Source organism: Actinocorallia populi (genome assembly GCF_002995495.1).
GTDB classification, from domain to species: domain Bacteria; phylum Actinomycetota; class Actinomycetes; order Streptosporangiales; family Streptosporangiaceae; genus Actinocorallia; species Actinocorallia populi.
The window spans coordinates 835,318-950,013 of record NZ_PVZV01000001.1; the positions used below are offsets into that span (position 1 = coordinate 835,318).

Genomic DNA, 114,696 nt, shown 5'->3' on the forward strand with positions numbered 1-114,696 from the left:
GGCGGAGAACAGCTTCAGCCTTGACGTGACCGCGATCCGCGAGCGTGCCAGGGAGAAGATGAGCAGCGGTCCGGTGACCGAGTCCTACGGCAGGAGCACCGACCAGGTCATCGGCGTGCTCAACGACGTGCTGGCCACCGAGATCGTCTGCTGGATGCGCTACAGCCAGCATGCGATCGCGGCGGTGGGGATCGACCGCGCCCAGGTGGTGTCGGAGTTCAACGAGCACGCCGAGGAGGAGCGCAAGCACGCGATGCAGGTCGCGGAGCGGATCAGCCAGCTCGGCGGCAGCCCCGACTTCGACCCGGCGACGCTGGCGGAGCGCTCCCACACGACATACGAGACGTTCTCCGAGAGCGACCTGCGCGGGATGCTGCAGGACAACCTCGTGGCCGAGCGGATCGTCATCGAGTCCTACCAGGAGATCATCCGCTGGCTCAGTGACGGCGACGTCACCACCCGGCGGATCATGGAACACATCCTGGCCGAGGAGGAGGAGCACGCCGACGACCTCCTCGACCTGTTGGGAGGTAAGTAACTCATGGCCAACGAACTGCGCGGAAAGGTGATCGCCTTCCTGGTCGCCGCCGAGGGCGCCGAACAGGTGGAGCTGCAGGAGCCGTGGCGGGCGGTGGAGGCCGCGGGCGGCAGGCCGGTGCTCATCGCCCCGGTCGACAAGGCGGGCGCCGAGGCCCAGCTCTTCCAGCACCTGGACAAGGGCGACCGGCAGCGGGTCGACATGCCGCTGGCCACCGCCGACGTCGCCGAGTACGACGCCCTGGTGCTCCCCGGCGGCGTCGCCAACCCGGACATGCTCCGCATGAATCCCGAGGCCGTCCGCTTCGTCCGGCGTTTCTTCAGGGACGGCAAGCCCGTCGCGGCCATCTGCCACGCGCCCTGGATGCTCATCGAGGCGCACGAGGCCAGCGGCCGCACCCTCACCTCGTGGCCGAGCCTCCACACCGACCTGTCCAACGCCGGCGCCGCCTGGGTCGACGAGCCCGTCGTCGTCTGCGAGAAGGGCGACAACACCCTCGTCACCAGCCGCAAACCCGACGACCTTCCGTCCTTCAACGACACCCTCGTCAAGGTCTTCTCCGCCGCCTGACGGCCGACGGGCCGACGCCCGCCGGCCGACGCCCGCCGGTTGGGACGTCCGCCGATAACCGATGGTTGACGACCGACGGCTGACGGTCGACGACGGCTGAGATGCCCGCCGATGACCGATGGCTGACGACCGCTGACGTCCTATGACCGACGGCTGATGACCGACGACCGCTGATGATCGACGGTTGACGACCGCCGATGGCCGCACCCGCAGGCGCCGATCCGTGCCTGCGGGTGCGGCGTGTTCGAACGGCGGAGGCCGGATGCCGGGTCCACGGCAGCGGGCCGCGGGGGCCCGTCCTTCGGCAGGGGCGCAGGTCTCGGGTGGGCTTCGGGTGGTGGCGGCGTGTCCGGCGCCGGGGATGGGGACGGGGTCAGGACAGGGCTCTGACGGCGATCTTCGTGGCTTCGGCGATGACCCGGTCCTCGTGGGTGCCGTCCTTCGCGGGTTTGTCGGAGAAGACGGCGAGGACGAGGGGGCGGCCGTCGGGGGACCAGGCGACTCCGACGTCGTTGGCGGCGGCGTACTCGCCGGTGCCGGTCTTGTCGGCGGCCGTCCAGCCGCGGGGGAGGCCCGCGCGGATACGGTCCTGGCCGGTGCGGTTGGCCCGCATCCAGCGGGTGAGCCGGTCGCGTTCGGCCTGCGCCAGGGCCTCGCCGAGGAGGAGGGCGCGGTAGCCGGCGGCCATGCCGGCCGGGGTGGTGGTGTCCAGGAGGGAGCCGGGGGTGACGTCGTTGAGTTCGGGTTCGCGGCGGTCCAGGCGGGTGACCGGGTCGCCGATGGAGCGGGCGAAGGAGGTCACCGCGGAGGGGCCGCCCAGGAGGTCGAGCAGTTCGTTGGAAGCGGTGTTGTCGCTCTGGAGCAGGGCGGCATGGCACAGTTCGGCGACCGTCATCCCGGAGTCCACGCGATTCTCGGTGACGGGCGAGTGCGGGACCAGGTCGGCCCGGGTGAAGCGGATCCTGCGGCCGAGGAGGCCGGAGTCCGACGAGTGGGCCTTCAGGACCGCGGCGACGGCGTAGGTCTTGAAGGTCGAGCACATCGCGAACCGCTCGTCCTGTCGGTGGCCGAGCGACCGGCCTGTGCCTGTGTCGGCCGCCCACAGTCCGAGACGGACCCCGAAGCGCTTCTCCAGACGCCGCAGAGCCGTGACGCTCGCACTCATGTCCGGGACGGCCGCGGTGCTCGGCACCGGGCCCACGGGCGCGGAGGAACGGGCCGTCGCCGGTGCCGGGGAACCGTCCGGGCCACTGCAGGCTCCGGCGAACGGCACCGACAGCAAGGCTCCCAGCACCGTGCGGCGTCTCAACACGTTCTTCCTCTTCCCCGGGTACGGCAAGCGCTCTCCGGACACGACGAGCGGGTTCCGGCGTGGACGACCAATCTAGAAGATCGGGCACGCCCCCGTCCGGCGGTGTCCTGGCGTCCTTCGGGCGGCGGCCGTGCCGGAAAGGCGGAGAGCATGAAGGCCGAGCCTCTAATCTGAAGGGATGGCGGTGAAGGCGGGAGTTGCGGGGAGGGCTCGGCGGCGGAAGCCGGAGACCAGGCTGGGGCTGGTGCGGCGGGCCCGGCGGATGGACCGGGTGCTGGCGGAGACCTACCCGGACGCGCACTGCGAGCTGAACTTCGCGAACTCCTTCCAGTTGCTGGTGGCCACCGTGCTGTCGGCGCAGACGACGGACTCGCGGGTGAACCTGACCACTCCGGCGCTGTTCGCCAGGTACCCGACGCCCGAGGACCTGGCCGCGGCGGATCCGGAGGAGGTCGAGGAGCTGATCCGTCCCACCGGTTTCTTCCGGGCGAAGACCAAGTCGATCATCGGGTTGTCGGTGGGGCTGCGCGACCGCTTCGGAGGCCAGGTGCCGGGGCGGCTCGAGGACCTCGTGACGCTGCCGGGGGTCGGCCGCAAGACGGCGAACGTGGTGCTCGGGAACGCCTTCGGGGTGCCGGGCCTGACGGTGGACACCCACTTCGGCCGGGTGGTGCGCCGTTTCGGCTGGACGGCCGAGGAGGATCCGGAGAAGGTCGAGCAGGAGATCGCGAAGCTGTTCGAGAAGCGGGACTGGACGATGCTCTCGCACCGGCTGATCTGGCACGGGCGGCGGCGCTGCCACGCCCGCCGGCCCGCCTGCGGGGTCTGCCCGGTGGCGCCGGACTGCCCGGCGTATGGTGAAGGGCCCACCGATCCCAAGGTCGCCGCCAAGCTGCTCAGAGACAGGTCCTTCGCGTGAATAATTCCGGGTCGGGGGATGTTGCCCCGAACGTGATCCCCTCATGGCTCGACCGGTTCCGTGAACGGGCGCCGAAGCTGGACGTCCCGGCTTTCCTGCGGCCCGCGCCGAACGCCCGCCCCGCGGCGGTGCTGGTGCTCTTCGGAGAGGGCCCCGACGGCCCGGACGTCCTGCTGATCGAGCGCGCCGCGACCCTGAAGAAGCACGCGGGCCAGCCGGCCTTCCCGGGCGGCGCGATCGACCCCGAGGACGACGGACCGATCGCGGCGGCCCTGCGGGAGGCGGAGGAGGAGACCGGCGTCGATCCCGACGGGGTGACCGTCCTGGACGCCCTGCCGGAGCTGTACCTGTCGCGGAGCAACTTCAGGGTGACGCCCGTCGCGGCCTGGTGGCACGACCCGTCGGACGTCTCCCCCGGCCATCCCGGTGAGGTTGCCGCGGTGGCGCGCGTGCCGATCGGGGAGCTGGTCGATCCGGCGAACCGGGTGGCGCTGCGCGTCGCGGGCGGTTTCGTCGGGCCCGCCTTCCGGGTGCGCGACATGCTCGTCTGGGGGTTCACCGCGGGCCTGCTGGACAACCTCCTGGAGGCGGGCGGCTGGGCGGTGCCCTGGGACTCCGGGCGCATCGAGGACCTGCCGCCGGACGTCCTGAACCTGGCCGCGAGGGGATGAATCACCCTGTACGGTGACGCGCCGGGATGTCATCTCCTCCCGCCAGGGGACTGGAAAACCCGCGATCTCCCTGTACTTTGAAGCGGTGTTGGGCGACCACGTACTCGATCTGATCTTGCTCCTGCTGATCGTGCTCTTCGCGGTCTCGGGGTACCGGCAGGGCTTCATCGTGGGCCTGCTGAGCTTCGTGGGCTTCGTCGGAGGCGGGATCCTCGGCGTGGTCATCGCCCCGCCGCTCGTGGAGTGGGTGGTGGAGGGGGCCGCCCAGCAGGCGCTGCTGGCGATCGTCATCGCCTTCCTCGCCGCCACTTTCGGGCAGCTGCTCGCCTCGTCCGCCGGGGCCATGCTGCGCAACCGCGTCACCGGCAACAACGCCAGGGTCGTGGACGCCGCGGGCGGCGCGGTGGTCAGCGTGCTGTCGCTGCTGCTGGTCGCCTGGTTCATCGGGATCGTCCTCCTCGATCAGTCGCCCATCCGAGTCGTAGCCAAGCAGGTTCACAACTCGGCCGTGCTCGACGCTGTGGACAACCTGATGCCGTACGCGGCCGACCAGTGGGCGGAGTCGTTCGACAAGTTCGTGGACGGCACCGAGTTCCCCAAGGTCTTCAACGGCCTGGGCGGCGAGCCGCTGGTCGACGTCGGCCCGCCCGACAAGTCCGTGGAGACCTCGCCCGCGCTGCGCGGCGCCCGCCACAGCATCGCCAAGATCATCGGTACGGCCCCGGAGTGCGGCAAGCGCATCGAGGGCACGGGCTTCGTCTTCGCACCCGAGCGGATCATGACCAACGCCCATGTGGTGGCCGGCACGCGCGGTTCGCTGTCGATCCAGGTGGCGTCCCGCGAGCTGCGCGGCCGGGTCGTGCTCTACAACGCCAAACGCGACATCGCGGTCATCTACGTGCCGGGGCTGCGGGCGCAGGCGCTGCAGTTCGACCGCGACGCCAAGCGCGGCGACGCCGCGGTCGTGGCGGGCTTCCCCAAGAACCGCCCCTACACCGTGCGGGCCGCCAAGGTCAGCGCCCGCCAGCGGGCCAACGGACCCGACATCTACGGCAGCTCCCAGGTCACCCGCGAGATCTACGCGCTGCGCGGCAAGGTGGAGCAGGGCAACTCCGGCGGCCCGCTGCTCGCCGAGGACGGGCGGGTGTTCGGAGTGATCTTCGCGGCGCGCGAGCACGACTCCGACACCGGTTACGCGCTGACCGCGGACGAGGTCGCACCGGACGTCCAGGCGGGTCAGAACGCCACCGAGCCCGCCCACACGCAGAGGTGCGCCGGCTGACGGTCAGCGCAGGCGGAGCTCCTGACGCTCCCGCACGCCTCTGACGATCCCCGGGACGTCCAGGCCGTGGCGAGGGCCCTGGTAGGCCTCCAGCACCGCGCATGCACGGCTGAAAAGCGCCTGAGAGCCCTTCTCGTTGCCCCGGCGCACATGGGTGATGCCCACCGCGAGTTGCGCGAGCCCCCGCCACAGCGGTCGTTCTTCCTCGGGGCACGCCTTCCAGTACGCCTCCAGCACCTCGTGCGCGTGGAAGGGGCGGTCGGCGTCCAAGAGGTTCTGCGCCTCGGAGATGGTCTCTTCTGGGCCGAGCTCCAGCTCGTCCGGCATCGTCGGTACGCCTTCGGAGCCGTACGGGAGGGGACGGCCGTACGCGTCCCTCGGACGGGCGTTACGCGGTCGCCCGGACGGATCTCGGTCGCGTTCGGCCATCGTCAGTCACTCAGCCACGACAGAAGAGTGTCGTTGAACTCCGCCGGCCGCTCCTCGTGCGGAAAGTGCCCGGCATCGATCAGCTTCCAGGTGTACGGCGCCTCGACGTACCGGCCCGACCCCTGAGCCGCGTAGGGCGGGATCGCAGGGTCGATCATCCCGTGGACGTGCAGGGTGGGGGCGAGTACGGGAGCCGCCATGCGGTGGGCGTAGCGGATGCCGTCAGGGCGAGGCGTGGAGCGCATCAGCCAGCGGTGGTATTCGAGCGCGCAGTGGGCCGCTCCGGGGATCTGGACGGCGTCCCGGACGTGGCGTTCGGTCTCCGCGTCCGGCCAGCCCGGTCCCGACCAGTGCCGGAGCAGCCGTGCGGCCCGTTCCGCGTCGTCCTTGACGAGGTCGCGTTCGGGCCACATCGGAAGCTGGTAGAGGGCCGTGTGCGCCATCCAGTTCGTCCACGGGGACTGCCGCAGCCGCAGCGGGTGCGGAGCGGAGACCGTGACGAGCTTCTGCACGACCTTCGGGTGGTACACGGCGGTCGTCCAGGCGACCAGGCCGCCCCAGTCATGGCCGACGACGACCGCGTTGGCCTCGCCGAGCGCGCGGATCAGCCCGGCCGCGTCACCCGCCAGGGTGACGAGGTCATAACCGCGCGGAGGCTTGTCGCTTCCCCCGTAGCCGCGCAGGTCGACGGCCACCGCGCGGTAGCCGGCCTCGGCGAGGACGACCAGCTGGCGGTGCCAGCTCCACCACGACTCGGGGAAGCCGTGGAGCAGCAGGACCAGCGGCCCCTCGCCCAGCTCGGCGGCGTGGAAGCGGGTGCCTCTGGCGCTGATGTCGCGGTGCGTCCAGGGACCGGCGAGCTCAGTGGTCACGGGTTCGTTTGAGCATCTTCACACCGTCCTGGAGGGTCTGCCGGGTGCGCTTGGCACCGTCGATCTTGCGGATCCGCAACCAGCCGACGAGGATCAGCACGGCGGCCAGCAGCAGGTAGAGGCCGGAGACCGTGGCGAACGCGGCCCAGTGCCACATGCCCAGGCCGACCAGCATGTAGGCGAACGAGATCGACATCAGGATGACGATCACACCCGCGATCAGACCGGCGATCGCGAACAGCGCGCCGCCGATCGCCGCCTTCTTGGCGTCGGCCTTCAGCTCGATCTTGGCGAGCTCCAGCTCGGCCCGGACCAGCTTCTGGACGTTGCCGGTCGCGGCGGCGACGAGCTCGCCGAGGCTCTGGTCCTCGACGTTCGGTCGAGTCATGAGAACTCCCTCTCGGTACCGGTGCCCAGGGCGCGTATGCCGTACCCGGAAAACGGAACGCCATGACGGCCGTCATGGCCACTCTTTCGGAATGTTCGGTTTTCTGGTAGCCCAAATCGCCGACGAGCAGCGAAACGGTGACACACGCGGGCGGGCCATCCCAAGAACCTACCGAGACGCCCTCCGGGCGGCGCATCCAGGGAGAGCCGGTCGGGCGGATCCTACCCTCACGGGGCGGCGGGGCCGCCGTGACGCGTCACGGCGGCCCCGGAAAAGATGCGGAAAGGCCGCGCTCAGAGGCCGAGGGCCTGCTTGATGTGCTCCATCACCGCCGGGTCGGCGAGGGTGGTGGCGTCGCCGGTCGGCCGCCCCTCCGCGATGTCCTGCAGGATCCGCCGGACGATCTTGCCGGATCGGGTCTTGGGGAGCTCGGGGACGACGAGGATCTGGCGCGGCTTGGCGATCGGCCCGAGGTGCCGGGCGACGTGGCCGCGCAGCTCCTCGACGTCGATGTCGCCGGCGTCCCCGCGCGGGATGACGAACGCGGCGATCGCCTGCCCGGTGACCGGGTCGGTCGCGCCGACGACGGCCGCCTCCGCGACCTTCGGGTGGCTGACGAGCGCCGACTCGACCTCCGTGGTGGAGATGTTGTGGCCGGAGACGAGCATGACGTCGTCGACCCGGCCCAGGAGCCACAGGTCGCCGTCGTCGTCCTTCTTGGCGCCGTCTCCGGCGAAGTACAGGCCCGGCCAGCGCGACCAGTACGTCTGCACGAAGCGCTCGTCGTCGCCCCAGATGGTGCGGAGCATGGACGGCCACGGCTCCTTGAGGACCAGGAAGCCGCCGGAGCCGTTCGAGACGCTTGCGGCCTCGTCGTCCACGACGTCCGCGGAGATGCCGGGCAGGGGCCGCATGGCCGCGCCGGGCTTGCCATGGGTGACGCCGGGCAGCGGGCTGATCATGATCGCGCCGGTCTCCGTCTGCCACCAGGTGTCGACGACGGGCGTACGGCCGCCGCCGATGCGCTCGCGGTACCAGACGTAGGCCTCGGGGTTGATCGGCTCTCCGACGGACCCCAGGACGCGCAGGCTGGAGAGGTCGAACTTCGCGGGGATGTCGTCGCCCCACTTCATGAACGTGCGGATCGCCGTGGGCGCGGTGTAGAGGATCGTGACGCCGTACTTCTGGGCGATCTCCCACCAGCGGCCGCGGTGCGGGGTGTCGGGGGTGCCCTCGTACATGACGGAAGTCGCGCCGTTGGCGAGCGGCCCGTACACGATGTAGGAGTGGCCCGTCACCCAGCCGACGTCCGCGGTGCACCAGTAGACGTCCGTCTCGGGCTTGAGGTCGAAGACCGCGTGGTGGGTGAAGGCCGTCTGCGTGAGGAAGCCTCCGGTGGTGTGCAGGATGCCCTTCGGCTTCCCTGTGGTGCCGGACGTGTAGAGGATGAACAGCGGGTGCTCCGCGTCGTGCGCCTCGGCCTCGTGCTCCTCGGCCTGGCGGTCCACGAGGTCGTGCCACCACACGTCGCGGTCCGTCCAGGCGACGTCCTGGCCGGTGCGGCGGACGACGAGGACGTTCTCCACGCTCTCGGTGACGGCCTGGTCGACGGTGGGCTTCAGCGCGCTGGGCGCGCCGCGGCGGTACCCGCCGTCCGCGGTGATGACGAGCTTGGCGTCGGCGTCCTCGATGCGGGCGCGCAGGGCGTCCACGGAGAAGCCGCCGAAGACGACCGAGTGGGTGGCGCCGATGCGGGCGCACGCCAGCATCGCGACGACCGTCTCGGGGATCATCGGCATGTAGATGGCGACCCGGTCGCCCTTGACGACGCCGAGCTCGCCGAGCGCGTTGGCGGCCTTGCAGACCTCCTTCTTGAGGTCGGCGTACGTGATGGTGCGGGTGTCCCCGGGCTCGCCCTCCCAGTGGAAGGCGACCTTGTCGCCGCGGCCGGCCTCGACATGGCGGTCGACGCAGTTGTAGGCGACGTTGAGCTCACCGCCCACGAACCACTTGGCGAAGGGCGGGTTGGACCAGTCGAGGACCTCCGTCCACGGCTTGGCCCAGGCCAGCCGCTCGGCCTGCTCGGCCCAGAAGCCGAGGCGGTCCTCCGCGGCCCGGGTGTAGGCGTCCTCGGTGATGTTGGCGGCGGCGGCGAGTCCGGCAGGGGGAGCGAATCTGCGGTTCTCCTGCAGCAGGTTCGACAACGCGTCCTGGCTCACGAAATCAGCTCCTTGTCACTGGCTATCGACTCGCGCCCTGTTGGGGATATCTCACTTAACCCGCGCTCGGGCGTATGTATCAAGGGGGGGACTACTCTTAAGTTTCCTTACAAATGGTAGGTGACGCGGGCCACGTCCGGGCCCTGTGTACTCTCATGCCCGTGGATGACGCTCTTCTTCAAGTCTCGTTGCTGCCCGGTGTGGAGGAGGCCTGTGACGCGGCGCGCAAGGCCGTGGACAGGCTCCGCGGGCACCGCATGCTGCGCCGGAAGAGCACCGAGGTCTCCACCGAGTCCCTCCTGCGTGGAGCACGTGCCTCCGCCGCCCTCGAAGGGGCCGAGGCGCATCTCGAGGAGGTGCGCGCGGGACACGCGGACCACCCGCTCGTCCAGGGCGCGCTGCGGATCTCCGGCGAGATGGGACCGCTGGCGATGACCTGGCATGCCGCGCCTCGCCAAGTGCTCGCCCGGCTGCACGTCCTCGGGGCGCGTGACGTCGTCTCCTCCGAACTTCTGGGACGTCCGCGGGATTCCGGTACGCCCTCTCCCGAGGAGGTCGCGGCGCGGCTGGACGGATTGAGTTCGCTGCTGACGACGCCGTCGAAGGCGCCCGCGCTCGTGGTGGCGGCCATCGTGCACGGTGAGCTGCTGGCGTTGAAGCCGTTCGGCTCCGCGGACGGGCTGGTGGCGCGGGCCGCCGAGAGGCTGACGCTGATCGACCGCGGGCTGGACCCGAAAACGCTGGTCTCTCCCGAGGTGGGCCACTTCGAGCAGGCCGAGGAGTACCGGGAAGCGTTCGAGGCGTACCTGACGGGAACGGCCGAAGGCGTCGCCAGGTGGATCCGGCACTGCGCGGAAGCCGTCATCACCGGCGCGCGGGACTCACAGGCACTGTGCGAGGCGATGCAGCGGGGCTGATCCCCGTGCAATGACGGGCGGCGTTCCCCTTCGCTGGGAAACGCCGCCGCTCACCGCGTCATCTTCGGTTATCAAGCGTGCAGATGAGTCGTCGGAGCGGGTCCAGCCCGTCTCGACGCGCCTCCCGAGGCTGGTCGCGCGTGGGTGCCGAAGTGACGTGTCCGGACCTTCGTCCGTACTTCCTGTGTACGCCTTCTTCGCTTTGCTGACAAGTCCCGTCGTGACGGATTCGTAGAGGTCAACAGGCTTTTCCTGCCACCGACGACGAACGTTGGGTCCGATTTGTCGGTTTCTAGTCCGTTGTTGGGATGGGGGAGTCACAAAAGATCTACAAGATCGTCACCCTGGCTTCGGTGATCCTCGCGGGGCGGAAGGCGGCGTCGGTCCTGACGGACGGCAGGCGGGTGCCTCGACCCCGACCGAACCGTCGGCGGCCTCGGTCCCTTCGCTTTTCCAGGCGCCGATCGGGCGTTGACCGCCCTGGAGCCGGGTGGCTCTGACGCTCTCGGCCGATCTTCGGAGCCGGTCGGCCCGTGATGGTGTCCGCTCCGGAGTCGCGTTTTCCCGGGGTGGGGGACATCCTGCCGCGCGCGGAGTTATCCACAGGCAGCTAAGCGATCTTGAGCGGGTTGGGCGACCTTGGAGCCGTGAACGCTCTGGTGCTCTCCGGGGATCCGGAACTCGTCGACGACGTGCGGCGGCTCGCCGCCGCGGCCTCGGTGGAGGTGGAGGTCGCGGCCCACGCGGCCGAGGCCCGCGCCTGGTGGCACCGGGCGGCCGTGGTGCTGCTCGGCGCGGACGCGCTGGCGGGTTCCCCTCCGCGCAGGGACGGGCTGGTCGTCCTGTCCCGGAAGGCCTCGGTCGCGGTGTACCGGCGGGCGCTCGACCTGGGCGCCGAGCACGTGGCCGTCCTGCCCGAGGACGAACCGTGGCTCACCGACAGGCTGCTCCGCGCCTGCAGCCCGCCCGCCTCCGGCCGCGTCGTCGCCGTCACCGGTGCGCGCGGCGGAGCCGGCGCCTCCGTCCTGGCCGCCACCCTCGCCCTGGTCGCGGCCCGCCGGAACCTGCGCGTCCTGCTCCTGGACCTCGATCCCCTGTCCGCCGGGCTGGACGTCGTGCTCGGCCTCGAACGGGCCCCGGGCACCCGCTGGCCCGACCTCACCCGGCTGCGCGGCCGCCTCGCCCCGGACGCGCTGCGCGGATCGTTGCCCTCGTCCCGCGGGGTGGCCGTGCTGTCCCACACGCACGACCGCCCCGCCCGGGTGCCCGCGGAAGCCCTCGCCTCGGTGCTGTCAGCGGCACGCCACGCCTACACGCTCACGGTCGCGGACTGCCCCCGCGACGCCCTCCCGCCCGCCGACGAGACCCTGCTGCTCGTCCCGGCCGAGGTCCGCAGCGTCCTGTCCGCCCGCTCCCTCGCCGCCACCCCCGCCCCGCCGCTCCTCATCACCCGCGGCCCCGCCCCCGCCCGCCTGCCCTCCGCGGCCATAGCGGAGACCCTCTCCCTCCCCCTGTACGGCCACTACGACTTCGACCACCGCATCCCCCCGGCACTGGAACAGGCGGCCCTCCCCACCCGGGGCCCCCTGGCCCGCCTCTGCACCCGCCTCCTCGCCACCCTCCTCCCCGGCCCTCCCTGACCCGCGATTTTGTCCTTTCCACCCAGCCCACCTCACTTTCAAGGAGCCGACCATGTACTTCCGCTTCCTCTCTGCCAAGTCCGCCGCCCCCTCTCCCGCCCCGGTCTTCCTCGCCCGCCTGTTCACCGGTTTCACCGGCAGACCCCGCGCATCCCGAAAACCGGACCGCCTTCCCCCGCTCCTTCCCGCGACAAGCCACACCATCTGGTTCTTCGACCTGTTCCCCGGCTTCACCCCCACCCGGCAAAGCCCCGCTCGGCCCCGCCACCGCTCCCGCACGCGCATCAGGACCCCTTTCCTCACTCCGCTGCTCGCGGTGATCAACCTCCTCTGGCGGGCAGGCGTCAACGGCTCCCTGAGGAACGACTCGCAGCAGCCACAACAGCACTCCTCGAACAGGAACCACCGACGGAAAGCAGAAGACACTCCGCGAGCAGACCACCAGAAAAGGTCACGAAGACCGCGAGGGGAGCATCGGTCCCGAGCCGCCTCTCTTTCGGGCGAGGCCCACCGTCAAGACGCGGTGATCTCCTCTGGAGGAGATGATCCCGAGCTCGTATCCGCGCAGGACGGGTCGGTTCGGGAACAGAGCTCAGAAGCAGAAGCTCAGCGGAAGCCGGTGCAGAGTGCTTCTCGGAAGAGCCGAATGATCCGGCTGCGAAGCGTTTCCGAAGGCATTCGATGGCGGTTCGCCGCGCGAGGCACCGGCGGAACGCAGGCGGAGTGCGCTGCAGGGGAAGTCGGCGGACGACAGGACGGCGGAGGGCACGGAACCCTCGGAGGCGGGCGATGAGCCTGGCGGACGCGGTGCGGGGACGGCTGGCCGACACGGGGAGCGCGGCGACGCCGGGGGCCGTGGCGGCGGCGTTGCGGGCCGAGGAGAAGGTGCTCGGCGACACCGAGGTGCTCAGCCTCGCCCGGCAGGTGAGAGCCGACCTGGTGGGGGTGGGGCCGCTGGAACCCCTGCTGAACGATCCGGCGGTGACGGACGTACTGGTCAACGGGCCCGGCGAGGTGTGGGTCGAGGCGAGAGGGCGGCTGATGCGGACGTCCGTCCGGTTCCCCGATGAACGCGCGGTGCGCAGGCTCGCCCAGCGGCTGGCCGCGGCGGCGGGACGCCGTCTGGACGACGCCGCGCCTTACGTGGACGCCCGCCTGCCCGGCGGGATCCGCCTCCATGCCGTTCTCGCCCCTGTGGCACCCGACGGCACGTGCCTCTCGTTGCGCGCATCGCGCGGCCGTGCCTTCACCCTCGGCGAACTGGTGGGAGAAGGGAGTCTCTGCGCGCGGGGCGCCGACCTGCTGGCCGCTCTGGTCGACTCCCGGATGGCCTTTCTCGTCACCGGCGGAACGGGCACGGGAAAAACAACCCTCCTGAGCTGCCTCCTGGGACTGGTGTCCCCCACCGAACGCCTGCTGCTGGTGGAGGACTCGGCCGAACTCCGTCCCGACCACCCGCACGTCGTGCGGCTGGAAGCCCGCCCGGCGAACATCGAAGGCGCCGGCGGAGTGACCCTGCACGACCTCGTCCGCCAGGCCCTCCGCATGCGCCCGGACCGCCTGGTGGTGGGAGAGGTGAGGGGCGCCGAGGTGGTGGATCTCCTGAGCGCCTTGAACACCGGTCACGAGGGCGGCTGCGGCACCCTCCACGCCAACACACCCGCCGACGTCCCCGCCCGCCTGGAAGCCCTGGGCTGCTCCGCCGGGCTGACCCGCGAGGCCCTGCACAGCCAACTGGCCGCCGCTCTGGACGTCATCGTCCATTTGGAACGCCAGGGCCCGCATCGCCGCGTCAGCGAGATCTCCGTCCTCACCCGCGCCCCGTCCGGCCTGGTCGAAGCCCACCCGGCCGTCCACCTCACTCCCACCGGCCTCACGCCCACCCCCGCGGCGTCCGCCCTCTTCGAACGCCTGGGCCGGACCCCATGACCCCCGACCCTCCTCGACACCACGATGACAAGCGGACAAAGGAGTCGATGGGACCGTCGTCCACAAACCCGAACACAGCGCCGGAACCACACGTCGGCCGGCATCACCGAGGAAGGCGGCCTGTCTTCTGGTGGTCTCAGTGCGGGTGAGCCGGTTGCCGCTGTCCGGCGAGGGCCGTACGAGCCTGCGGGTTGCTGAGGAGGTTGTGCATGACGCTGTTGCTGGGAACGCTGCTGGCGGCCACGGCGGTCTGGCTCTGGACCAGTCCTCCATATCCCGTGCGCAGGCTCGCGACCGTAGGGCGCAAAGCGCGACTTCCCGGGCGTCGGCTGGGAGCGGGTCTCCAGACGAATCACTTGGTGAGCCGCCTGGACACTCGCCGAGAGGAGAAGGCCTGGCGACTCGGCGTGATCGAGCTCTGTGACGCGCTGTCGGCCGAACTCACCGCCGGCCGTACCCCGGAAGAGGCACTGGCCGATGCCGTTGCCTCCCTTCCCCCGGCGCTGGCCGCGCCGCTGAGGGAGGTCCTGTCCGCTCAGGACCTCCCGTCGTCCCTGCACAAGCTCTCCCACCGGCCTGGCGCTCAGGGTCTACGCCTCTTGGCCGCCTGCTGGAGCATCGGCGTCGAACGCGGTGCCACTTTCGCCCCCGTCATAGACGGCTTGGCCCAGGGTCTCCGTGACGCCCACGACCACCACCAGCAGATCAAAGCCCAACTGGCGGGCACCCACGCCACCGCTCGCCTGCTGGCCGTCCTCCCCTGTCTGGGCCTGGCCATGTCCTGGTCCCTCGGCGCAGACCCCCTGCGTTTCCTTTTCACCACCCTTCCCGGCCTGGCCTGCCTCCTCCTGGCTCTCCTCCTGGACGCAGCAGGCCTCTTCTGGACCGTCCGCATAGCCGCCAAAGCCGAACGCCCATGATCCAGACCCGCGAACACGCGAAAGAAGAGGTCGTCAGAACAGGCAAAGGACGGAGCGAGCGGCGGAGCGAAGCCTGCCGAAGGAGCGAACGGATGGGAGTGGACGACCCGATGGCGAGGAGCGATGGGAGGCGAGTAGCCCGGTGGCGGGACAGGCCCGATGGCGAGGGAGCGAGGGGTGGTGAGGAGTGATGGGAGGCGAGCAGTCCGGTGGCGGGACAGGGCCCGATGGCGAGGGGCGGTGAGGGGAGCGAGCGGTGGTGAGGGAGGGAGGGGCTCGACGGCGAGGAGCGGGTGGAGCGGACAGCTCAGGGATGTAGAGCAAGTGAGCAGCAGCAGGGCGACCGAGGGCAGCAGTGGAGGTTCGGAGGCCGGGAGTCGGTCGGTCGCGGGAGGTGACGAGTAGTGATGGTGGTACTGGGGGTTCTTTTTGCCGCGCTTGCGGGTTTTCTGGCGTTGGCGCCTTCGCCTCTGAAGCGGCTGGCCGGTGTCGGGGCGGGCGGGGGTTCGGCTGGGGCGGGAAGAGGCGGGGAGCGGGGCGCGGATGCAGAAGCAGCGAAAAGGAAGAGGGCGGTACTAGCGGCCGTTTCGGGAGCTCTTGTCGGCTTGCTGGTAGGAGGCCTGACGGGCGTGGCCGCGGCAGGACTCGCCGGTTGGGGGTGCTGGTGGTGGTCGGGGAGAGGTGGGTCGGCCGAGGCCGGGAGGCGCCGGGCTGCGGTGGTGGCGGATCTGCCGATGGCGGTCGAACTCCTCGCCGCCTGCCTGTCGGCCGGTATCTCCTGGGCCGAATCGGTCGAGGCGGTGGCGGATGCGTTGGGCGGCCCCCTGGGAGAGGACCTGGAGAAGGTCTCCGCCCAGATCCGTCTGGGAGCCGACCCTGCGGACGCCTGGGGGAAGCTCGCCGAGTCCCCGCAAACGGCTCCGTTGGCCCGCGCCGCGGTCAGAGCGACCCGGAGCGGTGCCTCCCTTGCTCCCGTCCTCAACCGCCTGGCCCGCGATCAGCGCCGCACCGCCCGAGCCGCCGCTGAGGCCCGAGCCCGCGCGGCCGCCATCCAGGCGGTGGCGCCCCTGGGCCTCTGCTTCCTACCTGCCTTCTTCTTCCTGGGCATAGTCCCCTCCATCGCCGGCATAGCCCAGAGCATCACCCTTCCTTGACCACGAGGAAGTGAGATGCGATCAACGGTCCAGACGTACGGCCGGCGGAATCGGACGGGTTCTCCAGCCCGGTGATTTCGCTTTGCGGGAGCAAGGCCCGAGTGAGGAGTTCGAGGACGACGCGGGTCTCGGGTTCGGTCAGGACGCGGTCGTGATTACCGTGCCGGGCCAGGGAGGCTGCCGTCTCCCTGCCGACGGCTCGCTGCTCGAACCGGGTCTTGCGCAGCTCCGCGCGGACGTTCCGGTCGACCTTCACCGGTCGCGGGAGCGGGGCTGCGGAGCGTGAAGCGGAGCTGCGGGTTTTGGGGCGTGCAAGAAGGGCTGCGGATTACAGGGCGAAGTTGTGGGTCTCGGGATGGTTCGTGGGAGCGAGAGCGCAGGTCGTGCGGGCGAGGCAGGCCTTGGCGGCGAGACGGCAGTCCTAGCGGTGAGGCTGCAGTCCTTGGATCGGGACCGCAGTCCGGGGAGCAAGTCCGCAGGACCAGGTGGCGGGACGGCAGTCCTTGGGGCAAGGCCGTAGGCCTTGGTGGTGAGGCCGCAAGCCTTGGGGTGAAGCCGCAGGCCTGGGGGTGAGACCGCAGGCCTGGGGGGTGAGACCGCAGGCCTGGGGGGTGAGGCCGCGGGTCTCGGTGATGAGGCCGCAGTCCTTGGGCGAGACCGCAGTCCGTAGGACAGGACCGCAGGTCTTGGGAGGGAGGTCGGGGGTCAGGCGGGGGAGCGGTCGGTGGCCATGCGGAAGGCGAAGAAGGAGAGGAGGGCGCCGGTCAGGTGGCGTTGGATGCGGAGCCAGGTGGGGCGGGCGGTGAGGAAGGCGCTGACGGAGCTCGCGGTGAGGACGAAGAGGCCGTTGAAGGTGAGGGCCACACAGATCTGGACGGTGCCGAGCAGGAAGCTCTGGGCGGCCACGTGGCCCTGGGAGGGATCCACGAACTGAGGTAGGAGGGAGACGTAGATGATGGCGATCTTCGGGTTGAGGACCGAGGTGAGGAAGCCCATGGCGAAGAGGCGGCGGGTGGGGACGGGAGCGAGGGACTGCGGGCTGAAGGGAGAGGCACCTCCCGGCCTGAACGCCTGCCAGGCCATCCAGGCCAGGTAGGCGGCACCGGCGAATTTGATCGCCAGGTAGAGGAAGGGGACCAGGGTGAAGACGGCGGTGATCCCGGCGGTGACCGCGGCCACATAGACCAGGAGGCCGGCGCCCACTCCGGCCAGCGAGACCAGGCCCGCACGCCTTCCCTGCGCGATGGAGCGGGACACCAGATAGATCATGTTCGGCCCGGGGGTCAGCACCATCCCCAAGGCGACCGCCGCGATACCGGCGACTGCTGCAAATTCCACCATGCAGTGATCATGCGGCCATCCATCGTCGGAAGTCATCTGCCGCAGCCGACACGGATTGCGCATCCTGGCGCTGAACAGCCGATTTACCGTCGAACTTTTCCGGGAGGGTCTCCCGGGAGCTCCACCCGGTGGAGAAGACGGTTTGATTCGTGCGCCCTGTCTTTGGAGAAAGGCAGAACATCTTGCGGAGAATCGTGAGCTGGGCCGCCGGACTCATGCCGGGCGGGCTCCGGTCGAAGAAGGACCTCAGCCGGGGACGGGTCCGGCTCTGGTGAAGACGGTCCAGCTGTGGTGGGGGTGGGATCGGCTTGGGCTATGGCGGGGGCGGGGCCGGTTCGGGCTGTGGCGGGGGCGGGGCCGGTTCGGGCTGTGGCGGGGGCGGGGCCGGTTCGGGCCGTGGCGGGGGCGGGGCCGGTTCGGGTTGTGGTGGAGGCGGATACGGCTTGGGCAGGGGTCGGATCGGCTTGGGCTATGGCAGGGGCGGGGCCGGTTCGGGCTGTGGCGGGGACGGGTTCGGTTCGGGCTGCGGCAGGGCGGGGCCGGCTGTGGTGGGGGTGGGACCGGCTCGGGCCGTGGCGGGGATGGCCAGTGAGGGGAGCCAGCGGGGAACGCGGAGGGGCAGGGTGACGGTGACCTCGGCGATGGTGCCGGGGACGGCGGGGGCCGGAGTGAGGGTGCAGGCGGTGAGGCGGGCGCCTGCTCTCAGAGCGGCCTGGCGGGCGTGGGGGCAGGGGGCGGAGCTGCCCCGGGTGTGGCGGGTGGCAGCGGTCAGGGCGGCCATGTCGGCGGCCAGCTGGGCCTGGTGACGGGCGGCGCGGATACCGGACGCCGTCATCGTGGTGATGGCGAGCAGGCAGATGAGGGAGATCAGGGCGGCTGTCCAGATCGTGGCCGAACCCTGGTCCGAGGAAAGTCCTGGACGGTGCCGGTCGCGGCGGTGCCTTGCGCCCGCTCGGGGTGAAAGCGGCGGGCTCTCGGCTGGGAGCGTCGGGTCTTTGTCGGTCCGCATGGGATGCCTGCTCGGGGATGAGGTTCGTGTTCGGGTGAACGGCCGTCCGGGCCGGGGGCGAGCCTTGGCCCGGAGGCCGGTCGTGGTGCCGTATGGATGCTTCGTGCGGACCGGGTGGCCGAAGATCGGTCTTCGGGTCTTCGAAGGCAGGGCGGGGGAAGCGGTCTCAGGGGAGGACGGGTGCGGGAAGGCGGTCGGAGGCGGATTCGGCGGGGGTCTCGGCCGTGAGATGGAAGGTGAGAGGAGGGAGGGGAAAACGGGGGAGAGGGCGGAAGGGCGCGGTGAGGGTGAGGAGGGCGGAGTCGGGGTTTCGGGTGATGGTGAGGGTCGTGCCGGGCGGAGTGGCGGACAGGGCCCGGGAGCGGACCTGGTGGAGGGGCTCTCCTCGGGCGGTGGCCCGGGCGGCGGCGTGCAGGGCGTCGAGGCAGGTGAGGCGGGTCGCCGCCGCGGCGATGCCCCAGAGGGCGATCGCCGCGGCGGCCAGCAGGGCGGGAAGGGCCACGGCCACTTCGGCGGTGGCCGTGCCGCGGTCGGTGCGGCGCATGGACGGCTCATCCGGCGAGCTGGAGGGCCCGGTTGATGATCCCTGTCACCAGGGTGCGGACGTCGTCACTGGTGACGATCTTGAAGAGCAGGCCGGCGAAAGCGGCGGCGGCGACGGTCGCGACGGCGTACTCGGCCGTCGCCATGCCGGCGTCGCGGCCGGTGCGAGACAGCGGGGCGGGAGCGTCGTCGGAGAGTCGCGAGTCCTCGACGGTGTCCCGTCGAACGCGAGGTCGTGGGGCTGCGGCGGTACTGGGACGGGCGCCGGGACGTGCAGCAGTGGCGAGGTCGAGGGGCGGCGAAGCACCGGCGACGCTGCCGAGCCGTAGGGCACCGACGATGTTGGGGAGCCGCGGGACGCCGGCCACGTTGTGGAGCCGTGGGGTGATGGCGCTGCGGGGCAGCGGGGCGCTGGTGGCGGCGCGGTTGCGGGGTGGCGGGGCGGCGACGACGTTGGGGAGTCGCGGGGTGCTGGCCACGTCGCGGGGTTGCGGAGCGGCGGCGGCGGCGTTGTGGGGCTGTGGGGTGGTGGTGCTGCGGGGTTGCGGAGCGGGGGCGCGGTCGTGGAGTCGGGGGGTGATGGTGGTGGGGCGGTGGGCGTGAGGGTGCGGGGTCATGGGGGCCTCTTGGTCTCGGCCGGGCCGGGTGCCTGGCGACAACGCCCAGCATGTGCTCCGTCCTTCAAGATCGCTCGGGGCCCTGTGGATAAGTCGAGGTCGGATGGGGGGGGTGGGGAATGGCTGTTCGTCTTGTTCGGGGGCGGGTGGGGGCTCGGTCGACGGGCGGAGGGGCGGGATGTGTCCGGGTCGGGGAATGCAGAAGGCGGGTGTCAAGAGGAAACGGGCGTTGTATTTAGCGTCAGTAGGACTAGAGTTCTGGGACGGGGGATTCGTCGTTCTTTTGTGACTTTTGCTACCGGTGGGTCATATACGCTGCCTCAAGCACTGGGGTACCGGGTGTGCGGAGGGAATCTTGCGCGTGTGGTTCAGGGCGCTGGTGGCCGTGGCTCCGCTGGTGGTGGTGTTGGGAGCCGGTGGAGCGGCGCAGGCGGGGAGCGCTGCGGCGCCCCAGATCTCGCCGGCGGACGGATCGGTCATCACCGCCTCGTCGGTCACCATCAGGGTGAAGTCCGCTCCGGGCGGCGGGACCCTGTACGTGGACGGGGTGCCGGTGGCCACCGGGAAGAACCGGGTGCTCCAGTACACGATCAACGGCAGGACCGAGCCCAACGGGACCCATCGGGTCAGGCTCTCGGCGACGTCGGGACTGCCGTGGGACGCGGCGTCCAGCACGTTCCGGATGGCGGTGCCCGCCTCCGCGCCCAGCGGGGTGACCGCGTCGGCCAAGGGCAACAAGGTGACCGTCCGGTGGCAGAAGGGCGATGAGCCCGACCTGACGGGGTACACGCTCTCGGGGGACCTGGGATCGAGGAGCGTCTCGGCCGGTTCCTGCGGAGCGCAGTGCAGCGTGACGTTGACGGCGCCCGCGTCGGCCAACGGGCAGGCGACGATCCAGGTCGCGGCGAAACGTTCGGGAGCCGCGCCCTCGGGGGCGACGACGCGGACCGTGCGTCTCAAGGGGACGGCGGCGCAGCCTCAGGCGCCCGGGAACGGCAACGCGCCCCAGGGGCCCGGCTCGTCGAACTACACGCCGCCGCCGAACCCGCAGAACCCGCTCTTCCCCACCGTGGCGCCCAACCCGCCGGGATTCTCCACCGAGGACCCCGAAGTCAGCATGGTCTACCCGACGCCCACCGACCCCGCGGTGCTCGACCCGTCCGTGGTCAGCATGGACAACACCGGGCTGACGAACACGCTGGCCGATGAGAGCCTGCAGTGGGGCAAGAGCGTGGCGATAGCGCTCGTCCTGCTGCTGTGCGCCGCGCACCTGGGAGCCTGGACGCGACGCCTGCGCACCGTGAAGGCCACGGGGCCGGGCGGCCTGCGGGTCGTTCCGGGATCCGCCCACGCCCGGGTCGAGGCCAACCGGCTGCACATCGAGGCCGCCCTCGTCGCGGCCAAGGGCGTACCGGCGGAGGACCCTTCGCCCGAGGAGGGCAGGAAGTCCCGGCGGCTCAAGAAGCGCAAGCGCGGGCCGGCGAACCCCGAGCCGGTGGAGCCGGACCTCGGTTCGGTCGTCCAGACCGCAGACCCGGAACAGGACTTCCCGGACGAACTCAACCTCGAGTACACGCCGAAGCGCCTGGATCCCGCAGACGTGCCCGCGGCCGCGCCCGACCCCGTGGCCGGCCTCGACGAGACGAACGTGGACCTCGGGACGAACGAGACCGCGGACGAGGACGAACCAGACCCCGACAGGACGATCCTGGACGGAACGCCCGAGAGTCCCGAAGGCGTCAGGAAGCCGGACGAGGACGGGACCGACGCGGCCCTCGCGGCCCTGGTCGAACTCGCCAAGGCCGACGCCCCGGCCCAGTCGCCCGAACCCGCCGAGGAGGCGAGCGACCGCACCGAGGTCCTCGAACACCCCCGCCGCCGTCGCGGTCTTTTCCGTCGCTGAGGCGGTCGCCCTGGCCCGTCGAAGCGGTGCATTCGGCTCGTGACCGGCCGAAGCCGGACACGCCCCGGGGAGCCGTCGGGGCTGTCGGGTCGAGGTTCTCGAACACGTCAGCCGCCGTGGTGGCCTTTTCCGTCGCTGAGGTGACCGGTCGAAGCCGGACAAGTCCCGCAGAGGCATCGGACTGTCGGGTCGAGGTCCTCGAACATGTCCGCCGCCGCGGTTCCTTCCGTCGCTGAGGTGACCGGTCCGGCCCGTCGAAGGCTCGCAGCCGGTCAGAGTCGGACACGCCCCGGGGTGTCATCGGGGCTGCCGGACCGCGGAAAGTGCCGACCGGAGGAGGCGGCCGTGTTCGGGGAAGCCGCCGGGGCGGCTGATCGCGGTAGGCGGGTCAGGGGGTGAGGAGGACGGACAGGAGGGACAGGGCGTCCTGCTTGTCCAAGGGGTCGTTGCCGTTGCCGCATTTGGGGGACTGGATGCAGGACGGGCACCCGTGGTCGCACTCGCAGGAGGCGATGGCCTGGCGGGTGGCCTGGAGCCAGGGGCGGGCCGCGGTGTAGGCGCGTTCGGCGAAGCCGGCGCCGCCGGGGTGGCCGTCGTAGACGAAGACGGTGAGGCGGCCGGTGTCGGGGTGCAGGGGGGTGGAGACGCCGCCGATGTCCCAGCGGTCGCAGGTGGCGAAGAGCGGGAGAAGGCCGATGGAGGCGTGTTCGGCGGCGTGCGCGGCGCCGGGCGCGTCGAACTCGGGGGTGGCGGCCGCCAGGGACGCCATGGCCTCGGGGGAGAGGGTCCACCAGACGCTCTTGGTGCGCAGGACGCGTTCGGGCAGGTCGAGCGGCTTCTCGCCGATGATCTCGCCGGTGGTGAGGCGGCGCATCTGGTAGGAGACGACCCGGCGGCGGACCTCGACGGTGCCGAAGTGCAGCGTGGCGTGCGCGCCCCAGGCCGCCGACTTCTCCTCGTCGAGGATGTGGATGTCGGTGGTGGAGCGGGCGGACGTGGAGTAGTCGGCGACGGTGGGGGCGACGAGGGCGACTCCGTCGTCGAGGTCCAGGAGGTCCACCAGGAAGGCCTCGCCCTGGTGGACGTAGAGGGCGCCTTCGTGGACGGTGCCGTGCGCCGAGGCCTCGTCGACGGTGCCGAGCAGGCGGCCGGTGGCGGACTCCACGACCTGCACGACGGACGGGCCGGAGCCGCGCAGGTCGGTGGACGGCCGCCGCCGGTCCGTCCAGTACCACCCGGTGGGGCGGCGGCGGAGCAGTCCGCGGGCGGTGAGGTTTTCCACAGCCTGGGGAGACGTCGGCCCGAACAAGGTGAAATCCTCGTCGGTGAGGGGCAGCTCGGCGGCGGCCGAGCACAGGTGGGGTTCCAGCACGTAGGGGTTGGCGGGGTCGAGGACGGTGGCCTCGACGGGCGTGCCGAAGACCGCCGACGGGTGGTGGACGAGGTAGGTGTCCAGCGGGTCGTCCCTGGCGACGAGGACGGCCAGCGCGTCCTGCCCGCCGCGTCCGGCACGTCCGGCCTGCTGCCACAGGGACGCGCGGGTGCCGGGCCAGCCGCAGATCAGTACGGCGTCCAGGCCGGAGACGTCGATGCCGAGTTCCAGCGCGTTGGTGGTGGCGAGCCCGAGCAGGGAGCGGTCGCGCAGGCCGGCCTCCAGGGCGCGGCGCTCCTCCGGGAGGTAGCCGCCGCGGTAGGCGGCGACCTGTTCGGCCAGGTCGGGCGCGGCCTCCGCCAGCGCGCGCCGTGCCGCCAGCGAGACGGACTCGACGCCGCGCCGGGAGCGGACGAAGGCGAGGGTCTGCGCCCCGGCCGCCACCAGGTCGGCCAGCAGGTCGGCCGTCTCGGCGGGGGCGGGCCTGCGGACCTCGTCCTCCAGCAGCGGCGGCTCCCAGAAGGCGAAGGTCATCGCGCCGCGGGGCGAACCGTCCGCGTCGACGGCCTCGACCGGCAGCCCGGTGAGCACCGACGCCGAGGCCGCCGGGTCCGACACCGTCGCCGAGGCGAGGACGAAGACGGGCGAGGAGCCGTACCGGGCGCAGACCCGCCGCAGCCGCCGCAGGATCTGCGCGACGTGCGAACCGAAGACGCCTCGGTAGCCGTGCGCCTCGTCGATCACCACATACCGCAGCCGCCGGAGAAAAGAGGCCCAACGGGAGTGTCCGGGGAGCACTCCGTAGTGCAACATGTCGGGGTTTGTAAGAATTATGTTCGCGTAACGCCGAATCCAGTCCCGGGAATCCGGAGAAGTGTCCCCGTCATAGGAGGCGGCCCGTACGGAGGGAATTTCCAGAGACGACACGAAGCGTTCTTGATCACGGGCGAGCGCCTTGGTCGGCGCCAGGTACAACGTCGTCTCGTCCTCCAGCGCCGCGCTCAGCGCCGGCAGCAGGTAGGCCAGCGACTTGCCCGACGCGGTGCCTGTGGCAATGATCACAGATCGTCCCTCGTGGGCCAGTGAAGCCGCTCTGACCTGGTGTTCCCACAACTCGGGGAAGCCCAGGGCCGCGCGCACCGGATCCGGCACCCAGGCGGGCCATCCCGCGTGCGCGGCGGGCCTGGCGGGCACCACCTCGACGTGCGTCACCCGGCCGCGGCGCCGGGGATCGCGCTGCAGCAGTCGGAGAAGTTCGTGTGTCACCACAGGTTTCCAGTCTGGCACCACGGGAAGGGAAGAGGGAACGCCCCGGCCCCCTGACCGCGGCCCCGGCCCCGGCCGCGCCGCGTGAACAGAGGATTTCGTGTGAACACGTCTCCGGAGCATGGTTGAATTTCGACGGGCGAGCGCTGCGACGTCCGATTACATTGCGGCAGGAATGCGCAGGAGGTTGGTTCTGTGGACCTGAAGGTGAACGACTACACCACCGACGACGGCCTCACGGTCATCAACGTGGAAGGGGAGATCGACGTCTACACGGCGCCGAAGCTCCGGGAGAAGCTCATCGACCTGGTCAACAAGGGCAAGTTCCACCTTCTCGTGGACATGGAGAAGGTGGAGTTCCTGGACTCGACCGGCCTCGGTGTCCTGGTGGGCGGTCTCAAGCGGGTTCGGGCGCACGACGGCTCGCTGGAGCTGGTGTGCACCCAGGAGCGCATCCTCAAGATCTTCCGGATCACGGGCCTGACCAAGGTGTTCGGGATCCACACCTCGCTCGAGGAGGCGCGGGAGAACCGCAAGAGCGCGAAGTAGCCTCCCGTGTCTTCTACAGTCGAGGTCGCGTTCAGCGCCCTGCCGATCCATGTGCGCACCGCGCGCATGATCACCAAGGCGGTCGCGCTGCGCAGCGGTGTGGACGACCCGTTGCTGGACGAGGTGCGTCTGGCGGTGGGCGAGGCGTGCTCGCGCGCCGTCGAGGCGCATCAGAAGCACTGCCCGGAAGAGCCGGTGTCGCTGAGCCTGACCGACGGTGGGGGCCGTTTCTCGGTCTCGGTCAGCGACCGGGCGCCGGACGATCCGGAGGACGGCCTGAGCATGGCCGTGATCAAGGGACTCGCCGACGAGCTCGAGATCGTCTCCTCGGACGGAGGGACGACGATCAGCATGAGCTGGCCGACCCGCTGACCCCCGGGCCCCGAAGATCCACGAAAAGACCCCGCGTCGCCGGACGCGGGGTCTTTTCATGCCCGCGGAACGGGCGCCGCGGAAGAAATTACCTTTCATGTGATGACGTACTGCTTTTTCCAGAAGAAAAGTCGTGCATACCTTCCTTGGGCCCACGGCACGGGAGCCACACGTGCCCCGGACCGCCACAGAAGGCCCACTGACGTTCTGGCGACCACGGCACGAGGTCCCTACACGGCCTGAAGCCACGACGTGCCTTCATACGCGACCTGATCCCGCGGCGCGGATGCGTGTGCGGTTCAAGTTCGGCCCCGGCCCGGAGCCGGGCCGCGGCGGGAGGGGCGAGGCGCTTCACGGACGCGGGCGGGGGCGCGTCCGTCCGGGCGTACGTGCTCCGGGGCGCCGGTACGGGGTCGCAGACGCTCGGGAGGGCACGGATGGGCGAGGTCGCGCTGGGGGGAGGGGACCTCTTCCTCGTCGTCATCGTCGCGGTGGTCGCCCTGCTGGCGCTGGCCGTGGCGGCCGGGCTGGTCCGCGAGGTGCTGGCGGCGGGCCAGGGGACCGTCCGGATGCGGCAGATCGCGGCGGCCGTCCAGGAGGGGGCGAACGCCTACCTCAAGCGCCAGTTCCGTACGGTCGGCGTCTTCGTGGTGCTGATCCCGCTGCTGCTCCTGCTGCTGCCCGCCGAGGGCGCCGGGGTGCGGATCGGCAGGTCGGTCTTCTTCGTCGTCGGCGCGTCGTTCTCCGCGCTCACCGGTTTCGTCGGGATGTGGCTGGCGGTGCGGGGCAACGTCAGGGTGGCGGCGGCGGCCCGGGACGCCGGGGAGCGCAGCGCGATGCGCATCGCCTTCCGGACGGGCGGGGTGGCGGGGATGTTCACCGTCGGGCTGGGCCTGTTCGGCGCCGCCCTCGTCGTGCTGCTCTACCGGGGCGACGCGCCCGTCGTGCTGGAGGGATTTGGGTTCGGCGCGGCCCTGCTGGCGATGTTCATGCGGGTGGGCGGCGGCATCTTCACCAAGGCCGCGGACGTCGGCGCGGACCTGGTGGGCAAGGTCGAGCAGGGCATTCCGGAGGACGACCCGCGCAACGCGGCGACGATCGCCGACAACGTGGGGGACAACGTCGGCGACTGCGCCGGGATGGCTGCCGACCTGTTCGAGTCCTACGCGGTGATGCTGGTGGCCGCGCTGATCCTCGGTGGTGCCGCGTTCGGCACGCAGGGCCTGGTCTTCCCGCTGATCGTGCCGATGATCGGGGTGGTCACCGCGGTGATCGGGATCCTCGCCGTCACGCCGCGGCCCGGGGACCGCTCGGGCATGACGGCGATCAACCGCGGTTTCTTCCTGGCCGCGGCGGTCTCCGCGCTGGCGGTCGCCGCGGCCGCCTTCCTGTACCTGCCGGCCACCTTCGCGGAGCTGGACGGCGGTGCGGGAGTGGACGCCGATCCGCGGGTCGTGGCGATCGGCGCGGTGCTGATCGGCATCGTCCTGGCGGGCGCGATCCAGTTGCTCACCGGCTACTTCACCGAGACCGGCCGCAGACCGGTCCGTGAGGTCACCCAGAGCGCCCGTACGGGCCCGGCGACCGTCATCCTTTCCGGGATGGCCCTGGGCCTGGAATCGGCCGTCTACTCCACTCTCCTCATCGCGGGGGCCATATACGGGGCCTTCCTCCTCGGTTTCGGGAACACCACGGTCGCGCTGTTCGCCGTCGCGCTGGCCGGGACGGGTCTGCTCACCACCGTCGGGGTGATCGTCTCGATGGACACCTTCGGCCCCGTCTCGGACAACGCGCAGGGCATCGCGGAGATGTCCGGCGACGTCAACGGGGAGGCCGCGGCCGTTCTGGAACGCCTGGACGCCGTCGGCAACACCACCAAGGCGATCACCAAGGGCATCGCCATAGCCACGGCGGTCCTGGCGGCGACTGCCCTGTTCGGCTCCTTCCGCACGACCGTGGAGGCGGCGCTGGCGGAGACGGGCGGGGAGGCGCGGCGGGCCATCGGCGCCGCGTTCCTGGACTTCAACCTCTCGGTGGACCAGCCGAACGTGCTGATCGGCCTGCTCGTGGGGGCGTCGGTGGTCTTCCTGTTCTCCGGGCTGGCGATCATGGCGGTGGGGCGCGCGGCGGGGCGCGTGGTGGTCGAGGTCAGGGAGCAGTTCCGCACCAAGCCCGGAATCATGGACTTCTCCCAGAAGCCGGACTACGACCGGGTGGTCGACATCTGCACGCGGGACGCCCAGCGCGAGCTGATCACCCCCGGCCTGCTGGCGATCCTGACGCCGATCGCGGTGGGTTTCGCGCTCGGTTACGCCCCGCTGGGCGCCTTCCTGGCGGGGGCGATCGCCGCGGGCGCGCTGATGGCCGTCTTCCTGGCCAACGCCGGAGGCGCCTGGGACAACGCCAAGAAGGTCGTCGAGGACGGCAGGCTGGGCGGAAAGGGCTCGGAGGCGCACGCGGCGACCGTCATCGGCGACACCGTCGGCGACCCGTTCAAGGACACCGCGGGCCCGGCGATCAATCCGCTGATCAAGGTGATGAACCTGGTCTCCCTCCTGATCGCCCCCGCCGTCGTCACCGCGGCGGGGAACACCGTCCTGCGCGCGGGCGTCACCGTCGTGGTCGTGGCCGTCATCGTGGCGGCGGTCGTCGCCTCCCACCGCCGGGGCGTCCAGAGCCGTGCGCCGGCGCCACAATCCACTCGCTGAGAAGCGGGGGGACGTTCATCCACAGGGCGGTGCGGGAGAGGTCCCCGGGACGCTTACGCTTGGGCGCATGAGTGGTGGTAAGGGGTTCGCCGTCATCTTTGGCGGCATGATCTTGATCATGGTGGTTCTGTGGGCGCTGTCGGCGACGGTAGCCCCGTGAGCAGGAGACTGCTGGTGCTGCGCCACGCCAAGGCGGAGGTCGGGCTGGGCCTGGCCGACCACGAGCGGCCGCTGGCGGAGCGCGGCCTGCGGGACGCCGCCGCGATGGGGGACTTCCTGCGCGCCCAGGGCCTGGAGCCCGGCCTGGTCCTGTGCTCCACGGCGCTGCGCACCCGGCAGACGCTGGAGGGCCTGCGCCTGAGCGCCCCGGCCCGCTTCGAGCGCTCCATCTACACCGGTGACGGCCACGACCTCCTGCACCTGGTGCACGAGGCCGGAGCCGGGGCCGATGGGGTCGGCACGTTCCTGCTGGTCGGCCACAACCCCGCGGTGCACGAGCTGGCGATCATCGCGGGCAACGAGCAGGTCGAGGACTTCCCCACCTGCGCGCTGGCCGTGATCGAGCTGGAGACCTGGCGGTCCCACGGCGGGACCCTCCTGGCCTACCGGACCCCCAAGACCATCTGAGCTCCGGGCCTGGGTCTTTCCGGCCGAGGCCGTGATCGAGCCGGAGGCCTGGCGGTCCTGCGGAGTGCTCTTCTGGCCTACCGAGCCCCCGAGATCACCTGAGCCCCGGGCGCGGGCCTTTCCGGCCGGGAGCGTGCCGGACGGTCAGGAGGGGTCTTCGGCGTCCGCGGCCTCGATCTCGTCGCGGGAGATGCCGAGGAGGAAGAGGATCGTGTCCAGGTAGGGGACGTTGACGGCGGTGTGGGCGGCGCGGCGGACGACGGGCTTGGCGTTGTAGGCCACGCCGAGGCCGGCGGCCTGGAGCATGTCGAGGTCGTTGGCGCCGTCGCCGATGGCCACGGTCTGGGTGATGGGGACGCCCGCCTCCGCGGCGAAACGGCGCAGGGCGTCGGCCTTGCCGGCGCGGTCGATGATCGGGCCCACCACGCGGCCGGTGAGCCTGCCGTCGACGATCTCCAGGGTGTTGGCGGCGGTGTAGTCGATGCCGAGGTCGGCGGCGAGGGCGTCGGTGACCTGGGTGAAGCCGCCGCTGACGATGGCGAACTTGTAGTCCAGGCGCTTGAGGGTGCGCACCAGGGTGCGGGCGCCCGAGGCGAGCTCGATCCTGTCGCGGACCGCGTCGATGGCCGAGGCGTCGAGCCCGGCCAGCAGGGCGACGCGCTCGCGCAGGGAGCCGGCGAAGTCCAGCTCGCCGCGCATCGCGGCCTCGGTGATCTCGGCGACCTTGTCGAGCTGCCCGGCGTGCTCGGCCAGCAGCTCGATGACCTCGCCCTGGATGAGGGTGGAGTCGACGTCCATGACGATCAGGCGCTTGGCCTTGCGGTGCAGCCCGACCCGCTGGACGGCCACGTCCACCTGGGCCTCGGCGGCCTCGGCGGCCAGCGCGGCGCGCAGCGCGGCGGGGTCGGCGCCGGAGACCAGCAGCTCGATCGCGGTCACCGGGTAGCTGGCGAGCCGCTCGATGCGGTCGATGTTGGCGCCGTGGGTGGCGATCCGCCCGGCGACCCCGGCCATCGCGGCGGGGGTGAGCGGGCTGCCCAGCACCGTCACGTGCAGCTGGGAGCGTTTGCGCTTGGGGGTCTTGGAGCCGCCGGTGGACAGCTCCACCTCCATCTCGAGGTCGTCGGCGACCTTCTTGACCGCGTCCCACAGCGACTCGACGCCGGAGGTGTGGGTGACGAGCACGCCGAGCACCAGCCGGCCGCGGATCACGACCTGTTCGACGTCGGAGACCTCGACGGGGAAGTCGGCCAGGGTGCCGAAGAGCCGGGAGGTCACCCCGGGGCGATCCCTGCCGGTCAACGTGATGAGCAGCGTCCGTTCCATACCGGTGCCCACGCTACCGGCCTGCAGTGCCGCCTCGGGCATCGAGTCCAGCATTCGGACGCCTCCGCCCCGGCGGCCGTCCCGCCCCACCCGAGAAACCCCACCTCACCGCCCCCTCCCGCCCGGACGGCACGTCCATGCGAACGGAAGGCGCCCTCCGTTTGGATACCGGATCCCCTTTGGACGTTTCCGTTCCGTGGACGGGGAGAGCGCGGCTCGTACAACGTGTCTGCAGAAGTTCCCTCGCCCGAGACGCCGGTACACGAACCAGGAAAGTACGGCTTGTACAGCGTGTCTGCGGTTCCTCCGGGCGCAGTGCGCCCTGCCGGGATTCGCTCGGCAATGTCCTTGCACCGACCTTCCAAGACGGCTGAAGGCCCGGTATGCGCCCTTGGAGGGATGTGAGGCCGCTCGATGATCTTTTGTTCGGCGAGGTTGGCGCGTAAGGTCCTCGAATCCGGTTCGGGTGGTTCGAAAGAGGCAGGGGATGAGGGCGAGGCGCGGGTCGGGGAGGGCGGTTCTCTCGATGATCGCCGTCTTCCTGGCCACCTGTGCTTTTCCCGCCGTGGTCGCCGAGGTGGCCGGGTGGCGGGTCGTGCTGCGCACACGGGACACGGGTGGTGACTGGTTCTACGGGGTCGCGGCGGCCTCGGCGCGCGCCGTCTGGGTGGTCGGGGAGAGCACCGGTCGTGACGGGCGCGAGAGGCCGGTCACCTACCACTGGGACGGTGGGCGCTGGAGCGTCGGTGAACTGCCGGTCAGGCCGGCGATGCGCGAACACCGGGGGTCGGAGAACGGTACGAGGCTCAGCGCGTCGAGTGATCGCAACGCCTGGCTTCTTCTGCCAGGCGCATTCAGGTTCGAGTCCAAGGACGATCCCGCATGCGGAGGCACCGTCCAGACCGCCGAGAAGAAGGGCCTCTCCCGGGTCTCCAGGCTGCTGCGCTGGGACGGTTCCGGTTGGCGGACCGCGCTGACGGTCGAGGATGCCGTTATCACGTCCGTCGTGGCGGCGGGTGAGAGAGAAGCGTGGGCTTTCGGGGAGGATCTCCAGGGCCAGATCGTCCTCAGATACGACGGAACGAAGTGGAGCAGACAGGCCAGTCCGCTCCATGTGGACGATGCCAAGAGGGACGGAGCCGGAGCCTGGGCGGTGGGGGAGTCGGTCGCAACCGGGCAGCCGGGCGTCTGGTATTTCGGCGGTGCCCGTCCGCGCCACATCCCCTTCGGCGGGATCCACCCGGAGAGCAGGCGCGCCACGAAGAAGAGGAGCGGCCTCCGGACGCTCTTCTCCTCGCTCGCCGTTCTCGGACGTGGCGAGGTCGCCGTGAGCGGTCTCGTCTACGTCCACCGGGGATGTGTCATACCCGAATGGGCGTTGGTGCGGGAGAAGCCCTACCAATTGCGCTGGAACGGCGGTTTCTGGAGCCGCGAACGAGGTCTGGAGGCGACCCAGGTGTTCTCCCAGGCCTCCGACGGGCAAGGAGGCCGCTATGCAATCAAATTGTCGTACGTCGGCTTGCCCGGCTCCTCGAAGGTCATGCACCGCACGGCCTCGGGCCGCTGGCGCGACCAGAAGTTCCCCGGGCGGCACCCGCTCGCCGTGTTCCTTCTCCCCGGTACCCGGACGGTCTACGTCGTCGGAGCGGACTCCGAGGGCGGGGAGGGCTACAGGGGTGTCATCGCAAGGTTCACTCCTTGACCCGGAGGCGGCCGAGGGGCCTCATTCCGGGGTGGTAGGTAAGGCGAATGGTCTGGCTCCGGAGACTGATCCCGGAATGCTCAAGGGCGCAGTAGCTTGAGAGGGAAGCAGAAAGCAGCCCTGTGGACCGGACGGAGGGACAGTGACCCACTACGCTGACCGGAGACCGTTCGCAGGGTCGCTAGGCGCGGTGGTGTAATGGACTGCCGCAAGGAGATCGTCATCGAAACTGGTATGAACGTCGCAATCAGGTATGCAGCGGGTTCCGACATCGGTTGTAACCGGGAGAACAACGAGGACTCCGGGTACGCCGGTCCCTGCCTCCTGGCCGTAGCGGACGGGATGGGCGGTTACGCCGGCGGCGAGGTCGCCAGCTCCACCGTCATCAACGCGCTGCGCCGGTTCGACGCTCCGGTGGCCGACACGGAGCTGCAGGGCACCCTCGCCCGGGCCGTCGCCGAGGTCAACAAGGCACTGGGGCAGGCCATTTCGGCACATCCCGAGCTCAACCGGATGGGCACCACCCTGACGGCGATGCTCTGGAACGGCACCAGCAAGTTCGCGATCGCCCACATCGGGGATTCCCGCGCCTACCTCCTGCGCGACGGCGTGCTCTTCCAGATCACCAGCGACCACACCCTCGCGCAGCTCCTGGCGGACGGCGGCGACGCCGGGGAGAACTCGCACCTGTCCCACATGCTCTTCAAGGTGCTGGACGGCGGCCCTGACCGCGATCCCGACCTCGCGCCCCGCGACGCCCGCCTCGGCGACCGCTACCTGCTGTGCTCCGACGGCCTGTCCGGCCCGGTCGGACCGCAGGAGATCTTCGACATCCTCTCCGCCGAGAAGGAGCGGGAACAGGCCGTGGCCAGGCTCATCGAGGCCGCGCGCGCCCACGGCGGGCCCGACAACATCACCTGCGTCGTGGCAGATGTGCTCGAAGCAGAACCAGGAGCCCCGCTCCAGCGTCCCACCCTGGTGGGAGCGGTCGCGGGAGCCTGACCATCACGGTCTGGTCCCACGACGATCCCCCGGCTTGACAGTGGCAGTGGTCAGGCCGGTATAAGGGGTCGACAAAGGGACGAGCAGGTCGGGTGGAGGCTTTCATGACGGGGGTAGCGGCGCTGCGCCGTCCCGTCGGGACGGCCGCGGTCAGGTCCGTGGCGATGGCGGCGCTCGCGCTGTCCGTCGCGTTCGCGCACGGGGTCCACGATCCCGGGATCCTGTGCCCCATCCGAGCGTTGACTGATCTTCCCTGCCCCTTCTGTGGCGGCACTACCGTCTTCATCGAACTGGGGTCCGGGCATCCGGTCCGGGCACTGACGGCCAACCCCCTGGTGTTCGTCGGGGCGATCGTCTTCGCCCTGGCGCCGTTGGGGCTGGGGGCGCGATGGCAGGCGTGGGGACCGCGGGTGCGTGCCTGGATTCTCGGCACGGCCATAGTGGGCTCCGGTATCTGGCAATTTGCCCGATTTGGAGTCTTCTGACAGCGCACGCCGAACCCGGCTGACGCAACGGCATCATTCACGAGGAGAAGTCAACGTGGGAAACCCCCCCTACGACCCTTACGGTCAGCACCAGCCCGGTTATGGGCAGCAGCCTCCCGCGAACCCGTACGGCGGCCCGCAGACCCCGCCGCCGCAGCCTCCGGCCTACCAGGCCTCGCCGCCTCCGGCCTACCCCGCGCAGCCTCCGGCCTTCCCCGCGGCCGCGCAGCCGCAGTACGGCGTACCGCAGCAGCAGCCCTACGGCTACGCGGGCGGCGCGTACGGCGCGTACGCCAGCTGGGGCCCGCGCTTCGCCGCGACCCTGGTCGACGGCATCATCGCCGGCATCCCGGCGGGCATCCTGTACTTCATCGCGACCGCCCTGTTCGTCAGCGACGCGGCCGACATGACGTACGACCCCGCCACCGGCTCCTTCAGCGGCGGCGGCTCGGGCGCCGGCGGCATGCTGGTGATGCTGCTGGGCTACGCGGTCAGCTTCGCGATCATGCTCTTCTTCCTGTACCAGCAGGGCACGACGGGCCAGACGCCGGGCAAGAAGCTCACCAACATCCGGGTGATCAGCGAGCAGACCGGCCAGCCGATCGGCTTCGGCATGACGTTCGTGCGCTACCTGGCGCACATCCTGGACGCGCTGCCCTGCTACGTCGGCTACCTGTGGCCGCTGTTCGACGCCAAGAAGCAGACCTTCGCCGACAAGGTCATGAACACCGTCGTCGTCCGCTCCGTCTGACGCCGGCGTCTCGCGGGGCGCCCCTCCAGGGGCGCCCCGCATCTTCGTTTCCGGGAGGTTGCCTTGCACGAGGGCCTGGTACTCGCCGACCGCTTCGAGCTGGTGAGGAAGATCGGCCAGGGCGGCATGGGCGCCGTCTGGGAGGGCCGCGACACCGCGCTCGGCCGCAGGGTGGCGATCAAGACCCTGGTGGTCAGCCCCACCGCGGAGGCGGTGCGCCGCTTCCGCGGCGAGGCGCAGATCGGCGCGGGCCTCTCCCACCCGGGGATCATGGTCGTGCACGACATCGGCCAGTACGAGCAGGCGCTCTACCTGGTCATGGAGTACCTCGAGGGCAGCGACCTGAAGACCCTCATGGAGCAGGGCCGCCTCCCGCTGGAGCGGACGCTGGAGATCGCCGCCGAGCTGCTCGGCGCGCTGGGCGCCGCGCACGCCCAGGGCGTGGTGCACCGGGACGTCAAACCCGGCAACGTGATGATCCTGGACAAGGGCGGGCTGAAGATCCTGGACTTCGGGATCGCGCGGTTCACCGACGCCACCCTCACCGGCTCGGTGGTGGGGACGCCCGCCTACATGGCGCCCGAGCAGTTCACCGGTGACACCGAGGTGGACGGCCGGTGCGACCTGTACTCCTTCGGCGTCATGCTCTACGAGATGGTCGTCGGGCGGCCCCCGTTCGAGGGCGGCACGCTGCCGGAGTTCGTCTACGCCCACCTGCAGAAGGTCCCGGACCCGCCGCGCGCGGCCCGTCCGGAGCTGCCGGAGTCGCTGAACAGGCTGATCGTCGACCTGCTGGCCAAGGACCCCGCGAGCCGCCCCCGGACGGCCGAGGCGGCCCTCCAGCGGCTCGACTTCGTGCGCGACGAGCTCAGGCAGGGGCCCGCCCGTACGTTCGGGCCGCCCTCTCCGCGCACGCCGTACGCCCGGACACCGCCGCCGTTCGCGAACGACCTCTCCCAGGGGCCCGTCACGCCCCCGCCCGTGGAGCTCCCGTTCTCCCAGCCCACGTCGCCCGCGCAGAATCCCGCCTACGGGGCGGCGGCCTACGGCCCGGCGGCGGGCTGGGCCCCGACGCAGCCCCCGTCCTACCAGCGGCAGCCCGTTCCGGCGCAGTTCGGCCACGGCTACGCCCAGCAGCAGTACCAGCAGCCCTTCCAGCAGATCCCCGGGGCACGGCGTCCCGCCTCGTACGGGCGCAGGGCCGGCGCGTTCGTGGTCGACTGGTTCCTCGGATTCGTCATCGTGATCATGTTCGTGGTCGCGATGACCTGGAACGACGATCCGGACGCGCCGCTCAGCGATCCCCAGGGCGTGGCGATGCTCCTCGTCTGGGCGATCGTGTACTTCGTCTACGGGATGATGGAGGGCCTGCTCGGGTTCAGCCCCGGCAAGGGGATGTTCATGCTGCGGGTGGAGGACGCCCGGACAGGGGAGCGGATCGGGGTGGCCCGCGGCGTGGCCCGGGTCTTCGCCCAGATCATCAACTGGTGGTCGCTGCTGATCGGCTACCTGAACCCGCTGTGGGACGCGCAGAAGCAGACCTTCGCCGACAAGGTGTGCGGCACCAGGGTGACCCGGGCCTGAACGATGTCATCTCGCCGGTTCGAAGACCGCGCCGTGCGCGGCGACGCGGGCGCGGCGGACCGCCTGGTCCAGCAGGGTCAGGGCGTCGGAGCGGCGGGCCATCTGGCCCGCGGTGAGGTTGTGTCCGGCGATCCCGCCGGCGAGCTCCAGGACCATGGTCAGCCGGGTGGCCAGCGCGTCGACCCGGTGGGCGCGGGCCGGGTAGCCGGGGGCGAGCCCGCTGTCGGCGTCGTCGCGCAGCGCCTTGAGCACCCCGGAGCGGTCGCCGTTGATGTCGTCCAGACCGCTCATGATCTCGGTGACCTCGCGCATCGCCAGCGAGAGCCCGCGCTCGGCGTCGGCCAGCGACGGCACGTCCGGCGGGACGCTGCGCGCGGGCAGCAGCTCCCAGCGGGTGCCCTGGTAGGACGAGCCGCGCCGGTCCTCGACCGGGACCATGCCGATCGCGGTGCCCTCCAGCAGGACGACGACGCCCTCTCCCGCCTCGACCGCCGCCTGGTTGAACTCGGCGGGGCCGGACAGGCCCAGCGGATCGCCGGGGGCCGGCAGCGCCAGCCGCAGCCCGGTGAGGCCGCGCGGGCGCAGCTCGGCCAGCCAGGAGCGCAGCGGGACCTGGCCCGCCAGATGCGGCCCGGGGCGTTCGACCGCGTCCACCGCCTCGTCGAGGCCGACATGGCCGGTGAGCCAGGCGTTCGCCCAGGCGACCAGCGTGGGAGAGGGACGGAAGCCGTGCATGACAAACACGATAACCGGCTTTCGGAGCATCTCCCGGGGAGTGCGCCGGGGGCGGCGCCGCAATTCCCATAGAACAGGGGCACCGCGCCCTGCCTGCAATAAGGTTGACGCTGGAGGATCTGAATGAGCGGTGAGGTACTGAGGCTCGAGGGCGTCGTGATCCGGCGCGAGGGAGCCGTTTTGCTCGGCGGCGTGGACTGGACGGTCGACGAGGGCGAGCGCTGGGTGGTCATCGGGCCGAACGGGGCGGGCAAGACCACGCTGCTCCAGGTGGCGGCGACCACGCTCTACCCGACCGAGGGCCGGGTGGAGGTGCTGGGGGAGAGGCTCGGCCAGACCGACGTCTTCGAGCTGCGGCCCCGGATCGGGTTCGCCAGCGCGTCGGTGGCCGAGAAGGTGCCGTCGGGCGAGACGGTCATGGACCTGGTGCTGACGGCGTCGTACGCGATCCTGGGGCGCTGGCAGGAGGAGTACGACTCCACGGACGTCGGCCGCGCGGTCGCCCTGCTGGAGGCCCTGGGCTGCACCGAGCTGGTGCGCAGGCGCTTCGCCACCCTCTCGGAGGGGGAGCGCAAGCGCGTGCAGATCGCCCGCGCGCTGATGCCGGACCCGGAGCTGCTCCTGCTGGACGAGCCCGCCGCGGGCCTCGACCTGGGCGCCCGCGAGGAGCTGGTGGGCCGGTTGGCGCGGCTGGCGGAGGATCCGGCGGCGCCGGCGATGGTGCTGGTCACCCACCACCTGGAGGAGGTGCCGCCCGGCTTCACCCACGCACTGCTGCTGCGCAGGGGCGGGGTGGTGGCCGCCGGCAAGGTGGACGAGGTGCTGACCGGTGGGAATCTCAGCGACTGCTTCGGCATCCCGCTGCAGGTGGAGCAGCACAACGGCAGGTGGTACGCCCGGTCCGCCCTGGCATGACCCTGATGTCGAGGTGATCCGGGCCGCTCCCTACGATCGGTCACCATGACACCGTGGGAAGCGGTCGCGATCTTCGCGGCGGGGACGGCCGCCGGCGGGATCAACGCCGTCGTCGGGTCGGGTTCACTGATCACGTTCCCGACCCTGGTGGCGCTGGGCTACCCGCCGGTCCTGGCGAACGTCTCCAACAACATCGGGCTGGTGCCGGGCGCCGTCGCCTCCTGCTGGGGGTACCGGCGGGAGCTGGCGGGGCAGTCCGGGCGGCTGGTCCGGCTGGGCGCCGGTTCGCTGCTCGGCGCGATCGCCGGCGGGCTGCTGCTGCTGAGCCTGCCCGAGTCGGCGTTCAAGATGATCGTCCCGGTGCTGATCGTGGTCGCGCTGGTGCTGGTGGTGGTGCAGCCGCGGCTCAACGCCTGGGTGCGCAAGCGGCGTACGAGCGAGGCCGGGCACGGCGGGCCGCTGTTGTGGGTCCTGGTCTGCCTGGCCGGGGTCTACGGCGGTTATTTCGGTGCTGCCCAGGGCATCCTGCTCATCTCACTGCTCGGCATCTTCCTGCCCGACGACATGCAGACCCTCAACGGGATCAAGAACGCGCTGAGCGGGATCGTCAACGCCACCGCGGCGGTGCTGTTCATCCTGATCGCCGAGGTCGACTGGGCGGTGGTGGGGCTGATCGCCCTCGGCGCGGTCCTCGGCGGCTACACCGGCGCCTCGGTGGGGCGCAGGCTCCCGCCCTGGGCGTTGCGCGGTGTCATTGTTTGTGTGGGTCTGGTGGCGATTGTGAAGCTCGTCACCGGGTAGAACTCGAACATGGGTTCTCATGGTGGGGGAATGCGGTGAAGGGCGACCGGGTCGAGATCGTGGTGGAGTCCGGCGAGGCCCTGCGGACGTACGACGTCGTGGCGACCAAGGCCGGCCGGCGGGTGGAGATCAGCAACCGGCGCGGGGTGATCGAGGTCAGCGAGGTCACCCGCACCGGCACCCCGGTGCGCACGGCGCGGTTCATGGCCAGCAGGGTCGTGGCCCTGGTCGAGCACCCGATGGACGAGGGCGCGGACTAGCGGCCGCTCAGACCGGGCGGACCTGCACCATCCCCGTCTCGCTGGTCCGGGTGTCGAAGGCCGGCTGGCGGCTGGTGGCGGGGCCGTCGACGACCGCGCCGTCGTCGACCCGGAAGGTGCTGCCGTGCCAGGGGCAGACCACGCAGACCTCGTCGTGCACCCGCACCACCCGGCCCTGGTGCAGCGGTCCCGCCAGATGGGCGCAGGCGTCGGCCAGCACCCGCACCTCGTCGCCCAGCCGCAGCACGAACAGGTCGATGTAGCCCAGGGAGCGGTGCACGGGCCAGCCGTCGGGCAGCTCGTCCAGCGCGCACAGGTCGTGCCAGCCCAGCGGGACGAGGTGGGAGATCGAGGGGGCGTGGTTGGCGCCCGCGGCCTGCCGGAAGGCCAGGTGGCCGCCCAGGTAGCTGCCGGCCATCATGCTGCCGAGCCCCAGGAGGCTCAGCGCCTTGCCGGTGCCGTGGTCGCCGCGCGTCCGCGCCAGCAGCGAGGCCCCGTACAGCAGGTTGGTCAGGCCCATCCCCATCGCGTGGACCAGGCCGACCCGCTGCTGCTCCCGGTGCAGGCTGGACCAGTCGGCCAGGCCGGTGAGCACCGTGGGCACCGAGGTGGCCAGGCCGAAGGCGATCAGGACGCGCGAGGACCGCCGGGTGCCCGGGAAGAGGTCCAGCAGCGCGGCCGAGCAGTAGGCGCCGATGGGCAGGTCGGTCAGCGGCGCGTGCACGGGATGCCCGAACGGCACCCCGTGCAGGACGTTGCGCAGCGGCCCCGGCGGCAGGGCCTTGCGCACGGCCTTGGAGATCGTCCGGATCGCCCCGTCCAGGGCCGAGTCCAGCTCCAGGCGCTCGGCGAGCGCCACCGGGTGGGCCCGGGTGCCGCCCCGCGCCCCGTTCTTGGTGATCCTGCCTGCTCGTTCACGATTCACTGGCTGACATCCCATCTGCCCGGTGCAGGCGTTCCGACGGTCATCCACCTTCCCCAAGACGTTCCCCCTCCGGCCGGGGGGATAACGGTGACGGGCGGCGCCTTCGGGGCCCGGGGGGCGGGCCCCCCGGGCCGACCGGGGTCAGCCGACCCGCTCCAGGCGGACGGGAACCCCGTTGAACACGGCGTTGCCGGACAGGACGTCGATCTCCTGCTCGTCGGTCAGCGTGTTGACGCTCACCCCGGCGTGCTCGGCGGCCACCCGCGTCCGGGTGCCCGGCCGGGAGTGGCCCCAGCCGTGCGGCAGGCTCACCACGCCCGGCATGATCTCGTCGTTCGGCTCGGCCTGCGCCTCGACCTCGCCCGCCCGCGAGGTGACCCGGACGGTGTCGCCCGCCCCGACGCCCAGCCGCTCGGCGTCCGCGGGGTTCAGCCGCAGCGTGCAGGTGTTGGAACCGCCCACCAGTTCGGGGATGTTGTGCATCCAGCTGTTGTTGGACCGCAGGTGGCGTCGGCCGATCAGCACGAAGCCGTCGGCGGGGCGGGCGGCGCGCAGCCGCTCCACGTCCTTGGCGAACGGCTCGGGGCACAGGTCGATGCGCTCCAGGACCAGGACCTCCGCCAGCCGGGGCTGGAGCGGGCCCAGGTCGATCCCGCCGACCGTCTCGGCCAGGGTCAGCCCGTAGGGGCCGAGGCGGAGCATCATGTCCAGCCGGGTCTCGGCGGACGGGGGGCCGAGCTCGGCCCGCAGGTCCTCCCGGCCAGCCTTCTTCAAGGTGGTCTGGATGACGAACTCGTCGACGTCCCGCGGGTCCGCCCCGGTCAGCTCGCCGACCAGCCGTGCCATGATCTCCGACTCGGACGGCCGGTCGCCGCGGTCGGCGGCGGGCGGGGAGTAGCGCGCGTAGTTGCGGACGGTGAACGCCAGCAGCGCCACGTCGTAGTGCGGGGTGCGGGTGTGCGGGGGAGGCGGCAGGACCACGTCGGCGTGGCGCGTCGTCTCGTTGACGTACGGGTCGACGCTGACCATGAACTCCAGGTTCTCCAGCGCGCGGCCGATCCGGTCGCCGTTCGGCGCGGACAGGACGGGGTTGCCGCCCACGGTGATCAGCGCCTTGATCTGGCCTTCGCCCTCGGTCTCGATCTCCTCGGCGAGGGTGGCGACGGGCAGCTCGCCGTTGACCTCCGGCAGGCCGCGGACCCGGCTGTGCCAGCGTCCCGTCCGGTAGGGGCGGGAGCGTCTGCCGACGGAGTGCGCGGCCTTGGGGAACATCGCGCCGCCGGGCCGGTCCAGGTTGCCGGTGAGCACGTTCAGCGCGTCGATCAGCCAGGTCGCCAGGGTGCCGAACTCCTGGGTGCAGGTGCCGATCCGGCCGTAGACCACGGCGGGCTCGGCCGCGGCCAGCTCGCGGGCGATCTCCCTGACGGCCTGCGCCGGGACGCCGGTGATCTGCTCGGTGGCCTCGGGGGAGAACTCCCCGGCGAGCTCGCGCAGCTGCTCCAGGCCGTCCACCTCGTGGCGGAGCCGGGTCAGGCCCTCGGCGAACAGGGTGTGCACGATCGAGAACAGGAACCAGGCGTCGGCTCCGGGGCGGAGCGGGACGTGCCGGTCGGCGAGCTCGGCGGTGCGGGTGCGGCGCGGGTCCACCACGACGAGGCGCCCGCCGCGGCGGCGCAGCTCCTTCAGCCTGCCGGGGAAGTCGGGGGCCGAGCAGAGGCTGCCGTTGGACTCCAGCGGGTTGGCGCCCAGCATCAGCAGGTAGGAGGCGCGGTCCAGGTCGGGCACCGCGATGGCCAGCGGGTCGCCGAGCATGTAGCCCGCGCTGACGTGCTTGGGCATCTGGTCGGCGGTGCTGGCGCTGTAGAAGTTCTTCGTGCCGATGCCCTTGATGAGCAGCGACCCGTAGAGGGAGCCGGCGACGCTGTGCGCGCTGGGATTGCCCAGGTAGATCGCGACCGCGTCCTTGCCGTAGGTGTCGATGATGCGGCGCAGCCCGTGGCCGGCGGCCTCGAAGGCCTCCTCCCAGCCCGCCTCCCCGCCCCGGACGAGCGGGGCGGCCAGTTTGTCGGGGTCGTTGTCCAGGCGCCCGAAACTCGCGCCCTTGGGGCAGATGAAGCCCTTGCTGAACGGATCGTTCTTGTCACCGCGGACCTTGATGACCTTGTCGTCATCATCCAGGGTGAGCTCCAGGCCGCACACGGCCTCACACAGCGGACATGTCCTGAACGCGGTTCGGGTCATGGGTGTATGTAACCACTTACCCCGGATCGGGGACAGGGCCGCCCGTGCCCGACGGGGGCATGAACCCTTTTCCCGGCGAGTGGCGAGATAACGGTGACCTGCTCCCTACGGAAGGCCGCAATGGCATGGTGACGTCCGTGCGGTCGGACGACTCGGCCCTCATCGCGGAATCACTGCGACGGCCCGAGGCGTTCGCGGAACTCTTCGACCGGTACTCGGGGCTGCTGTACCGCTACACCTCCCGCCGCCTCGGCCCGCAAAGCGCCGAGGACCTGGTAGGCGACACCTTCGCGATCGCCTTCGCCAAACGCGCCAGGTACGACACGTCCTACACCGACGCCCGCCCCTGGCTGTTCGGCATCCTCACCAAGCTCATCTCCCGCCACCACCGGCGCGAAGCCGCCCGCTACCGCGCGTGGGAGCGCAGCGCCCCGCCCGCCGCGCACGTGGAATCCCCCGCCGACCGGGTGGAAGCGGGCGTGATGGCGCAGGCGTCACGCGGCGAACTCGCCCTCGCGCTGGCCGCCCTCTCGGCGGGGGACCGGGACGTGCTGCTGCTCGTGGCCTGGGGCGACTGCTCCTACGAGGAGGTCGCACGCGCCCTGAACATCCCGATCGGGACCGTGCGCTCCCGCCTCAACCGCGCCAGACGCAAGGTCCGCGCCGCGCTGGGCGACGTCAACCCGCTGGAAGGAGAATGACGATGGACGACCTGCAGATGCTCCGCGACCTGGGCCGCGACCTGGAACACGAACCCCCGGCCTCCCTCGTCCGGCAGCGGGAGCGCATGTACGGCCGCCGAACCGGCAGGCCGTCCCGCCCGAAGAGCTGGCTCGTCCTGGGCGTGGCCGCCGCCGTCACGGCCTCGGCCCTCCTGGTCCCCCGCCTGCTCTTCCACAACGAGACGGGACACCTGAACGTCCTGGACGACCCGGGCACCGTCGAAGGGACGAAGCCGGACCAGGACGTGAACATCCTGCTCCTCGGCTCCGACCGCAGAGCGGGCCGGAACACGGAGAAGGAGGCGGCCCGATCCGACACGATCATCGTGGCGCACGTTCCGGCCGACGGCCGCGGCGTGAAGGTGGTCAGCATTCCCCGCGACACCCTCGTGGACGTTCCGGACTGCCGGGACCGGGACGGGCGGACGGTTCCGGGAGGCCGGTCGGTGATCAGCCGGGCTTTCACCACCGGCGGCGCGGAGTGCGCCCGCAGGACCGTCGAGAATTTGGCCGGGATCACGCTCGACCACACCGTCGTCTTTGGTTTCGACGCCTTCAAGAGGGCGGTGGACGCTGTGGGCGGGGTGGAGGTCGACGTCAAGGTCGATATGGAGGATCCGAAAGCGAAACTGTCGCTTTCCAGGGGGCTCCAAACCCTGCGAGGGGAACAGGCGCTCGCCTATGCCCGCGCTCGATACAACCTCGGTGACGGCTCTGACCTGGGTCGGATCGCGCGGCAACAGGAACTCATGACAGCCATCCTCAAGAAGGTGAAACCTCAGCTGGGTGACCTGGCGAAGATCTCGAAGCTGGTCGACGCGGTCGCTCCTCTCCTGTCGGCGGACGAGAAACTGACTTCAGACGTGGTCCTGCGGATCATCAGTACCTTCGCCCGGTCCGACAACCGGACGGTCGCCTTCGCCACCGCACCCTGGGAGCCCGCCCCTGACGATCCGAACCGCCTCGTCCTGAAGCAGCCCGACGCCGAGCGGCTCTGGCAGAGTCTCCGCTGAAAGGCCGGAACCCCCGGGCGGGTACGGACACAAGAGGAATGTGACCCTTCACAGCAGGACCGACCTCGAGTTGTGGGGCGCGGCCGTGGCAGGGGACGAACAGGCCTTCGGGGAGTTGTTCGCCCGCCACGGCCGCGTCGTCTACAACTTCTGCTTCCGCCGGACGGCGGACTGGTCGGCGGCCGAGGACCTCGCCTCGGTCGTCTTCCTGGAGACCTGGCGCCGACGTGAGCACGTCCGATTGGAGGGCGGCTCGCTCCTTCCCTGGTTGTACGGGGTGGCCACCAACGTGCTGCGCAACCACCAGCGTTCGCTCCGGCGGTACGGCGCGGTGCTCGCGCGCGTTCCCGAGCCCGTCGCGCCGGAGGAGGACGCCGACCTGGTCGCCGCGCGGCTGGACGACCAGCGCCGCATGCGCGAGGTCCTCGACCGGATCGCCCACCTTCCCCGCAGGGACCGGGAGCTGCTGGCCCTCTGCGTCTGGGAGGGGCTCACCTACACCGAGGCGGCCGCCGCCCTGGGCATCCCCGTCGGCACCGTCCGCTCCCGCCTCAGCCGCATCCGCGCCGGACTGAAGGAACCGCCCCCACTACCCGGACACAGAAGGAGAAACAACGCACTCAGGGAGGAACTGTCATGAACTCTCTCCCCCCTCGACGGGACCTGCCTGACCTGCAGACCCGGAGGAACCACCTGATGTCCGAGATACGCACCCCGCAACCGAGGCGCTCCCGGCGCCTCCTCCTCGGCGGCCTCCTCACCGGCGGCCTGGCCGCGGCCCTGGCCGGAGGCGTCGCCGCCACCGTCCTGCTGGGCTCCTCCACCGGCCCCGCCCGGCCCGGGGGCCAGGAGGCTCCGCGCTTCGCCACGCTGGAGAGCCCCTCGATCCGGCTGGCGTCCGCCACCGACATCCTGAAGCGCGCGTCCAAGGCAGCGGCGGCCGAGCCCGAGCTCTCCCCGAAGCCCGGCCAGTACCTCTACTTCGAGTCCAAGAGCTACCAGGACACCGTCCAGTGGGGCATGCAGGACGAGAAGGGCGACGAGGTCCCGCCGGAGAGGTTCACCGACAACGTCCACCGCAAGACCTGGTTCTCGGTGAGCGGTGAGAGGGCGAGTCTTCTGCGCACGACCGACGACGCCTTCTCCGACAACCCGGTCGACGGGCAGCCCGGATGGGGCCAGATCTGGTTGTGCAACGACTGGCCGCATGTGAAGGTCGACGTGGACAACCCGCCCGACGACGACCCCCGCTGCCGGCTGGAGGGCGGCGGATCCGACAAGTACCTGCCGGACCTGCCGACCACCGCCGAGGCCATGTACAAGTGGCTCTACGACAACAGCCAAGGCGGCAACCCCGCGGACGTGCAGGCCTTCGTCACGGTCGGTGACACCATCCGGGAGGCCTACATCCCGTCCAAGGCCCGCGCCGCGCTGTTCGCCGCGGCGTCCCGGATCCCGGGGGTCACCGTCACGCCGAACGCCACCGACCTGGTCGACCGGCAGGGCATCGCCGTGGGCCAGACCTACCAGGGCCTGCGCCGTGAGTTGATCTTCGACGCGAAGTCCTACCGCTACCTGGGGGAGCGCGAGGTCGTCGACTACGACACCTCCTTCGCCCCCGCAGGGCCCAAGAGCGAGGGGCAGAAGCCCTGGACCCCGCCCGCCGAGATGCGCGAGCACCTGAAGGCCGGGCACATCACCTACGAGAGCGCGGAGCTCCGCGTCGGGCTGGTCGACAGGCTGACCCAGGAGCCCTGACCCGTTCCGAAAGCCCCCGCCGGCTCCTCCGGCGGGGGCTTTCGCGTGTCCGGGGGCCAGGTGTGTCACCGGGGGGCTCGGAGGCGCTGTTGATTGTGAGGTCTCTGTTACAGAACATCCGGAAGATTGGGGAGTCGTACAGGAGGGACTGATCGTTGGGGAGTGAGGAAAACGAGGTAGGAAGGGTACCGATTTGCAACTTGGTGTGCTTCCAACCGTCATGGGTGTCCGATATGTTGCGCTCTACTTCCTGGTAACCACGGGAAAACGGCTGGTGAGAACGGTGCGTGCAGCAAGGTGAAGCTTCGGAAGTTCGGGCAGCTGGTGACCGGCGTGATGGCCGCGGCGGCGCTGGCTCTGTCCGCGGCGCCCGCGGTCGCCGAGCCCGGTCCGGCGGCGGCCGGACCCGCGGCGGCGGACAGCGGCGCGAAGATCACGGATGAGCGGTGGCTGGACGAGCGCACCGTGGACATCACCATCGACACGCCCGGGGTCGCCGCGATGGACCCGCAGGCGCGGATCCTGGTGCCCGAGGGGTGGAGCAAGGACGCCGCGCGCACCTGGCCGGTGCTGTACGTGCTCTCCGGCGGCCCGGACGCCTACACGATCTGGGCCGAGAAGACCGACATCGAGGAGACCGCCAAGGGCGACGACGTCATCGTGGTCATGCCCGACTCGGGCAAGGGCGGCGGCTTCGTCGACTGGTACAACGGCGGCCGGGGCGGCGATCCCAAGTGGGAGACCTTCCACACCAGGGAGCTGTCCCAGCTGGTCGAGCGCAACTTCCGGGGCAGCACCACCCGCGCGGTCATGGGCCTGTCCTCCGGCGGCTCCGGCGCGCTGATGTACGCCACCCGCAACCCCGGCTTCTACAAGTACGTGGCCTCCTACAGCGGCATGGCGCACATCACCAAGCCGGGCATCCCCACGATCATGCTGCTGTCGGACGTGGTCGACGGCTCCACCGAGAACCCCGACCCCTACGGCAAGCTGGGCGACCCGCTGTGGGACCGCTGGAACTGGCTGGAGCACGATCCGTACGTCAACGCCAGCAACCTGCGCGGCACCGGCGTCTACCTCTCCGCCGGCACCACCGGCCGGGTCGGCGAGCTGGACCTGACCCTGGAGGAGGTGATCGACGAGAAGGAGGGCGATCTCGTCGAGGTCACCAAGGCGTACGTGGCGGGCACGGTCAGCGAGAAGGTCATCGGCCTGACCAACGAGGACCTCGCCGCCCGCCTGAAGGCGATGAACATCCCGGCCACCGTGCACCTGTACGGGGACGGCCTGCACAGCTGGCCCTGGTGGAACCGCGAGTACAAGCTCGCCTGGCCGATGATCATGAAGGCGCTCGGCGCCTAGCCGCGCCGCGGACGGCGAAAGGGCGGGCACCCCGAGGGGTGCCCGCCCTTTGCGCGTCTTGGAGGACGGCCGGAACCTCAGGCTCAGGCGGTGACGCCCAGGCCCTTGGCGACGGACGCGCCGAGGTCCTTGTGGACGTTGGTCCAGTACTCGACGATCCGCTGCTTCATGTCCGAGGTGACCTCGGGCTTGGAGGCGTGGCCCACGACGTTGGAGACCATGTGGGCGCGGTCGGTCTCGGACAGGACGTTCTCCCACAGGGCACGCGCCTGGCCGAAGTCGTCGTCCTCGGCGTGCAGGCGGTAGGCGCTGCGGACGATCTCACCGGTGAGGGCGTAGTGCTCGCCCTCGTACAGCGACGGGTCGGCGGCCGGTCCGCCGAACGAGTTCGGCGCGTAGTGCGGGCCGGACGGCTGGCGGAAGGTCATCGGACCGTCGAAGTTGTAGGAGTGGACCGGAGACTGCGGCTGGTTGACCGGCAGCTGCAGGTAGTTCGCGCCGATCCGGTAGCGGTGGGCGTCGGGGTAGGAGAACAGCCGGCCCTGGAGCATCTTGTCCGGGGACGGGCCGATGCCGGGCACGAACGCCGACGGCTCGAACGCGGCCTGCTCGATCTCGGCGAAGTAGTTCGCCGGGTTGCGGTTCAGGGTGAACCGGCCGATCGTGATCTCGGGGTAGTCGGCGTGCGGCCACACCTTGGTCAGGTCGAACGGGTTGAACCGGTAGTCCGCGGCGTCCTCGAACGGCATGATCTGCACGTTCACCGTCCACGACGGGTGGTCGCCCCGGTTGATCGCGTCGTGGAGGTCGCGGATGTGCAGGTCGGGGTCGGCGACCTGGGCCGCGGCGGCCTCGGCGTCGGTGAAGTTCTTGATGCCCTGCTCGGTCTTGAAGTGGTACTTCACCCAGAACTTCTCTCCGGCGGCGTTGTACCACAGGAAGGTGTGGGAGCCGAAGCCGTGCATGTTCCGCCAGGTGGCGGGCGTGCCGCGGTCGGTCATCAGGAAGCTGACCTGGTGGGCGGACTCGGGCGACTGCGTCCAGAAGTCCCACTGCGCGTTGTGGTCGTGCAGGTGGTTGTCCGGGCGGCGCTTCTGGGTGTGGATGAAGTCGGAGAACTTCTGCGGGTCGCGGATGAAGAAGATCGGGGTGTTGTTACCGACGATGTCGTAGTTGCCCTGATCGGTGTAGAACTTCAGCGCGAAGCCGCGCGGGTCGCGCGCGCTGTCGGCGCTGCCGAGCTCGCCGGCGACCGTGGAGAAGCGCAGGAGCAGCGGCGTCTCCTGGCCCTTCTGGAAGAGGCCGGCCTTGGTGAACTGGCTCACGTCCTCGGTGATCTGCAGCACGCCGTAGGCGCCACCGCCCTTGGCATGGACGACGCGTTCGGGAACCCGTTCCCGGTTGAAGTGCGCCATCTTCTGGATCAGGTAGTGGTCCTGGAGCAGCAGCGGGCCGTTGGCTCCGACGGACTGCGAGAACTCGTCGCTGGGCGCGGGGGCGCCGTTGTCGTCGGTGGTGATCGGCCTGGTGGTCATGGATGTCCTCCTTGACAGTCGGGGCAGAGGCCCCAGTAGATGACGTCTGCCTCGTCGACCTGGAAACCGGCGTCGGCCGCCGGCTCCAGACAGGGGGCGTGGCCCACCGCACAGTCGACATCGGCCACCGCGCCGCACTGCCGGCACACGAGGTGGTGGTGGTTGTCCCCGACCCGGGACTCGTAGCGGGCGGGGCTCCCCGCGGGCTCGATCCGACGCAGGATGCCCGTGCCGGTGAGCGCGTTGAGGGCCTCGTAGACCGCCTGGGTGGAGACGTGGCCGACGCGTTCGCGGACCCTGCCCGCCACTTCCTCGGCGGTCAGGTGCCGTGCGAGACGCAGGCACTCCAGGATCGCCACCCGGGCGGACGTCACTCTCAGTCCGGCACCGCGCAGCTGTTCGGCGGAGGTCGCCTTCTCGGTCACGCTCATACTCAACCTCATAAACACGACTAAGTCAAGAAAACGAGGAGGCCATGTTTGGCTGCCTCCCCGGGCGCCGGTCCCTCCGGCGCCTTTCGTCAAAGGTACGGACCGGTGCCGAACGGATTGCGCGCAAGGCGGGTGACCAGGGGATGATGGGCGGGTGACCGAGACAGGGACGCCACTACGCAGAAGGCCGGCCCAGCGACGCTCCGCCGAACGGGTGCAGCGGATGCTGGACGCCTGCGCCGAGATCCTCGACGAGTCGGGCTACGAAGGGCTGTCCACCACCCGGATCGCCCAGCGCGCGGGTGTCGCCATCGGCTCGGTCTACCAGTTCTTCCCCGACAAGCGGGCCGTCGCCCAGGCCCTGGCCCTGCGCAACCTCGAGCAGTTCGGCGAGCGGATCGGCGACCTGCTGGCGGGCGGGCCGCTGGAGCGCTGGTCGGAGACGGTCGGCCAGGCCGTCGACATCTTCGTCGAGATGCACCGGACGGTGCCGGGCTTTCGGGTGCTGCGCTTCGGCGACGCGGCCGACCTCCACCTGCTGGACGAGTCGGCCGACAACAACGCCGTGGTGGCCGGCCGGCTGCGGGAGCTGATCGTCCGGTCCACCGGGGTGGCCGACACCCCCGCCCTCGAGCGGGCCTTCGCCATCGCGGTGGAGACGGCGGACGCGCTGATCAAGATGGCCTTCCGCCGGGAGCCCGACGGCGACGACCTGGTGATCGACGAGGCCAAGGGCCTCGTCCAGAGCTATCTCTCTACTTACCTGGACAGACAGCCATAGGGAGCTTGTAAGTTCCTGAAATGGACTTCAACTGGTTCCAGGCCCAGACCCGGTTCCTCGTACGCCAGCGCTTCACCCTCATGGTCAACAAGTACGAGGTGCACACGCCGGGCCCGGACGGGCGCGAGCAGCATCTCGTCGCGTTCGCCCAGCAGAAGCGGATGGCGTTCAAGGAGCAGGTGACCCTCTACACCGACGAGACCAAGCAGCACGTGCTGGCCGGGTTCCGGGCGCGCCAGCGCATCGACCTCGGCGCCACGTACGACATCGTCGACCACGCGGGGCAGCCGATCGGCAACTTCCGCAAGGACTTCAAGCGCTCCCTGACCAGTTCGACCTGGCACCTGGAGCAGCCGGGCCTGGGGGTGGCCACGGGCACCGAGCGCAACCAGACGGTGGCCATCCTGCGCCGGATCTGGGGCCTCATCCCCTTCCTGGGCGACCTGCCGTTCGCCTGGCCGTACCACTTCGACTTCACCGCGGGCGGGACGCAGCCGGTGTTCTCGGTGGTCAAGAAGATCGGCCTGCGGGACAAGTACGTGGTGGAGATCCACGATCCGCGGATCGACCGCAGGCTGGTCGTCGCCCAGGCGGTCGCGCTCGACGCGCTGCAGAGCCGTTAGGGCCTCGAAAGGGCCACATTCACGGACATTACGTCTTTGGCGCGGCGTCCCGGCGTGCCGAATGTCACCATGGGGTCATGACCGGTGACGAACAGGCACGGCGGCCGGTGGAGGAGCCGGTGTGGCCGCGGAGCGGTTCTCTCGGGGGAGTGCCCTTCGTGGCGCTGCCGCCCACCGCGGTGGACGCGCCCGCGCAGGACGGCCTCATCGTCTGCTGGCACGCCTTCGAGCCGCCCCGTACCGAGGCGGCGATGGCCGCGGCGCTGCCCATGACGGGCATGCCCGTCTGGCGGGTCTACCTGGGGCTGCGGCTGCCCGGCCGCACCGAGAACGACTACCTGGAGCTGCTGGGAGCCACGGTGGAGCGCGCGGCGGCCGGGCTGGCCGACGCCGTCGCCGGGCTGCGCGAACTGCTCGGCCTGCCGGACGGGGAGGTCGGGCTGGTCGGGCACGGCGAGGGCGCGATGGCCGCGCTGCTGGCCATGGCCGAGCGGCGGGTGCCGGTGTCGGCCGCGGCGCTCATCGCCCCGATGGCCAGGCCCGCCCGGGTGGTCGAGGCCAGGGAGCGCAGGCTGGGCCCCTATCCCTGGACGCCGCAGACCAGGGCGGTCGCCGAACGGCTCGACCTCGCCGCCCGGGTCGCCGAGATCGCCGAGGCCGACCCCCGGATGCTGCTGGTCGGCGGCGCGAGCGACCTGCTCGTCCCCGCCGAGGAGGTGCAGGAGCTGCACGGGCTGCTCACCGGCGCCGGGATCTCCCGCGCCGAGGCGGTGACCTTCCGGATGGGGCACGCGCTCGCCGCCGAGCCGGGCCTGGAGCCCAAGCCGCCCCTGGCCGCCGCGGTCAGCGTCGACGCCGCGCTGACCGACTGGTTCCGCCGGCACCTGACCGCCGGGTCCGGCGCGAGCAGGATGATGGCGGGTCAGGCCGGTTGAGCCCCGCCCCCGTCCCGCCGCGGCCGGCCGCTCCCGGTCACACCAGCGAGGCCAGGACGCGCACGGCCCGGTCCAGCTCCTCCTCGGTGTTGTAGTAGTGCACCGAGGCGCGGACGCGGGAGCGCGGGGCCAGGCCCTCGTCGTAGCGGTAGGTCTGCTCGGAGACCCGGGTGACGACGCCCGCCGCGGCCAGCTTCGGCACCAGGGTCTCGGCGCTCTGCCCGGCGTGGGTGAAGGTGACGATGCCGCTCTTGCGCAGCCCCCGGTCGTGGACGGTGATCCCGGGCACCTCGGCCAGCGCTGCCCGCAGCCGGGAGGCCAGCGCGCCCACCCGCTCGGCGATCGCGTCGAGGCCGAGGTCCAGCGCGTACCCGGCGGCCTCGATCAGGCCCAGCTGGTTCGCGACGGAACGTTCCCAGGTCTCGAAGCGGCGGGCGTCCGGCCGGAAGGCGAAGCCGTCGGGCCCGGTGAGGTCGGCCGAGAGCAGGTCGACGACCGGCGGGTCGAGCCGCTCCAGCACCGAGCGGCGCACGTACAGGAAGCCGGTCCCGCGCGGCCCGCGCAGGAACTTGCGGCCGGTGGCCGACAGCAGGTCCACGTTCAGCCCGTCCACGTCGAGCGGGAGCTGGCCGGCCGACTGGCAGGCGTCCAGCAGGAACAGCGCGTCGTGGGCGCGGGCCAGCGCGCCGACCTCGGCGGCCGGGTTGACCAGCCCGTCGTGGGTGGGCACGTGGTTGAGCGCCACCAGCCGCACCCCGCCCCGGCCGAGGGAGTCGGCCAGCGCCTTCAGGTCGATGGTGCCGTGCTCGTCGTCGGGGACGACCTCGACCGAGACCCGGTGCCTGCGGGCGGCCTGCACGTAGGCGAGCGCGTTGCTGGAGTACTCGCTGGTCGTGGTGAGGATCCGGTCGCCGGGGGCGAAGGGGATCGCGTAGAACGCCTGGTCCCAGGCGCGCGTGGCGCTGTCGGTGACGGCGATCTCGTCGGGGGCGGCTCCGACGAGCCGGGCCAGCACCGCGTACCCTTCCTCCAGCCGCCCGTGCGCCCGGTCGGCGGCCTCGTACCCGCCGATCTCCGCCTCCAGCTCCAGATGGGAGACCACCGTGTCGAGCACGGGCCGCGCGGGCAGCGCCGAGCCCGCGGCGTTCAGGTGGACGGCGTTCCTGGTCCCGGGTGTCTCTTCCCTGATCCGTTCGATGTCCACGCTGGTCCCTTCGCTGGGTCGGTACGAACCAGCATAAAGAGCCCTGCATCCTAGGGAGCATGATGCGCAGACTGATCGCCGCCGGAACCGTGTTCGCCCTCGTGGGAGGCGCCCTCGCCGGATGCGGCGGGGAGGGGGACGCCGAGGCGAAGGACCTGCCCGCCATCACGGTGGCGTTCGGCGGCGACGTGAACTTCGAGGGCGGGCTGCGCGACCGGCTGGCCGACCCGGCGAACGCGCTGGGCCCCATCTCCAAGTGGCTCGGCGCCGCCGACCTGGCGGTGGTCAACCTGGAGACCGCGGTCACCGAGGGCGGCACCCCGGCCGCCAAGCAGTTCACCTTCCGGTCTCCGGCCACCGCGTTCGACGCGCTGAAGGGCGCGGGCGTCGACGTGGCGTCGATGGCCAACAACCACGGCATGGACTACGGGCCCGAGGGGCTCCGGGACTCCCTGGCCGCGGCGAAGGAGAAGGGCTTCCCCGTCGTCGGCATCGGCGCGGACGCGGCCGAGGCGTTCCGCCCCCATGTCGCGGAGGTCAAGGGCACCAAGGTCGCGGTCTTCGGCGCCACCCAGGTGCTGGACGACGAGCTGGCCTCCGCCTGGACGGCCACCGACTCCCAGCCGGGGCTCGCCTCGGCCAAGGACCCGGCGCGGCTCGTCGAGGCCGTCCGCAAGGCCAAGGACGACTACGACACCGTCATCGTCAAGCTGCACTGGGGCGTGGAGAAGCAGAGCTGCCCGACCGACGACCAGAAGACGCTCGCCGACCGGCTCGTCGAGGCCGGCGCGGACGCCGTGGTCGGCAGCCACGCGCACGTCCTGCAGGCGGGCGGCTTCCACCCGGAGAAGAAGGACAAGTACATCCACTACGGTCTGGGCAACTTCGTCTTCTACAGCTTCACGCCCGGCACCCCCACCAGCCAGAGCGGTGTCCTCGTGCTGACCATCAAGGGCCACGAGGTGCAGAACGCCGACTGGGCCCCGGCCGTGCTGGAGCAGCCCGGCCTGCCGCGGCCGCTGACCGGCGCCGAGGCGCAGAGCGCCTACACCGGCTGGACGGCGCTGAACGGCTGCGCGGGTCTCACCCAGTGACGGGAGCGGGTCTGCCATTCTGTTCCGGACACCCAGGGGTGAGGAGGACGGAATGCGCGCAAAGGTGATCCTGGCGGCGTCTTTGGCCGGGGTGCTGGCGGCGTCCGCGTGCAGCAGCGGCGAGGACAAGGCCGAGGCCGAGGCCGGGGACGCCAGGCCGTCGCGGCCCGCGTCGCAGGCCCCGCCGCCCGTCGCGGAGCCGCCGGCCAAGGAGCCCGTCGTCCTGGCGTTCGGCGGCGACGTGCACTTCGAGGGCCAGCTGCGCGCCCGGCTGGGCAGCCCCAGGACGGCGCTCGGCCCGATCGCCTCGACGCTGCGCAAGGCGGACCTGGCCATGGTCAACCTGGAGACGGCCATCACGACCGGCGGCACCCCGGCGCCCGGCAAGGAGTTCACCTTCCGGGCCCCGGCGACGGCGTTCACCGCGCTGAAGGCGGCGGGCGTCGACGTGGTCAGCATGGCCAACAACCACGGCATGGACTACATGGAGACGGGGCTGGCCGACTCCCTGAAGGCGATCAGGAGGACGAAGTTCCCGACCGTGGGCATCGGCCGTGACGCCAAGGCCGCCTACGCCCCCTACAGGACGACCGTCAAGGGCAACAGGATCGCGATCCTGGGCGCCACCCAGGTGCTGGACGACCACCTCATCCCGGCCTGGACCGCCACCGACACCCAGGGCGGGCTGGCCTCGGCCAAGGAGGTCCCGCGCATGGTCCAGGCGGTGAAGCAGGCCCGCAAGGGCTCCGACCTGGTGATCGTCCACCTGCACTGGGGCGAGGAGCTCAACCCCTGCCCGCTGCCCCGCCAGCAGGAGCTGGCCCGGCAGCTCGTCGACGCGGGAGCGGACGCGGTGGTCGGCGGGCACGCCCACATCCCGCTCGGCGGCGGCTACCTGGACGACGCCTACATCCACTACGGCCTGGGCAACTTCGTCTTCTACTCGGCGAGCGGCCAGACGGCGAACTCGGGGGTCCTGCTGCTCAAGGCCGCGGAAGGCAAGATCACCAAGGCGGTGTGGAAGCCCGCCCGCATCTCCGGCGGGCTGCCGGCCGCGCTCAGGGGCGCGCCGGCCAAGGCCGAGCTGAAGCGCTGGCAGGGCCTGCGCGGGTGCACCGGTCTGAAGGCGCGGAAGGGCTCCTCCTGACCGCCTCCGGTCAGGAGGCCTTCAGCAGGCGTTCGGCCAGCCGGTGGGTCGGCAGGACGCGGGACGCCGACACCTCGCAGGACTCGGGCGAGGCGAGGTTGTCCAGGACGTGCTCCAGCAGGGCGGCGAACCCCTTGCGGTGGGCGACCGACTCCCAGGAGGCGGCGGGCGGGAGCTGGACCCGCCCGTCGCGGCGCAGCTCCAGCCGCTCCAGGTCCGTGACGGTCGCCGAACGCCCGTCGCCGTGCACCTCCAGCCGTTCGGTGTCGGCGCCCGAGCCGCGGTGCATGGCCAGCGTGCCGCTGACGCCGTCCGCGCCGAGCAGCGCGGCGCACAGCAGCATGCGGCCGTGGGCGTCGGTGCGCAGCAGGAGGTCCTCCCGCTCCGGCTCCGCGGTCTGCGCGCCGAGGAGCCAGAGGGCGAGGTCCAGCAGGTGGATGGCGTCGTCGTAGACGGTGTGCCGGGCGGGCGCGTCCTGGAAGGCGGGGCGGTGCTTGTCCAGGGAGAACCAGCGGGGCCGTCCGGAGATCCAGTAGCGGGCGGTCCGGTAGGCGGGGGCGAACCTGCGGTTGAAGCCGACCGCGAGCAGGACGCCGCGCTCCTCGGCGAGCCCGGCCAGGCGCTCGGCCTCACCGGGGTCGGCGGACAGCGGCTTGTCCACATAGGTGGGGATTCCGCGGCGCAGGCACTCGCCGACGATCTCGAAGTGCGCCTCGGTCGCCGCGTGGACCAGGACCAGGTCGAGGTCGCGGTCCAGCAGTTCGCGGTGGTCGGTGGTGCCGAAGGGGACGCGGTACCGCGAGAGGACGGAGTCGACGGCGGTGGCCGAACGGCTGGCCACGCCGGCGAGCTCCGTCCTGGCGTGCCCGGCGACCAGCGGGAGGTAGGCCTTCTCCGCTATGTCGCCGAGCCCGATGAGTCCGATGCGCATACCCGCACGCTATCGCGGGGTCACTCGCCGTCCGCGAAGGCGAAGCTCTCGGGCACCTTCACCTTGGCGTTCTCCTCGGCGGTGCCGTAGACGATCCCGATCTCGCGGTGGTGGCTGAGCTCGATCTCGCTCGGGTCGTCCTGCACCTCCTTGCCGTCGATGTAGAACTTCAGGGTGCGCTCGGCGTCGGCCTTGAACTGGCCGATCTGCGTCTTGCTCAGCGGGATCTCCCAGATCTTGAAGACCTGGTCGAGGGTGAAGACCTTGTCGGCGCTGTAGGACTCCACGTGCAGCACGCCGCGGGCGTCGTGGGTGTGCAGCTCGGCGATGTTGTTGGTGGGGTCGATGCCGAGGTTCGCCGGGACCGGCTGCTGCTGCCCGTTGATGAAGAGGCTGAGGTGGGCGTGCTCGTGCTTGGCGTCGCCCTCCATGCCGGCCTTCACCTCGAGCCCGAGGTCCTTGGCGACCCTGACCGGGTCGGCGGGCAGCGCCCAGGGCGGACCGGCCTCGATCCGCGCCTTGTTGGCCTTGGCGAGCTTCTCCACCTGCTCGCGCTCGTTCTTCTCGATCGCCCAGTAGGCGCCGCCGCCCAGGGCGCCCACCACCACGATCACCACGGCGAAGGTGATCAGCCAGCGGACGCGCTCCCGCCGCTTCTCCACCGCACGCATGGCGGCCACGCGTTCCTTCGCGCTCGCCTTAGAGACGTCGCCGCCCTTGTTCTTGGTCGCCACTGCTCTTGGTCCTCCGGCTCGTTCGGGGGCACAGCCAAACAGGCCCCCGGTAAAGGGTAGGTAAGAGCTTGGACTGCGCGGACCGCTCCGCGCCACCCCGGAACCCAGGGGGTCCTGTGTGGATTTCCGGGGAAAAGGCTGTGGGTAAATGCCGGAAAAATTGGTAACCGCAAGTTTTTCTTGATCGTTTCAGGCGTTCATAATGAATTCGCGAGTCTCCTCAACGGCCGCGGTGAGCTGTACTAACGTCCCCCAGCGACGGTGCCGCCGAAGGGGCGGGGAAACGAGCCGTCCGGGGGGATGAGAAATGAAGAGCACCACCAGGAACCTGATCTGCGCCATCACGTTCGCTCCGGTGGTCGCCCTGCTCGCCGGGGCGCCCGCACAGGCCGCCGACGACGGCCCGCTGGCGAAGCTGCTGGACCGGGACGGCGCCAAGGGGTCGGCCGCGGATCTGGCGAGCCCGGTCCTCGGCCCGTTCCCCTACCTGGCCAACGACACGGTGCGCAGCGCCGGCACCTCGCGGGTGGAGGCGCACCGGGGCGGGGCGCACGAGGCCACCGCGCTGCTCGGCCCCACCAGCAGCGAGAAGTACGGCCTGCAGGCCGAGGGCATCGCCAGCAAGTGCGTGACGCCGGCCAAGGGCCGGAGCAAGGGCGGGACCCTCATCGAGGAGGGCAGGCTGCAGGGCCGCAAGCTGCCCGAGTACCCCGCGGTCAACCAGCAGGTCCCGCTGCGGGACGGCGCGTACGCGATCCTCAACAAGCAGGTGCGCAACGCCGAGGGCTACACCGTCATCGGCACCCAGTTCGTCGACCGGGACGGCAAGACCACCGACGTGGCGAAGACCCGCTGCGTCACCCCCAAGAAGATGATGTCCGCGCAGCGCCGGGTGCCGGGCGGCACCGCCGCGCAGGAGGCCGCGCCCGCCAAGCCCGCCGCGCCGGACCCCGGCACCGAGGCGGTCGGAAACCTGCTGGAGGGCCTGGTCGGCGGCCTGATGGACATGCAGGGCCGGCTCGACACCTACATGCAGCGCAAGAGCCCGGTCACCCTCGAGGTCGCCGACGAGCTCGGCGAGAAGGTCGGCGAGGCCGCCGTCCCGTACATGCCGGAGAACGCCAAGAAGGCCAAGGCCGCGCCCGGGGCCGGCCCCAAGACCGCGCCCGCCCCGCAGACGAAGAAGGCAGCGCCCAAGGGGCAGCGGCGCGCCATGGCGGCGGCCGAGCCCGACCCCAAGCTGCTGGGCAACGAGGTCCTCAACACCAAGGGCGACGACATCTTCGACGTGCTCAAGGGCAGCGGCACCAACAGCGGCCTGAAGACCTCGCTCCTGGACGAGAAGAAGAACAAGAACAAGAAGGCCACCGAGGGCGGCCTGTTCGGCGGGCTGCCCGGCCTGTCGCAGCTCCCGGCGAACGTGACGGACCTGCTCGAGGGCAACTCGGCCTGATCCCTCCCGTCAGAGGATTCCGCACGGCTTCCGGGCCGTGCGGAATTTTTTTCTCTTCTCCCGCCCTCAGGTTCGGGCGAGCGCGGCGGCGAAGGCCTCCGCGGCGTTCCGCATGACGGGGACGACGGTCTCGATGGCCTCGGGCGTCATCCGGCCGCTGGGGCCCGAGACGGAGAAGGCCGCCAGGGCCGGGGCGTCCGGCAGGGGGACCGCCACGCAGCGCACGCCCAGCTCCTGCTCCTCGTCGTCCATGGCGTAGCCGCGCTCCCGGATGACGGCCAGCTCGGCCAGCAGCGCGCCGGGGTCGGTGCGGGTGTGCGGGGTGCGGGCGGGCATGCCGGTGCGGGCCAGCAGGGCGCGCACGCCGTCCTCCGGCAGCTGGGCCAGCAGCGCCTTGCCCACCCCGGTGCAGTGCGGCAGCACCCGGCGGCCCACCTCGGTGAACATGCGCATGGAGTGCCGGGAGGGCACCTGCGCGACGTAGAGCGCCTCGTCGCCTTCGAGCACCGCCATGTTCGCGGTCTCGCCGAGCCGGTCCACCAGGCCGGCCAGCACGGGCCGGGCCCAGGCGCCCAGCAGCCGGGACGCGCCCTCGCCCAGCCGGATCAGCCGGGGGCCGAGCGAATAGCGCCGGGAGGGCTCCTGGCGCACGTAGCCCCGGGCGACCATCGTCTGCATCAGCCGGTAGACGGTCGGCATCGGCAGACCGGCCTTCTCGGCGAGCTCGGAGATCGCCATCTCGCCGCCCGCGTCGGTGAGATGCTCCAGCAACTCGAAGGCCCGTTCCAGGGACCGCACACTCATGGCCTCAGTGTACGGAAACTGCATTTCGCTCTATGAAAGTGGTCTGGGAGGTTATCGCCGAGCATCGTGGGGGATGACCTTGCTGCCCCCCTTGACCCCCGCTGAAGCAACGGGAGGTGGCGGTGGCACGGGCGAGACGACGGGCGTGGGGTGCGGCGCTCACGACGGGAGTGGTCCTGTGGGCGCTGCCGGGCGCGGCCTGGTCCGCCTGCCCCCCGCCCTCTCCGCCGGACCGGGAAGAGGGATCTGAGCCCCCCGGGCGGTACGAACCCCACGAACCCGGATTTCACGCGCCCCGGCCGTTCCCGCACTCACCCGATCCGCGGCCTCGCCGCCCGCCGGAGCGTCCGGCGGAGGCGGAGGTGTCCGTCGACCTCGCCGAGGAGGACGGTCCCGGTAGGAGGGACGGGCGGTTCGGCGCCACGGTCCGGATCGACGTGGGGCGCGGGACGGCCCGGCAGGCGCGGCTGACCGTGACCGGGCCCGTCCGGTGGGTGCGGTTCCCGCCGTCCTGCACGGCGAGGGGGACGCGGCTGGGCTGCGACCTGGGCGAGCTCGCCGGGACGACGGGACTCCGGCTCGCGTTCCAGGAGCAGGGCCAGGGGCGGGGGACGGCCGGGGCGGACCGGGCGCTGCGGGCCGTCGTCGGGTCACCGGACCTGCCGGAGTCGGTGCGGACCGTCAGGCTGCCGGAGCGGGAGTCCCGGCAGGAGGCGGGGGAGCGGCCCGAGGCCGAGGCTCCCGCGTCTCCCGCGTCTCCCGCGTCTTCGAAGACCACCGGACCGGTGAGGACGGGGACGGGCGAGCCGGCGAGAACGAGGACGAAGGCGAAGACGGGGGAGGCGGTGCCCGCGAGGGCCGGGGCGGATGAGCCGGTGCGGACCGGGACGCGCGGGTCGTCGCGGGCGAAGAAGGTGAAGGAGGCGAAGGACGGGACGCGCAGATCGTCGCGGGCGAAGGACGAGACGGGCGGGCCCGCCGGGGCGAAGAAGAGGCGCGAGGCGGCGGTGCGGACGGGGAGCGTTCCCCGGAGGGCCGCCGGGCCGGTGAAGAGCCGGAGGCCGTCCCGGGACACGGTCGTTCCCGCGGCACCGGCAGCTCCTGTGGTCCCCGCGGTGCCGAGCGTGCGCCCGGCGCCGTCCGTGCGGCCTTCCGCGGTGCTCCCCGCCCCGCCGAAGGAGCCGGCGGTGGCACTGCCGCCGGTCAGGCCCGCGGCTCCCGCGACGCAGGAGCCGCGGTTGAGCGTCACCGGCAGCGAGGGGCCGCTGGCGGACGACGGCCGGGGCTGGCTGGTGGTGCTGGCGGTGGCGCTGGCGGGCGAGATGATCCTGCTGTGGTTCGTCACCGCGCTGGCGTTGTGGCGGCGCCGTACCTGATCCGCGCAGACCTGAAGGAGAGCGCGCCGGACGGGGAGTGAACCGGTAGTAAGACATACCCGGCTTATCACCTCGCTGATAAAAGGTCCGGATGGGTATCGTCTTGGCGGTTAGTGACCGGGTGTACCCCGATTCCGGTAGCCTCGCGAAGTCATACCCACGGCCCTCTCCTGGAGTCCTTCATGGCATTGGGTTCACTGCTCCCCGATCTCAGCCTCCGCCCGCTGGTCGAGTCGTTGGCCGAGCACGCCGTGACCAAGCCCGATGCCAAGGCGTTCACGTTCGTCGACTACTCCAGTGACCGCGACGGCGCCAAACACACCCTCACCTGGGGCGAGGTCTGGCGCAGGACGCAGGCGACGGCCGTCGCGCTGCGCCGGATCGCCGAGCCGGGCGAGCGCGCCGCGCTGCTGCTGCCGCAGAGCCTGGACTACCTGACCGCGATGTGCGGCGCGTTCGCGTCCGAGATCGTGGCGGTGCCGCTGTTCTCGCCCGACCTGCCCGGCAACGCCGACCGGTTGATCCGCGCCTACTCCGACGCCGAGCCCGCCGTGATCGTGACGGTGCGCTCCGCGCTCCCCTACGTCGAGAAGTTCCTGGACGAGCACGAGGTGCCCCGGCCGCGCGGCATCGTGCTGTCCGACGAGCTCGACCCCGCGTCCGGTGCCGGCTGGGAGCTGCCCGAGCTGACCCCCGGCGACCTGGCGTACCTGCAGTACACCTCCGGGTCGACCAGCAGCCCCGCCGGAGTCGAGATCACCCACGGCGGGTTCGCCGCCAACGCCCGCCAGCTGTGGCGCTCCTGGAACCCGCCGGAGATCGAGACCTGCGAGGCGGTCACCTGGCTGCCGCTCTTCCACGACATGGGGCTGATCACCGCGCTGGCGCTGCCGCTGGTGAACGGCAACCACGTGATCCTCGCCGACCCGATGTCGTTCCTCATGCGCCCGATCCGCTGGATGCGGCTGCTGTCGGAGTGCCCGAACGTCTACACCGCGGGCCCGAACTTCGCCTACGACTACGTGGCGGGCCAGGCCAACGACAAGAGCCTCGCCGGGATCGACCTCAGCGGCGTCAACGTGTGCCTGAACGGGGCCGAACCGGTCCGCCCGTCCACGCTCAAGGCGTTCAACGACGCGTTCGCCCCGGCCGGGCTGCGGCCCGGCGTGCTGCGCCCGGCCTACGGGCTGGCCGAGGCGACGGTCTTCGTCTCCGGCAGCTTCGTCACCAACCCCGATCCGGACGAGCCCGCCCGGCAGCTCGGCGTGGACCGCGAGGAGCTCACCCAGGGGCGGATCGTCCCGTCCGAGGCGGAGAACGCCCAGCACCTGGTCTCCTGCGGCGCGCCGCAGGGCCAGCTCGTCGCGATCGTCGACCCGGAGACCCGGCGCGAGCAGCCCGACGGCACCGTCGGCGAGATCTGGGTGCACGGGCCGAACGTCGGCCGCGGCTACTGGGGCAACGGCGAGCGCAGCGCCGAGACGTTCGGCGCCGTGATCGAGGACGCCGCCGAGGGGATCCCGGCCGGCGGCTGGATGCGCACCGGGGACTTCGGCGCGGTGCACGCCGGCGAGCTGTACGTGACGGGCCGGATCAAGGACCTCATCATCGTCGACGGGCGCAACCACTACCCGCAGGACATCGAGGTCACCACCGAGGAGTCCAGCCCGGCGATCCGGCCCGACTACGTCGCGGCCTTCGCCATCCCCGGCGAGGAGACCGAGCGGCTGGTCGTGGTGGCCGAGCGCAACCGCCGGGTGCCGATCGCCAAGCTGGACCTGGCCGAGGTGGAGCGCGCCGTGCGCGCCGGGGTCAACCAGGTGCACGAGATGAGCATCCACGAGTTCGTGCTGATCGAACCGGGCTCCCTGTCCCGCACGTCCAGCGGGAAGGTCGCCAGGGCGGCGACCCGCACCCGTTACCTGGAAGGCGATCTGGTGCGCACCGCAGACCGTCTCACTCGCTGATCCAGGGGGATCTCCATGTACGGCTGGGGTCGCTTCGTCCACCGGTTCCGCTGGCTCGTGCTGCTGGTCGCCACGCTCCTGACGGTCGGTGCGGGCTACGCCGGCCTCGGGGTGTTCCAGCCCGGCGTGCTCAAGCAGGGCGGTTTCGAGGACCCGTACGCCGACTCGACGTACGCCTACCAGCAGGCGGCCCTGGCGTTCGGCTCCGGCAGCCCGGACGTGATGCTCGTCTACCGCAGCGACGAGCACAAGGTGACCGATCCGGAGTTCATGCAGTCGGTGCTGTTCACCACCGCGCGGCTGCCGAAGAAGCACGTCGAGAAGGTCTTCACCTACTGGCACATCGCGGGGAAGACGAAAGAGGCCAGGGACGGCCGCAAGAACATGATCTCGCACGACGGCCACAGCACGTTCGTGGCGCTGTTCGTGCAGAGCGACCCCGATCCCACCAAGGCCGACCAGGCCAAGGCCCAGAACTTCGAGGCCATCAAGGGCCTGGTCGAGGCGCCCGGGATGACGGTGAAGATCACCGGCGGCATCCCGATCGGCACGGACTTCGTCACCCAGATGAGCTCGGACATCCTGAACGCCGAGATCATCTCGGCGCCGCTGGTCCTGCTCATCGGGCTGGTCGTCTTCGGCAGCGTCGCCGCGGCGGTGCAGCCGATCCTCGTCGGGGTCTTCTCGGCCGTGGGCGCGCTGGGCGTGCTGCGCCTGATCACCCTGATGACGGACGTCTCCAACCTGGCGATCTCGCTGGTCAGCCTGCTGTCGGTCGGCCTGGCGATCGACTACTCGCTCTTCGTCATCAGCCGGTTCCGGGAGGAACTGGCCAAGGGGCGAGATCCGCGGACGGCCATGGGCGTCACCATGGCCACGGCGGGCCGCACCATCACGTTCTCCGCCGTCACCGTCGCGGTCTCGATGGCGGGCCTGCTGCTGTTCCCGCAGGTGTTCCTGAAGTCGATCGGCCTGGTCGGCATCGCGGTCATCTTCGTCGCGATGCTCTCCACCATCGTGGTCCTGCCGGCGATGTTGTCGATCCTCGGGCCGCGCATCGAGTTCGGCCAGATGCCCTGGCGCAAGCGGGCGAAGAAGAAGGCCAAGCCCGAGGAAGAGGGCATGTGGTACCGCCTCGCGCACAGCGTGATGAAGCGGCCGATCATCTACTTCCTGGCCACCAGCGCGGTGCTCATCCTGCTCGTCCTGCCGTTCGGGCGGGTGAACTTCGGCGTCTCCGACCTCCGGTCGCTGCCGGCGGGGATGGAGAGCCGCCAGACGGCGGAGCTCATCCAGACCGAGTTCTCCTCCGGGGTCATGGACCCGGTCAACGTGCTGCTCGAAGGCGCGCTGATACCGAAGAACTACAAGCCCGGCAAGGACGAGCTGCCCCAGAACCTGAAGAAGTTCCGGGACGAGGTGGCGGACCTGCCGGGCGTGGTCGCGGCCAGTTACAACAACACGAACCCCGACATGGGCATCGTGCAGCTGCAGGTGTCCTACGAGGGCGAGACGCACAGCGAGGAGACCCAGGAGCTCGTCCGGAAGCTGCGGGCCATGGACGAGCCGGGGGAACGGCCGGAAGCGATCAACCACATCAGCGTCGGCGGCAGCACCGCCGGCCAGATGGACCTGATGAAGAGCCTGGGCGAGGCGCTGCCCAAGACGGGCCTCTTCGTGGTGACCGCCATCTTCCTGCTGCTGTTCGCCGCGTTCGGCTCGATCGCGCTGCCGATCAAGGCGATCATCATGAACCTGCTGTCGATCGGCTCGTCGTTCGGCGCGATGGTGTGGGCGTTCCAGGACGGTCACCTGTCCGGGCTGCTCGGCTTCACCGTCACCGGCAACATCGACGCGACCGCGATGATCCTGGTGCTGTCGATCATCTTCGGCCTCTCGATGGACTACGAGGTCTTCCTGCTCAGCCGAATCCGGGAGGAGTGGGACAACACCCATGACAACCGGGCGGCGGTGGCGCGCGGCCTGCAGCAGACCGGCGGCATCATCACCAGCGCGGCCGTGCTGCTCATCGTGGTGGTCGCCGCCTTCTCGACCGCGAAGATCACCACGGTGCAGGTGCTGGGCGTCGGCCTGCTGGTCGCGGTCGTCGTCGACGCCACGCTGGTGCGGTCGCTGCTGGTGCCCGCGACGATGCGCTTCCTCGGCGACGCCAACTGGTGGCTGCCGGGGCCGCTGAAGGCGCTGCACGCCGCGATCGACCTGCGCGAGGTGCACGACATCGACCTGAGCGGGACGGGGGACAAGCAGCCCGCGGCGTCCGGGGGCCGCGGAGTGACGCGGGACACGTCGCGGACGCTGAAGGGGGAGGGGTACGGCGGCTACCGCCGGACCGTGGTCCAGGTGAACGGGGGTTACGCATGGGCCGGAGAAACCCGTCCAGGGACATCTGGACATCCAGCAAAGAAGCGTGAAATCGTGGCCAACCCTGACGGGACGGGCTGGCGATGGCGCGAGGTGGAGGATGAGTATGCGCACTGAACCGCTGCGGCGTCTCGGAGTGGTGGTCACGTCGGCGGCGCTGCTGGCCGCGGTCGTACCCGGCACGGCGAACGCCGCGCCCCGGCTCAAGTTCAAGGCCGCTTCCACCGGTGCGAAGATCATCGACTACAAGTGGGTCAGCAAGAACAAGCGGCAGATGGACATCACCATCAAGACGCCGTCGCTGCCGGACGGCAACCCCAAGGTCCGGCTGCTGCTGCCCAAGAAGTGGTCGATGAAGTCCAAGAAGACCTGGCCGATCGTGTACCTGCTGCACGGCGGCCACGACAGCTACATCTCCTGGACGAAGAACTCCTCGATCGAGACGATGGCCGCCAAGTACGACGTCATCGTCGCGATGCCCGAGGGCGCCAACGGCTCGTACACCGACTGGTACAACTACGGGAAGTTCGGCACGCCCAAGTGGGAGACCTTCCACATGACGGAGGTCTACCAGCTCATGGAGCGCAACTTCCGGGTGAGCAAGTCCCGCGCCGTGATGGGCAACTCCTCCGGCGGCATGGGCGCGATGGGCTACGCCGCCCGCTACAAGGGCCGCTTCAAGTACGCCGCGTCCCTCAGCGGCCTGCTGCACCTGCGCGCCCCGTTCATCCCGCAGTTCCTCGACCAGATCAACAGCGGCAACGGCCAGGACCCGGACGCGATCTGGGGCCGCTACCCGGCCGACGCGGAGAACTGGAAGCTGCACAACCCCTACGACCTGGCCGCCGGTCTGAAGGGCACGAAGGTGTTCTTCTCGTCCGGCCTCGACGGCCAGCCCGGCGAGGGCGACCCGAACGTCGACCCGTGGGACCTCGGCCTGGTCTCGGAGAAGTGGACCGGTTACACCAACCAGTACTTCAAGCGCAGGCTCAACAGCCTGAAGATCCCCCACGTCTCCCACCTGTACGGCAAGGGCCGCCACAACTGGCCCGCGTGGCGCCGGGAGACCGCGTTCGTCTGGCCCCGGATCATGAAGACGATCGGTGCCAAGCGGTACTGAGACCCCCTGAGCAGGATCGATGACCCCCCGCCACCGCTCCACCCCCCGCCGCCTCGGCGCGCTCGCCCTCGCCGGCGTTCTGTCGCTGTCCGTGATACCCGCCTCGGGCGCTCCCGCCGCGGCCGCTCCCGCCTTCCGCAAGGCCGACAACGGCAGCGCGATCGTCGCCTACAAGTGGCTGACGAAGAACAAGCGGCAACTCGACATCTCGGTGAGGTCCAAGGGCCTCGGCAAGACCGAGAAGGTGAGGATGCTGCTGCCCAAGGGCTGGAAGCGGAACACGAAGAAGACCTGGCCCGTCGTGTACCTCCTGCACGGCGGCCGGGCCGGTTACCAGTCCTGGTACAAGAGCTCCACCATCAGGACGCTCGCCGCCAGATGGGGCGTCATCGTCGTCATGCCCGAGGGCCGCAACGGCTCGTACACCAACTGGTACAACTACGGGAACTACGGCATCCCCGAGTGGGAGACCTTCCACATGACGGAGGTCTTCCAGCTCGTCCAGCGCAACTTCCACGCGGGTTCCCGCCGCGCCGTGCTGGGCAACTCCTCCGGCGGCATGGGCGCGATGGGCTATGCCGCCCGCCACAAGGGCCGGTTCAAGTACGCGGCTTCGTTCAGCGGCGTCCTCTCCCTGCTCTCCCCGGGCGTCCCCGCAGCCCTGAAGGAAGTCAACGCAGGGAGCGGAAACGGCGACTTCAACGCCATCTACGGCGACCCCGAGGAGAACCGCGACAACTGGGTGGCCCATGACCCGTTCTCCCTGGCCGAGAACCTCAGGGGCACCAAGCTCTACTTCACCTCGGGCAGCGGCGCCCCCATCCCCACCGACATCGCCTTCTTCTCCGAGTACATCGTCGGCATGACCAACGGCGACTTCAAGAAGCGCCTCAACGCCCTCAAGATCCCCCACAAGTCGTACATCTATTCCGGCGGCACCCACGCCTGGCCGTACTGGAAACGCGAACTCAAGAAGGCCTGGCCCACCGTCATGAAGACCCTCAAGGCCAAGAAGACCACCTGAGCCGGCACATCGGCTTCCGGCCAACGGCCCGCGGCCAGGAATTACTCTGAGCCTCGGCAGGGTCGAGCCCGCCGAGCAGGTTCGGGGAGGTGCGTCATGACGGCTGAGATGGTCACTCCGGCGTGGATGCATGAGCAGGTCACGGCGGAGCAGTACGACTCCTGGACCGAGGAGCAGTGCGAGGGCATCGAAATCGTGGACGGGATGGTGGTCGTGAGTCCCAGCGCATCCCAACGGCATGACCGTCTCGCCAGGCTCCTGGCGAACGCTTTGGAGGACGCCGCGGGGCAGGACTGGAACGCCGACACGGACTTCGACGTCCGGTTGCAGGACGTGCCGCTCTCCAATCGCCGTCCAGACGTCGTCGTGTACCGGGCGGACACGCTCGACGTCGTACCCACCCGCCCGGAGCATGTACTGCTGGTGGCCGAGGTCGTTTCACCGGGTTCGGAGACGACCGACCGGATCGTGAAGACGGAGCAGTACGCGAAGGCCGGTATCGCCTTCTACTGGCGGGTCGAGCAGGCTGCCACCGGTGTTCCGCTGGTGTACACCTATGTCCTCGATCCGGCGGCGGGCGTGTACCGGGAGGGCGACGTGTTCGCCGGCGTGGTCAAGGTGTCGGCGCCTTTCCCGGTGGAGGTCGATCTCGGCTCGCTCTGAGGTCGTTCTTCAGGGCTGGAGGAGGTCGAGGGCCTCGCAGGCGCGGGCCACACCGTCCTCGGCGTTGAGGGACTCCGAGAGGGAACGGGCCCGGGTGCGGTAGGGGGGTTTGACGAGGTCCTGGAGGCGGGAGGCCAGGGCGTCGGTGGTCAGGGCGGACGCGGGCAGGGGGGAGGGGCCGGCGCCCAGGGCGTGGACGCGGTCGGCCCAGTAGGGCTGGTCGCCGAAGAAGGGGCAGACCAGGGACGGGGCGGCGGCCTTCAGCGCCTCGGCGGTGGTGCCGGCGCCGCCGTGGTGGACGACGCCCGCCATCCGGGGGAAGAGCCAGTTGAAAGGGATGTTCTGGACGACGAACATGTCGTCCTCCGGCTCCGCGGTGGTGCCGGGCTGGGGGGAGAGGACGCCGCGCAGGCCCGCCCGGCGGAGGGCCGCGCGGATCTGGCGGTCGGTGGCGGCGGGGTCCTTGGTGGCCATGCTGCCGAAGCCCACGTAGACGGGCGGGGGGCCGTCGTCCAGGAAGCGCAGCAGATCGGCGGGAGGTTCCCAATGGGGTTGCTCCAGGAACCAGAAGCCGGTCAGGTGGACGTTCTCGGGCCAGTCCGCGGGGCGCGGGACCAGGGTGGGGCTGAACGCGCACAGGACGGGGGCGCGGCGGGCGGCGGGCAGCGGGCCGCGCCAGGAGAGCTTCGTCAGGCCCAGACGGCGGACGCGCCAGGGGTCGAGGAAGGGGCGGCACAGCTGCCAGGTCACCCAGTCCAGGAGCTCGAAGCTCAGGCGGTTGGCGTTCGGGCCGAGCAGGCGGGCCCGGGGGAGGAACGGGTGGGGGAAGGCCCGGGTCGGGTGGGACGGCTGGAAGTGCACGATGGCGTGCGGGACGCCCAGGTGCTCGCTCAGGTGGTGGCCGAGGAAGCCGAGCGTCGGGGCGAGGAACAGGTCGGCGCCGTCGGCTCCCGCGACCACCTCCCGCAGCAGCCGGTCGGCCAGGGGCCGCGCGATGCGCTGGAGGTTGCGCAGGAACCTGACGGGGTTGCGGCCGCCGCCGAGGAGCTCCTGGCCCTCGGGTGAGTTCACGATCCGCGTGGGGTCCAGGGAGAGCGGGGCGAAGCCCAGCCCCGCGCCGGTGATCAGCTCCCGGTACTGCTCGCTGGAGATGAGGCGCACCTCGTCGCCGCGGTCGGCCAGGCCGCGGCCGAGGGCGACGCACGGCTGCAGGTCGCCGCGGGAACCGGCCGCGAAGATCACTACTGTCCGGCCCATGTCCTGCCTTTCTCGGGGCTACGGGGCGCCCGAGTGCGTCGAGGAGCCGCTCTCGGACATCTCGTAGGGGCTGTAGGGCGGGGGCGGGGGCCACGCGGACGGGATCTGGCTGCGGCGGCTGGTGCCCCACCAGTCGGGGATGACGGGGAACGAGCCGGACGTGACGGACGCGGGTTCGGGGAGCTTGGGCGCGGTGCCGGACTCCTCCTCCGGCACGTCGGTGCGGCGCTGCAGGGTGAACAGGGTGACGAGCGCGCCGCAGAACACCAGCGCGCCGCCCACCAGCAGAGCCACGGACGAGCCCTGCTCGATCGCCTCGACCTTGGTGGAGCCGTCCGCCCGGGCCTCGCGCTGCAGCGCGTTCAGCACGGCGCCGAGCACCACGATGCCCAGGACGGCGGAGATCTCGCGTCCGACGTTGAGGATGCCGCCCGCGACGCCGGTGCGCTCCTCGGGGATGGCCTTGAGCACGTACAGGCCGAGCGGCATGGTCAGAGCCGAGCCCATGCCGACGAGGACGATGCCGGGGAGCAGGGCGACGAAGGTGTCGCCCTGCTCCAGCCGGGAGAAGGCGACGAGGCCGCAGGCCATGGAGATCATGCCGAAGGTGATCGGGATCCGCGGTCCGAACTTGGCGGACAGCCAGAACCCGATGGGCGTGAGGACGCCGATCAGGATGGCGGGCGCGATGAAGACGGTGCCGGCCTGGGACGGCGACCAGCCGAGGACCTTCTGCATGAAGTTGCCGGCATAGGTGAGGACGCCGGAGAAGCCCATGCCCCACAGGATCTGGCCGAGGAGACCGCCGCTGAACGCCTTGTTGCGGAAGAACTCCGTGGTGATCATGGGGTTGGGCGCCCACTTCTCCACCAGCACGAACGAGCCGAGGGCCAGGGCGGCGAGCGCGAACACGGCGAGCACGCTGGGGTGCGTCCAGCCGAGGTGGTCGCCGGAGTGGATGGCGTAGGTGATGGAGAAGAGCAGGGTCGCGGAGGTGAACACCGCGGGCAGGTCGACGCTCTCCGCGCTGTCCTCGCTCTGCCCGTCCAGGACGAACAGGCCCAGGGCGATGACGCACAGGCCGGGCACGACGTTGATCAGGAAGATCCAGTGCCAGCTGAAGGCCTCGGTGATCAGGCCGCCGAGGGTGGGGCCGAGGGCGGAGGCGACGGTCCCGGTGAGGATGAAGACCAGGTTGCCGATCGACTTCTGCTTGTCGGTCCGCTTGTTGAGCACCATGACCAGCGTCGCGGGGAGCGCCAGCGCGGCCCCGGCGCCCTGGAGCACCCGGAACAGGATCAGGTGGGACAGTTCCTGGGACAGTCCCGCGCCCAGTGAGGCGAGGGTGAAGGCGGCCATGCCGATCGTGTAGATGCGCCGGCAGCCGTACACGTCGACGAGTCGCCCGCCCGCGATCATCAGGCACGAGAAGATCAGAATGTAGGACGTGACGACCCAGGTCACAGCCTGAAGACTCGTGCCGAAATACTTCTCCAACGTCGGCAGCGCGATGTTGGTGACCGTGTTGTCGAGGGTGACCATGAACCCGCTGATGGCCACGACCACCAGCGTCCACCCGTACCTGTCCCTTACCATTTAGCCCCCATCAAGTCATATTTCGGGGCCGGAGCTCTTGTCATCGAGGTGATAAGGAACACCCGGGATTCGTGGTCCGCGTGCGAAGAGAGATGCGGCCAAACCAGGACAAGGTGGTCCCTCCGCACCGACCCATGCCACCACCTTGGGGGAGCCTCACCATGCCGGAAACCGTAGGTTCCCGATCCGCGGAGTCGGGCAATCCGCAGCTCCAGGTTGAGATCCGAAATTTCCTCATCAATGAGATAGCACATCGTGCCGCACTGGTGCCCGGTGAAGTGGATGTGGATCAGCCCCTCGAGGAGTTCGGCCTGGCCTCCCGCGACGCCGTCGCGATCGCCGGCGAGCTCGAGGAGCTGCTCGGCCGCTCGCTGCCCGCCACGCTGGTCTGGGAGCACCCGACCATCAGCCGGATCGCCGCCGCGCTCAGCGGCGGAGCCGTCCCCGAGGAGACCGCCGCGCCCCGGAGCGCCTCGGCGGCCTCGAGCGACGAGCCGATCGCCGTGGTGGGCATGGGCTGCCGCTTCCCCGGCGGGATCAACGGACCCGAGGACTTCTGGCGCTTCCTCCTGGAGGAGGGCGACGCGATCGGCGAGGTGCCCGAAGGCCGCTGGGACGCCTTCGACGACGGCTCGCCGGAGATCGCGGACCTGCTCGGGAAGGTGACCCGCCGGGGCGGCTTCCTGGACGACATCGCCGGCTTCGACGCGCGGTTCTTCGGCATCACCCCGCGCGAGGCGGCCGTCATGGACCCGCAGCAGCGCCTGCTGCTGGAGGTGGCCTGGGAGTCGCTGGAGCACGCCGGCATCGCCCCCGCCGGGCTGCGCGGCACCCGCACCGGCGTCTTCGTCGGCGTCTCGGCCCCCGAGTACGCGGGCCTGACCGCCTCCGACCTGACCCGCCTGGAGGCGTTCACGGCCACCGGCGCGGCGCTCAGCATCGTCGCCAACCGCCTGTCGTACCTGCTCGACCTGCGCGGCCCGTCCATGATCGTGGACACCGCCTGCTCCTCCTCCCTCGTCTCGACCCACCTGGCGGTCCAGTCGCTGCGCAGCGGCGACAGCGACGTGGCCCTGGCGGGCGGCGTGAACGTGCTGCTCTCGCCGACCATCACGATGACGTTCGACGCGGCGGGCGGCACCGCCGCGGACGGACACTGCAAGGCGTTCGACGCTTCGGCGGACGGGATGGTTCGCGCCGAGGGCTGCGGCGTCGTCGTCCTGAAGCGGCTCTCGGACGCCCGCCGCGACGGCGACCGCGTCCTGGCCGTCATCACCCGGTCCGGCGTCAACTCCGACGGCCGCTCCAACGGGATGGTCGCGCCGAACGCCGAGGCGCAGAAGACCCTGCTGCGCGAGGTGTACGCCGCCGACCGCGACCTGGACTACATCGAGGCGCACGGCACCGGCACCTTCCTGGGCGACCCGATCGAGGCCAGGGCGATCGGCGAGGTGCTCGGCGGCGGCCGCACCGAGCCGCTGCTGCTCGGCTCGGTCAAGTCCAACCTCGGCCACATGGAGGCCGCCGCGGGCGTCGCGGGCCTGATCAAGACGGTGCTGTCCCTGCGGAACCGGACGATCCCCGCCTCCCTGCACTTCACCGAGCCCAACCCGCACATCCCGTTCGACGAGCTGAACCTCGCGGTCGCCGCCGAGCGCACGCCCTGGCCGTCCCGCGAGGGGCGCCCGCCGCGCGCCGGCGTGTCGGCGTTCGGGTTCGGCGGGACCAACGCCCACCTCACGCTGGAGGCGGTCGAGGAGCCCGCGCGGACCGTCGAGCCGGTCCCGGTGCGCACGTTCCCGCTGTCCGACGCCGCGGCCGACCGCATCGCCGACTACGCGAAGGTCCTGCTCGAGGAGCTGGACGCCGCCGAACCGGCGGACCCGGCGGACATGGCCGCGACGCTCCGCCGCCGCGACCCGCGCGGACGCGCGCGGGCCGCGGTCGTCGCCCGCGACCTGGACGGGCTGCGCGCGGGCCTGACCGCGCTGGCCGAGGGCGCCCCCCACCCGGGCGTGGTCACCGGCACGGCGGTCGGCACGCCGGGCCGCCCGGTGTTCGTCTTCTCCGGGTACGGCGCGCAGCGCCCCGGCATGGCGCAGTCCCTGCTGGCGGAGGAGTCGGCGTTCGCCGAGGCGATCGACGACCTGGACGCCCTCTTCGTCGAGGAGGCCGGTCTCGCGCTGTGGGACCTGCTGGAGAGCGGCCGCATGCCCGAGGGCCCGGCCGAGATCATGCCGGTGCTCTTCGCGGTGCAGGTCGGCCTGGCCCGGATGTGGAGCTCCTACGGGATCGAGCCCGCCGCGGTCATCGGCCACTCGATGGGCGAGGTCGCCGCGGCCGTCGTCTCCGGGGCGCTCACCCCCGCCGACGGCGTCAAGGTGATCGTGCGCCGGTCGCGGCTGATGACGGCGCTGGTAGGCGGCGGCGGCATGGCCGTGCTCGGCTGCGGCCTGCCGGAGCTGGCCGGATACGACGGCCCCGAGGTGCACCCGGCGGTGTTGTCCTCACCGCGCCAGACCGTGGTGACCGGCGAGAACGAGGCGATCGAGGCGGTGCTGGCCTGGGCGTCGGGTCTCGGCCACCTGGCCCGCCAGGTCAAGGCCGAGGGTGCGGGCCACTCCCCGCAGGTCGAGCCGCTGCTGCCGGAGCTGCGGGAGCTGCTCGCCGAGCTGAAGCCGAGGACCGGCACGGTCCCGATGTACACGACCGCGCTGGAGGACCCGCGCAAGCTGCTCGACGGCTCGGCCCCCCTGGACGCCGAGTACTGGGCCGCGAACCTGCGCAACCCCGTCCGGCTCGCGGACGCGGTCACCGCCGCCGCGCAGGACGGGCACCGCACGTTCGTCGAGGTCAACGCCCACCCGATCCTGTCGATGGCGGTCGGGGAGACCCTGGAGGGCTCCGGAGCGCTGGTCACGCACTCGCTCAGGCGCGCCCCCAAGGGGCAGGAGACCGACGACACGCTGACGTTCCACGCCCGGCTCGCCGAACTGGCCGTGCACGGGCACCGGACGGCGGCGCCCGCCGACGGCGCGCTCGTCGACCTGCCGCGCGCCCCGTGGCGGCACGAGCGGCACTGGGCGGACGGCGCCCGCCGCGTCGCCGGGAGCGACGTGCACCCGCTGCTCGGCTCGCACGTCGAGCTGCCCGGCGAGGAACGCCACGCCTGGCAGGGCGGGATCACCTGGGACGGCCCGCTGCTGCCCGCGGCCGCCGTGGCCGAGATGGCGCTGGCCGCCGGCGCGGAGACCGGCGCGGACACCGTCCAGGGCCTGGCGCTCCACCGGCTCGTGGCGCTGTCGGACGGGACGACGCTGAGCACCACGCTCTCCGAGGACGGCCAGGTCGAGATCCACACCCGCACCCCGGCCGGAACGTGGGCGCGCGTCGCGTCCGCCGAGACCGTCCTGGCCGCGGGGGAGCCGGCGGACCTCGAGGGGGGCGCGGTCTCCACCGTGGAGGCGGCCGTGCGCGGCAGCCGCCACTACCGGCTGCACCCCGAGGTCTTCGACCGCTGCCTGAGGCTGCTCTCCGCCGAGGTCGGCGAGCCCGGGTGGCTGCCGGAGTCGATCGCCGAGCTGCGCGTCCTCGGCCCCACCCACCGGGGCGGGCGCTGCCGGGTGCGCGTCGAGCACACCGACCGCGGCGTGATCGGCGAGGTCCGCCTCCACGGCGAGGACGGCGCCCTGCTGCTCGCCGCGAGCGGGATCGCCCTGTCCCGGCCGGAGGACGTGCCGGTGCCGCTGGCGGACAAGCTCGTCGAGAGCGTCTGGGCGCCTTCGGAGCTGCCCGCCGAAGACGGCGGCGAGCCGGAGGGCGTGCTGGTCGCCGACGACCTGGACTGGTCGGACGCCGAGGCGGCCGTGAAGGCGCTGCTCACCCCGCAGACCCGGCACGTGGTGCTGGTCCCGCCGGTGCGGGACGAGGCGCTGGTGCTGGCCGTGGCGGGGGCGACGCGGGCCCTGACGTCGCAGCGGTTGTGGCTGGTCACCCGGGGCGCGCAGCCGGTGCTGCCCGCCGAGGCGGGCCGGCCCGAGCAGAGCTTCCTCACCGCGCTGGTCCGGGTGCTCGGCTTCGAGCAGCCCGGCCTGCGCGCCACCCTGATCGACCTGCCCGGCGGGCCGGACGGGCGGCTGGCCGAGGCCGAGCTCGCCCTCGTGCGGCGCGAGGTCGCCGCCGCGACCGCCGACACCGAGATCGCCTGGCGCGACGGGAGGCGCCACACCAGCCGGCTGGCCGCCGCGAGCCTGCCCGAGGGCAGGCCGCGCAGGGTCGTCCGGCGCGGCGGCTCCTACATCATCACCGGCGGTTACGGCGGCATCGGGCTGGTCACCGCCCGGCTCCTGGCCGAGCGCGGCGCGGGCCGGATCGTCCTGTCGGGCCGTTCGGGCCCGTCGCCGGAGGGCGAGAAGGCCATCGCGAGGCTGCGCGAGTCCGGGGTGGACGTCGGGGTGGTGCTCGGCGACATCGCCGCCGAGGGCATGGCGGAGCGGCTGGTCGCGGTCGCCCGCGAGGGCGGCCGCAAGCTGTGCGGCATCGTCCACGGCGCCGCCGGGATGGCCGACCGGCTGGTCGCCGAGATCGGTCCCGAGGACCTCCACAGGGTGTGGACGCCGAAGGTCGCCGGCGCCTGGCGCCTGCACGAGGCGGCTCCCGACGACCTCGACTTCTTCGCCGTGCACTCCTCGGCCGCGGCCCTGCTCGGCTCGCCGGGCCAGGGCTCCTACGCCGCGGCCAACGCCGCGCTCGACGCGCTCGTCGCCCACCGGCGCGCGCGGGGCCTGTCCGGCACCACGATCAACTGGGGCACCTGGTCCCAGGTCGGCGGCGCCACCGACGCGGGCGTCACGGTCATCGAGCCGATCTCCCCGCAGGAGGGCACCGAGGCGCTGGAGGCCCTGCTGGCCTTCGACCGCCCCTCGACCGGCGTGCTGCGCTTCGACGCGGCCAAGGCGGTCGAGCTGTTCCCCGAGATCAAGCGCATGCCGTTCTACGAGGCGCTCGTCGCCGCCGCGGGCACGGCCGCCGCCCAGGACGACTGGGCGGGCCCGGACGCGCTGCGCGGCCTGCCCCCCGAGGAGGCGCGCAAGGCCATCCGCGGCCGGGTGCTGCAGCGGGTGTCGTCCATCCTCGGCTTCGACGCCGCCCGGCTCGACCCGTCCGTGCCGCTCACCGAGCTGGGCCTGGACTCCCTGGTCGCGGTACGGATCAAGAGCGCGATCGAGCACGACCTCGGCCTGACGGTCCCGCCCTCGGTGCTGCTGCAGGGCGCGAGCGTCGACGTCTTCGAGGAGTGGGCGGCCGGCGAGCTCGGCATCGGCGGGACCGCCGGGCGCGAGCAGGACGACAGCGGCTACGTGATGCCGCGCGACGCCGCCGAGCGCACCGCCGTCCGGTTGTTCGAGGAGCAGCTGGGCCTCGAGCGGGTGAGCGTCGTGGAGAACTTCTTCGAGCTGGGCGGCCAGGAGCACCAGGCCGACCAGATCCACGCGGCCCTCGCCGCCGAGTTCCGCACGAAGTTCGACCGGATGGAGCTGTTCGCCAACCCGACGGCCGAAGGCGTCGCCGACGTCATCCGGGCGGTGGAGGAGGAGGCCGCGCGGCAGACCGTCCGGCCCCTGCAGCCGCTCGGCGCAGGGCGCCCCTTCTTCGCGGCGCACCCGGCGGGCGGCACCACCGGCTGCTACCGGCAGCTCGCCGAGCTGACCGGCACCGCGCAGCCGTTCTACGGGCTGGAGCGCTGGGAGGACGCGCCCAGTGTCGAGGAGCGCGCCGCCCGGTACGTCGAGCACATCCTGGCCACCCAGCCGGAGGGCCCCTACCGGCTCGGCGGCTGGTCCTTCGGCGCCACCCTCGCCTACGAGACCGCGCAGCAGCTCCGCGCGGCCGGGCACGACGTCGAGTTCGTGGCGCTGTTCGACGGCGGGGTGCCGCTGCCGACCGACGACGACGAGGACAACCTCGCCAAGCGGTTCGCGGGGTTCGCCGCCTATCTCACCGAGACGTACGGGATGGAGGTGGAGCTGGAGTACGAGGAACTGGCCGGAAAGAGCGAGGACGAGATGTTCGCGCTCGTCGCCGAACGGGCCGCACCCGTGATGGCGTCGCTCCCCCCGGCCGTCCTGCACCACCAGCTGACCTCGCACCAGGACACCCGAACGCTGGAGAGGTACACCTACCGCCCGTACGACGGCCGGGTGATCCTCTACAAGGCGCCTCTGCCCACTCCCTGGGCGGTGCAGGACGCGCGTTACATCGACCTCGACGACACCAACGGCCTCGGCCCGCTGTGCCCCCGCCTGGAGATCGTCGAAGTCACGGACACGCATCACCTCAACCTGCTGGACCCGCCCGGAGTGCACCTCATCGCCGCGCATCTGGCGGGGGAGCTGGCCCGTTGATCGATGACGCCGCGACCAAGCCGAGGAAGAGACATGTCTGACCTGCTCCAGGCCGTGGTCAACGGCGCCTCCCCCGAGGAGCTGCTCGCCACCGAGCTTCCCGCATCGTTCCGCGCCGCCTACACGCTGCGCGACGAAGTGGGCATCTTCGAGGGCGAGACCGACAAGGACGTGCGCCGGTCCATTCACGTCGGCGAGGTCGCCATGCCGGAGATCGCGCCGGACGAGTGCATCGTCGCGGTGATGTCCGCGGCGATCAACTTCAACACCGTCTGGTCGGCGATCTTCGAGCCGGTCCCGACCTTCGCCTTCCTCGAGAAGTTCGGCAGGCAGGGCTGGTACGGCGCCCGGCACGACCTGCCGTACCACATCCTGGGCTCGGACGCCTCCGGCGTGGTGGTCCGCACCGGCGTGGGCGTCAAGAACTGGAAGGTCGGCGACAAGGTCGTCGTCTCGCCCGCGTACGTGGACGAGGAGGACCACGCCTCCTACGACGACGGCATGATGACCGAGACCCAGCTCGCCTGGGGCTTCGAGACCAACTTCGGCTCGCTCGGCGAGTTCTGCGTCGTCAAGGCCAACCAGCTGATCAGGAAGCCGGCGCACCTCACGTGGGAGGAGTCGGCGTCCAACACCCTGTGCGCCGCCACCGCCTACCGCATGCTGGTCGGCAGGCACGGCGCGCGGATGAAGCAGGGCGACGTCGTCCTGGTCTGGGGCGGCACCGGGGGCCTGGGCTCCTACGCCACCCAGCTGGTCAAGAACGGCGGCGGCATCCCGGTCGCGGTCGTCGGCTCCGAGGCCAAGGCCGACCTGGTGCGCAGGCAGGGCGTCGAGCACGTCATCAACCGCAGCGAGCTGGGCCTGGGCGCCGAGGGCTTCCGCCACCGCAAGGCCGGGCGCGTCCTCGGCGAGGCGATCCGCGCGCAGGTCGGCGAGGACCCGCAGATCGTCTTCGAGTACCTCGGGGCGGAGACCTTCGGCGCCTCGGTGTACGTGGCCAAGCGCGGCGGAAAGATCGTCACCTGCGGCTCGTCCACCGGCTACCAGCACCAGTACGACAACCGGTTCCTGTGGATGCGGCTGAAGAGCATCGTCGGCTCGCACGGCTTCAATTACCACGAGGCCGTCGAGACCAACCGCCTCATCGGCCTGGGCATGATCCACCCGACGCTGTCGAAGGTCTTCGACCTCGACGGCGCGGGCGAGGCCACCCGCGCCGTCCAGACCAACCAGCACGTCGGCAAGGTCGCCGTGCTGTGCGCCGCCCCCGAGGAGGGCCTGGGCGTCGACGACCCGGCGCTGCGCGAGAAGGTCGGCGAGGACAAGATCAACCTCTACCGCGGCTGATCCACGCGAGAAGGCCTCCTCCGGACGTCCGGAGGAGGCCTTCTTTGTCGTTCGCGTGCTCGCGCGGGGTCAGTACCGGCGGAAGGTGATGACCTCGCCGCTGACGGCGCGGTGCTGCTCGCCGGAGCCGACCGGGGCGGGGGCGGTGCTGCTCTGCTGGAGGCGGCGGGCCCGCAGGACGATCTCCAGTTCGAAGCGGAGGTCGGGGTCCAGGAGCTGGTCGCCGAAGAGCTCCTCCAGCTGCCGCAACCGGTAGCGGACGGTCTGCGGGTGGACGTGCAGCCGCATCGCGACCTCGTTGGCGTTGCGGCCGGACTGCAGCCAGGCCAGCAGGGTCTCGGCGAGCCGGTCCTGCTGGCTGTTGCGCAGGTGCGCCAGCGGCGCCAGGCGCAGCTCGGCCAGCGAGCCCAGCAGCGTCTCGTCCTGGAACAGGATCAGCGTGGACATGTGGTCGACGCACCGGATCACGCCGTGCGCCTCGATCACCCCGCGCTGGGCGAGCAGGAGCATCTGGCGGGCCAGCTGCATGGACCGCGCAGTCTCGGTGACAGGGACGGTCGGGCCGATCACCCCGCTGCAGTCGGCCAGCGCCCGGTCGACGAGCTGGGCGCGGCCCGGCCCGTCGGGATCGGGGATGATCAGCGACGGCTGGGCGCGGCCGAGGTCCACCAGCACGTCCGGCGGGAAGGCCGGGGGCCGGGTGTCCTGGTGGCGGATGCCGAGGGCGACCGCGGCGACCGTCCTGGGCATCTGCCAGTGGGCGGCGGCGGCCAGGTCGGCGATGGCCTCGGAGCCGGCCGGGGGGTCGCTGAGCATCAGGTCCAGCAGCCGCCTGCGGCGGCGCTGCATCTCGCCCGCCGCGGCGGCCTGCGCCTGCCGGTAGCCCTCGGCGGCGAACTTGGCGATCTCGTTCTGGTGCAGGAAGACGGCCTCGCCCAGGGCGGCGATGACCCGGGGGTCGAGGTCGTAGGCGTTCTGCGAGAGCCGCCTCCAGGCGACCAGGCCGCCGATGCGCATGGCGGCCTGCAGCGGGTCGAGGCTGCGGCCCTCGCTGGCCTCGCCCCGGCCGATGGTCTGGAAGAACTCCGCGTCGGGCGGGCCGCCGGAGGCGGCGATGCGGTCGAGGAAGTGGTGCAGCGCGCGTTCGACGATCGTGCGCAGCATGACCGCGTAGGGACCGTCGCCTCGGGAGTACTCGCGCACCTGGGACTGGATCTCCGTGATCATCTCTTCCGCGAGGGAGTCGAGATGCGGCTGGATGTGTTCGGCCAGTTCACTGGGGATGTCCACCCAGGGCTTGTGATCGGGACGGCTGCGAGCGGGGGAGCTCGCCTCTGCTGTCACGCGGTGACCTCCATCCGGCACTTGGCCCCGCGCGCCTTGGGGCTGTCGGTCAATATCGCTGCTTATCGCAAACGAAAGGGACTTATTACAGGACTGTGGGGCAAATCATGTCCTGGGGTGTCCCAGACCGCCAGTGTAGGTCCGGCGGCGGCCAGGATCGGACGACTTACGGGGGTGACCCATGGGTAATCACTCGCCTCGCGAGAATCCGCGCACCCCTCCCGCGGGCAAGATCAAGTGGGGGTTCGGATGCGGAACCGCTGGCGGAACACTCTTTATCAGATCCTGATCACCGGACGGAGTGCTCGGCGGATGTGATATGGAGCGTGCCGTTTTCGTGCCTCAATCGTTACAGGCGGGGTGGGGCGTGCATGCCGGCGGGGGCGGAGCGCGGGTCGGGTTCGGTGTGGAATCTCGTGACATGACCCCACCATGGGCGACCTGGTGCTCTCCCCGTGACGGGCGGTGATTATCGTCGGAGGTGTCACGTCGCATCCGGGGGGGTCCATGGGGCTGCGGCCGAGGTCCATCCGGGCCAGAGGCACATTGATGGCCACCATCGTGGCCGCCGTGCTGCTGTGCGCGCTGGGCGTGACGGCCGCATGGCTCTTCCGGAAGGTGACATACGAACAGGCGGAGGAACGCGCGGCGACGGCGGCGGCGCGGGTGGCCGATGCCGTGCGGGCGGGGGACCGGGGGCCGGAGATCAGAGCCGATCCGGAGGCTCCGATCATCCAGGTCGTCGATGCGGACAAACGGGTGTTCATGTACACCTCGTCGGTCAAGGGCCTGCCTCCCCTCACCACGCGGCGTCCTCCTCCCGACCGCCGCATGACCGCGTTCCAGGAGTGCTTCCCCACCGGGAACTGCTACACGGTCCAGCTGATCCGGGTCGACGGCACGGCCGACTCCCCGGTCGTGGTGGCGGCGTCCCCGCTGCCCCGGCTCGTGGCCAGCGGGATGGGCGACCTGTTCAACGTGCTGGTGGTCGGCACGGCCATCGGGCTGGTCGCGGTGATGAGCTGGGTGGCGATCGGGCGGGCGCTGCGACCGGTGGCCGAGCTGCGCTCACGATACGAGGAGATCACGGCCGGCGACCTGAGCCGGCGGCTCCCCGAACCCCAGGGCGAGGACGAGATCTCCGGGCTGGTGCGGACCGTCAACCGGGCGCTGGACCAGATGGAGCAGGCACTGGAACGGCAGCGGCAGTTCGCCTCCGACGCCTCCCACGAACTGCGCACCCCGATCGCGGGGCTGCGCGCCAACCTGGAGGACGCGCTGCTGCATCCCGACGACACCGACTTCCGCGAGGTCGCCGAGGCGTCGCTGCGGGCGACCGACCGGCTGGAACTGGTCGTCAACGACCTGCTGCTGCTGGCCCGGGTCGGCTCGGGAAGGGAGTCCTCGGAGGACATCGACCTGGGCGCGCTGCTGCGCGACGAGGCCAAGCCGGACGTGAAGACCGAGATCGAGCCGGGCCTGCGCGTCCACGGCGCCAGGGCCCAGCTGAGCAGGCTCTTCGCCAACCTGCTGGACAACGCCCACCGCTACGGCGGGGGCGAGATCCGGCTGATGGCGCGGCAGGACGGCGGCAGGGCCCTGGTGGTGATCACCGACGAGGGGCCGGGCATCCCCGACGCGGACAGGGAGCGCATCTTCGGCAGGTTCACCCGGCTCGACACCGCCCGCAGCCGGGGGGCGGGGGGCACCGGGCTGGGGCTGGCGATCGCCCGCGAGGTGGCGCTGGCGCACGGGGGGAGCCTGCACGCGGAGGACAGCCCCAAGGGCGCCAGGTTCGTGGTCCGGCTGCCGCTGCAGACCGCGGATCAGGAGCCCACGGCGAACCGCTGACCCTCGGCGGCGGCCACGGTGTTCCGGATGATCCCGGCGACGGCCTCGGGGTCGCAACCGCGGGGCAGGGCCCCGCCGCCGGGCAGCCACATGTGGCGCACGTGCGGGAGGCGTTCGCGGGCGCGCAGCGCCTCGTCCGGCGGCGACGGGCGGTCCCTGCCGCCCCAGGCCAGCGTGACGGGCACGTCCGCCAGCTCTCCGGTGAACCGGACGGACTCGCGGGGGCGGGCCGGAGCCGGGTCCCACACCGCCCCGGGGTCGACGACGAGGGCTTCGGCGTCGACGGGGTGGGGGCGGCCGTAGAGGGTGCGAAACCGCAACGACTCCTGGAGCGGAGAGACGAGGAGCCGTTCCAGCACGGCTCCGGGGAGAGAGGCGCCGAGCCGCACCGTCTGCAGGAGGAGGTCGACGCGGCGCGAGCCCGTCCGGGGGGCGAACCCGGCGGGGGAGAGCGCCGTGGCGGAGGCGACGAGGGCGCGTTCCGCGGCCTCCAGGGCGAGCAGGCCGCCCAGGGAGTCGCCCGCGATGTGGGGAGTGCGCAGCCCGAGGCCGGTGAAGGCGAGCTCCAGGTGGACGGCGAGGGACTCGGGGTCGGCGGTGGCGGAGAGCCCGTCGGGGGTGTCGCCCAGGACCAGGACCTCGTGGTCGCGGGCGAGGAGGCCGGTCACCGGCTCCCAGTCGTCCCGGCGGCCGGGACCGGGGAGCAGGACCAGCTGAGGCCCCTTGCCCCGACGCTCCAAGACGATGTCCATGGCCGGAGGTTAACCGCTGGTAACCCCCCGGTCATATGTCTTAAATCACAATAAATTCTAGAAAAACAGTATGAGGTTGATATATGGGGCGGTTACGGAACGGGAAGCCCGTCGGTGCGGTCGCGGGCCGGACGGGTCGCCGGATCCCGGTGCTCCAGGGCCATGCGGAGCCGGCCGCGGCCCCGGTGGATGCGGCTGCGCACCGTGCCGATCTTGACTCCGAGCGTCGCGGCGACCTCCTCGTAGGACAGGCCCTCGATGTCGCACAACACGACCGCGGCCCGGTACTCGGGGGCCAGCGAGTCCAGCGCGCGCTGCACGTCGGCGTCGAGCGCCGCGTCGTCGAGGATCTGCTCGGGGGCCCGCTCGCCGCTGTGCAGCCGTTCGGCCGCCTCGTCGGTGAGGGCGTCGAAACGGATGCGCTGGCGGCGCCGGGCGCCGTCCAGGAAGAGGTTGGTGGTGATCCGGTGGAGCCAGCCCTCGAAGGTGCCGGGAGAGTAGGAGGACAGGGAGCGGAAGACGCGCACGAAGACGTCCTGGGTCAGGTCCTCGGCGTCGTGCTTGTTGCCGGTGAGCCGGTAGGCCAGCCGGAAGACCCGTCCGGAGTGCTGGGAGACGATCTCCTCCCAGGTCGGCGGGGTCCAGGCAACCGGTGTGCCCACTTCACATCGCCCCCTCGCGTGGTTGCCGAATCGTTATGGTCAGCATGTCGCCTCTTCCATAAGAACGCTGTTAGCTCCGTCGCTTTCCCGAGGTGTTCACGGTCACTCTGCGCCGGGTCTCCGCACGAAGGTTGCGCGGGGTGCTGTCAAGGGAGCCGTGCCGAACCGGACTCCGCGCCCGGTGACAGATGTTGCTTGGACTTTTTGTCAGCAAGGTATTGCCGCGTCACACGCGCGAAACGGAAGATGGCCGGAACCCGCGTCCACCTTTCCCGGGAGGCCCCACGTGTCCACGTACAACCTGGCCGATCTGCTGGAGATCATCGCAGGCGCCGCGCCGGACCGGGAGGCGCTGGTGGCCGGCGACGTCCGGCTCACCTACGGCGAGCTCAACGCGCGCGCCAGCCGGGTGGGGCACCACCTGGCCGCCCAGGGCGTACGCCCGGGCCAGCACGTGGCGATCCTGTCCTGGAACCGCGCCGAGTGGCTGGAGGCCTTCTTCGGCATCTTCAAGATCCGCGCGGTGCCGGTCCCGGTGAACTACCGGTACGTCGCGGGCGAGCTGCACCACGTGCTCGGCGACTCCGAGTCCGTCGCGCTGATCGGCGAACGCTCCCTGCTGGCGAACGTCGACCGGGACGCGCTGCCCGGGCTGGGCCACGTGGTGGTGCTGGAGGACGGCGGCACGAACGACGTGCCCGGCGCGGTCGAGTACGAGGCGGCGCTGGCCGCCCAGCCCGCCGACGACGACTTCCCCGAGCGCTCGAACGACGACCGCTACATCATGTACACCGGCGGCACCACCGGCTACCCCAAGGGCGTCGAGTGGCGCAGCGAGGACATCTTCTTCGGCGCGCTGGGCGGCGGCAACGTGCTGGGCGACCCGATCAGCAGCCCCGAGGAGATCGCCAAGAGCGGCTCCGCCGACCCGACCACCACGCTCGACTGCGCGCCCGTCATGCACGGCGCCGGCCAGTGGGTGGCGATGATGGCGCTGCTCAGCGGTTCCCGGGTGGTGCTCTACACCGAGCACGCCTTCGACCCGGCCCGTGCCCTGGAGCTGGTCGAGACCGAGAAGGCCAACGTCGTCATGCTCGTCGGCGACGTCATGGCCCGGCCGTTCGCCGCCGAGATCGGCCGGGGCGGACACGACGTCTCCTCGGTCTTCGCGATCGCCTCCGGCGGCGCGCCGCTCACCGAGGCGGCCAAGGAGGCCCTCAAGGAGCACCTGCCGTTCGCGGTCTTCCTCGACAACTACGGCGCCTCCGAGACCGGCGCGTGCGGCCCGGCCGTCGGCGGCAAGGAGGGCACCGCGCGGTTCCAGATGAAGCCGGGCATCACCGTCCTGGACGACGACCTCAGGCCCGCGAAGGTCGGCGAGGTCGGGCGGCTGGCGCGCAGCGGCCACATCCCGCTCGGCTACTACAACGACCCGGCCAAGACCGCGAGCACCTTCTTCACCGACCCCGACGGGGTGCGCTGGTCGGTGCCGGGGGACTTCGCCGTCCGGGAGGAGGACGGCACCATCGTGCTGCTCGGCCGCGGCTCCCTGGTGATCAACACCGGCGGGGAGAAGGTCTACCCCGAAGAGGTCGAGGTGGCGGTCAAGGACCACCCCGGGGTGTACGACGTGGTCGTGGTGGGCCTGCCGGACGAGCGGTTCGGCCAGCGGGTCGCCGCCGTCGTGGCGCCCGAGCCCGGCGTCGAGCTCACCCTGGAGGACATCGTCGAGCACTGCCGGGACAGGATCGCCGGCTACAAGCTGCCCCGCGAGCTCCAGATCGTCGGCGAGGTGCAGCGCACGGCCGTCGGCAAGTCCGACTACAAGTGGGCGAGGTCGGTGTTCAGCGGCTGATCTCGTACAGCTCCTCGAACGCCGTGAGCACCGAAGGCCAGGTGCACTGCGCGGGCTCGGTGGCCCCGTTGTGCGCGGCGATCGCGTGCCGGAGCTCCGCGTCGCCGACCAGGCGGACCAGCGCGTCCGCCAGGTCGGCGGCGCACGAGCCGAGCAGCCCCTCCTTCTCCGGCCGCACGAAGTCCGCGACGCCCGAGCCCTCGTGCGCGACGACCGGCAGCCCGGCCAGCCTCGCCTCCAGCGCCGCCAGGCCGAACGACTCCCGCCGGGCGGGCGCGACGAACACGTCCGCCGAGGCCAGCACCTCGCGCACCTCGGCGCGCTCCAGGCGACCCGTCATCCGCACCCAGCCCTCCATCCGGTGGCGCCGCAGGTAGCGGCGCATGGCCGGGGCGGCCGGGCCGTCCCCGACGACGACCGCGCGGATCGGCACCCGCCGCCCGGCGTCGCGCAGGATCCGCAGCAGGGTGAACGGCTCCTTGCGGGGGGCGAGCCTGCCGACGGCCGCGACCAGCACCGCGCCGGTCGGCAGCCACGGCCTGATCTCCTTCCACGGCGCGGTGTCGATGCCGTTGGGCACCACGTGCACCGGCACGTCCAGGGCCCGGCGGATCGGCCGCGCCGCCGCCTCGCTCACCGTGCTCACCGTCGTCCCGCCGCCGATCAGCCGCCGGTAGAGCGCGCCGACCGGGCCGCCCCACAGGCTGTGGACGGTCACCACGGACGGCACGCCCCGGCAGGTCGCCAGCGCCCGCCACGCGAACGGCGACACGACCCCGGCGTGGACGTGCAGCACGTCGGGCGCGAAGTCGCGCAGGACCGCGTGGAGCGGGCCGCCGACCGGCAGCGCCCACGGCACCCGCGGCCCCACGCGCACCAGCCCGTCCCGCGGCGGCCCCGGCGTGGCCGTCACCACCCGCACGTCGTGGCCCGCGGACCGCTGGACCGCCGCCAGCTCGTCCACCTGGACCTCGATCCCGCCGAGCCGGGGCAGGTAGCAGTCGCTCACATGGAGGATCCTCACCCTGGGGAGTCTCAGCAGCGCGCGGGCCGCGGGCCGGTAACGGCGTCCGTGCTGGACCAGTCTTGACCCGGGACAGGAAAGATCTTCAGACGGCAGCGGGAATGCAGCCGGAGTGCGGACCTGCCTGTTCTTCCACGCCCACCCCGATGACGAGGCGCTGCTGACCGCCGGCCTGATGGCCCGGCTGGCCGCCGAAGGCCATCGGGTGGTCCTCGTGGCCGCCACCGCGGGGGAGGCGGGCCCGTCCGCGCTCGCGGTGTCCGGAGCCCGGCCGCTCGGCCTGGTCCGGATGGACGAGCTGCGCGAGTCGGCCCGCCGGATCGGCTGCCACCGCGTGGTCTGCCTCGGCTACCGCGACTCCGGCCTCGACGGCCGGGCCGAGGGGGGCTTCGTGTCCGTGCCGGTGGCACAGGCGGCGGAACGGCTCGCGCGGCTGCTGAAGGAGGAGGACGCGGATCTGCTGACCGTCTACGACGAGAACGGCGGCTACGGCCACCCCGACCACGTCCAGGTGCACCGCGTGGGGGTGGCCGCGGCCGAGCTGGCGGGCACGCCGGTCGTGCTGGAGGCGACCGCCGACCGGGACCGGCTGCTGCGCTGGACGCGCCCGCTGCGGTGGGTGCTCCCGCTGGACGATTGGAGGAGGGCATACACACCGGGAGCCCGGATCACCCATCGCGTCGACGTCCGCCGGTACGCCCGCGTGAAACGCGCCGCGATGGCCGCCCACGCCAGCCAGGCCTCCGGCGGTCTGCGCACGCTGGCCGTGCTGCGGCGGCTGCCCCTGCCCCTGTTCCGGCTGGCCTTCGGAGTCGAGTGCTATGTGCGGCGGAATTGAGCCGTACCCGCGTGGCGGGATGGCGCAGGGTGCTGCTCTCTGCCGCCTCCCTCGCCCTCGGGGTGGCGCTCGTCGCGCTGATGCCCCGGCTGGTCGGCGCCGACTGGAAGGGGGTCTGGCGCATCCTGTCCGGGCTGGACCCGGGTACGGCGGTCCTGCTGTGCGCGTTGTGGGCGCTGGGCCTGTGGGCCTACACCTACGTGCTGACCGGCTCGCTGCCGGGCCTGGGCAACGGCCGCGCGTTCCAGCTGAACGCGGCGGGCAGCGCGGTCAGCGACCTGCTGCCGCTGGGCGGCGCCGCCGGCGTCGCCGTCACCTTCGCCATGGCCAGGAGCTGGGGCTTCTCCACCGCCGCCGTCACCGTCTCGACCCTCGTCAGCGGCGTGTGGAACGTCTTCGGAAGGCTGCTGCTGCCCGCGGTGGGCATCGGCGCCCTGCTGCTCATCGGCCGGGCGCCCAGCAGGGAGCTGGCCTTCGCGGCAGGGACCGCCGCGCTGGTCCTGCTGGCCGTCGCGCTCGTGCTCGCCGGAGCGCTGCGCTGGGAGCGTGCGGCGCACGCGCTCGACGCCTGGCTGGGGCGGCTCGCCGGACGGCTGCCCGCACGCCCCGCCCGCCTGCTGCGCGCGCTGGGCGGCTCCCTCCTGCGGATCCGCGAGCAGACGCTGGACGTGCTGCGCACCTCCTGGCTCACCCTGACCCTCGGGATGGCCGCCTACCTGCTCCTGCAGGGGGTGCTGCTGCACGCCTGCCTGTGGGCGGTCGGCGACACGCTCCACCTGGCCGAGACTATCGCGGTGTTCGCGCTCAACCGGGCGCTCACCAGCGCCGTCGTCACCCCGGGCGGCTCGGGCATCACCGAGACGGGCACGGCCGCGCTGCTGGTCCACTTCGGCCTCGACGCCTCCGCCGCCGCGGCCGCCGTCCTGCTCTACAGCTTCTTCACCTTCCTCGTCGAGATCCCCGTGGGGGCCGCGGCCGGGGCGTATTGGCTGGTCAGGAGGTCGGGAAACTGACCGACTCTTGAACGGACGACACCGTTGAGACCTATGCAAAACGGGCAGATGTCGAACAAAGAAGGCCGGAAAGGCCGGACACGTGCGAGACGGGGGTCGGGACATTCTTGTCGCGGGAAGGTACCGGCTGCTGGAAGAGGTGGGCAGGGGCGGCATGGGCGTGGTCTGGCGCGCGCATGACGAACTGCTCGACCGCCCGGTGGCCGTGAAGGAGATCCTGTTTCCGTCCGATGCGGACATCGAGCGCCGGCGCAGGCTGTGCCGGCTGCTGACCAAAGAGGCGCGTTCCATGGCGCGGGTGAGCCACGCGGGCGTCGCCGCCGTTCACGACATCCTCGTCGCCGGGGGGCGGCCGTGGATGGTGATGGAGCTCGTCGAGGCGCCCAACCTGCAGCAGATCATCGACCAGCACGGGCCCCTCATGCCGCGCCAGGCGGCCGAGGTGGGAAGGCAGCTGCTGTCGGTGCTGCGCGCCGCGCACGCCGAGGGCCTGCTGCACCGGGACGTGAAGCCGAGCAACGTCCTCATCTGCGCGGGCGGCCGGGTGGTGCTCACCGACTTCGGCCTGGCCGCCGACGTGCAGGACACCGAGGCCAGGCTCATGGAGTGCTCGCCGGCCTACGTGTCGCCCGAACAGGCGTTCAACCAGCCGATGACCGCCGCGTCCGACCTGTGGTCCCTGGGCGTGACGCTCTACACGGCCGTGGACGGGCGGGCGCCCTACCGGCGCGAGGGCGCGCTTGCGTCCATGCTCGCCGTCCTCATGGACGAGTACACGCCGCCGCGCAACGCCGGGCCGCTGCGCCCCGTCATCGACGGGCTGCTGCGCAAGGACCCGGAACGCAGGCTGACCGCGGCCGAGGCCGCCCGCCTGCTGGAACGCCTGGGCCACACCGGCCCGCGCATGCTCAAGCTCTTCCGTCCCGTGCGCGTCGCCGCACGTGTCTGAATCGGAAGGGATCCGATATACCGGGTGATGCGTCTCATCGGCAGGGCACACCTCAGGGAGAACATACGAATGCCGGTGATGAGTCGGTCTCACCTTCCTAGACGGACGCATGGCACTCAGGGTTGTGGCAGGACCGGGCAGATACGCCCGCACGGGGGACTTCACGCACTACTCGCCTTCGACATCTGCGCCTTCGGAGCCGCCGGGCGCACCCAGGAGGACCGGATCTACCTTCGCTCCGCCATGTACCAGCTGGTCGAGGCGGCCTTCGTCCGCTCCGGCCTGCCCTGGGAACACGCCTACCGGGAGGACAGGGGCGACGGCATCCTGCTGGCCCTGCCCGGCGGCCTGTCCACCGCCCTGCTCGTCGACCCCCTCGTCGGCGAGCTGAGGGCACTGCTGCACGAGCACAACCGCCGCGCCGGAGAGGGGTCCCGGCTGCGGCTGCGGATGTCGCTGGACGCCGGGCACGTCACCCACGACGGGTACGGGCTCGTCGGGCGGGCGGCCAACAAGCTGCACCGGGCGCTGGACGCGCCCGCGTTCAAGAACGAGCTCACCGCCTCCTCCGCCGACCTCGGGGTGATCGTCTCGGACTTCGTGTTCGACGAGGTGGTCAGCGGCCGGCTCGAGGCCGAGTCCTACCGGCCCATCGAGGTCGAGGTGAAGGAGACCAGCGCGCGGGCGTGGGCCTGCTTCCCGCACGGGACGTGGACCCCGGCGCTGCCGCCCGTCCGGCTGGTGCCGCGGCCCGTCACCACCGGGTGAGGCGCGGGGCGCTTTGACCTCGCAGAGGGCCGGGCGTAAGACTGTGCGGTATGAGCAGAGCGCTGGTTCTCGGGGGTGGCGGGATCGCGGGCATCGGCTGGGAGGCCGGGCTGGTGACCGGACTGCGGGAGGCAGGCGTCGATCTCGGCGCGGCCGACCTCGTGGTGGGCACCTCGGCCGGGTCGGTGGTCGGCGCGATGATCCGCCAGGGCGCCGACCTGCGGGCGCTGGTCTCCCAGGTGGCCGAGGCGGAGGCCGACGCCGCGCCGGTGAAGGTGGACATGGAGAAGGTCATGCAGGCCTTCATGTTCATGTACGACGCGAGCATGGAGCGCGCCGAGGCCCGCCGCCGGGTCGGCGCGCTGGCCATGGAGACGGCCGGGGACGGCTCCCGGCTGGCGCAGATCGCCGACCGGCTGCCCAGCCGCGAGTGGCCCGAGGCGCCCCTGATGATCACCGCGGTGGACGCCGAGGACGGCTCCCTCCGCGTCTGGGAGGCCGGTTCCGGGGCGCCCCTGCCGCTGGCCGTGGCGTCCAGCTGCTGCGTCCCGTGCGTCTTCGCGCCGGTGGAGATCGGCGGCCGCCGCTACATCGACGGCGGCGTGCACTCGATCAGCAACGCCGACCTCGCCGCGGGCCACGACCGCGTCGTGATCGTCGAACCGCTGGCCCACCTGACGCCCCGCGCGGTGCTGCGCGCCGAACTGGCCCGGCTGGAGGGGGCGCGGACCCTCGCCCTCGGCCCCGACCAGCCCGCCATCGAGGCCTTCGGCGCCGACGTGCTCGACCCGGGACTGTGGATCCCCGCCTTCGACGCCGGGCTCGCCCAGGCGCCTTCCGTCGTGGAACAGGTCGCCGAGGTCTGGGGATGACCCATTATTGAAGAGTGAACCTGCATCAGCTGCTTCCCGAAGACGGTGATCCCGACAAGGCGTTCGAGGCTTTCGCGGGGTGGACCGAGGACAGGGGGCTGACCCTCTATCCGGCGCAGGAAGAGGCGCTGATGGAGCTGGTCACCGGGGCGAACGTCATCCTGGCGACCCCGACGGGCTCGGGCAAGTCGCTGGTGGCGGCGGGCGCGCACTTCGCCGCCCTGGCCCGCGACGAGTGCAGCTTCTACACCGCGCCGATCAAGGCGCTGGTGTCGGAGAAGTTCTTCGACCTCGTCGAGCAGTTCGGCAGCGAGAACGTCGGGATGATGACCGGCGACGCCTCGGTCAACCCGAACGCGCCGATCATCTGCTGCACCGCCGAGGTCCTGTCGGCGATCGCCCTGCAGGAGGGCGACCGCGCCGACATCGGGCTGGTCGTCATGGACGAGTTCCACTTCTACGCCGAGCCCGACCGGGGCGTGGCCTGGCAGATCCCGCTGCTGGAGCTGCCGCAGGCGCAGTTCCTGCTGATGTCGGCCACGCTCGGCGACGTCGCGATGTTCGAGAAGGACCTCACCCGGCGCACGGGGCGGCCCACCGCCGTGGTGCGGTCGGCCACCCGGCCGGTGCCGCTGGAGTACGACTACAAGCTGACGCCCCTGCACGAGACGATCGAGCACCTCCTCCTGGAGAAGAAGGCGCCGGTGTACATCGTGCACTTCACCCAGGCCGCGGCGATCGAGCGGGCGCAGGCGCTGATGAGCATCAACGTCTGCTCCAAGGAGGAGAAGGCGCGGATCAGCGCGCTGATCGGGCGGTTCCGGTTCACCACGAGGTTCGGCAAGACGCTGGAGCGGCTGGTGCGGCACGGGATCGGCGTGCACCACGCGGGCATGCTGCCCAAGTACCGGCGGCTGGTGGAGCGGCTGGCGCAGGCGGGCCTGCTGAAGGTCATCTGCGGCACGGACACCCTGGGCGTCGGGGTGAACGTGCCGATCCGCACGGTGCTGTTCACCGCCCTGTCCAAGTACGACGGGCGGCGGGTGCGGCGGCTGCGGGCGCGGGAGTTCCACCAGATCGCCGGACGCGCCGGACGCGCCGGGTTCGACACCGTCGGATACGTCGTCTGCCAGGCGCCCGACCACATCGTGGAGAACCACAAGGCGGTCCTCAAGGCCGGGGACGACGCCAAGAAGCTGCGCAAGCTCGTGCGCAAGAAGCCGCCGGAGGGCTTCGTCTCCTGGGACGAGGAGACCTTCACCCGCCTGCAGACCGCCGAGCCCGAGCCGCTGAAGTCCCGCTTCGACGTCTCCCACACCATGCTCCTGTCGGTGATCAACCGGCCGGGCAACGCCTTCCAGGCGATGAAGAAGCTGCTCACCGACAACCACGAGGAACGGGCGGCGCAGCGGCGGCACATCTCCCGCGCCATCGCGATCTACCGTTCGCTCAAGGCCGGCGGCATCGTCGAGGAGCTGCCCGTCCCGGACGCGGACGGCCGCTGGGTGCGGATCACCGTCGACCTGCAGGAGGACTTCGCGCTCAACCAGCCGCTGTCGACCTTCGCGCTGGCCGCCCTGGAACTGCTGGACCGCGAGGCGCCCACCTACGCCCTGGACGTCGTGTCCGTCATCGAGGCGACCCTGGACGACCCGCGCCAGATCCTCGCCGCCCAGCTCAACAAGGCCAAGGGCGAGGCCGTCCTCGAGATGAAGATGAACGGCATCGAGTACGAGGAGCGCATGGAGCTCCTCCAGGACATCGACTACCCCAAGCCGCTGGGGGAGCTGCTGGACGGCGCCTTCGAGATCTACGCCCAGACCAACCCGTGGGTCGCCGACCACCCGCTGCGCCCCAAGTCGGTCGTCCGGGACATGTACGAGAAGCTGATGAACTTCTCGCAGTACGTGCACCACTACGAGCTGGCCCGCAGCGAGGGCATCGTCCTGCGCTACCTCGCCGGCGCCTACAAGGCGCTGTCCCAGACGGTCCCCGACGCCGCCAAGACCGAGGAGCTCCAGGACCTCATCGAGTGGCTCGGCGAGCTCGTCCGCCAGGTCGACTCCAGCCTCCTGGATGAGTGGGAGCAGCTGACCAACCCCGCCGACGAGACGGACAAGCCCATCGAGGAGCGCACGACGGCCGTCACGGCCAACCCGCGGGCCTTCCGCGTCCTGGTCCGCAACGCCCTCTTCCGGCACGTCGAGCTGGCGTCCCTGCGCCGCTACCGGGAACTCGCGGCCCTGGACACGGGCTGGACCGCCGAGGACTGGGAGGACGCGATCCTCGACTACTTCGAAGAGCACGAGGAGCTCCCGTCGGGCCCCGAGGCCCGCGGCCCCCAGTTCCTGGAGATCAAGGAGGAGCCCGGCGTCTGGCACGCCCGCCAGGTCATCGCCGACCCCGAGGGCCACCACGACTGGTCCATGTCCTTCGACGTCGACCTGGCGGCCTCCGACGAGACCGGCACCGCCGTCCTCCACATCAAGGACTTCGCCCGCCTGGACTGACGGCCCCGTGCGGCCGGTTCAGGCGGCGGGTCCGGCCCAGGCGAACGGGCGGAGCGGCTCGTCCACGGGGGCGTCGGTCATGCGGTTGGCGAGGGTGGACAGGGTGTAGGCGCCGATGCCCAGGACGACCTCCAGCGCGTTCCGCCGGGTGTGGCCGTGGTCGAGGAAGTCGTCCATGGCCTCGGCGGAGACCGCCCCTGAGGTGGCGAGCACCTCCAGGACGAAGCGCCGCAGCGCCTCCAGCGGCGCGTCGTCCAGAGGCCTCATCTCCCGCAGGGCGGAGATCAGTGCGGGGTCGGCGCCGAGTGCGGTCAGCTTGGCCGTGTGCATGGCGACGCAGATGTGGCAGGCGTTGCGGGTGGCCATGGTCATGATGACCACCTCCCGCGCCACCGGGTCCAGGGAGGTCGTCTCGAACAGCGCGCTCGTCCGCAGGAAGCCGTCCAGCAACTGCGGGGACTCGGCGAGCCGCGCGACGGCCGCGGGCAGGTAGCCGGTCTTCCCGGCGACCGCCTCCATGGTGCGGCGGGCGGCGGGAGGGGCGGTTTCGAGGGTGTGGTCGGTGAACGTCATACGGACGGTCCCCTAAGATAGACAACGTGGTTGTCGAAACAGTAAACCAGGTTGACGATGTCCGCAACGGCTGACGGGCGTCCGGGCTTCGAGCTGCCCCTGCTGCTGCTCGCCGGGTTCCGCACCCTCATCGAAGAGCTGCACGCCGAACTCGCCCGCCAGGGCCATCCCGACGTCCGCCCCGCCCACGGCTTCGCCATGCAGGCCATCGGCCTCCCCGGCAGTTCGGCCACCGAGGTCGCCCGCCGCCTGGGCGTCTCCAAGCAGGCAGCAGGCAAGACCATCGACCGCCTGGCCGACCTCGGCTACGCCGAACGCGTCGACGACCCCGCGGACGGCCGCCGCAAACTGGTCCGCCTCACCCCCCGCGGCCTCGACGCCCTGGCCCGCTCCGCGGCGATCTTCGACACCCTCCGCGCCCGCTGGGCGAAGTCCCTGGGCCCCGCCCGCCTGACCGACCTCGAAGACGCCCTGCGCACCGTGGCGCCCCCCACCGGCCTCGACACCGTCAGCTGGTTCTCGGACACCTGACGAGGCGCGAAAGCAGAACGGACCGCCGGGGAGGCGGTCCGTTCGGGCGGTGCGGTCAGTACTGGCCGGCGGCGAGCATCTGCTCGATCTTGAGGTCCGGGTACTCGCGTTCGATGGCGCGCAGGCGCCACTTGTCGGTGAAGAGGGCCAGGAGGTCGCCGGTGAGGGAGCGGGTGAAGACCTCCACGCCGCGCATCTTGGCCAGCTGCTCGGCGGACTCCGCGTCCGTCAGGCGGCACTCGTTGAAGTCGAGGTTGGTCAGGACCACCGGGGAGTTGAACTCGTGCTCCATGCGGTGGGCGACGACCTCGAACTGCAGGGGGCCGACGGCGGCGAGGACGGGGGACTGGTCGCCCCGGATGTCGCTGCGCAGGACCTGGACGGCGCCCTCGCTGTCGAGCTGCTCGATGCCGCGGCGGAACTGCTTGTACTTGCCGACGTCCTTGGCCCGGCAGACCATGAAGTGCTCGGGGGCGAACGCGGGGATCGGCGGGTAGGTGACGGCGGGGCCGTCGTAGAGGGTCTCGCCGACGGTCAGGCCGTGGGTGTTCGGGAGGCCGACGACGTCGCCGGGGTAGGCGGTGTCGACGGTCGTGCGGTCGCGGCCGAAGACCGTCTGGGCGTGCTTGGTGACCAGGCCGCGGCCGGTGGAGCCCATGGTGAGGGTCATGCCGCGCTCGAACCGGCCGGAGCAGACGCGGACGAACGCCAGCGAGTCGCGGTGCGCCTTGTCCATGCCGGCCTGGACCTTGAAGACCTGGCCGGAGAACGGCGCCTCCACCGGGCGGGACTCGCCCTTGGCGTCCGGGCGGGCCGCGGGGGGCGGGGCGTAGGTCTCCAGGGCGTCCAGGAGGGCGCTCACCCCGAACTGGGGCAGCGCCGCGCCGAACAGCACCGGGGTGGAGATCCCGCCGGTGTAGGCCTCCATGTCGAGCTCGGCGCCGATCTCGGTGAGGAGGGTGAGCTCCTCCAGCGCGGTCTCCCACAGGTCGCCGAGCTCGGCGGCGGCGTCCTCGGCCGACATCCTGACGGCCTGGGCGCGGCCGCCGCCCGGCGCCGGGATGAACTTGGTGAACGAGCCGTCGGCCCGGCTGATCAGGCCGCGGAAGTCGCCCGCGACGCCCACCGGCCAGTTCAGCGGGGCGGCGTGCAGGCCGATGCGCTGCTCGATCTCGTCCAGCAGCTCCAGCGGCTCCCGGCCGGGCCGGTCCCACTTGTTGACGAACGTGATGATCGGGACGTTGCCGTGCTTGCAGACGTCGAACAGCTTGAGGGTCTGCGCCTCCAGGCCCTTGGCGGAGTCCAGCAGCATGACCGCGCCGTCGACCGCCGACAGCACCCGGTAGGTGTCCTCGGAGAAGTCGGCGTGGCCGGGCGTGTCCAGCAGGTTGAGCAGGGCGCCGTGGTAGTCGAACCGCAGCACCGACGAGGTGATCGAGATGCCTCGGCTGCGCTCCATCTCCATCCAGTCGGACGTGACGCCCGCCCGGTCGCCCTTGCCGTGCACCGCGCCCGCCGTGGAGATCGCCGCGGCCTGCACGGCCAGCGCCTCGGTGAGCGTGGACTTGCCGGCGTCCGGGTGGCTGATCACCGCGAAGGTGCGCCGCCGCGCGGCCTCGGCCGAGACCTCGTCGCTCTTCGCCTTGACGGTGGACACCGCGTACCCCTCTCGAAACGCCGGTTCAGCCTTTCCACTTTACGGGGAGCGGCGCCCTGCCGGTGCCACGTCAATACTGGCCGCCCTGGTAGCGGACGGAGAGATCACCCGCGCTGTTCCTGGCGAAGATCCGGTGGGGTGCTCCGGCGGTCTCCTCCACGGAGACGTCGCGGGACCCGGCGACGCTCTCGGCGTTGACGAGGTAGGGGGCTCCTCTGGGCACCTGGATGTTGAGGTTTCCGGCCGTCGTGCGGGCTTCGACGTTCGCCGGGGGCGTGGCGAAGCCGAGGTAGACGTCGCCCGCGTCGGCCTTCACCCGTACGGATTTCGCCTGCGCGTCCACGATCCACACGTCGCCCGCGACACTGGTGATGTCAACCTCTCCAGGGAGGCCCTCCAGCCGGACGCCGCCGCCGGAGAGGTTGATGTCGACCTTTCCGGTGAGGCCCCGAGCAGCCACGTATCCGCCGCCGGAGTTCACGGAGAGAGGGGTCTGCTCCGGGATGCTCAGCCGGTAGGAGGCGTGGCACGGCTGCACGATCTCGATCGGGCAGTCCATCTTGATCCGCAGGGTGTCGCCCTCCCAGGTCTCCCGCACCTTCGGCCTGAAGGTCGACCACTCCAGGTCCCGGATGACCCGTACCTGGCCGGCGGGCCCGGGCTCGATCTCCACGGAGACGTTCTCGAGTTCGAGGGACAGGCTGGTGAGGGAGCGCTTGTAGACGTCGCTGGTCGTCGTGGTGCTCTCCAGCAGCAGGTCCATGACGGCCACGAAGGACGCGCACAGCACCGCCAGGGTGAGGAGGACTCCGCCAGCCCGCCAGCCCGTGTGCTTGTTCACGGCCGGTTCGGGGGCGGTCTCGTCGGCGGCCTTGTCGAGGGTCTTCATGCCCGGCCTCCCAGGAAGCGCAGTACGGCCAGGACCCGGCGGTGGTCACTGTCGGCGTGACGGAGGTCGAGCTTGGCGAAGATGTTGTTGATGTGCTTGGCCACCGCGCTCTCGCTGACGACCAGCGCGGCGGCGATGCCCGCGTTGGAGCGGCCCTCGGCCATCGCCTTGAGGACGTCGAGCTCGCGGGGGGTGAGGCGGTCGAGGGGGTCGCTGCGCCGCCGGACGAGCAGCTGGGAGACGACCTCGGGGTCCAGGACGGTGCCGCCCGAGGCGACCCGGCGCAGCCCGTCCAGGAAGTCCGCCACGTCGGCGACCCGGTCCTTCAGCAGGTAGCCGACCCCGGCGGTCTCCCCGGACAGCAGGTCGGTGGCGTAGTGCTCCTCCACGTACTGGGACAGGACGAGCACCCCCATGCCCGGCCACTGCCGGCGGATGACCAGCGCGGCGCGGAGCCCCTCGTCGGTGTGCGTCGGCGGCATGCGGACGTCGGTGACGACGACGTCCGGCTGCTCCCGTTCGAGCTCCGTGAGGAGCTCCTCGGCGGTTCCCACCGCCGACTGGATGGTGAATCCGGCACGTTCCAGCAGCCGGATGAGGCCTTCTCGCAGCAGTACCGAGTCTTCGGCGATCACGACGCGCACGGGAGCTCCGCGGTGAGGGTGGTGGGGCCGCCCACAGGGCTGTGGACGGTGAGGGTCCCGTCGATGGACTCGACGCGCTGGACCAGGCCGCGCAGGCCGCTGCCCTTGCCGGGGTGGGCTCCGCCGATCCCGTCGTCGGTGACGACGACCCGGACGGTGCCGCGGACATGGGAGACGTTCACTTCCGCGCTCCCCGCCTGGGCGTGCTTGGCGGCGTTGGCCAGGGCCTCGGAGACCACGAAGTAGGCGACGGCCTCGGTGGTCGGGGACGGCCGCGAGGGGAGGTCCACCGCCAGCGTCACGGGAACGGGGGAGCGGGCCGCGATCCCCGAGAGGGCCGCGTCGAGCCCGCGGTCGTTCAGGACGGCCGGGTGCAGGCCGCGGACGAAGTCGCGCAGCTCGGCGAGGGCCAGCTTGGCCTCCTCGTGCGCTTCGGCGATCTCCGGCAGGTCCGGGTTCATCGCCCGCGCCATCCCGAGGTTCATGGCCAGCGAGACGAGCCGCTGCTGGGTGCCGTCGTGCAGGTCGCGCTCGATCCGCCGCCGTTCGGCGTCGGCGGCGTCCACCACCGCGCTGCGGCTCTCGGTGAGCACCTCGACGCGGTGCGAGAGCCTCTTCGCCTGGTCGGGGCCGAGGAGCGCGCGGGCCATCGCCAGGTCCAGGGCGGCCAGCGCGCGCACCACCCAGGGCGTGGCGAACAGAAGGAACACCCCGACGAGGACCAGCGCGGTCTCCAACTGGGCGTTGGAGGGGTCGATGAACTCGGCGTCGCGCAGCATGCGCGGTGCCGCCAGGGAGAGGGCGGACAGGAACAGCAGGCCGAAGGCCGTGCTCCAGAGGCCGGCCGCCAGGAGGGCGGAGCCCGTCTCCGTCACCGCGGCGACGACGTGGAACCACGCCTGGCGCCAGGTGTTGCGGTCGAACGCCTGGGCCACGAGGCGTTCGCGGCGCCCTTCCGGGTGGTTCCGGGGGAGCGGGTCCACCCGCTCGCCGAGGAGGCCGGCGAAGCGGCTCCGGTGCAGGCTCGCCAGGCCCCACACGAGGGGGAACAGCAGGGGCAGGACGACGGGGAGCGTCACCAGGAACACGGTGGACAAGAGCAGCAGGGCCAGCAGGACCAGCCCCGCCCCGGAGACGAGCGCGCCCATGACCAGGTGGGCCGTGGCCCACCAGGTCCGGGGGCGCACCGGGCCGAGAAGGATCTCGCGCCAGATCACGTCGGGTTTGTTCCTTTTCACGGTGATCACAGTAGGCATGCCGGGGAGGCGGGACGACCCCCCTGATTACCGGTTCCATGGTGAAGCCAGTGCCACCTCCCGGCGGTCATGCCTTCCCCGCGGCGTAGGCGAGGACGTCCGCGCGACGGTAGAGGCGGCGGGTCCGGCCGCCGCCGAGCGGGACCTCCTCCACCGGCTCCGGCCAGCCCTTCGGGGGCCGGGAGGCGTAGACGGTGACCGTGCCCGGGGCCAGGCCGAGCAGGCGGCCGGCCTCGGCGAGGGTGAGCAGCTCCCTGTCGTGCTCCGCGGGCAGGGAGCCGTACCAGGCCGCCCACTCCTCGGTGTCCCAGTAGAGGGCCTTGCCGTGCCGGCGGGCGGGCTCGGGGTGGCCGTTGGCGCCGCGTGCCGCCCACAGCTCCTTCAGGGCGTGCCTGGAGAGGCCGTGGATCTCGGCGAGCCGGTCGCGGGTGGCCAGGCCGTCCGGGACGGCGGCCTCCGTCCCGCGGGCGGAGTACCAGGCGTGCCAGGCGCCGGCGTCCCAGGTGAGCTGCTGTCCGCGTCTGCCGTCCGGTTCGGGATGCCCGGTGGAGGCACGCTCCCGGAACCACTTCTCCAGGGTGCTCCTGCCCAGACCGTAGCGGTCCATGATCTCTGCGCGTGTTACGGAAGCCACGTCCACAGTCTCGGCCATGTGTTCCGGCTTATGCGGCGGTGAGGGCCCTGACGGTAACCTTCCACCATCATGAGAGGGCCAGCGGCACGTTTCACGTTGCTCATCGCCGGCGCGACGGTCGCGGCGGCGGCCGCGGCGTTCCTCGTCCCCGACCGGGACGGCCTGGCGGCGGCGCTGGAGTCGGCCGGCGGCCTCAACCCGTTCCTGGCGGTCCTGGGCACCTGGCTGCTGATCCTGGCCATGGTGCCGCGCACGGCACTGGCCTTCGTCTGCGGGCTGCTGTTCGGGCTCGGGCCGGGCGCCGGATACGTGCTCGTGGGCGCGCTGCTGGGCGCGAGCACCGCCTTCCTCGTCGGCCGCCTCCTGGGCCGGGAGTTCATCGACGGCGTGCTGTCGCGGGAGCACGCCGGATGGCGCGGCTCGCTGGCGGCCCGCATGGCGCGGCTCGACCACTGGCTGGGCCGCAACGGGGTCATCGGCGTGGTGACCGTCCGGTTCCTGCCCATCGCCCCCTACGGCCTGGTCTCCTATGCCTTCGGCACCTCCGCGACCCGCTACCGGGACTTCCTGTTCGGCAGCGCGGTGGGCGTGCTCCCCTCGACCCTGGGGTACGCGGCGCTGGGCGCCGCCGTCTTCGGCCCCTCCGCCGCCTCGATGGGCGTCGCCGTCGTCGGAGGCCTGGGACTGCTGAGCCTGGTGGTGACCATTGGACTACACCGAGTACGCAAAAACGAGCCCCGCCCGTCGCCAGGACCGTCAAGACCGGATAACTTGAACATGGTCCGCCGGTGACCACAGAGAAGTGAGACTCCTGGAGGTCCCCCCGTGAAGATCCTGCTCGCCGGAGCCACCGGCGTGATCGGCCGCGCGCTGGTGCCCCAGCTCGTCGAGGCGGGTCACGAGGTTTCCGGCACGACCCGCCGCCGCGCCAAGGGCAAGCTGCTCGAAGGGCTGGGCGCGCACCCGGTCGTCGTGGACGTCCTGGACGCCAGGCGCCTGCGCAAGGCCGTCAAGGCCGAGCGCCCCGACGTCGTCATCCACCAGCTCACCGACCTCACGAGCGGGGACTTCGCGGCCAACGGCGCGCTGCGCGCCGCGGGCACCCGCAACCTCGTCGACGCCGCGCTGGCCGCCGGCGTCGAAACGATGATCGCCCAGAGCATCGCCTGGCTGTACGTGCGCGGCGAGGAGCCCGCGACGGAGACCGACGTGCTCGACCCGGCGCTGCAGCCGTACCAGAGCATCGCCTCGCTGGAGCAGGACGTCGCGCGCATGCCCAAGGGCGTCGTCCTGCGGTACGGCGCGCTCTACGGGCCCGGCACCTGGTACGCCCCGGACGGCGCGATCGCCGACCGGGTGCGGCGCGCGGAGCTGGCGCTGACCCCGGCGTGGACGTCGTTCGTGCATGTGGAGGACGCGGCTGCCGCCACGGTCGCCGCCCTCGGCTGGGAGGCGGGTCCGGTCAACATCGTCGACGACGAGCCCGCGACGTTCCAGGAGTGGCTGCCGTCCTACGCCGCGGCGCTGGGCGCCCCGGAGCCGCGGTCGATCCGGCACGCCGCCGCCACCGGCCGTCCGGTCTCCAACGCCAAGGCCAAGGAGCTGGGCTGGAAGCCGCAGTACCCCACCTGGCGCACCGGGCTGCTGGCCGAGGCCGCTCCGGCGGAGTAGCGGTGGCGCCTTCGGCCGCGTCCCGGCGGGAGCGGCTCAGAAGGTGACCGTGTACCAGAACCGGAGGCGCTGGTCCGACAGGCGCTCCCAGCCCCAGTCCTTGGCGAGGAAGTCCAGGATGTACAGGCCGCGGCCGCTCTCCCGGTCGCTGTCGGGCTCGTAGCGCAGGGCGGGCTCGCTGTGCCCGCCGCGGTCCACGACCTCGACCCGCACGAGCTGGTCGCTCAGCTCGGCGATGAGCTCCACCATGCCCCCGGGGCTGGCGTAGAGCACGCTGTTGCCGAAGGCCTCCGAGAGCAGCTGGACCGCCGCGTACTCGGCGGGGTGGTCGTGGCCGAGCCAGGAGGACAGCCATCTGCGCGCCACGCGCACCTGTTCCGGCCGACCGGGCAGGGTGATGCGCGTGGCGGTCAGCATGGTCGGTCCTTCGGTCGTTCGAACTCTTGCTCCATCGCCGGAACCTCCTGCGGTCGTGCGGGACACGACCGGCGGCCCGGGAAGCGGACCGCGGTGGACGGGCCTACCTGCGGACTCTCCGGCACTCCCCCAGCGATCCACGGAGATCCCCACAAAGGTCCTCGAATCCCTTCGTTCAGCCCGAAGCTCTTCGATCAACCCCGAAGTTCTCTCCGTTACCGAGCCTCCGTGTCGCTACTCTCTGAGTGTGAGGCGCAACGGGGGGTCATGTAAAGCGCTTTCGTGGAATATTCCACTTCCGTTCGTGCAGGCACTCGGGGACCACACACCCAGGAGGGTTCCATGACCTCAGGGCGGACCAGCCCGACAGTCCGCAGGCGGCGTCTCGCCGCCGAGATGCGCCGCCTGCGCGGCGCGCGCCAGGTGAACCTGGACGAGGTGGCCAGAGGCTCCGACGTGGGGCGGACCACCGTCTACCGCATCGAGCAGGCCTCCCACGCGCCGAAGGTGAACGACATCCGGGCGCTGTGCCGCTACTACGAGCTCTCCGAGGAGGAGACGGAGGGGCTGGTGGCCCTGGCCCGGGAGAGCCGGCAGCGGGGCTGGTGGCAGCGCCCCGGCTCCTCCTCGTCCATCCCCTCCTGGTTCGAGACCTACATCGGGCTGGAGGAGGAGGCCTCGGAACTGCTGGTCTACGAGCCCGAACTGATCACCGGGCTGCTGCAGACCGAGGACTACTACCGGTCGCTGCTGCGGATCGACCCGGTGCTGCCCGAGGAGAGCGTCGCCGAGCAGGACCGCCGGGTGGCCGTCAGGCTCAAGCGCCAGGAAAGGCTGAACGGCCCTGACGCGCCCAAGCTCTGGGTCATTCTGAACGAGGCCAGCATACGCCGGGTCGTGGGTGGCCGAACTGTCATGAAAAAGCAGTTGGAACAACTCATCGCGCTCTCCCGGCCGCGCCATGTCATGTTGCAGGTGCTACCTTTCTCGGCCGGTGCCCATGCCGCCGTCGACGGCTCATTCCACATTTTGCATTTTCCCCGGCAGGCACATCCCTCGATCGTGTACCTTCAGTTCCGCCGCGGCAGCCTCTATTTGGAGGAACAGGCGGATCTCGCGGAGTACACGGGGATCTACGAGCACCTGCGCGCCGTGGCGCTCTCCCCGGAGCTGTCGGTGGAGCTCATCGAGCAGGTCGCGGGGGAGCTGTCGTCTGCGCAGGAACGAATCATATGAAAGCGGGGTGTTCTTAATGCTGGAATTCTCCCGCCTTACCTGGCGGAAGAGCAGCCGGAGTGCGCAGAACGGGGCATGTGTCGAGATCGGCACCTCCCGTCCCGGCGCGCCCGTGGCAATACGGGACAGCAAGAACCCGGAGGGTTGGAAACTGGCCTTCTCGCGGTCCGAGCTTCGTTCCTTCATGGCGAAGGTGAAGACGCTGTAGCCGATTATATCTCGACGGGCGCGGCACTTCGGTGCCGCGCCCGTCTGCTTTTTTCGAGCATTTCCCGAAGGCTGTCGTTCCAATCGGGAATTCTCGTTCTGTAATTTTCCAGATCAGCGCCGGTAGCGGATTCCGTGAAAGAGCGCGACGCCGCCGGCCAGCCAGGCCGCCCCCGCGACGATGAAGAAGCACGCCACGTAGTCGCCGAGTTCGGTGGCGCCGCCCCCGCCGGTGAGGATCGCCGCGACGACCGCGCCCGCGACCGCGCCGCCCGCCGTCCGCACCAGGGAGTTGACGCCGCTGGCGATGCCGCTGCTGTCCATCGGCACGTGCGCGACGGCCAGGGTGCCCAGGGCGGCGTAGGCGATGCCGAAGCCCAGGCCCTGGAGCACGCCGTAGGCGACGAAGTCCGAGCCGTGGGAGTTGGACAGGGCGAGCCAGAAGTAGGACGCACCGGCGAACACCGAGCCGATCGCCAGCGCGAACGCCGGACCGGTGCGCTCGGCCAGCCTCCCGGCGTAGGTGGAGGCGTAGAACATCACGACGGTGTTCGGCAGCGAGTACAGGCCGACGTCCAGCACCGAGCCGCCCAGCCCGTAACCCGCGCTCGACGGCGTCTGGATCAGGTTGGAGATCAGCGTGAACGAGGAGTACATCGAGAAGCCGAGCAGCAGGGACATCAGGTTCGCCGAGAGGGACCTGGGGCCCGCCAGCAGCGACAGCCGCACGAGCGGCTCGGCCACCCGCTGCTCGGTCAGCACCCAGGCCGCGCACAGGACGGCCGAGGCGGCGAACAGGCCGAGCACGCGCCCCGACGTCCAGCCCCAGGCGTTGCCCTGGCTGACGGCCAGCAGCAGGCACAGCAGCATCAGGGCGGTGAGGACGGCTCCGGGGTAGTCGGGCCTGCCGCCGCGTCCGGCGCCCTCGGCGGGCACGCAGCGGGCGACGAGGGCCACGGAGGCCGCGCTGAGCACGGCCGCCACCCAGAAGACCGGGGCGTGGTGGGAGGTGACGGTGGCCAGCAGCCCGGTGACGAGCATGCCGAGGGTGCCGCCGATGCCCATGGTGGCGCTGACGAAGCCGATCGCGCCCATGATGCGGGCGGGCGGCAGCACGTCACGGATCACCCCGACCGCCAGCGGGAAGACCGCCACGCTGACGCCCTGCACGGCCCTGCCGACGAACAGCACGCCCAGCGACGTCGCCAGGGCGCAGATCACCGACCCGGCCAGCAGCAGGCCGAGGGCCGTCAGGATCAGCGGCTTCTTGCCGTACATGTCGCCGAAGCGCGACAGCAGCGGGGTGGCGACGGCGCCCGACAGCAGGGAGGCGGTGAAGACCCAGGTGACCGTGGTGATCGAGGCGTCGAACTCGGCCATCAGCGCGGGCAGCAGCGGGATGACCAGGGTCTGCTGGATGGCCACGAGGGAGCATCCGATCGCCAGCGCGACCAGGATCAGCCGCGGGCGGGGGGAGGAGAGGGAGTCGGAAGCGGGGGGATCGAGGGTGCTGGTCACGGCGGTGCTCCTGGGGCGCTCCCGGACTACTGATTTGTTAACCTCAGTAAGTTATCCGGGGGAGACCCGCCGGGGACCGCCAGGTCCGGCTCAGCGGAAGCAGCCGCAGTCCGCCATCGCCCACTCGGTGACCGAGGAGCCCGGGCCCGAGACGTGCTCGTACTCCGCGCAGAGCATCTGGACGACGAACAGCCCGCGCCCGTCCTCGGCCAGGTCCTCCACCGGGACCGCGGGCCCGGCCGCCGCCAGCAGGAGCTCGGTCTGCGCGGTGACGTCACCGCGCAGCACCGGCTTGCCGATGGGCGGGGAGTGGTGGACCAGGCGCCCCCAGACCCGGTTCCTGCCGTGGACGACGCTCAGGGAGACCTTGCCGTCGCCGCCGTGCTCGGCGCAGTTGCCGAGCAGCTCCGACACCACCAGCAGGAACTCGTCGCGGACGCGGCAGGAGGAGCCGAAGATGCCCCGCAGCCAGTCGCGGGCCGCCGTCCCGGCCCGCAGGTCCACCGGAAGGGTCCGTTCCGCCGTCCACCCGGGAGACGTGGACGGACCCACCTGGCTGTCGACCGCGGGCGTTCTGTTCACGGATCGCTCCAGTCAGCGTGCTTCCGACGGACGTGCCTAAAACTAGGGATCGGGCCGCGCCCTCGTCCAGATTGTTTCTCGGAGTTTCTTCAGGGTTTTGCGGCCTCGATCAGATTCTGCGCGGTACGGCCGTACGCCGAGGCCTCCACCAGGTGTTCGAAGGTCTTGAGGTAGTGCGCGACGTCCGCCGGCTGGCGGTTACGGATCTGCCCGGCGACCAGATCCGGACGGACCTCATCGGCGTCGTAGATCCAGAACCCCTCCCACGGCCAGACCGTGCGCGGCGCCCGCAGCGGCAGGATGCCCAGGGAGACGTTCACCTGCCCGCCCACGAAGTGCAGCAGCCGGTCGAGCTGCTCCAGCATGCCCTCCTCGTCGAGCATGGGAGCGTACAGGGCGGCCTCGGAGACGACGAAGCTGAAGCGCTTGGTCCCGTCGGCCAGGTGCTGCTGGAGCTTGAGCCGCTCCTCCGTCGCGGCGTCCACGTCGTTGGGCACCTCGCGGAACTCCATGATGGACGTCAGGTGCGCCTTGGCGTAGGCGGGGGTCTGCAGCAGCGACGGGATGGGGCTGTGCTGGAAGATGCGGAACTCCGACGTGCCCTCGTACTGGGGATTGAAGGATTCCTGGACCCGGCGCAGGCCGGTCTGCTCGATGCGGCGCCACTGGATGTAGAGGTCGTCGATGTTGCGGACGGCCGCGATGAGGTCGGGCACGCTCTCGGGATTGCCGGTGGCGGTGCACCAGACGCGGATGTCGCGCTCGGTGGGGATCTGCACCCCGTTCTGGATCTTGGAGACCTTGGACTTGGCCCAGCCGACCTCGGCGGCGAGCGAGATGGTGTTGAGCGGTGACTCGGCGAGCAGCTGCCGCAGCCGGGCCGCGAGGATGCTCGCGGCCTCGTCGGCCCGCTCCTTGGTAGTGGGCATCCCACGAAGCTACGCCGTTTGTTGCGAGTTGTCGCGGAGAGTTTCTTGATCACTCGGTGTTCGGCCCGCGCCGGATCTCAGGCCAGGTCGGACGGGTCGGTGTTGGCTCCGCAGAGGACGACGGCCACCGTGCCGGAGCCGTCGTCGAAGTGGGGCAGCCCGGCGTAGGCGGTCGCGGCGGAGTGCTCGACGGCGAGCCGGTAGCGCTCCCACAACCGCCGCCGCGCGTCGATGATCTCGAGGTCGGTGACGAGCAGGCTGTCGGAGCGGGTGGTCCGCGCGGTGTCCAGCGCCAGCCGGGACGCGCGCCGGGCGCCCAGGGCGTCGGCGGCGACCGAGTCGACGGTGACGTCCACGGGCCGGCCCGCCTCCAGCGCGGCGTTCAGCGCGCGGCAGTTCTCCGGCTCGACGACGACCGTGCGCAGCCCGTGGTGGTCGGCGGCGGTCGCGATCCCGGTGAACAGGCCGCCGCCTCCGGCCGAGATGACGATCGTGTCCAGCCGCGGCACCCGGGCGCGGATCTCGTCCACGAGAGTGCCCGCGCCGGCCGCGATCAGCGGGTCGTCGTAGGCGTGCGAGGCCAGCGCCCCGGACTCGGCGGTGAACTCCTGGCAGGCGCCGAGCGCGTCGGCGTACTCGGCGCCGACCTGGCGGACGTCCGCGCCGTAGCCGCGCAGCCGCTCGACCTTCACCTTCGGCGCGGTCTCGGGGACGAAGACCGTGGCGGGAACCCCGAACAGGCCCGCCGCCCAGGCGCACGCCATGCCGGCGTTGCCCCCGCTGGCGATGGCCACCCCGGCCGGGGGCAGCGTCCCGGCCTCCCGGTGGGCGAGCAGCAGGTTCAGCGCGCCGCGCGCCTTGAAGGAGCCGGTGTGCTGCATGAACTCCAGGGCGAACCACAGCGGGCCGTCGGCGTGCGCGACCGCGGTCTCGCGGATCCGCGAGGTGATGCGCCGGGCGGCCTGCTCGACGTCGCCGTAACCGATCTTCTGAGCCTCCACACCGTCTCTTCTACCACCGCGTTTCCCCCGGCAATCACCAGAGAAAGGCATGAACCAGTCCTATCGCCGCTCCTGCGGCGATGTACCACGCGTTGTTGATCCGGGTCCGCCACACCAGCACGAACGTGCCGAGGGCGATGGCCGCGGTGAGGGGATCGGTGACCGCGGTGCGGGCGAGCTGCCAGGAGACACCGGCCATCAGCGCGAGCGCGGCGGCGTTGACCCCGTCCAGCAGGGCGCCCGTCCAGTCCCGGGAACGCAGGAAGCCGGTGAGCCGGGTGAGCAGCCCGACGAACAGGAACGACGGCAGGAAGACGGCCACGGTGGCGAGGAACGCGCCGGGGAGCCCGGCGACGACGTAGCCGAGGAAGGTGGCGGTGGTGAAGACGGGGCCGGGGGTGACCTGCCCGACGGAGACGGCGTCGACGAGCTGCTGCTCGGTGATCCAGCCGAGCCGTTCCACGAAGTCGCCGCGCAGGAACGCCAGCAGGACGTAGCCGCTGCCGTACAGCACCGCGCCGATCTTCAGCATGGTGGCGAAGAGCTCGGCGAGCTGGGCTCCGGTCGGGTCGGGGAAGAGCGGGGAGCCGTCGGCGAACGGCAGCGGCACCAGGGCGCCCGGACCCCTCGCGCGGCGCGCCCGGAGCGCGGCGCGGGCCGCGGCGGCCGAGGCCGCGCCGCAGGCCAGGACGAGCAGCTCGTTGACGCCCGCCAGGTAGGCCGCGAGCGCGGCGGCGGCGAGCAGCCCGAGCCACACCGTCCTGAGCACGGCGCGCAGCAGGGCGAAGAGCGCGTGGGCGATGATCGCGATGACGGCGGGCACCACCCCGTACAGGACGCCCTCGACGGCCGGGGTGCTCCCGTGGCGCACGTACGCCCAGGCCAGCGCGGTGACCATCAGCGCGGCGGGCAGGATGAAGCAGACCCCGGCCGCGACCAGCCCCCGCCACCGCGCCCGCTCGTGGCCGAGGTGGATGGCCAGTTCGGTGGAGCTGGGGCCGGGGATGAGGTTGGTGGCGCCCATCAGGTCGGCGAACCGCCGGTCGGTGACCCAGCCCCGGCGCCGCACCAGCTCGTCGCGCATCAGCGCGGTGTGCGCGGCGGGCCCGCCGAACGCGATGGCGCCGAGCCTGAGGAACAGCCCGGCGACCTCCCGCCACGATCCGCGCGCCGGTGCCGCGTTCTCCTCGTCCGCCATCCCGGAATCCCACCACGCCCGGGTGAACCGGGGGTGAAACCGTGCGCCGGGACGGCCGGCTCAGTAACCCCACAGGCGGGTGATCTCGCGCAGCTCCTCGGGGACGTCCTCGCGGGAGGGCAGGGGACGGGCCCGCTGGATCCTGCCGGACTTGAGGTTGGCGCTCCAGTCGCCGAAGACCGGCTTGATCGGGCCGTGGTCGTGGGCGCCGTAGTCGAGCATCGAGGACTCCCACGGCACGCCGAGGTAGGCGCAGATCTTCTTCGTCACGTCGGCCGGGTCGGCGGTCAGGTCCTCGTAGCGGACGGTGAGGCCCTCCAGGCTCTGCCGGGCGGTCTCGACGCCCGTCACGTAGTCGAGGACCTCCTTGACCACGGCGTCGCGGTCGGCGTCCTTGCGGCGGTTCAGGAGCGACTCGACGACGGACGCGGGATGGCGCTGCAGGAAGATGTAACGCGCCTCCGGCCAGGCCGAGGAGATGCGCTGCCACTGCAGGGCGTTGGAGGGGGTCTTGTCGACGATGATGGACTTCCTGCTCTTCAGCAGCTCGTGATGGAGCACCCGGTCCCACAGCAGGTGCTCCAGCTCGGTGAGGCTGAGTCCGACCGCGTCCATGATGTCCGCGGAGTACTTGCGGCTCGGCTCGACCTTGAGCGTGCGCAGGTGCAGCTCGTGCGGCGCGCGCAGGCGCGAGTGGCTGTTGAGCAGGACGCGCAGGAGGGTCGACCCCGACCGTACCGACGAGAGGACGAAGACGGGCGAGGCGACCAGGCGTGTGGCCGACCGGTCGGGCAGTGGCGCCCTCCGCTTGAGCGCCACCCCCGGAGGCCTCACGGCCTCGAGCAGGTGTGCTCCCCTGCGCCGGATGGCCTTCTTGATCACGCGCTTGCGCTTGGCGTCCTGCATCCTTCATCCCGGGGTCGACTCCTCCTGACCCCCAGGACCGTACAGGTCGGACATGAAAAAAAGATAAAGATTCCGGAACGTTAGCGAATATTCATGCAACCTTTGGGGGCTCGGGGGTGTCCTCCTCGCAGAGGTCGCGCGCCATGAGCGTGGCCCCGGCGACCGCGCCGGGCATGAACAGCACCGCGCCCAGCGGGATGAGGAACAGCACGGCGGTGGCGGTGCCGAAGCCCAGGGTCGTGGCGCGCCGCGACTTCAGCAGGGCGAACCGCTCCTTGCGCGACATCAGCCTGCGCTCCATGGCGATGCCGGTCAGCTCCCCGGTGAGGAAGTAGCCCGAGACGATGAGCGCGACGACGGGGACGACGGTCTGGCCGACGACGGGGATGAATCCCAGCGCGAAGAACAGCACGCCGAAGGCGAGCGCGGCGGCGCCCAGGATGAGCGCGTCGCGGACGCTCCGGCCGACGCCGCGCCAGAACGGCTCGTCGGGCTCCGGCGGGGCGCCGCCGACGGAGTCCTCCACCCGGGTGGCGAGCGCCTCGTAGAACGGCTCGCCGATGACGAGGGTGACGGCGGTGAACAGGAGCAGCGAGGCGAACAGCGCCGCCCCGAACACCGCGACGCCGGCGATGACGCGCAGCGCGTCCCGCACCCCGGACGCCCAGTCGTCGGCGAACGGCGTCATCCACCGGACGAGGTCGCCGACCTGGAAGCCCAGCCAGGTCAGCAGGCCCGCGAACAGCACCAGGGACAGCAGCGCGGGGATCAGGCCGAACACCCATTGGGCGGGACGTCTGGCGACCCAGGAGATCCCCCGTCCCAGGTAGCGCACTCCATCGACCATTTCCCGCTCCTCCGCGCCGTCGTGTCGTCTCGCGGAGGCCAGTTTGCCAAAATGGCGGAGAAGTCCGGCCGCCACGTCCCGTAATCACACGGCGTGCCGATGGCGCCACGCTTCACTTCTATCTTTTTGGTATCGATACCGGCTGTTCCGGCGGGGCCGCGCGGGAGGTTCGCACCGCCTTCATCAGCCCTCCTGTGCCGAAGAGGAGGGCATTCTTCTCGGTATTGGTCTTTTCGGGCAGGCCTTACACTCACACGCAGGACACCGCCTCAGGCCATGAACCCGCGTTATGACGTTCCGTGTTCGAGCGGGAACATGCTGGCACGCCCGGCGGTCTTGAACCGGTCCGCTCACTAGGACCCCCCTCTTGCGGTGAGGTGTCCTTATTTTGGACAGTGGTTAAAGTCTCTTCACCTTCAGTACTGTGGGCGACCCTGGTCGGCCAGGAGACACGCAAATCGGAGCGGAAACGTTGTTCAAACGCAGAAGATCCCCAGTACCCCGCGGCGGGCGCCCGATCCTTCGGCGTATCGCCGCGCTGCTGGTCGTGCCGTTGCTCTCGCTGACGGTGCTGTGGGGGTACGCGGCGACTACGACGATGAACGCCGCTCTGAAGAAGTTCAACTTCTCTGACAACTACGACATGCTCGGCATCCCGGCGAACACGCTGATGTTCACGCTGGCGATGGAGCGTTCGGCGGCCGCCGTGGTGGTGACCGGCAACGGCGCCGCCGCCGCGGCGGCCCAGGAGGGCCTCGCCCAGGCGAGGGGCGCCACGGACAAGACGCTCGCGTCGTTCATGGCCACGCTGCAGAACCCCGACGCCCTCGACGGCCTCAACCCCAAGGCCCGCGCCCAGCTTCCCGACACCCGCAAGGCCCTGGAGGGCCTGGACACGGTGCGGGGCAAGGCAGTGCCCGGACGGTCCACCCCGGTCGAGATCATCAACGAGTACAGCCGGCTCATCGAAGTGCTGTTCCGGATGTGCGCCTCCTTCACCAGCGTCAACGACCTGGACGTCGCGCGGGAGACCGCCGCGCTGATCTACATGGGCTGGTCGCGCGACCTGATGCTGCGCCAGAGCGCGCTGCTGAACACCCTCCCCAAGAACGCGAAGATCGACAGCGCCCGCCGTACCGCCTTCGCCGACTGGGCCGGCAGCCGCGAACGCTTCTTCGAGCTCTCGCTCCACGAGGTGTCGGGCAACATCGCCGACATCCTGCACGGCTTCGCCGAGAGCCCCGAGTTCCGCAGGTACGTCGAGCTGGAGCAGAGCTTCCTCACCGCCAAGACCGTGCCGAACCTCCAGGAGTGGCGGGCGCTCAACGAGCAGCTCGCCGGCGTCTGGATGGAGCGCGTCATGGCGAGCAGCGACATCCTGAAGGTCGAGCGGGTGGAGCCGGTCGGCCAGCGGATCATCGTGGAGTTCACGCTGGTCGCCGGACTCGGTCTGGTCGCGGTCATCGCCTCGCTCGTGCTGCTCACCCGGTTCGCCCGCAACGTCTCGGTGGAGCTGAAGGGGCTGCGCGGCGCCGCGCAGAACCTGGCGCAGGAGCGGCTGCCCCGGGTCGTGGCCCGGCTGCGGCGCGGCGAGGAGGTCGACCCCGTGGTCGAGGCGCCGCCGATCGAGACGGGCAAGACCCGCGAGATCAACGAGGTGGCCGAGGCGTTCGGCACCGTGCAGCACACCGCGGTCGACGTGGCCGTCGCCGAGGCGCACCTGCGCAAGAGCATCGGCCAGGTCTTCGTCAACCTGTCGTGGCGCAGCCAGGCGCTGCTGCAGCGCCAGCTCCAGCTGCTCGACGTGATGGAGCGCCGCGCCTCCAGCCCCGAGGAGCTGGAGGACCTCTTCAAGCTCGACCACCTCACCACCCGCATGCGGCGGCACGCCGAGGGCCTGGTGATCCTCTCCGGCGCGCCCACCGTCCGCGCCTGGGACCACCCGGTCGAGATGGAGGACGTGGTGCGCGCCGCGCTCGGCGAGGTGGAGGACTACACCCGGGTCGAGGTCGCGGCCTCCACCGGCGTCGCGATCGAGGGCGAGGTCGTCGCCGACGTCATCCACCTGCTGGCCGAGCTCATCGAGAACGCCACCATGTTCTCCCCGCCCACCACCGAGGTGCTGGTGCGGGCCGAGGCCGTCGCCAACGGCGTGGTCGTCGAGATCGTCGACCGCGGCATCGGCATCTACCCCGAGCAGCTGGCCCTGCTCAACCGCAACCTCAGCCAGCCGCCGGAGTTCGACCTGGCCGACAGCGACCGGCTGGGCCTGTTCGTGGTGGCCCGCCTCGCCGCCCACCACGGCATCAAGGTCACGCTCCAGCCGTCGGTGTACGGCGGCACCACGGCGGTCGTCCTGATGCCCGAGACGCTGATCGTGCGTCCCGGCGGCGAGTCCCGCGGCAAGCGCGGGCAGCGGGCCGTGCAGGCCGGTTCGGGCGCTCCGTCCGAGCCCCGGGCCGTGACCGCCGGCGCGCACCGCGGCCCCGCGGCCCCGCCCTCCTCGTCGTCCACCGGCGCCACCACCATGGTGTCCGACCTGCCCGCGACCTCGTCGTCGGGCCGCTACACCCCGCCCCCGTCCAGCACGCCTCTGCCCCCTTCGGTGCCCCCCATGGTCTCTGAGCAGTCTTCGCCGTTCTCCGGGTACGACCTTCCCCCGTCCGTTCCGGAGACCCCCCAGGAGCTGTTCCCCCAGGGGCAGCAGCAGGGACAGCAGCAGGAGCAGGAGCGCCGGGGCGGGGAAGGCCGCGGCAGGCTGCCGCGCCGGAACCGGCAGCAGCACCTCGCGCCGCAGCTGCGGAAGCAGTCCCAGCCCGGAGCCGGCGGCTCCTATGACAACAACGACGAAGACGGATTCGTCGAGCCCGACCCGGAGTTCAGCCGGGATCTGATGTCCTCGCTGCAGTCGGGATGGCTGCAGGGGCGAAGCCCGGAGGACGAGACCACAGAGTTCGATACCTATGACGAACGGGAGAGGCCGTGACTCAGCCACAGCCATCCGGTGAATTGAGCTGGATGCTCGATGACCTGGTCCAGCGGGTGGAGCAGGTGCATCAGGCGGTTCTGCTGTCCCGGGACGGGCTGGTGATGGGCGCCTCGCGCACTGTCTCCCAGGCGGACGCGGAATTCCTCGCGGCGCTGTCCTCCGGTTTCCACAGCCTGTCCAACGGGGCGCGGGAGCACTTCGGAGCCCGCCAGGTGCGCCAGGCCGTCATCGAGCTCGACGACAAGCTGTTCTTCGTCGTGCCGGCCGGCAGCGGCAGCTGCCTGGCGGTGCTGAGCACCGCCGGACCGAAGGCCGGTCTGGTCGCCTACGAGATGGCGCTGCTCATCAAGCGGGTGCGCCAGCATATGGCGGCCGCGCCACGCCGCCAGTCGGCGGGTGCCGGATGAACGGTCCAGAGGGGCGGCTGCCCCGGGAACGCTGGGTGGGCCGGGACGCCGGCCCCCTGGTCCGCCCTTACACGGTGACCAAGGGGCGCACCCAGCCCCGGGGCGTCCGCCTCGACCTGGTGACGATCCTGGTCGTGAGCGGCCGGGGCGCGGCGGAGAACGTCAGGTTGTCGAGCGAGCACCGGCGGCTGCTGGACCTCTGCCGGCGCCCGTCGACCACCGCCGACCTCGCCTCCGAGGTGGACCTCCCGCTCCGGGTGGTCCAGGTGCTCCTGGGCGACCTGTACCACCACGGACTGATCGAAGAGGTCCGCCAACCCGCTCCCAAGCGTCCTGACGCTCACCTGCTGATGAGAGTGCTCGATGAACTTCGCCACCTCTGACGCCTCCCACCGGGAGGTCGCGGAAGCCCCCACCGTCGCGCTGAAACTGCTGGTCGCCGGGGGCTTCGGCGTCGGCAAGACCACACTGGTCGGCGCGATCAGCGAGATCCGCCCGCTGCGCACCGAGGAGGACCTGACCGACGCCAGCGTCGGCGTCGACGACACCACCGGCGTGGAGCGCAAGTCCACCACCACGGTGGCGATGGACTTCGGCCGGCTGACCTTCAGCGGCGGCCTGCGGATCTACCTGTTCGGCACGCCGGGCCAGGAGCGCTTCTGGTTCATGTGGGACGAGATGGCCTACGGTGCGACCGGCGCGATCGTCCTGGCCGACACCCGCAGGCTGGAGTCGAGCTTCGCCTCGATCGACTTCTTCGAGCAGCGCAGCATCCCGTTCGTGGTGGCGGCCAACTGCTTCGAGGGCGCCCAGCGCTACAGCCCCGAGGAGATCCAGGACGCCCTGGACATCGGCCCCGGGGTCCCGGTGGTGCTGTGCGACGTGCGCCAGCGCGAGTCCGTCAAGACGGTCCTGGTCACCCTCATCGAGTACGTCCTGAGGCTCACCACCGCCGCCTGAACCCGCGGCCGGCCGCGTGCCGGGAAGGCGAGAGGGCCCGCCCGGAAGGGCGGGCCCTCTCCGTCACCGGAGGGGTGCGGCGACGCGGGAGGGGTCAGGAGTTGGGGATGACCGCGGCGAGCGGGAGGCTGCCGCCGAGGACCTGCATGAGGCGGCTGCCGCAGGTGGACAGGTCGTCGGAGTTCCCGCAGTAGTGGCTGGCGGTGTAGGAGCCGGTGGCCATGTCCCTGGCCCAGGTGGAGCTGTAGTCGCGCAGTCGCGAGACCTGGGTGGAGTTGGGGCTGCAGCCCGCGCCGATGACACCGATGGCGTCGGTGTTCTCACCCTCGGCGTCGATGTGGCAGCTGCCTCCGGAGGGCGCGATGCCCCCGTTGTACTTGGTCCAGACGAGCTGGACGCCGACGAAGTCGGCGCCGAGGGAGCCGAGCGCGCCGAAGGCGTTGTTGAAGAGGTTGCTGAGGCTGGGACGGGCCGCGATCTGCAGGACGGGGCGGGTGCCGTTCGCCGAGACCGCCTGGAGGTTGGCGGTGAAGTCGCTGCTGGCGACGCCGTCGAAGAGGATCGCGCCCTTCAGGTTCGCGTAGCCCAGGGAGGCCAGGCGGGCGCCGACGACGGAGGCGAAGTGGCCGCCCGCCGAGTGGCCGCCCACGATGTACTTGGCGGGCAGCGCCTTGCCGCTCGGCGGGGTGATGGTGCGGGCGTTCAGCGTGTCGCCCAGCGCGTTGCCGAGTCCCGGGTTGCCGGCGGTCATGTCGGCGTCGATGCAGAACACCATGACGCCCTTCTCGGCGATCGCCTTGCTGGTGTTCGTGAGGGTGTCGCAGTCGCGGCTGAAGCCGTGCTGGACGAGCATCAGCGCGGAGGCGGCGCCGTTCGGCAGGTACCACTTCAGGTCGTAGGAACTCCCACCGATGGTCGCCGTGTCGATGACGCAGGTGGTGGTGCTCGAGGAGTAGCCGCCGCAGCTCTCGGCGGCGCTCGCCGCAGGGGCGGCGGCGAACGTGGACGCGATGAGCGCGCCCACCGCGGCGGCGGCCGTGAGGAAGCCGGTTCTGATCTTCCTGGAACGCCTGCTGGGGGTGACCTTCACTGTCTCTCCTCCTGCTCTGCGGAGCGGGGTCGTACGGGCCGGCCCGAGGGCGCGGCGTGATGGATGACAGCGACGGCCCACCGGTTCCGGCGTCGCGCCGGCCGTCGTCTCGCCGAGGTGGGAAGGGACTCTGCTGTTTCCCTCATTGGAAAGCTGTTTCGCAGAGGGAACTTCTGTTCCGCAGATTAAGGTCTGTGGACGGCTCAGGCAATGCCTTGCGGCCATGGTTTTCCGGCGGGATTTCCGGTAGGGGACAGGGCCGTCCCGCCGCTCAGAGGGAGCGGGTCTCGCCGCTGCGGTCCCCGTAGGCCGAGGGGAGGTCGCCGTCCAGCGCCGCGTGGACGCGCCGGAACATGTCCTCGACCTGGTCGATGTCATGGGGCAGGAGGCCGCGGTCGAGCTGGGCCCGGATGAGGCCGGCCTGCAGGGCGATCTGGTCGCGCTGCGAGTCGTCGCGGGCGACGGCCGCGACATCGCGCAGCATGCGGAGCAGGGCGTTCAGCGCGGCCGGTTCGTGACGGCCGTAGCGGCGGATCTGCCCGCAGGCCAGTTCGAGGTAGTAGGCCAGGTCGCGGTCGCGGACGATGACCTGCCCGCCGTCCCGCCCGTCCCCGTGGACGACCGGGCCGAGCCGCCGGCCGGTGAGCCTGACCAGGAGGTCGGCGAGGTGCCCGACGGCGTGCGCGGCGGTGACCGGATCGTTGACCGCGGGGGACAGCGCCTTGACCGCGATGTCGGCGAGCTGCCGCAGGCCCAGGGCCACGTCCTGCTCGTTGGTGCGCTCGTAGCCGATCTCGATGCCGTCCTGGACCGCCCTGTCGACCGCCGCGGGATCGGGCGCCCGGCCGTGCGGGGAGCGCCACCACACCGTCGCGACCGGGGAGCCCCGGACCACGTGGTCACCCGCCCGGACGGCGACCTCGATCGTGAGGCCGTGGGCGGCGGCCGCCCGCAGCAGCGCGTTGATGCGGAGCATCCGGACGAACCCGCTGCGGCGGGCCGGCAGCACCGTACCGCCGGGCGGCGTGGCGCCGGGGGAGCGCAGACTCTCGTCCCCGTACTCCGGATGGAACTTGTCGATCACCCGGTCCGTCTGGTCGTGGACGGTGAGCATCATCGTGTCCACCCGCAGCAGCTGCGCGATGTGCGTGATGAAGTACAGGACGGCGCCCAGGGCGGCCAGGCTCAGGAGCGAGGCGAGGAACATCGTCAGATCGGGGGCCGGGCGTTCGCTCCGGATGTACCGCAGCGCCACGGTGGTGAAGACGAAGGCGGCCACCAGCACGGACAGCACCCGCTTGATCCCCGGATCGTGGGCGAACTCGCGGAGCATCCTCGGCGAGAACTGCTGCGACGCCAGCTGGAGCGCCACCACGGTCAGGGAGAACGTCAGCCCCGTCACGGTGATGACCGAACCGGCCACCGCCTGCAGCAGGGTCGCGGCCGAATCGGCGTCGCCCTGCCAGCGCAACCAGAACGGCGGCCGCACGTTCTCCTCGTGCAGGCGTACGGTCAGAACCGCGAGGACGAAGGCCGCCAGGCTCGTGACGACGGGCCACAGCCACAGAGGCGTCCGGGCACGCTCCGCCTGCGGCGAGCGCGGGACGGGAAACCTCATGCCGGTTGGCTACCCGGTGCGTGGATCTCCATGTCCGC

The 114,696-nt window shown here is 71.2% G+C and carries 102 protein-coding genes and 1 pseudogene (1 of these 103 only partly in view); 59 read left to right on the forward strand and 44 right to left on the reverse strand.

What is annotated here, in order from left to right; translation table 11 throughout:
- Positions 1–538: the 3' portion of a ferritin-like domain-containing protein gene (locus tag C2865_RS04195; RefSeq protein WP_106396912.1), read on the forward strand. The gene continues 2 nt to the left of window position 1, outside the view; the window shows 538 of its 540 coding nt (coding positions 3–540); the start codon is cut by the window's left edge — 1 of its three bases falls inside, at position 1; its stop codon occupies positions 536–538.
- Between the two features lie 3 nt (positions 539–541).
- Complete coding sequence (locus tag C2865_RS04200; RefSeq protein WP_106396913.1) at positions 542–1,108, forward strand: type 1 glutamine amidotransferase domain-containing protein; 567 nt, start codon at positions 542–544, stop codon at positions 1,106–1,108.
- A 373-nt stretch (positions 1,109–1,481) separates the two neighbouring features.
- Here C2865_RS04200 and bla read toward each other — a convergent pair whose 3' ends face one another.
- Positions 1,482–2,420 carry a class A beta-lactamase gene (bla, locus tag C2865_RS04205; RefSeq protein ID WP_106396914.1) on the reverse strand — a complete coding sequence of 313 codons (939 nt, stop codon included), beginning with the start codon at positions 2,418–2,420 and terminating at the stop codon, positions 1,482–1,484.
- 178 nt (positions 2,421–2,598) lie between these two features.
- Between bla and nth the strand changes: the two genes are divergently transcribed.
- From nth to C2865_RS04220, 3 genes are all read left to right on the forward strand, one after another.
- Positions 2,599–3,339: an endonuclease III gene (gene nth / locus C2865_RS04210; RefSeq protein WP_106396915.1), complete on the forward strand. Its 741-nt coding sequence runs from the start codon at positions 2,599–2,601 to the stop codon at positions 3,337–3,339.
- Positions 3,340–3,371: 32 nt separating this feature from the next.
- Positions 3,372–4,010: an NUDIX hydrolase gene (locus C2865_RS04215; RefSeq protein WP_106396916.1), complete on the forward strand. Its 639-nt coding sequence runs from the start codon at positions 3,372–3,374 to the stop codon at positions 4,008–4,010.
- 85 nt (positions 4,011–4,095) lie between these two features.
- Complete coding sequence (locus tag C2865_RS04220; protein WP_198652901.1) at positions 4,096–5,292, forward strand: MarP family serine protease; 1,197 nt, start codon at positions 4,096–4,098, stop codon at positions 5,290–5,292.
- Between the two features lie 3 nt (positions 5,293–5,295).
- On the opposite strand, the gene C2865_RS04225 is transcribed toward C2865_RS04220, so the two are convergent.
- The 4 genes from C2865_RS04225 to acs form a co-directional block, all read right to left on the reverse strand.
- A complete protein-coding gene (locus C2865_RS04225) occupies positions 5,296–5,619 on the reverse strand; it encodes a DUF309 domain-containing protein (RefSeq protein ID WP_332873326.1) in 324 nt (107 codons plus the stop codon).
- Positions 5,620–5,723: 104 nt separating this feature from the next.
- Positions 5,724–6,593, reverse strand: coding sequence for an alpha/beta fold hydrolase (locus C2865_RS04230; RefSeq protein ID WP_106396919.1), 870 nt, complete (start codon positions 6,591–6,593; stop codon positions 5,724–5,726).
- Positions 6,583–6,981 carry a phage holin family protein gene (locus C2865_RS04235; protein ID WP_106396920.1) on the reverse strand — a complete coding sequence of 133 codons (399 nt, stop codon included), beginning with the start codon at positions 6,979–6,981 and terminating at the stop codon, positions 6,583–6,585. The genes C2865_RS04230 and C2865_RS04235 overlap by 11 nt, the downstream gene beginning before the upstream one ends.
- A gap of 293 nt (positions 6,982–7,274) precedes the next feature.
- Entirely contained in the window at positions 7,275–9,200 is a 1,926-nt protein-coding gene (gene acs / locus C2865_RS04240; protein WP_106396921.1) for an acetate--CoA ligase, read from the reverse strand.
- A 155-nt stretch (positions 9,201–9,355) separates the two neighbouring features.
- On the opposite strand from acs, the gene C2865_RS04245 reads away from it, so the two are divergent.
- The 5 genes from C2865_RS04245 to C2865_RS40515 all read left to right on the forward strand — a co-directional run bounded on the left by C2865_RS04245 (position 9,356) and on the right by C2865_RS40515 (position 15,760).
- The gene (locus tag C2865_RS04245) at positions 9,356–10,117 is read left to right on the forward strand and encodes a Fic family protein (RefSeq protein WP_106396922.1); all 762 of its coding nucleotides are present in this window, start codon (positions 9,356–9,358) and stop codon (positions 10,115–10,117) included.
- Positions 10,118–10,764: 647 nt separating this feature from the next.
- Positions 10,765–11,757 (forward strand): septum site-determining protein Ssd, encoded by a 993-nt coding sequence (gene ssd, locus C2865_RS04250; RefSeq protein WP_106396923.1) that lies wholly within the window; start codon positions 10,765–10,767, stop codon positions 11,755–11,757.
- Positions 11,758–12,546: 789 nt separating this feature from the next.
- Positions 12,547–13,686: a TadA family conjugal transfer-associated ATPase gene (locus tag C2865_RS04255; RefSeq protein ID WP_106396924.1), complete on the forward strand. Its 1,140-nt coding sequence runs from the start codon at positions 12,547–12,549 to the stop codon at positions 13,684–13,686.
- 407 nt (positions 13,687–14,093) lie between these two features.
- Complete coding sequence (locus C2865_RS04260; protein WP_232835341.1) at positions 14,094–14,606, forward strand: type II secretion system F family protein; 513 nt, start codon at positions 14,094–14,096, stop codon at positions 14,604–14,606.
- A 734-nt stretch (positions 14,607–15,340) separates the two neighbouring features.
- Entirely contained in the window at positions 15,341–15,760 is a 420-nt protein-coding gene (locus C2865_RS40515) for a type II secretion system F family protein (RefSeq protein ID WP_232835342.1), read from the forward strand.
- On the opposite strand, the gene C2865_RS39055 is transcribed toward C2865_RS40515, so the two are convergent.
- The 5 genes from C2865_RS39055 to C2865_RS41725 form a co-directional block, all read right to left on the reverse strand.
- A complete protein-coding gene (locus C2865_RS39055; RefSeq protein WP_110554866.1) occupies positions 15,747–16,016 on the reverse strand; it encodes a hypothetical protein in 270 nt (89 codons plus the stop codon). The genes C2865_RS40515 and C2865_RS39055 overlap by 14 nt on opposite strands.
- Before the next feature lie 449 nt (positions 16,017–16,465).
- Complete coding sequence (locus C2865_RS04275; protein ID WP_106396928.1) at positions 16,466–17,101, reverse strand: LysE family translocator; 636 nt, start codon at positions 17,099–17,101, stop codon at positions 16,466–16,468.
- A 469-nt stretch (positions 17,102–17,570) separates the two neighbouring features.
- Entirely contained in the window at positions 17,571–18,110 is a 540-nt protein-coding gene (locus C2865_RS04280) for an Rv3654c family TadE-like protein (protein ID WP_106396929.1), read from the reverse strand.
- Positions 18,111–18,276: 166 nt separating this feature from the next.
- Positions 18,277–18,654: a TadE family type IV pilus minor pilin gene (locus C2865_RS04285; RefSeq protein WP_106396930.1), complete on the reverse strand. Its 378-nt coding sequence runs from the start codon at positions 18,652–18,654 to the stop codon at positions 18,277–18,279.
- A gap of 7 nt (positions 18,655–18,661) precedes the next feature.
- Positions 18,662–19,270 (reverse strand): DUF4244 domain-containing protein, encoded by a 609-nt coding sequence (locus tag C2865_RS41725; RefSeq protein ID WP_198652903.1) that lies wholly within the window; start codon positions 19,268–19,270, stop codon positions 18,662–18,664.
- 355 nt (positions 19,271–19,625) lie between these two features.
- On the opposite strand from C2865_RS41725, the gene C2865_RS04300 reads away from it, so the two are divergent.
- Positions 19,626–21,173, forward strand: a complete 1,548-nt coding sequence (locus C2865_RS04300) for a hypothetical protein (RefSeq protein ID WP_157963556.1) — start codon at positions 19,626–19,628, stop codon at positions 21,171–21,173.
- Positions 21,174–21,561: 388 nt separating this feature from the next.
- Here the strand turns inward: C2865_RS04300 and C2865_RS04305 are convergent, their stop codons facing one another.
- The gene (locus tag C2865_RS04305) at positions 21,562–23,934 is read right to left on the reverse strand and encodes a DEAD/DEAH box helicase (RefSeq protein ID WP_106396934.1); all 2,373 of its coding nucleotides are present in this window, start codon (positions 23,932–23,934) and stop codon (positions 21,562–21,564) included.
- A 72-nt stretch (positions 23,935–24,006) separates the two neighbouring features.
- Here C2865_RS04305 and C2865_RS04310 point away from each other — a divergent pair, with 72 nt between their 5' ends.
- The 4 genes from C2865_RS04310 (at position 24,007) to C2865_RS04325 (ending at position 28,067) form a co-directional block, all read left to right on the forward strand.
- Positions 24,007–24,360, forward strand: coding sequence for an STAS domain-containing protein (locus C2865_RS04310; protein WP_106396935.1), 354 nt, complete (start codon positions 24,007–24,009; stop codon positions 24,358–24,360).
- 6 nt (positions 24,361–24,366) lie between these two features.
- Positions 24,367–24,732: an ATP-binding protein gene (locus C2865_RS04315; protein WP_269802689.1), complete on the forward strand. Its 366-nt coding sequence runs from the start codon at positions 24,367–24,369 to the stop codon at positions 24,730–24,732.
- Positions 24,733–25,169: 437 nt separating this feature from the next.
- A complete protein-coding gene (locus C2865_RS04320) occupies positions 25,170–27,440 on the forward strand; it encodes a sodium-translocating pyrophosphatase (RefSeq protein ID WP_106396936.1) in 2,271 nt (756 codons plus the stop codon).
- 156 nt (positions 27,441–27,596) lie between these two features.
- Entirely contained in the window at positions 27,597–28,067 is a 471-nt protein-coding gene (locus C2865_RS04325) for a SixA phosphatase family protein (protein WP_232835343.1), read from the forward strand.
- Positions 28,068–28,211: 144 nt separating this feature from the next.
- Here the strand turns inward: C2865_RS04325 and serB are convergent, their stop codons facing one another.
- Complete coding sequence (gene serB / locus C2865_RS04330) at positions 28,212–29,393, reverse strand: phosphoserine phosphatase SerB (protein ID WP_198653043.1); 1,182 nt, start codon at positions 29,391–29,393, stop codon at positions 28,212–28,214.
- 565 nt (positions 29,394–29,958) lie between these two features.
- Here serB and C2865_RS04335 point away from each other — a divergent pair.
- From C2865_RS04335 to C2865_RS04355, 5 genes are all read left to right on the forward strand, one after another.
- The gene (locus tag C2865_RS04335; protein ID WP_157963557.1) at positions 29,959–31,095 is read left to right on the forward strand and encodes a hypothetical protein; all 1,137 of its coding nucleotides are present in this window, start codon (positions 29,959–29,961) and stop codon (positions 31,093–31,095) included.
- A 234-nt stretch (positions 31,096–31,329) separates the two neighbouring features.
- Complete coding sequence (locus tag C2865_RS04340; RefSeq protein WP_106396938.1) at positions 31,330–32,097, forward strand: PP2C family protein-serine/threonine phosphatase; 768 nt, start codon at positions 31,330–31,332, stop codon at positions 32,095–32,097.
- 104 nt (positions 32,098–32,201) lie between these two features.
- Complete coding sequence (locus C2865_RS04345; RefSeq protein ID WP_106397481.1) at positions 32,202–32,582, forward strand: DUF2752 domain-containing protein; 381 nt, start codon at positions 32,202–32,204, stop codon at positions 32,580–32,582.
- Positions 32,583–32,637: 55 nt separating this feature from the next.
- Positions 32,638–33,333: an RDD family protein gene (locus C2865_RS04350; protein ID WP_198652905.1), complete on the forward strand. Its 696-nt coding sequence runs from the start codon at positions 32,638–32,640 to the stop codon at positions 33,331–33,333.
- Positions 33,334–33,396: 63 nt separating this feature from the next.
- Positions 33,397–34,917 (forward strand): protein kinase domain-containing protein, encoded by a 1,521-nt coding sequence (locus C2865_RS04355; protein ID WP_106396939.1) that lies wholly within the window; start codon positions 33,397–33,399, stop codon positions 34,915–34,917.
- Positions 34,918–34,923: 6 nt separating this feature from the next.
- Here C2865_RS04355 and C2865_RS04360 read toward each other — a convergent pair whose 3' ends face one another.
- Complete coding sequence (locus C2865_RS04360) at positions 34,924–35,652, reverse strand: hypothetical protein (RefSeq protein WP_106396940.1); 729 nt, start codon at positions 35,650–35,652, stop codon at positions 34,924–34,926.
- 123 nt (positions 35,653–35,775) lie between these two features.
- Between C2865_RS04360 and C2865_RS04365 the strand changes: the two genes are divergently transcribed.
- Genes C2865_RS04365 through C2865_RS04375 form a run of 3 tightly spaced genes read left to right on the forward strand, consistent with a single transcriptional unit; the run spans position 35,776 to position 37,628 of the window.
- A complete protein-coding gene (locus C2865_RS04365; protein WP_106396941.1) occupies positions 35,776–36,567 on the forward strand; it encodes an ABC transporter ATP-binding protein in 792 nt (263 codons plus the stop codon).
- Between the two features lie 45 nt (positions 36,568–36,612).
- A complete protein-coding gene (locus C2865_RS04370) occupies positions 36,613–37,368 on the forward strand; it encodes a sulfite exporter TauE/SafE family protein (protein ID WP_106396942.1) in 756 nt (251 codons plus the stop codon).
- 35 nt (positions 37,369–37,403) lie between these two features.
- Positions 37,404–37,628 (forward strand): hypothetical protein, encoded by a 225-nt coding sequence (locus C2865_RS04375; protein WP_106396943.1) that lies wholly within the window; start codon positions 37,404–37,406, stop codon positions 37,626–37,628.
- A 7-nt stretch (positions 37,629–37,635) separates the two neighbouring features.
- On the opposite strand, the gene C2865_RS04380 is transcribed toward C2865_RS04375, so the two are convergent.
- Both C2865_RS04380 and C2865_RS04385 read right to left on the reverse strand, forming a co-directional pair.
- Positions 37,636–38,553 (reverse strand): Rieske (2Fe-2S) protein, encoded by a 918-nt coding sequence (locus C2865_RS04380; protein ID WP_232835344.1) that lies wholly within the window; start codon positions 38,551–38,553, stop codon positions 37,636–37,638.
- Between the two features lie 141 nt (positions 38,554–38,694).
- Entirely contained in the window at positions 38,695–40,794 is a 2,100-nt protein-coding gene (locus C2865_RS04385) for a molybdopterin oxidoreductase family protein (RefSeq protein WP_106396945.1), read from the reverse strand.
- A gap of 137 nt (positions 40,795–40,931) precedes the next feature.
- Here C2865_RS04385 and C2865_RS04390 point away from each other — a divergent pair, with 137 nt between their 5' ends.
- From C2865_RS04390 to C2865_RS04410, 5 genes are all read left to right on the forward strand, one after another.
- The gene (locus C2865_RS04390) at positions 40,932–41,495 is read left to right on the forward strand and encodes an RNA polymerase sigma factor (protein WP_332873329.1); all 564 of its coding nucleotides are present in this window, start codon (positions 40,932–40,934) and stop codon (positions 41,493–41,495) included.
- 2 nt (positions 41,496–41,497) lie between these two features.
- Positions 41,498–42,529 (forward strand): LCP family protein, encoded by a 1,032-nt coding sequence (locus C2865_RS04395; RefSeq protein ID WP_157963558.1) that lies wholly within the window; start codon positions 41,498–41,500, stop codon positions 42,527–42,529.
- 40 nt (positions 42,530–42,569) lie between these two features.
- On the forward strand, positions 42,570–43,169 hold the full coding sequence (locus tag C2865_RS04400; protein WP_106396948.1) for an RNA polymerase sigma factor: 600 nt from the start codon (positions 42,570–42,572) through the stop codon (positions 43,167–43,169).
- A complete protein-coding gene (locus tag C2865_RS04405) occupies positions 43,166–44,287 on the forward strand; it encodes a CU044_5270 family protein (RefSeq protein WP_269802690.1) in 1,122 nt (373 codons plus the stop codon). Before C2865_RS04400 ends, C2865_RS04405 begins: the two co-directional genes overlap by 4 nt.
- Positions 44,288–44,584: 297 nt before the next feature.
- Complete coding sequence (locus C2865_RS04410; RefSeq protein WP_106396950.1) at positions 44,585–45,649, forward strand: alpha/beta hydrolase; 1,065 nt, start codon at positions 44,585–44,587, stop codon at positions 45,647–45,649.
- Between the two features lie 83 nt (positions 45,650–45,732).
- Here C2865_RS04410 and C2865_RS04415 read toward each other — a convergent pair whose 3' ends face one another.
- Positions 45,733–47,184: a catalase gene (locus tag C2865_RS04415; RefSeq protein ID WP_106396951.1), complete on the reverse strand. Its 1,452-nt coding sequence runs from the start codon at positions 47,182–47,184 to the stop codon at positions 45,733–45,735.
- Complete coding sequence (locus tag C2865_RS04420) at positions 47,181–47,615, reverse strand: Fur family transcriptional regulator (RefSeq protein ID WP_106396952.1); 435 nt, start codon at positions 47,613–47,615, stop codon at positions 47,181–47,183. Before C2865_RS04420 ends, C2865_RS04415 begins: the two co-directional genes overlap by 4 nt.
- A gap of 154 nt (positions 47,616–47,769) precedes the next feature.
- Here C2865_RS04420 and C2865_RS04425 point away from each other — a divergent pair, with 154 nt between their 5' ends.
- The 3 genes from C2865_RS04425 (at position 47,770) to C2865_RS04435 (ending at position 49,954) form a co-directional block, all read left to right on the forward strand.
- Positions 47,770–48,396 (forward strand): TetR/AcrR family transcriptional regulator, encoded by a 627-nt coding sequence (locus C2865_RS04425; protein WP_232835345.1) that lies wholly within the window; start codon positions 47,770–47,772, stop codon positions 48,394–48,396.
- A 20-nt stretch (positions 48,397–48,416) separates the two neighbouring features.
- Complete coding sequence (locus C2865_RS04430) at positions 48,417–49,019, forward strand: LURP-one-related family protein (RefSeq protein WP_106396953.1); 603 nt, start codon at positions 48,417–48,419, stop codon at positions 49,017–49,019.
- A 77-nt stretch (positions 49,020–49,096) separates the two neighbouring features.
- A complete protein-coding gene (locus C2865_RS04435) occupies positions 49,097–49,954 on the forward strand; it encodes an alpha/beta fold hydrolase (protein WP_106396954.1) in 858 nt (285 codons plus the stop codon).
- Between the two features lie 37 nt (positions 49,955–49,991).
- Here the strand turns inward: C2865_RS04435 and C2865_RS04440 are convergent, their stop codons facing one another.
- The gene (locus C2865_RS04440) at positions 49,992–51,158 is read right to left on the reverse strand and encodes an aminotransferase class V-fold PLP-dependent enzyme (protein ID WP_106396955.1); all 1,167 of its coding nucleotides are present in this window, start codon (positions 51,156–51,158) and stop codon (positions 49,992–49,994) included.
- Between the two features lie 59 nt (positions 51,159–51,217).
- Here C2865_RS04440 and C2865_RS04445 point away from each other — a divergent pair, with 59 nt between their 5' ends.
- Positions 51,218–52,252, forward strand: coding sequence for a CapA family protein (locus tag C2865_RS04445; RefSeq protein ID WP_106396956.1), 1,035 nt, complete (start codon positions 51,218–51,220; stop codon positions 52,250–52,252).
- Positions 52,253–52,304: 52 nt separating this feature from the next.
- Positions 52,305–53,399: a CapA family protein gene (locus tag C2865_RS04450; protein ID WP_106396957.1), complete on the forward strand. Its 1,095-nt coding sequence runs from the start codon at positions 52,305–52,307 to the stop codon at positions 53,397–53,399.
- A 10-nt stretch (positions 53,400–53,409) separates the two neighbouring features.
- On the opposite strand, the gene C2865_RS04455 is transcribed toward C2865_RS04450, so the two are convergent.
- The gene (locus C2865_RS04455) at positions 53,410–54,330 is read right to left on the reverse strand and encodes a Gfo/Idh/MocA family protein (RefSeq protein ID WP_106396958.1); all 921 of its coding nucleotides are present in this window, start codon (positions 54,328–54,330) and stop codon (positions 53,410–53,412) included.
- A gap of 20 nt (positions 54,331–54,350) precedes the next feature.
- Positions 54,351–55,064 carry a hypothetical protein gene (locus C2865_RS04460; RefSeq protein ID WP_106396959.1) on the reverse strand — a complete coding sequence of 238 codons (714 nt, stop codon included), beginning with the start codon at positions 55,062–55,064 and terminating at the stop codon, positions 54,351–54,353.
- Between the two features lie 307 nt (positions 55,065–55,371).
- On the opposite strand from C2865_RS04460, the gene C2865_RS04465 reads away from it, so the two are divergent.
- Positions 55,372–56,517: a hypothetical protein gene (locus C2865_RS04465; protein ID WP_106396960.1), complete on the forward strand. Its 1,146-nt coding sequence runs from the start codon at positions 55,372–55,374 to the stop codon at positions 56,515–56,517.
- Positions 56,518–56,583: 66 nt separating this feature from the next.
- Here the strand turns inward: C2865_RS04465 and C2865_RS04470 are convergent, their stop codons facing one another.
- Positions 56,584–57,321 carry an IclR family transcriptional regulator gene (locus C2865_RS04470; RefSeq protein ID WP_232835346.1) on the reverse strand — a complete coding sequence of 246 codons (738 nt, stop codon included), beginning with the start codon at positions 57,319–57,321 and terminating at the stop codon, positions 56,584–56,586.
- Between the two features lie 286 nt (positions 57,322–57,607).
- Entirely contained in the window at positions 57,608–58,570 is a 963-nt protein-coding gene (locus C2865_RS04475) for a hypothetical protein (protein ID WP_157963559.1), read from the reverse strand.
- Between C2865_RS04475 and C2865_RS04480 the strand changes: the two genes are divergently transcribed.
- The 6 genes and pseudogenes from C2865_RS04480 (at position 58,560) to C2865_RS04505 (ending at position 65,853) form a co-directional block, all read left to right on the forward strand.
- Positions 58,560–58,697 carry a hypothetical protein gene (locus C2865_RS04480; RefSeq protein WP_157963560.1) on the forward strand — a complete coding sequence of 46 codons (138 nt, stop codon included), beginning with the start codon at positions 58,560–58,562 and terminating at the stop codon, positions 58,695–58,697. The two genes, C2865_RS04475 and C2865_RS04480, sit on opposite strands and share 11 nt — an antisense overlap.
- Before the next feature lie 182 nt (positions 58,698–58,879).
- Complete coding sequence (locus tag C2865_RS04485) at positions 58,880–60,664, forward strand: fatty acyl-AMP ligase (RefSeq protein WP_106396964.1); 1,785 nt, start codon at positions 58,880–58,882, stop codon at positions 60,662–60,664.
- Between the two features lie 15 nt (positions 60,665–60,679).
- A complete protein-coding gene (locus tag C2865_RS04490; RefSeq protein ID WP_106396965.1) occupies positions 60,680–63,163 on the forward strand; it encodes an MMPL family transporter in 2,484 nt (827 codons plus the stop codon).
- The gene (locus C2865_RS04495) at positions 63,153–64,166 is read left to right on the forward strand and encodes an alpha/beta hydrolase (RefSeq protein ID WP_106396966.1); all 1,014 of its coding nucleotides are present in this window, start codon (positions 63,153–63,155) and stop codon (positions 64,164–64,166) included. The genes C2865_RS04490 and C2865_RS04495 overlap by 11 nt, the downstream gene beginning before the upstream one ends.
- A gap of 250 nt (positions 64,167–64,416) precedes the next feature.
- A pseudogene (locus tag C2865_RS04500) lies at positions 64,417–65,085 on the forward strand (alpha/beta hydrolase); the annotation flags it as partial.
- Between the two features lie 201 nt (positions 65,086–65,286).
- Complete coding sequence (locus tag C2865_RS04505; protein ID WP_106396968.1) at positions 65,287–65,853, forward strand: Uma2 family endonuclease; 567 nt, start codon at positions 65,287–65,289, stop codon at positions 65,851–65,853.
- A gap of 9 nt (positions 65,854–65,862) precedes the next feature.
- Here the strand turns inward: C2865_RS04505 and C2865_RS04510 are convergent, their stop codons facing one another.
- A complete protein-coding gene (locus tag C2865_RS04510; RefSeq protein WP_106396969.1) occupies positions 65,863–67,110 on the reverse strand; it encodes a glycosyltransferase in 1,248 nt (415 codons plus the stop codon).
- A gap of 18 nt (positions 67,111–67,128) precedes the next feature.
- The gene (locus C2865_RS04515) at positions 67,129–68,706 is read right to left on the reverse strand and encodes an MFS transporter (protein ID WP_106396970.1); all 1,578 of its coding nucleotides are present in this window, start codon (positions 68,704–68,706) and stop codon (positions 67,129–67,131) included.
- A 161-nt stretch (positions 68,707–68,867) separates the two neighbouring features.
- Here C2865_RS04515 and C2865_RS04520 point away from each other — a divergent pair, with 161 nt between their 5' ends.
- Entirely contained in the window at positions 68,868–75,110 is a 6,243-nt protein-coding gene (locus C2865_RS04520; RefSeq protein WP_106396971.1) for a type I polyketide synthase, read from the forward strand.
- A gap of 33 nt (positions 75,111–75,143) precedes the next feature.
- The gene (gene ccrA, locus C2865_RS04525; RefSeq protein WP_198652908.1) at positions 75,144–76,460 is read left to right on the forward strand and encodes a crotonyl-CoA carboxylase/reductase; all 1,317 of its coding nucleotides are present in this window, start codon (positions 75,144–75,146) and stop codon (positions 76,458–76,460) included.
- Positions 76,461–76,529: 69 nt separating this feature from the next.
- On the opposite strand, the gene C2865_RS04530 is transcribed toward ccrA, so the two are convergent.
- Positions 76,530–77,804, reverse strand: coding sequence for a PucR-like N-terminal domain-containing protein (locus C2865_RS04530; RefSeq protein ID WP_232835348.1), 1,275 nt, complete (start codon positions 77,802–77,804; stop codon positions 76,530–76,532).
- Between the two features lie 549 nt (positions 77,805–78,353).
- On the opposite strand from C2865_RS04530, the gene C2865_RS04535 reads away from it, so the two are divergent.
- The gene (locus C2865_RS04535; RefSeq protein WP_232835349.1) at positions 78,354–79,655 is read left to right on the forward strand and encodes a sensor histidine kinase; all 1,302 of its coding nucleotides are present in this window, start codon (positions 78,354–78,356) and stop codon (positions 79,653–79,655) included.
- Here C2865_RS04535 and C2865_RS04540 read toward each other — a convergent pair.
- The gene (locus C2865_RS04540) at positions 79,631–80,407 is read right to left on the reverse strand and encodes an alpha/beta fold hydrolase (RefSeq protein WP_106396974.1); all 777 of its coding nucleotides are present in this window, start codon (positions 80,405–80,407) and stop codon (positions 79,631–79,633) included. The two genes, C2865_RS04535 and C2865_RS04540, sit on opposite strands and share 25 nt — an antisense overlap.
- A 92-nt stretch (positions 80,408–80,499) precedes the next feature.
- Complete coding sequence (gene sigE / locus C2865_RS04545) at positions 80,500–81,069, reverse strand: RNA polymerase sigma factor SigE (RefSeq protein ID WP_106396975.1); 570 nt, start codon at positions 81,067–81,069, stop codon at positions 80,500–80,502.
- Between the two features lie 286 nt (positions 81,070–81,355).
- Between sigE and C2865_RS04550 the strand changes: the two genes are divergently transcribed.
- Positions 81,356–82,924 (forward strand): acyl-CoA synthetase, encoded by a 1,569-nt coding sequence (locus tag C2865_RS04550; RefSeq protein ID WP_106396976.1) that lies wholly within the window; start codon positions 81,356–81,358, stop codon positions 82,922–82,924.
- Here C2865_RS04550 and C2865_RS04555 read toward each other — a convergent pair.
- Positions 82,914–83,933 carry a glycosyltransferase family 4 protein gene (locus C2865_RS04555; protein ID WP_232835350.1) on the reverse strand — a complete coding sequence of 340 codons (1,020 nt, stop codon included), beginning with the start codon at positions 83,931–83,933 and terminating at the stop codon, positions 82,914–82,916. The two genes, C2865_RS04550 and C2865_RS04555, sit on opposite strands and share 11 nt — an antisense overlap.
- 127 nt (positions 83,934–84,060) lie before the next feature.
- On the opposite strand from C2865_RS04555, the gene C2865_RS04560 reads away from it, so the two are divergent.
- From C2865_RS04560 to C2865_RS04585, 6 genes are all read left to right on the forward strand, one after another.
- The gene (locus C2865_RS04560; protein ID WP_232835351.1) at positions 84,061–84,786 is read left to right on the forward strand and encodes a PIG-L deacetylase family protein; all 726 of its coding nucleotides are present in this window, start codon (positions 84,061–84,063) and stop codon (positions 84,784–84,786) included.
- Complete coding sequence (locus C2865_RS04565; protein WP_232835352.1) at positions 84,783–85,799, forward strand: lysylphosphatidylglycerol synthase transmembrane domain-containing protein; 1,017 nt, start codon at positions 84,783–84,785, stop codon at positions 85,797–85,799. The genes C2865_RS04560 and C2865_RS04565 overlap by 4 nt, the downstream gene beginning before the upstream one ends.
- 82 nt (positions 85,800–85,881) lie before the next feature.
- Positions 85,882–86,748, forward strand: coding sequence for a serine/threonine-protein kinase (locus C2865_RS04570; protein ID WP_157963561.1), 867 nt, complete (start codon positions 85,882–85,884; stop codon positions 86,746–86,748).
- A gap of 243 nt (positions 86,749–86,991) precedes the next feature.
- On the forward strand, positions 86,992–87,516 hold the full coding sequence (locus C2865_RS04575) for a hypothetical protein (RefSeq protein WP_106396980.1): 525 nt from the start codon (positions 86,992–86,994) through the stop codon (positions 87,514–87,516).
- Between the two features lie 50 nt (positions 87,517–87,566).
- Positions 87,567–88,388 carry a patatin-like phospholipase family protein gene (locus tag C2865_RS04580; RefSeq protein WP_106396981.1) on the forward strand — a complete coding sequence of 274 codons (822 nt, stop codon included), beginning with the start codon at positions 87,567–87,569 and terminating at the stop codon, positions 88,386–88,388.
- Positions 88,389–88,417: 29 nt separating this feature from the next.
- Positions 88,418–90,898 (forward strand): DEAD/DEAH box helicase, encoded by a 2,481-nt coding sequence (locus tag C2865_RS04585; protein ID WP_106397486.1) that lies wholly within the window; start codon positions 88,418–88,420, stop codon positions 90,896–90,898.
- Between the two features lie 18 nt (positions 90,899–90,916).
- On the opposite strand, the gene C2865_RS04590 is transcribed toward C2865_RS04585, so the two are convergent.
- A complete protein-coding gene (locus C2865_RS04590; protein WP_106396982.1) occupies positions 90,917–91,471 on the reverse strand; it encodes a carboxymuconolactone decarboxylase family protein in 555 nt (184 codons plus the stop codon).
- A 57-nt stretch (positions 91,472–91,528) separates the two neighbouring features.
- On the opposite strand from C2865_RS04590, the gene C2865_RS04595 reads away from it, so the two are divergent.
- Positions 91,529–92,002, forward strand: a complete 474-nt coding sequence (locus C2865_RS04595) for a MarR family winged helix-turn-helix transcriptional regulator (RefSeq protein WP_106396983.1) — start codon at positions 91,529–91,531, stop codon at positions 92,000–92,002.
- A 55-nt stretch (positions 92,003–92,057) separates the two neighbouring features.
- On the opposite strand, the gene C2865_RS04600 is transcribed toward C2865_RS04595, so the two are convergent.
- From C2865_RS04600 to C2865_RS04620, 5 genes are all read right to left on the reverse strand, one after another.
- Positions 92,058–93,659 (reverse strand): peptide chain release factor 3, encoded by a 1,602-nt coding sequence (locus tag C2865_RS04600; RefSeq protein ID WP_106396984.1) that lies wholly within the window; start codon positions 93,657–93,659, stop codon positions 92,058–92,060.
- A 70-nt stretch (positions 93,660–93,729) separates the two neighbouring features.
- On the reverse strand, positions 93,730–94,548 hold the full coding sequence (locus C2865_RS04605) for a DUF4097 family beta strand repeat-containing protein (protein ID WP_106396985.1): 819 nt from the start codon (positions 94,546–94,548) through the stop codon (positions 93,730–93,732).
- On the reverse strand, positions 94,545–95,192 hold the full coding sequence (locus C2865_RS04610; protein ID WP_106396986.1) for a response regulator: 648 nt from the start codon (positions 95,190–95,192) through the stop codon (positions 94,545–94,547). The genes C2865_RS04605 and C2865_RS04610 overlap by 4 nt, the downstream gene beginning before the upstream one ends.
- A complete protein-coding gene (locus tag C2865_RS04615) occupies positions 95,180–96,430 on the reverse strand; it encodes a sensor histidine kinase (protein ID WP_232835353.1) in 1,251 nt (416 codons plus the stop codon). The genes C2865_RS04610 and C2865_RS04615 overlap by 13 nt, the downstream gene beginning before the upstream one ends.
- 85 nt (positions 96,431–96,515) lie before the next feature.
- Positions 96,516–97,082 carry a hypothetical protein gene (locus C2865_RS04620; RefSeq protein WP_232835354.1) on the reverse strand — a complete coding sequence of 189 codons (567 nt, stop codon included), beginning with the start codon at positions 97,080–97,082 and terminating at the stop codon, positions 96,516–96,518.
- Positions 97,083–97,151: 69 nt separating this feature from the next.
- On the opposite strand from C2865_RS04620, the gene C2865_RS04625 reads away from it, so the two are divergent.
- Both C2865_RS04625 and C2865_RS04630 read left to right on the forward strand, forming a co-directional pair.
- Entirely contained in the window at positions 97,152–97,874 is a 723-nt protein-coding gene (locus C2865_RS04625; protein WP_106396989.1) for a TVP38/TMEM64 family protein, read from the forward strand.
- Between the two features lie 33 nt (positions 97,875–97,907).
- Positions 97,908–98,753, forward strand: coding sequence for an NAD-dependent epimerase/dehydratase family protein (locus C2865_RS04630; protein WP_106396990.1), 846 nt, complete (start codon positions 97,908–97,910; stop codon positions 98,751–98,753).
- Between the two features lie 36 nt (positions 98,754–98,789).
- Here C2865_RS04630 and C2865_RS04635 read toward each other — a convergent pair whose 3' ends face one another.
- Positions 98,790–99,170 carry an ATP-binding protein gene (locus tag C2865_RS04635; protein WP_106396991.1) on the reverse strand — a complete coding sequence of 127 codons (381 nt, stop codon included), beginning with the start codon at positions 99,168–99,170 and terminating at the stop codon, positions 98,790–98,792.
- A gap of 342 nt (positions 99,171–99,512) precedes the next feature.
- On the opposite strand from C2865_RS04635, the gene C2865_RS04640 reads away from it, so the two are divergent.
- Positions 99,513–100,406 (forward strand): helix-turn-helix domain-containing protein, encoded by an 894-nt coding sequence (locus C2865_RS04640; RefSeq protein WP_106396992.1) that lies wholly within the window; start codon positions 99,513–99,515, stop codon positions 100,404–100,406.
- A 16-nt stretch (positions 100,407–100,422) separates the two neighbouring features.
- Entirely contained in the window at positions 100,423–100,614 is a 192-nt protein-coding gene (locus tag C2865_RS04645) for a DUF397 domain-containing protein (protein ID WP_106397487.1), read from the forward strand.
- Positions 100,615–100,727: 113 nt separating this feature from the next.
- Here C2865_RS04645 and C2865_RS04650 read toward each other — a convergent pair whose 3' ends face one another.
- The 7 genes from C2865_RS04650 to C2865_RS04680 all read right to left on the reverse strand — a co-directional run bounded on the left by C2865_RS04650 (position 100,728) and on the right by C2865_RS04680 (position 107,594).
- Positions 100,728–102,131 (reverse strand): MFS transporter, encoded by a 1,404-nt coding sequence (locus C2865_RS04650; protein ID WP_106396993.1) that lies wholly within the window; start codon positions 102,129–102,131, stop codon positions 100,728–100,730.
- A gap of 90 nt (positions 102,132–102,221) precedes the next feature.
- Positions 102,222–102,713: an ATP-binding protein gene (locus C2865_RS04655; protein WP_106396994.1), complete on the reverse strand. Its 492-nt coding sequence runs from the start codon at positions 102,711–102,713 to the stop codon at positions 102,222–102,224.
- Between the two features lie 89 nt (positions 102,714–102,802).
- Positions 102,803–103,642 carry a Scr1 family TA system antitoxin-like transcriptional regulator gene (locus tag C2865_RS04660; protein ID WP_106396995.1) on the reverse strand — a complete coding sequence of 280 codons (840 nt, stop codon included), beginning with the start codon at positions 103,640–103,642 and terminating at the stop codon, positions 102,803–102,805.
- A gap of 77 nt (positions 103,643–103,719) precedes the next feature.
- Complete coding sequence (locus C2865_RS04665; RefSeq protein WP_232835355.1) at positions 103,720–104,643, reverse strand: threonine/serine dehydratase; 924 nt, start codon at positions 104,641–104,643, stop codon at positions 103,720–103,722.
- Positions 104,644–104,677: 34 nt separating this feature from the next.
- A complete protein-coding gene (chrA, locus tag C2865_RS04670) occupies positions 104,678–105,841 on the reverse strand; it encodes a chromate efflux transporter (RefSeq protein WP_106396997.1) in 1,164 nt (387 codons plus the stop codon).
- Between the two features lie 60 nt (positions 105,842–105,901).
- A complete protein-coding gene (locus tag C2865_RS04675; protein ID WP_106396998.1) occupies positions 105,902–106,747 on the reverse strand; it encodes a sulfotransferase family protein in 846 nt (281 codons plus the stop codon).
- A 91-nt stretch (positions 106,748–106,838) separates the two neighbouring features.
- Entirely contained in the window at positions 106,839–107,594 is a 756-nt protein-coding gene (locus tag C2865_RS04680; protein ID WP_106396999.1) for an EI24 domain-containing protein, read from the reverse strand.
- Positions 107,595–108,141: 547 nt separating this feature from the next.
- Between C2865_RS04680 and C2865_RS04685 the strand changes: the two genes are divergently transcribed.
- The 4 genes from C2865_RS04685 to C2865_RS04700 are packed head-to-tail and all read left to right on the forward strand — an operon-like array spanning position 108,142 to position 111,950.
- Complete coding sequence (locus C2865_RS04685) at positions 108,142–110,580, forward strand: sensor histidine kinase (protein ID WP_157963562.1); 2,439 nt, start codon at positions 108,142–108,144, stop codon at positions 110,578–110,580.
- 32 nt (positions 110,581–110,612) lie between these two features.
- Entirely contained in the window at positions 110,613–110,990 is a 378-nt protein-coding gene (locus C2865_RS04690; protein WP_106397001.1) for a roadblock/LC7 domain-containing protein, read from the forward strand.
- A complete protein-coding gene (locus C2865_RS04695; protein WP_106397002.1) occupies positions 110,987–111,373 on the forward strand; it encodes a DUF742 domain-containing protein in 387 nt (128 codons plus the stop codon). The genes C2865_RS04690 and C2865_RS04695 overlap by 4 nt, the downstream gene beginning before the upstream one ends.
- Positions 111,354–111,950 carry a GTP-binding protein gene (locus tag C2865_RS04700; protein ID WP_106397003.1) on the forward strand — a complete coding sequence of 199 codons (597 nt, stop codon included), beginning with the start codon at positions 111,354–111,356 and terminating at the stop codon, positions 111,948–111,950. Before C2865_RS04695 ends, C2865_RS04700 begins: the two co-directional genes overlap by 20 nt.
- A gap of 94 nt (positions 111,951–112,044) precedes the next feature.
- Here C2865_RS04700 and C2865_RS04705 read toward each other — a convergent pair whose 3' ends face one another.
- Together C2865_RS04705 and C2865_RS04710 are read right to left on the reverse strand one after the other, a co-directional pair.
- A complete protein-coding gene (locus tag C2865_RS04705) occupies positions 112,045–113,040 on the reverse strand; it encodes an alpha/beta hydrolase (protein WP_106397004.1) in 996 nt (331 codons plus the stop codon).
- A 271-nt stretch (positions 113,041–113,311) separates the two neighbouring features.
- Positions 113,312–114,658 (reverse strand): DUF2254 domain-containing protein, encoded by a 1,347-nt coding sequence (locus C2865_RS04710; RefSeq protein WP_106397005.1) that lies wholly within the window; start codon positions 114,656–114,658, stop codon positions 113,312–113,314.
- Positions 114,659–114,696 lie beyond the last annotated feature (38 nt).

Bases quoted from the DNA above. Each gene is read 5' to 3' on its own strand.
- C2865_RS04275 (WP_106396928.1), bottom strand. From the start codon at position 17,101: ATGGTGGAATTTGCAGCAGTCGCCGGTATCGCGGCGGTCGCCTTGGGG.
- C2865_RS04590 (WP_106396982.1), bottom strand. From the start codon at position 91,471: ATGACGTTCACCGACCACACCCTCGAAACCGCCCCTCCCGCCGCCCGC.
- C2865_RS04625 (WP_106396989.1), top strand. From the start codon at position 97,152: ATGAGAGGGCCAGCGGCACGTTTCACGTTGCTCATCGCCGGCGCGACG.
- C2865_RS04690 (WP_106397001.1), top strand. From the start codon at position 110,613: ATGCTCGATGACCTGGTCCAGCGGGTGGAGCAGGTGCATCAGGCGGTT.
- C2865_RS04575 (WP_106396980.1), top strand. From the start codon at position 86,992: ATGTACCAGCTGGTCGAGGCGGCCTTCGTCCGCTCCGGCCTGCCCTGG.
- C2865_RS04695 (WP_106397002.1), top strand. From the start codon at position 110,987: ATGAACGGTCCAGAGGGGCGGCTGCCCCGGGAACGCTGGGTGGGCCGG.
- C2865_RS04465 (WP_106396960.1), top strand. From the start codon at position 55,372: ATGAAGAGCACCACCAGGAACCTGATCTGCGCCATCACGTTCGCTCCG.
- C2865_RS04640 (WP_106396992.1), top strand. From the start codon at position 99,513: ATGACCTCAGGGCGGACCAGCCCGACAGTCCGCAGGCGGCGTCTCGCC.
- C2865_RS04340 (WP_106396938.1), top strand. From the start codon at position 31,330: ATGAACGTCGCAATCAGGTATGCAGCGGGTTCCGACATCGGTTGTAAC.
- C2865_RS04510 (WP_106396969.1), bottom strand. From the start codon at position 67,110: ATGGGCCGGACAGTAGTGATCTTCGCGGCCGGTTCCCGCGGCGACCTG.
- C2865_RS04515 (WP_106396970.1), bottom strand. From the start codon at position 68,706: ATGGTAAGGGACAGGTACGGGTGGACGCTGGTGGTCGTGGCCATCAGC.
- C2865_RS04495 (WP_106396966.1), top strand. From the start codon at position 63,153: ATGCGCACTGAACCGCTGCGGCGTCTCGGAGTGGTGGTCACGTCGGCG.
- C2865_RS04595 (WP_106396983.1), top strand. From the start codon at position 91,529: ATGTCCGCAACGGCTGACGGGCGTCCGGGCTTCGAGCTGCCCCTGCTG.
- C2865_RS04305 (WP_106396934.1), bottom strand. From the start codon at position 23,934: ATGCTCCGGAGACGTGTTCACACGAAATCCTCTGTTCACGCGGCGCGG.
- C2865_RS04710 (WP_106397005.1), bottom strand. From the start codon at position 114,658: ATGAGGTTTCCCGTCCCGCGCTCGCCGCAGGCGGAGCGTGCCCGGACG.
- C2865_RS04285 (WP_106396930.1), bottom strand. From the start codon at position 18,654: ATGCGCCGCACCGACCGCGGCACGGCCACCGCCGAAGTGGCCGTGGCC.
- C2865_RS04235 (WP_106396920.1), bottom strand. From the start codon at position 6,981: ATGACTCGACCGAACGTCGAGGACCAGAGCCTCGGCGAGCTCGTCGCC.
- C2865_RS04520 (WP_106396971.1), top strand. From the start codon at position 68,868: ATGCCGGAAACCGTAGGTTCCCGATCCGCGGAGTCGGGCAATCCGCAG.
- C2865_RS04675 (WP_106396998.1), bottom strand. From the start codon at position 106,747: ATGCAGGACGCCAAGCGCAAGCGCGTGATCAAGAAGGCCATCCGGCGC.
- C2865_RS04635 (WP_106396991.1), bottom strand. From the start codon at position 99,170: ATGCTGACCGCCACGCGCATCACCCTGCCCGGTCGGCCGGAACAGGTG.
- C2865_RS04225 (WP_332873326.1), bottom strand. From the start codon at position 5,619: ATGCCGGACGAGCTGGAGCTCGGCCCAGAAGAGACCATCTCCGAGGCG.
- C2865_RS04490 (WP_106396965.1), top strand. From the start codon at position 60,680: ATGTACGGCTGGGGTCGCTTCGTCCACCGGTTCCGCTGGCTCGTGCTG.
- chrA (WP_106396997.1), bottom strand. From the start codon at position 105,841: ATGGCGGACGAGGAGAACGCGGCACCGGCGCGCGGATCGTGGCGGGAG.
- C2865_RS04450 (WP_106396957.1), top strand. From the start codon at position 52,305: ATGCGCGCAAAGGTGATCCTGGCGGCGTCTTTGGCCGGGGTGCTGGCG.
- C2865_RS04200 (WP_106396913.1), top strand. From the start codon at position 542: ATGGCCAACGAACTGCGCGGAAAGGTGATCGCCTTCCTGGTCGCCGCC.
- C2865_RS04280 (WP_106396929.1), bottom strand. From the start codon at position 18,110: ATGCGGACCGACAAAGACCCGACGCTCCCAGCCGAGAGCCCGCCGCTT.
- C2865_RS04645 (WP_106397487.1), top strand. From the start codon at position 100,423: ATGCTGGAATTCTCCCGCCTTACCTGGCGGAAGAGCAGCCGGAGTGCG.
- C2865_RS04415 (WP_106396951.1), bottom strand. From the start codon at position 47,184: ATGACCACCAGGCCGATCACCACCGACGACAACGGCGCCCCCGCGCCC.
- C2865_RS04455 (WP_106396958.1), bottom strand. From the start codon at position 54,330: ATGCGCATCGGACTCATCGGGCTCGGCGACATAGCGGAGAAGGCCTAC.
- C2865_RS40515 (WP_232835342.1), top strand. From the start codon at position 15,341: ATGGCGGTCGAACTCCTCGCCGCCTGCCTGTCGGCCGGTATCTCCTGG.
- C2865_RS04435 (WP_106396954.1), top strand. From the start codon at position 49,097: ATGACCGGTGACGAACAGGCACGGCGGCCGGTGGAGGAGCCGGTGTGG.
- C2865_RS04445 (WP_106396956.1), top strand. From the start codon at position 51,218: ATGATGCGCAGACTGATCGCCGCCGGAACCGTGTTCGCCCTCGTGGGA.
- C2865_RS04605 (WP_106396985.1), bottom strand. From the start codon at position 94,548: ATGAAGACCCTCGACAAGGCCGCCGACGAGACCGCCCCCGAACCGGCC.
- C2865_RS04255 (WP_106396924.1), top strand. From the start codon at position 12,547: ATGAGCCTGGCGGACGCGGTGCGGGGACGGCTGGCCGACACGGGGAGC.
- C2865_RS04485 (WP_106396964.1), top strand. From the start codon at position 58,880: ATGGCATTGGGTTCACTGCTCCCCGATCTCAGCCTCCGCCCGCTGGTC.
- C2865_RS04420 (WP_106396952.1), bottom strand. From the start codon at position 47,615: ATGAGCGTGACCGAGAAGGCGACCTCCGCCGAACAGCTGCGCGGTGCC.
- ccrA (WP_198652908.1), top strand. From the start codon at position 75,144: ATGTCTGACCTGCTCCAGGCCGTGGTCAACGGCGCCTCCCCCGAGGAG.
- C2865_RS41725 (WP_198652903.1), bottom strand. From the start codon at position 19,270: ATGACCCCGCACCCTCACGCCCACCGCCCCACCACCATCACCCCCCGA.
- C2865_RS04395 (WP_157963558.1), top strand. From the start codon at position 41,498: ATGGACGACCTGCAGATGCTCCGCGACCTGGGCCGCGACCTGGAACAC.
- C2865_RS04320 (WP_106396936.1), top strand. From the start codon at position 25,170: ATGGGCGAGGTCGCGCTGGGGGGAGGGGACCTCTTCCTCGTCGTCATC.
- C2865_RS04680 (WP_106396999.1), bottom strand. From the start codon at position 107,594: ATGGTCGATGGAGTGCGCTACCTGGGACGGGGGATCTCCTGGGTCGCC.
- C2865_RS04405 (WP_269802690.1), top strand. From the start codon at position 43,166: ATGAACTCTCTCCCCCCTCGACGGGACCTGCCTGACCTGCAGACCCGG.
- C2865_RS04505 (WP_106396968.1), top strand. From the start codon at position 65,287: ATGACGGCTGAGATGGTCACTCCGGCGTGGATGCATGAGCAGGTCACG.
- C2865_RS04370 (WP_106396942.1), top strand. From the start codon at position 36,613: ATGACACCGTGGGAAGCGGTCGCGATCTTCGCGGCGGGGACGGCCGCC.
- C2865_RS04540 (WP_106396974.1), bottom strand. From the start codon at position 80,407: ATGGACATCGTCTTGGAGCGTCGGGGCAAGGGGCCTCAGCTGGTCCTG.
- nth (WP_106396915.1), top strand. From the start codon at position 2,599: ATGGCGGTGAAGGCGGGAGTTGCGGGGAGGGCTCGGCGGCGGAAGCCG.
- C2865_RS04470 (WP_232835346.1), bottom strand. From the start codon at position 57,321: ATGAGTGTGCGGTCCCTGGAACGGGCCTTCGAGTTGCTGGAGCATCTC.
- C2865_RS04430 (WP_106396953.1), top strand. From the start codon at position 48,417: ATGGACTTCAACTGGTTCCAGGCCCAGACCCGGTTCCTCGTACGCCAG.
- C2865_RS04245 (WP_106396922.1), top strand. From the start codon at position 9,356: ATGCCCGTGGATGACGCTCTTCTTCAAGTCTCGTTGCTGCCCGGTGTG.
- C2865_RS04385 (WP_106396945.1), bottom strand. From the start codon at position 40,794: ATGACCCGAACCGCGTTCAGGACATGTCCGCTGTGTGAGGCCGTGTGC.
- serB (WP_198653043.1), bottom strand. From the start codon at position 29,393: ATGGAACGGACGCTGCTCATCACGTTGACCGGCAGGGATCGCCCCGGG.
- C2865_RS04345 (WP_106397481.1), top strand. From the start codon at position 32,202: ATGACGGGGGTAGCGGCGCTGCGCCGTCCCGTCGGGACGGCCGCGGTC.
- C2865_RS04580 (WP_106396981.1), top strand. From the start codon at position 87,567: ATGAGCAGAGCGCTGGTTCTCGGGGGTGGCGGGATCGCGGGCATCGGC.
- C2865_RS04700 (WP_106397003.1), top strand. From the start codon at position 111,354: ATGAACTTCGCCACCTCTGACGCCTCCCACCGGGAGGTCGCGGAAGCC.
- C2865_RS04360 (WP_106396940.1), bottom strand. From the start codon at position 35,652: ATGCACGGCTTCCGTCCCTCTCCCACGCTGGTCGCCTGGGCGAACGCC.
- C2865_RS04660 (WP_106396995.1), bottom strand. From the start codon at position 103,642: ATGCCCACTACCAAGGAGCGGGCCGACGAGGCCGCGAGCATCCTCGCG.
- C2865_RS04535 (WP_232835349.1), top strand. From the start codon at position 78,354: ATGGCCACCATCGTGGCCGCCGTGCTGCTGTGCGCGCTGGGCGTGACG.
- C2865_RS04365 (WP_106396941.1), top strand. From the start codon at position 35,776: ATGAGCGGTGAGGTACTGAGGCTCGAGGGCGTCGTGATCCGGCGCGAG.